General features: G+C 65.8%; 135 protein-coding genes and 4 tRNA genes (2 of these 139 cut by a window edge). 42 read left to right on the top strand and 97 right to left on the bottom strand.

The genetic code is table 11. From position 1 onward, the window contains the following. From E3T22_RS17150 to E3T22_RS17105, 10 genes are all read left to right on the top strand, one after another. Window positions 1-895: the 3' portion of a polysaccharide biosynthesis tyrosine autokinase gene (locus E3T22_RS17150; protein ID WP_088455157.1), read on the top strand. Its footprint begins 551 nt before the window's first position; the window shows 895 of its 1,446 coding nt (coding positions 552-1,446); the start codon falls outside the window, past its left edge; it ends in the stop codon at window positions 893-895. After that, the gene (locus E3T22_RS17145; protein WP_088455158.1) at window positions 895-1,500 is read left to right on the top strand and encodes a low molecular weight phosphatase family protein; all 606 of its coding nucleotides are present in this window, start codon (window positions 895-897) and stop codon (window positions 1,498-1,500) included. The genes E3T22_RS17150 and E3T22_RS17145 overlap by 1 nt, the downstream gene beginning before the upstream one ends. 180 nt (window positions 1,501-1,680) lie before the next feature. Then, on the top strand, window positions 1,681-2,496 hold the full coding sequence (locus tag E3T22_RS17140) for a hypothetical protein (protein WP_134481110.1): 816 nt from the start codon (window positions 1,681-1,683) through the stop codon (window positions 2,494-2,496). Then, window positions 2,487-3,929, top strand: a complete 1,443-nt coding sequence (locus E3T22_RS17135; RefSeq protein ID WP_240632361.1) for a sugar transferase — start codon at window positions 2,487-2,489, stop codon at window positions 3,927-3,929. Before E3T22_RS17140 ends, E3T22_RS17135 begins: the two co-directional genes overlap by 10 nt. A 2-nt stretch (window positions 3,930-3,931) precedes the next feature. Beyond that, window positions 3,932-5,086 carry a glycosyltransferase gene (locus E3T22_RS17130; protein ID WP_088455161.1) on the top strand — a complete coding sequence of 385 codons (1,155 nt, stop codon included), beginning with the start codon at window positions 3,932-3,934 and terminating at the stop codon, window positions 5,084-5,086. An 80-nt stretch (window positions 5,087-5,166) separates the two neighbouring features. Further along, a complete protein-coding gene (locus E3T22_RS17125; protein WP_134481111.1) occupies window positions 5,167-5,772 on the top strand; it encodes a DapH/DapD/GlmU-related protein in 606 nt (201 codons plus the stop codon). Next, window positions 5,759-6,889 (top strand): glycosyltransferase, encoded by a 1,131-nt coding sequence (locus E3T22_RS17120; RefSeq protein ID WP_166789326.1) that lies wholly within the window; start codon window positions 5,759-5,761, stop codon window positions 6,887-6,889. The genes E3T22_RS17125 and E3T22_RS17120 overlap by 14 nt, the downstream gene beginning before the upstream one ends. Before the next feature lie 68 nt (window positions 6,890-6,957). After that, on the top strand, window positions 6,958-7,926 hold the full coding sequence (locus E3T22_RS17115; protein ID WP_166789325.1) for a glycosyltransferase family 4 protein: 969 nt from the start codon (window positions 6,958-6,960) through the stop codon (window positions 7,924-7,926). Beyond that, window positions 7,901-9,286 (top strand): O-antigen ligase, encoded by a 1,386-nt coding sequence (locus E3T22_RS17110; RefSeq protein ID WP_134481112.1) that lies wholly within the window; start codon window positions 7,901-7,903, stop codon window positions 9,284-9,286. Before E3T22_RS17115 ends, E3T22_RS17110 begins: the two co-directional genes overlap by 26 nt. 79 nt (window positions 9,287-9,365) lie before the next feature. Next, window positions 9,366-10,343: a nitroreductase family protein gene (locus tag E3T22_RS17105; protein ID WP_166789324.1), complete on the top strand. Its 978-nt coding sequence runs from the start codon at window positions 9,366-9,368 to the stop codon at window positions 10,341-10,343. Between the two features lie 85 nt (window positions 10,344-10,428). Here E3T22_RS17105 and E3T22_RS19545 read toward each other — a convergent pair whose 3' ends face one another. The 3 genes from E3T22_RS19545 to E3T22_RS17090 form a co-directional block, all read right to left on the bottom strand. Next, on the bottom strand, window positions 10,429-10,809 hold the full coding sequence (locus E3T22_RS19545) for an acyltransferase (protein WP_304984978.1): 381 nt from the start codon (window positions 10,807-10,809) through the stop codon (window positions 10,429-10,431). 221 nt (window positions 10,810-11,030) lie between these two features. Beyond that, a complete protein-coding gene (locus tag E3T22_RS17095) occupies window positions 11,031-12,281 on the bottom strand; it encodes a polysaccharide pyruvyl transferase family protein (protein WP_088455168.1) in 1,251 nt (416 codons plus the stop codon). A gap of 62 nt (window positions 12,282-12,343) precedes the next feature. Then, entirely contained in the window at window positions 12,344-13,792 is a 1,449-nt protein-coding gene (locus tag E3T22_RS17090) for a lipopolysaccharide biosynthesis protein (protein WP_255416766.1), read from the bottom strand. Between the two features lie 284 nt (window positions 13,793-14,076). Here E3T22_RS17090 and E3T22_RS17085 point away from each other — a divergent pair, with 284 nt between their 5' ends. The 3 genes from E3T22_RS17085 to E3T22_RS17075 all read left to right on the top strand — a co-directional run bounded on the left by E3T22_RS17085 (window position 14,077) and on the right by E3T22_RS17075 (window position 18,052). Further along, window positions 14,077-15,900 (top strand): DUF4012 domain-containing protein, encoded by a 1,824-nt coding sequence (locus E3T22_RS17085; protein WP_134481113.1) that lies wholly within the window; start codon window positions 14,077-14,079, stop codon window positions 15,898-15,900. Between the two features lie 70 nt (window positions 15,901-15,970). Further along, the gene (locus E3T22_RS17080) at window positions 15,971-17,284 is read left to right on the top strand and encodes a UDP-glucose/GDP-mannose dehydrogenase family protein (RefSeq protein WP_088455171.1); all 1,314 of its coding nucleotides are present in this window, start codon (window positions 15,971-15,973) and stop codon (window positions 17,282-17,284) included. A gap of 6 nt (window positions 17,285-17,290) precedes the next feature. Continuing rightward, window positions 17,291-18,052 carry an HAD-IIB family hydrolase gene (locus tag E3T22_RS17075; RefSeq protein WP_088457852.1) on the top strand — a complete coding sequence of 254 codons (762 nt, stop codon included), beginning with the start codon at window positions 17,291-17,293 and terminating at the stop codon, window positions 18,050-18,052. A gap of 228 nt (window positions 18,053-18,280) precedes the next feature. Here the strand turns inward: E3T22_RS17075 and E3T22_RS17070 are convergent, their stop codons facing one another. Further along, window positions 18,281-18,664 carry a hypothetical protein gene (locus tag E3T22_RS17070; protein ID WP_134481114.1) on the bottom strand — a complete coding sequence of 128 codons (384 nt, stop codon included), beginning with the start codon at window positions 18,662-18,664 and terminating at the stop codon, window positions 18,281-18,283. 52 nt (window positions 18,665-18,716) lie between these two features. Beyond that, complete coding sequence (locus E3T22_RS19150; RefSeq protein WP_166789322.1) at window positions 18,717-18,869, bottom strand: hypothetical protein; 153 nt, start codon at window positions 18,867-18,869, stop codon at window positions 18,717-18,719. 230 nt (window positions 18,870-19,099) lie between these two features. Between E3T22_RS19150 and E3T22_RS17065 the strand changes: the two genes are divergently transcribed. Beyond that, entirely contained in the window at window positions 19,100-20,065 is a 966-nt protein-coding gene (locus tag E3T22_RS17065; protein ID WP_166789321.1) for an LCP family protein, read from the top strand. On the opposite strand, the gene E3T22_RS17060 is transcribed toward E3T22_RS17065, so the two are convergent. The 6 genes from E3T22_RS17060 to E3T22_RS17035 form a co-directional block, all read right to left on the bottom strand. Next, entirely contained in the window at window positions 20,028-20,534 is a 507-nt protein-coding gene (locus tag E3T22_RS17060) for a VanZ family protein (protein ID WP_166789320.1), read from the bottom strand. The two genes, E3T22_RS17065 and E3T22_RS17060, sit on opposite strands and share 38 nt — an antisense overlap. Window positions 20,535-20,665: 131 nt before the next feature. Next, complete coding sequence (locus E3T22_RS17055) at window positions 20,666-22,150, bottom strand: DHA2 family efflux MFS transporter permease subunit (protein ID WP_088455176.1); 1,485 nt, start codon at window positions 22,148-22,150, stop codon at window positions 20,666-20,668. Window positions 22,151-22,225: 75 nt separating this feature from the next. Then, a tRNA-Pro gene (locus tag E3T22_RS17050) sits at window positions 22,226-22,299 on the bottom strand. A 58-nt stretch (window positions 22,300-22,357) separates the two neighbouring features. Beyond that, a complete protein-coding gene (locus E3T22_RS17045; RefSeq protein ID WP_088455177.1) occupies window positions 22,358-24,895 on the bottom strand; it encodes a transglycosylase domain-containing protein in 2,538 nt (845 codons plus the stop codon). 66 nt (window positions 24,896-24,961) lie between these two features. Next, the gene (locus E3T22_RS17040; RefSeq protein WP_134481117.1) at window positions 24,962-25,930 is read right to left on the bottom strand and encodes a metallophosphoesterase; all 969 of its coding nucleotides are present in this window, start codon (window positions 25,928-25,930) and stop codon (window positions 24,962-24,964) included. Then, window positions 25,927-28,410, bottom strand: coding sequence for a transglycosylase domain-containing protein (locus E3T22_RS17035; RefSeq protein WP_241983717.1), 2,484 nt, complete (start codon window positions 28,408-28,410; stop codon window positions 25,927-25,929). The genes E3T22_RS17040 and E3T22_RS17035 overlap by 4 nt, the downstream gene beginning before the upstream one ends. 111 nt (window positions 28,411-28,521) lie before the next feature. Here E3T22_RS17035 and E3T22_RS19145 point away from each other — a divergent pair, with 111 nt between their 5' ends. Next, on the top strand, window positions 28,522-28,689 hold the full coding sequence (locus tag E3T22_RS19145) for a hypothetical protein (protein WP_165787876.1): 168 nt from the start codon (window positions 28,522-28,524) through the stop codon (window positions 28,687-28,689). A gap of 2 nt (window positions 28,690-28,691) precedes the next feature. After that, window positions 28,692-29,162 (top strand): RidA family protein, encoded by a 471-nt coding sequence (locus E3T22_RS17030; RefSeq protein WP_134481119.1) that lies wholly within the window; start codon window positions 28,692-28,694, stop codon window positions 29,160-29,162. 57 nt (window positions 29,163-29,219) lie between these two features. Here E3T22_RS17030 and E3T22_RS17025 read toward each other — a convergent pair whose 3' ends face one another. Both E3T22_RS17025 and acs read right to left on the bottom strand, forming a co-directional pair. Further along, entirely contained in the window at window positions 29,220-30,425 is a 1,206-nt protein-coding gene (locus tag E3T22_RS17025; RefSeq protein WP_166789319.1) for an acyltransferase, read from the bottom strand. A 134-nt stretch (window positions 30,426-30,559) separates the two neighbouring features. After that, on the bottom strand, window positions 30,560-32,521 hold the full coding sequence (gene acs, locus E3T22_RS17020) for an acetate--CoA ligase (protein WP_134481121.1): 1,962 nt from the start codon (window positions 32,519-32,521) through the stop codon (window positions 30,560-30,562). Between the two features lie 752 nt (window positions 32,522-33,273). On the opposite strand from acs, the gene E3T22_RS17015 reads away from it, so the two are divergent. The 5 genes from E3T22_RS17015 to E3T22_RS16995 all read left to right on the top strand — a co-directional run bounded on the left by E3T22_RS17015 (window position 33,274) and on the right by E3T22_RS16995 (window position 36,737). After that, window positions 33,274-34,416 carry a TadA family conjugal transfer-associated ATPase gene (locus tag E3T22_RS17015; protein WP_134481122.1) on the top strand — a complete coding sequence of 381 codons (1,143 nt, stop codon included), beginning with the start codon at window positions 33,274-33,276 and terminating at the stop codon, window positions 34,414-34,416. Then, a complete protein-coding gene (locus tag E3T22_RS19140; RefSeq protein WP_166789318.1) occupies window positions 34,413-35,477 on the top strand; it encodes a pilus assembly protein in 1,065 nt (354 codons plus the stop codon). The genes E3T22_RS17015 and E3T22_RS19140 overlap by 4 nt, the downstream gene beginning before the upstream one ends. A gap of 318 nt (window positions 35,478-35,795) precedes the next feature. Continuing rightward, window positions 35,796-35,996, top strand: a complete 201-nt coding sequence (locus E3T22_RS17005) for a DUF4244 domain-containing protein (RefSeq protein WP_370291635.1) — start codon at window positions 35,796-35,798, stop codon at window positions 35,994-35,996. Window positions 35,997-36,066: 70 nt separating this feature from the next. After that, window positions 36,067-36,378, top strand: coding sequence for a TadE family type IV pilus minor pilin (locus tag E3T22_RS19225; RefSeq protein ID WP_241980333.1), 312 nt, complete (start codon window positions 36,067-36,069; stop codon window positions 36,376-36,378). After that, a complete protein-coding gene (locus tag E3T22_RS16995; protein ID WP_240632365.1) occupies window positions 36,375-36,737 on the top strand; it encodes an Rv3654c family TadE-like protein in 363 nt (120 codons plus the stop codon). Before E3T22_RS19225 ends, E3T22_RS16995 begins: the two co-directional genes overlap by 4 nt. Window positions 36,738-36,796: 59 nt before the next feature. On the opposite strand, the gene E3T22_RS16990 is transcribed toward E3T22_RS16995, so the two are convergent. Further along, window positions 36,797-37,057, bottom strand: coding sequence for a hypothetical protein (locus E3T22_RS16990; RefSeq protein ID WP_088455186.1), 261 nt, complete (start codon window positions 37,055-37,057; stop codon window positions 36,797-36,799). Between the two features lie 261 nt (window positions 37,058-37,318). On the opposite strand from E3T22_RS16990, the gene topA reads away from it, so the two are divergent. The 8 genes from topA to E3T22_RS19520 all read left to right on the top strand — a co-directional run bounded on the left by topA (window position 37,319) and on the right by E3T22_RS19520 (window position 45,364). Beyond that, window positions 37,319-40,357, top strand: coding sequence for a type I DNA topoisomerase (gene topA / locus E3T22_RS16985; protein WP_134409427.1), 3,039 nt, complete (start codon window positions 37,319-37,321; stop codon window positions 40,355-40,357). A gap of 20 nt (window positions 40,358-40,377) precedes the next feature. After that, the gene (tmk, locus tag E3T22_RS16980; protein WP_088455188.1) at window positions 40,378-40,998 is read left to right on the top strand and encodes a dTMP kinase; all 621 of its coding nucleotides are present in this window, start codon (window positions 40,378-40,380) and stop codon (window positions 40,996-40,998) included. 215 nt (window positions 40,999-41,213) lie between these two features. Further along, on the top strand, window positions 41,214-42,458 hold the full coding sequence (locus E3T22_RS16975) for a DNA polymerase III subunit delta' (protein WP_134481123.1): 1,245 nt from the start codon (window positions 41,214-41,216) through the stop codon (window positions 42,456-42,458). 47 nt (window positions 42,459-42,505) lie between these two features. After that, entirely contained in the window at window positions 42,506-44,038 is a 1,533-nt protein-coding gene (locus E3T22_RS16970) for an alpha/beta hydrolase (RefSeq protein ID WP_370028220.1), read from the top strand. A 3-nt stretch (window positions 44,039-44,041) separates the two neighbouring features. Then, window positions 44,042-44,674 carry a TetR/AcrR family transcriptional regulator gene (locus tag E3T22_RS16965; RefSeq protein WP_088455190.1) on the top strand — a complete coding sequence of 211 codons (633 nt, stop codon included), beginning with the start codon at window positions 44,042-44,044 and terminating at the stop codon, window positions 44,672-44,674. Window positions 44,675-44,726: 52 nt separating this feature from the next. Then, window positions 44,727-44,799, top strand: a tRNA-Thr gene (locus E3T22_RS16960). An 89-nt stretch (window positions 44,800-44,888) separates the two neighbouring features. Further along, window positions 44,889-45,218: a DUF732 domain-containing protein gene (locus E3T22_RS16955; protein ID WP_134481124.1), complete on the top strand. Its 330-nt coding sequence runs from the start codon at window positions 44,889-44,891 to the stop codon at window positions 45,216-45,218. 17 nt (window positions 45,219-45,235) lie between these two features. Next, window positions 45,236-45,364: a hypothetical protein gene (locus E3T22_RS19520; protein ID WP_255453129.1), complete on the top strand. Its 129-nt coding sequence runs from the start codon at window positions 45,236-45,238 to the stop codon at window positions 45,362-45,364. A gap of 189 nt (window positions 45,365-45,553) precedes the next feature. On the opposite strand, the gene E3T22_RS16950 is transcribed toward E3T22_RS19520, so the two are convergent. The 7 genes from E3T22_RS16950 to E3T22_RS16920 all read right to left on the bottom strand — a co-directional run bounded on the left by E3T22_RS16950 (window position 45,554) and on the right by E3T22_RS16920 (window position 51,601). Next, window positions 45,554-47,305, bottom strand: a complete 1,752-nt coding sequence (locus E3T22_RS16950; RefSeq protein ID WP_134481125.1) for a hypothetical protein — start codon at window positions 47,303-47,305, stop codon at window positions 45,554-45,556. 21 nt (window positions 47,306-47,326) lie between these two features. Continuing rightward, a complete protein-coding gene (locus E3T22_RS16945; RefSeq protein ID WP_134481126.1) occupies window positions 47,327-47,635 on the bottom strand; it encodes a hypothetical protein in 309 nt (102 codons plus the stop codon). Then, a complete protein-coding gene (locus tag E3T22_RS16940) occupies window positions 47,632-48,294 on the bottom strand; it encodes a collagen-like protein (protein ID WP_134481127.1) in 663 nt (220 codons plus the stop codon). Before E3T22_RS16940 ends, E3T22_RS16945 begins: the two co-directional genes overlap by 4 nt. Before the next feature lie 7 nt (window positions 48,295-48,301). Continuing rightward, window positions 48,302-48,541 (bottom strand): hypothetical protein, encoded by a 240-nt coding sequence (locus tag E3T22_RS16935; protein WP_134481128.1) that lies wholly within the window; start codon window positions 48,539-48,541, stop codon window positions 48,302-48,304. A 193-nt stretch (window positions 48,542-48,734) separates the two neighbouring features. Then, window positions 48,735-49,613: a M23 family metallopeptidase gene (locus E3T22_RS16930; protein ID WP_134481129.1), complete on the bottom strand. Its 879-nt coding sequence runs from the start codon at window positions 49,611-49,613 to the stop codon at window positions 48,735-48,737. Window positions 49,614-49,673: 60 nt separating this feature from the next. Further along, window positions 49,674-51,170 (bottom strand): family 43 glycosylhydrolase, encoded by a 1,497-nt coding sequence (locus tag E3T22_RS16925; RefSeq protein WP_134481130.1) that lies wholly within the window; start codon window positions 51,168-51,170, stop codon window positions 49,674-49,676. After that, window positions 51,167-51,601 (bottom strand): hypothetical protein, encoded by a 435-nt coding sequence (locus tag E3T22_RS16920; RefSeq protein ID WP_134481131.1) that lies wholly within the window; start codon window positions 51,599-51,601, stop codon window positions 51,167-51,169. Before E3T22_RS16920 ends, E3T22_RS16925 begins: the two co-directional genes overlap by 4 nt. Before the next feature lie 52 nt (window positions 51,602-51,653). Between E3T22_RS16920 and E3T22_RS16915 the strand changes: the two genes are divergently transcribed. Next, window positions 51,654-52,079, top strand: a complete 426-nt coding sequence (locus tag E3T22_RS16915; protein WP_134481132.1) for a DUF732 domain-containing protein — start codon at window positions 51,654-51,656, stop codon at window positions 52,077-52,079. Here E3T22_RS16915 and E3T22_RS16910 read toward each other — a convergent pair. From E3T22_RS16910 to E3T22_RS16715, 40 genes are all read right to left on the bottom strand, one after another. Then, complete coding sequence (locus tag E3T22_RS16910; RefSeq protein ID WP_134481133.1) at window positions 52,062-53,075, bottom strand: hypothetical protein; 1,014 nt, start codon at window positions 53,073-53,075, stop codon at window positions 52,062-52,064. The genes E3T22_RS16915 and E3T22_RS16910 overlap by 18 nt on opposite strands. Further along, window positions 53,075-54,226, bottom strand: a complete 1,152-nt coding sequence (locus E3T22_RS16905) for a hypothetical protein (protein ID WP_134481134.1) — start codon at window positions 54,224-54,226, stop codon at window positions 53,075-53,077. The genes E3T22_RS16910 and E3T22_RS16905 overlap by 1 nt, the downstream gene beginning before the upstream one ends. Further along, window positions 54,223-55,002 (bottom strand): hypothetical protein, encoded by a 780-nt coding sequence (locus E3T22_RS16900; RefSeq protein ID WP_134481135.1) that lies wholly within the window; start codon window positions 55,000-55,002, stop codon window positions 54,223-54,225. The genes E3T22_RS16905 and E3T22_RS16900 overlap by 4 nt, the downstream gene beginning before the upstream one ends. After that, window positions 55,002-57,884 carry a phage tail tape measure protein gene (locus tag E3T22_RS16895; protein ID WP_134481136.1) on the bottom strand — a complete coding sequence of 961 codons (2,883 nt, stop codon included), beginning with the start codon at window positions 57,882-57,884 and terminating at the stop codon, window positions 55,002-55,004. Before E3T22_RS16895 ends, E3T22_RS16900 begins: the two co-directional genes overlap by 1 nt. 183 nt (window positions 57,885-58,067) lie before the next feature. Next, a complete protein-coding gene (locus tag E3T22_RS16890) occupies window positions 58,068-58,601 on the bottom strand; it encodes a hypothetical protein (RefSeq protein WP_134481137.1) in 534 nt (177 codons plus the stop codon). 73 nt (window positions 58,602-58,674) lie between these two features. Then, window positions 58,675-59,433 carry a hypothetical protein gene (locus E3T22_RS16885; RefSeq protein WP_134481138.1) on the bottom strand — a complete coding sequence of 253 codons (759 nt, stop codon included), beginning with the start codon at window positions 59,431-59,433 and terminating at the stop codon, window positions 58,675-58,677. 102 nt (window positions 59,434-59,535) lie between these two features. Next, the gene (locus E3T22_RS16880) at window positions 59,536-59,973 is read right to left on the bottom strand and encodes a hypothetical protein (RefSeq protein WP_134481139.1); all 438 of its coding nucleotides are present in this window, start codon (window positions 59,971-59,973) and stop codon (window positions 59,536-59,538) included. Then, window positions 59,963-60,355 (bottom strand): hypothetical protein, encoded by a 393-nt coding sequence (locus E3T22_RS16875; RefSeq protein ID WP_134481140.1) that lies wholly within the window; start codon window positions 60,353-60,355, stop codon window positions 59,963-59,965. The genes E3T22_RS16880 and E3T22_RS16875 overlap by 11 nt, the downstream gene beginning before the upstream one ends. A gap of 9 nt (window positions 60,356-60,364) precedes the next feature. Further along, a complete protein-coding gene (locus tag E3T22_RS16870; RefSeq protein ID WP_134481141.1) occupies window positions 60,365-60,706 on the bottom strand; it encodes a hypothetical protein in 342 nt (113 codons plus the stop codon). Between the two features lie 9 nt (window positions 60,707-60,715). Further along, window positions 60,716-61,132 (bottom strand): hypothetical protein, encoded by a 417-nt coding sequence (locus E3T22_RS16865; RefSeq protein ID WP_134481142.1) that lies wholly within the window; start codon window positions 61,130-61,132, stop codon window positions 60,716-60,718. Window positions 61,133-61,298: 166 nt separating this feature from the next. Next, on the bottom strand, window positions 61,299-61,721 hold the full coding sequence (locus E3T22_RS16860) for a hypothetical protein (protein WP_134481143.1): 423 nt from the start codon (window positions 61,719-61,721) through the stop codon (window positions 61,299-61,301). Between the two features lie 62 nt (window positions 61,722-61,783). After that, a complete protein-coding gene (locus tag E3T22_RS16855; RefSeq protein ID WP_134481144.1) occupies window positions 61,784-62,179 on the bottom strand; it encodes a hypothetical protein in 396 nt (131 codons plus the stop codon). Between the two features lie 44 nt (window positions 62,180-62,223). Continuing rightward, window positions 62,224-62,445: a hypothetical protein gene (locus tag E3T22_RS16850; protein WP_134481145.1), complete on the bottom strand. Its 222-nt coding sequence runs from the start codon at window positions 62,443-62,445 to the stop codon at window positions 62,224-62,226. A gap of 2 nt (window positions 62,446-62,447) precedes the next feature. Further along, the gene (locus E3T22_RS16845) at window positions 62,448-63,662 is read right to left on the bottom strand and encodes a phage minor capsid protein (protein WP_134481146.1); all 1,215 of its coding nucleotides are present in this window, start codon (window positions 63,660-63,662) and stop codon (window positions 62,448-62,450) included. 3 nt (window positions 63,663-63,665) lie between these two features. After that, window positions 63,666-64,055: a hypothetical protein gene (locus E3T22_RS16840; RefSeq protein WP_134481147.1), complete on the bottom strand. Its 390-nt coding sequence runs from the start codon at window positions 64,053-64,055 to the stop codon at window positions 63,666-63,668. Between the two features lie 94 nt (window positions 64,056-64,149). Continuing rightward, on the bottom strand, window positions 64,150-64,335 hold the full coding sequence (locus tag E3T22_RS16835) for a hypothetical protein (protein ID WP_134481148.1): 186 nt from the start codon (window positions 64,333-64,335) through the stop codon (window positions 64,150-64,152). A 71-nt stretch (window positions 64,336-64,406) separates the two neighbouring features. Continuing rightward, window positions 64,407-64,670: a hypothetical protein gene (locus tag E3T22_RS16830; protein ID WP_134481149.1), complete on the bottom strand. Its 264-nt coding sequence runs from the start codon at window positions 64,668-64,670 to the stop codon at window positions 64,407-64,409. Window positions 64,671-64,742: 72 nt separating this feature from the next. Beyond that, on the bottom strand, window positions 64,743-65,663 hold the full coding sequence (locus E3T22_RS16825; protein WP_134481150.1) for a P22 phage major capsid protein family protein: 921 nt from the start codon (window positions 65,661-65,663) through the stop codon (window positions 64,743-64,745). Between the two features lie 25 nt (window positions 65,664-65,688). After that, entirely contained in the window at window positions 65,689-66,348 is a 660-nt protein-coding gene (locus E3T22_RS16820) for a hypothetical protein (protein WP_134481151.1), read from the bottom strand. Between the two features lie 69 nt (window positions 66,349-66,417). Next, window positions 66,418-68,001 carry a phage portal protein gene (locus E3T22_RS16815; protein ID WP_134481152.1) on the bottom strand — a complete coding sequence of 528 codons (1,584 nt, stop codon included), beginning with the start codon at window positions 67,999-68,001 and terminating at the stop codon, window positions 66,418-66,420. Between the two features lie 37 nt (window positions 68,002-68,038). Continuing rightward, a complete protein-coding gene (locus E3T22_RS19515; protein ID WP_134481153.1) occupies window positions 68,039-68,665 on the bottom strand; it encodes an HNH endonuclease in 627 nt (208 codons plus the stop codon). A 35-nt stretch (window positions 68,666-68,700) separates the two neighbouring features. Next, the gene (locus E3T22_RS16805) at window positions 68,701-69,951 is read right to left on the bottom strand and encodes a PBSX family phage terminase large subunit (RefSeq protein WP_166789317.1); all 1,251 of its coding nucleotides are present in this window, start codon (window positions 69,949-69,951) and stop codon (window positions 68,701-68,703) included. A 64-nt stretch (window positions 69,952-70,015) separates the two neighbouring features. Further along, the gene (locus E3T22_RS16800) at window positions 70,016-70,522 is read right to left on the bottom strand and encodes a helix-turn-helix domain-containing protein (protein WP_166789316.1); all 507 of its coding nucleotides are present in this window, start codon (window positions 70,520-70,522) and stop codon (window positions 70,016-70,018) included. 45 nt (window positions 70,523-70,567) lie between these two features. Next, a complete protein-coding gene (locus tag E3T22_RS16795; protein WP_134481156.1) occupies window positions 70,568-70,837 on the bottom strand; it encodes a hypothetical protein in 270 nt (89 codons plus the stop codon). Between the two features lie 300 nt (window positions 70,838-71,137). Next, window positions 71,138-71,410 (bottom strand): hypothetical protein, encoded by a 273-nt coding sequence (locus E3T22_RS16790; RefSeq protein WP_134481157.1) that lies wholly within the window; start codon window positions 71,408-71,410, stop codon window positions 71,138-71,140. 279 nt (window positions 71,411-71,689) lie between these two features. Continuing rightward, window positions 71,690-71,761, bottom strand: a tRNA-Met gene (locus E3T22_RS16780). A gap of 34 nt (window positions 71,762-71,795) precedes the next feature. Next, entirely contained in the window at window positions 71,796-72,221 is a 426-nt protein-coding gene (locus E3T22_RS16775) for a hypothetical protein (protein WP_134481158.1), read from the bottom strand. A 194-nt stretch (window positions 72,222-72,415) separates the two neighbouring features. Next, a complete protein-coding gene (locus tag E3T22_RS16770) occupies window positions 72,416-72,634 on the bottom strand; it encodes an AlpA family transcriptional regulator (protein WP_134481159.1) in 219 nt (72 codons plus the stop codon). Then, complete coding sequence (locus tag E3T22_RS16765; protein WP_134481160.1) at window positions 72,627-72,932, bottom strand: hypothetical protein; 306 nt, start codon at window positions 72,930-72,932, stop codon at window positions 72,627-72,629. The genes E3T22_RS16770 and E3T22_RS16765 overlap by 8 nt, the downstream gene beginning before the upstream one ends. Next, the gene (locus tag E3T22_RS16760) at window positions 72,929-73,984 is read right to left on the bottom strand and encodes a hypothetical protein (RefSeq protein ID WP_134481161.1); all 1,056 of its coding nucleotides are present in this window, start codon (window positions 73,982-73,984) and stop codon (window positions 72,929-72,931) included. The genes E3T22_RS16765 and E3T22_RS16760 overlap by 4 nt, the downstream gene beginning before the upstream one ends. Beyond that, on the bottom strand, window positions 73,977-74,426 hold the full coding sequence (locus E3T22_RS16755; protein ID WP_134481162.1) for an ASCH domain-containing protein: 450 nt from the start codon (window positions 74,424-74,426) through the stop codon (window positions 73,977-73,979). Before E3T22_RS16755 ends, E3T22_RS16760 begins: the two co-directional genes overlap by 8 nt. Then, on the bottom strand, window positions 74,426-74,710 hold the full coding sequence (locus E3T22_RS16750) for a hypothetical protein (RefSeq protein WP_134481163.1): 285 nt from the start codon (window positions 74,708-74,710) through the stop codon (window positions 74,426-74,428). Before E3T22_RS16750 ends, E3T22_RS16755 begins: the two co-directional genes overlap by 1 nt. A 2-nt stretch (window positions 74,711-74,712) precedes the next feature. Next, on the bottom strand, window positions 74,713-75,111 hold the full coding sequence (locus E3T22_RS16745) for a hypothetical protein (protein WP_134481164.1): 399 nt from the start codon (window positions 75,109-75,111) through the stop codon (window positions 74,713-74,715). Window positions 75,112-75,183: 72 nt separating this feature from the next. After that, window positions 75,184-75,387 carry a hypothetical protein gene (locus tag E3T22_RS16740; protein WP_134481165.1) on the bottom strand — a complete coding sequence of 68 codons (204 nt, stop codon included), beginning with the start codon at window positions 75,385-75,387 and terminating at the stop codon, window positions 75,184-75,186. Continuing rightward, on the bottom strand, window positions 75,380-75,631 hold the full coding sequence (locus E3T22_RS16735; protein WP_134481166.1) for a hypothetical protein: 252 nt from the start codon (window positions 75,629-75,631) through the stop codon (window positions 75,380-75,382). Before E3T22_RS16735 ends, E3T22_RS16740 begins: the two co-directional genes overlap by 8 nt. Continuing rightward, window positions 75,628-75,774 (bottom strand): hypothetical protein, encoded by a 147-nt coding sequence (locus E3T22_RS19130; RefSeq protein ID WP_166789315.1) that lies wholly within the window; start codon window positions 75,772-75,774, stop codon window positions 75,628-75,630. Before E3T22_RS19130 ends, E3T22_RS16735 begins: the two co-directional genes overlap by 4 nt. Next, window positions 75,771-76,475 carry a hypothetical protein gene (locus tag E3T22_RS16730; protein ID WP_134485904.1) on the bottom strand — a complete coding sequence of 235 codons (705 nt, stop codon included), beginning with the start codon at window positions 76,473-76,475 and terminating at the stop codon, window positions 75,771-75,773. The genes E3T22_RS19130 and E3T22_RS16730 overlap by 4 nt, the downstream gene beginning before the upstream one ends. Window positions 76,476-76,828: 353 nt before the next feature. Continuing rightward, window positions 76,829-77,146, bottom strand: coding sequence for a hypothetical protein (locus E3T22_RS16725; protein WP_134481168.1), 318 nt, complete (start codon window positions 77,144-77,146; stop codon window positions 76,829-76,831). After that, entirely contained in the window at window positions 77,146-77,571 is a 426-nt protein-coding gene (locus E3T22_RS16720; RefSeq protein WP_134481169.1) for a hypothetical protein, read from the bottom strand. Before E3T22_RS16720 ends, E3T22_RS16725 begins: the two co-directional genes overlap by 1 nt. Continuing rightward, on the bottom strand, window positions 77,568-78,008 hold the full coding sequence (locus E3T22_RS16715; RefSeq protein WP_134481170.1) for a hypothetical protein: 441 nt from the start codon (window positions 78,006-78,008) through the stop codon (window positions 77,568-77,570). Before E3T22_RS16715 ends, E3T22_RS16720 begins: the two co-directional genes overlap by 4 nt. A 125-nt stretch (window positions 78,009-78,133) precedes the next feature. Between E3T22_RS16715 and E3T22_RS16710 the strand changes: the two genes are divergently transcribed. Next, window positions 78,134-78,313: a hypothetical protein gene (locus E3T22_RS16710; protein ID WP_134481171.1), complete on the top strand. Its 180-nt coding sequence runs from the start codon at window positions 78,134-78,136 to the stop codon at window positions 78,311-78,313. A gap of 29 nt (window positions 78,314-78,342) precedes the next feature. Here E3T22_RS16710 and E3T22_RS16705 read toward each other — a convergent pair whose 3' ends face one another. From E3T22_RS16705 to E3T22_RS16565, 32 genes are all read right to left on the bottom strand, one after another. Then, window positions 78,343-78,846, bottom strand: coding sequence for a single-stranded DNA-binding protein (locus E3T22_RS16705; RefSeq protein ID WP_134481172.1), 504 nt, complete (start codon window positions 78,844-78,846; stop codon window positions 78,343-78,345). 88 nt (window positions 78,847-78,934) lie between these two features. Then, on the bottom strand, window positions 78,935-80,116 hold the full coding sequence (locus E3T22_RS16700; protein WP_134481173.1) for an AAA family ATPase: 1,182 nt from the start codon (window positions 80,114-80,116) through the stop codon (window positions 78,935-78,937). After that, window positions 80,113-80,796: a helix-turn-helix domain-containing protein gene (locus E3T22_RS16695; RefSeq protein WP_134481174.1), complete on the bottom strand. Its 684-nt coding sequence runs from the start codon at window positions 80,794-80,796 to the stop codon at window positions 80,113-80,115. The genes E3T22_RS16700 and E3T22_RS16695 overlap by 4 nt, the downstream gene beginning before the upstream one ends. Then, window positions 80,796-81,077, bottom strand: a complete 282-nt coding sequence (locus E3T22_RS16690; protein ID WP_134481175.1) for a GIY-YIG nuclease family protein — start codon at window positions 81,075-81,077, stop codon at window positions 80,796-80,798. Before E3T22_RS16690 ends, E3T22_RS16695 begins: the two co-directional genes overlap by 1 nt. Further along, a complete protein-coding gene (locus E3T22_RS16685) occupies window positions 81,077-81,508 on the bottom strand; it encodes a hypothetical protein (protein ID WP_134481176.1) in 432 nt (143 codons plus the stop codon). The genes E3T22_RS16690 and E3T22_RS16685 overlap by 1 nt, the downstream gene beginning before the upstream one ends. Window positions 81,509-81,520: 12 nt before the next feature. Further along, on the bottom strand, window positions 81,521-81,679 hold the full coding sequence (locus E3T22_RS19125; RefSeq protein ID WP_166789314.1) for a hypothetical protein: 159 nt from the start codon (window positions 81,677-81,679) through the stop codon (window positions 81,521-81,523). Beyond that, the gene (locus E3T22_RS16680) at window positions 81,676-82,083 is read right to left on the bottom strand and encodes a hypothetical protein (RefSeq protein ID WP_134481177.1); all 408 of its coding nucleotides are present in this window, start codon (window positions 82,081-82,083) and stop codon (window positions 81,676-81,678) included. The genes E3T22_RS19125 and E3T22_RS16680 overlap by 4 nt, the downstream gene beginning before the upstream one ends. Continuing rightward, window positions 82,080-83,672: a DNA cytosine methyltransferase gene (locus E3T22_RS16675; RefSeq protein ID WP_134481178.1), complete on the bottom strand. Its 1,593-nt coding sequence runs from the start codon at window positions 83,670-83,672 to the stop codon at window positions 82,080-82,082. The genes E3T22_RS16680 and E3T22_RS16675 overlap by 4 nt, the downstream gene beginning before the upstream one ends. 76 nt (window positions 83,673-83,748) lie before the next feature. After that, a complete protein-coding gene (locus E3T22_RS16670; protein ID WP_134481179.1) occupies window positions 83,749-84,216 on the bottom strand; it encodes a hypothetical protein in 468 nt (155 codons plus the stop codon). Next, a complete protein-coding gene (locus E3T22_RS16665; RefSeq protein ID WP_134481180.1) occupies window positions 84,213-84,818 on the bottom strand; it encodes a hypothetical protein in 606 nt (201 codons plus the stop codon). The genes E3T22_RS16670 and E3T22_RS16665 overlap by 4 nt, the downstream gene beginning before the upstream one ends. Window positions 84,819-84,895: 77 nt before the next feature. Next, a complete protein-coding gene (locus E3T22_RS19695; protein WP_370297517.1) occupies window positions 84,896-85,234 on the bottom strand; it encodes an HNH endonuclease in 339 nt (112 codons plus the stop codon). Window positions 85,235-85,566: 332 nt separating this feature from the next. Beyond that, window positions 85,567-86,040: a hypothetical protein gene (locus tag E3T22_RS16655; protein ID WP_134481181.1), complete on the bottom strand. Its 474-nt coding sequence runs from the start codon at window positions 86,038-86,040 to the stop codon at window positions 85,567-85,569. Next, window positions 86,033-87,010 (bottom strand): recombinase RecT, encoded by a 978-nt coding sequence (locus E3T22_RS16650; protein ID WP_134481182.1) that lies wholly within the window; start codon window positions 87,008-87,010, stop codon window positions 86,033-86,035. Before E3T22_RS16650 ends, E3T22_RS16655 begins: the two co-directional genes overlap by 8 nt. Further along, window positions 87,007-87,636 carry a hypothetical protein gene (locus tag E3T22_RS16645; RefSeq protein ID WP_134481183.1) on the bottom strand — a complete coding sequence of 210 codons (630 nt, stop codon included), beginning with the start codon at window positions 87,634-87,636 and terminating at the stop codon, window positions 87,007-87,009. The genes E3T22_RS16650 and E3T22_RS16645 overlap by 4 nt, the downstream gene beginning before the upstream one ends. Window positions 87,637-87,736: 100 nt before the next feature. After that, entirely contained in the window at window positions 87,737-88,189 is a 453-nt protein-coding gene (locus tag E3T22_RS16640; RefSeq protein WP_134481184.1) for a RusA family crossover junction endodeoxyribonuclease, read from the bottom strand. Further along, the gene (locus E3T22_RS19120; RefSeq protein WP_166789313.1) at window positions 88,186-88,353 is read right to left on the bottom strand and encodes a hypothetical protein; all 168 of its coding nucleotides are present in this window, start codon (window positions 88,351-88,353) and stop codon (window positions 88,186-88,188) included. The genes E3T22_RS16640 and E3T22_RS19120 overlap by 4 nt, the downstream gene beginning before the upstream one ends. A 73-nt stretch (window positions 88,354-88,426) precedes the next feature. Next, a complete protein-coding gene (locus E3T22_RS16635; RefSeq protein ID WP_134481185.1) occupies window positions 88,427-88,708 on the bottom strand; it encodes a hypothetical protein in 282 nt (93 codons plus the stop codon). Between the two features lie 115 nt (window positions 88,709-88,823). Then, window positions 88,824-90,077 (bottom strand): AAA family ATPase, encoded by a 1,254-nt coding sequence (locus E3T22_RS16630; protein ID WP_134481186.1) that lies wholly within the window; start codon window positions 90,075-90,077, stop codon window positions 88,824-88,826. Next, a complete protein-coding gene (locus E3T22_RS16625) occupies window positions 90,074-90,463 on the bottom strand; it encodes a hypothetical protein (RefSeq protein ID WP_134481187.1) in 390 nt (129 codons plus the stop codon). Before E3T22_RS16625 ends, E3T22_RS16630 begins: the two co-directional genes overlap by 4 nt. Then, window positions 90,460-90,621 carry a hypothetical protein gene (locus E3T22_RS19115; RefSeq protein WP_166789312.1) on the bottom strand — a complete coding sequence of 54 codons (162 nt, stop codon included), beginning with the start codon at window positions 90,619-90,621 and terminating at the stop codon, window positions 90,460-90,462. Before E3T22_RS19115 ends, E3T22_RS16625 begins: the two co-directional genes overlap by 4 nt. After that, entirely contained in the window at window positions 90,621-90,818 is a 198-nt protein-coding gene (locus E3T22_RS16620) for a hypothetical protein (protein WP_134481188.1), read from the bottom strand. Before E3T22_RS16620 ends, E3T22_RS19115 begins: the two co-directional genes overlap by 1 nt. Continuing rightward, window positions 90,818-91,084: a hypothetical protein gene (locus E3T22_RS16615; protein WP_134481189.1), complete on the bottom strand. Its 267-nt coding sequence runs from the start codon at window positions 91,082-91,084 to the stop codon at window positions 90,818-90,820. Before E3T22_RS16615 ends, E3T22_RS16620 begins: the two co-directional genes overlap by 1 nt. Before the next feature lie 86 nt (window positions 91,085-91,170). Beyond that, the gene (locus E3T22_RS16610; protein ID WP_198414927.1) at window positions 91,171-91,656 is read right to left on the bottom strand and encodes a DUF1643 domain-containing protein; all 486 of its coding nucleotides are present in this window, start codon (window positions 91,654-91,656) and stop codon (window positions 91,171-91,173) included. After that, entirely contained in the window at window positions 91,653-91,919 is a 267-nt protein-coding gene (locus tag E3T22_RS16605; protein ID WP_134481191.1) for a hypothetical protein, read from the bottom strand. The genes E3T22_RS16610 and E3T22_RS16605 overlap by 4 nt, the downstream gene beginning before the upstream one ends. A gap of 112 nt (window positions 91,920-92,031) precedes the next feature. Then, on the bottom strand, window positions 92,032-92,493 hold the full coding sequence (locus E3T22_RS16600) for a hypothetical protein (RefSeq protein WP_134481192.1): 462 nt from the start codon (window positions 92,491-92,493) through the stop codon (window positions 92,032-92,034). Between the two features lie 36 nt (window positions 92,494-92,529). Continuing rightward, a complete protein-coding gene (locus tag E3T22_RS16595) occupies window positions 92,530-93,051 on the bottom strand; it encodes a hypothetical protein (protein WP_134481193.1) in 522 nt (173 codons plus the stop codon). 153 nt (window positions 93,052-93,204) lie between these two features. Then, entirely contained in the window at window positions 93,205-93,390 is a 186-nt protein-coding gene (locus E3T22_RS16590; RefSeq protein ID WP_134481194.1) for a hypothetical protein, read from the bottom strand. A gap of 33 nt (window positions 93,391-93,423) precedes the next feature. Further along, window positions 93,424-93,507 (bottom strand) — tRNA-OTHER (locus tag E3T22_RS16585). A 475-nt stretch (window positions 93,508-93,982) separates the two neighbouring features. Then, window positions 93,983-94,807, bottom strand: a complete 825-nt coding sequence (locus E3T22_RS16580) for a phage antirepressor KilAC domain-containing protein (RefSeq protein WP_134481195.1) — start codon at window positions 94,805-94,807, stop codon at window positions 93,983-93,985. Then, complete coding sequence (locus E3T22_RS16575; RefSeq protein WP_134481196.1) at window positions 94,804-94,998, bottom strand: hypothetical protein; 195 nt, start codon at window positions 94,996-94,998, stop codon at window positions 94,804-94,806. Before E3T22_RS16575 ends, E3T22_RS16580 begins: the two co-directional genes overlap by 4 nt. Beyond that, complete coding sequence (locus E3T22_RS16570; protein WP_134481197.1) at window positions 94,995-95,201, bottom strand: helix-turn-helix domain-containing protein; 207 nt, start codon at window positions 95,199-95,201, stop codon at window positions 94,995-94,997. Before E3T22_RS16570 ends, E3T22_RS16575 begins: the two co-directional genes overlap by 4 nt. After that, complete coding sequence (locus E3T22_RS16565; protein ID WP_134481198.1) at window positions 95,198-95,425, bottom strand: helix-turn-helix transcriptional regulator; 228 nt, start codon at window positions 95,423-95,425, stop codon at window positions 95,198-95,200. The genes E3T22_RS16570 and E3T22_RS16565 overlap by 4 nt, the downstream gene beginning before the upstream one ends. A gap of 78 nt (window positions 95,426-95,503) precedes the next feature. Between E3T22_RS16565 and E3T22_RS16560 the strand changes: the two genes are divergently transcribed. Beyond that, entirely contained in the window at window positions 95,504-95,803 is a 300-nt protein-coding gene (locus E3T22_RS16560) for a helix-turn-helix domain-containing protein (protein ID WP_166789311.1), read from the top strand. Here the strand turns inward: E3T22_RS16560 and E3T22_RS19110 are convergent. Beyond that, window positions 95,800-95,970 (bottom strand): hypothetical protein, encoded by a 171-nt coding sequence (locus tag E3T22_RS19110; protein WP_166789310.1) that lies wholly within the window; start codon window positions 95,968-95,970, stop codon window positions 95,800-95,802. The genes E3T22_RS16560 and E3T22_RS19110 overlap by 4 nt on opposite strands. Window positions 95,971-96,116: 146 nt before the next feature. Beyond that, window positions 96,117-97,448, bottom strand: a complete 1,332-nt coding sequence (locus tag E3T22_RS16555; protein WP_134481200.1) for a tyrosine-type recombinase/integrase — start codon at window positions 97,446-97,448, stop codon at window positions 96,117-96,119. A gap of 751 nt (window positions 97,449-98,199) precedes the next feature. Between E3T22_RS16555 and E3T22_RS16550 the strand changes: the two genes are divergently transcribed. The 5 genes from E3T22_RS16550 to E3T22_RS16530 all read left to right on the top strand — a co-directional run bounded on the left by E3T22_RS16550 (window position 98,200) and on the right by E3T22_RS16530 (window position 103,159). Further along, window positions 98,200-98,970, top strand: coding sequence for an SGNH/GDSL hydrolase family protein (locus tag E3T22_RS16550; RefSeq protein ID WP_166789309.1), 771 nt, complete (start codon window positions 98,200-98,202; stop codon window positions 98,968-98,970). Between the two features lie 210 nt (window positions 98,971-99,180). After that, window positions 99,181-100,263 (top strand): acyltransferase, encoded by a 1,083-nt coding sequence (locus tag E3T22_RS16545; protein WP_166789308.1) that lies wholly within the window; start codon window positions 99,181-99,183, stop codon window positions 100,261-100,263. 32 nt (window positions 100,264-100,295) lie between these two features. Then, complete coding sequence (locus tag E3T22_RS16540; protein WP_134481203.1) at window positions 100,296-101,588, top strand: alpha-amylase family glycosyl hydrolase; 1,293 nt, start codon at window positions 100,296-100,298, stop codon at window positions 101,586-101,588. 155 nt (window positions 101,589-101,743) lie between these two features. Then, window positions 101,744-102,229, top strand: coding sequence for an aminoacyl-tRNA deacylase (locus tag E3T22_RS16535; RefSeq protein WP_134481204.1), 486 nt, complete (start codon window positions 101,744-101,746; stop codon window positions 102,227-102,229). A gap of 102 nt (window positions 102,230-102,331) precedes the next feature. Then, window positions 102,332-103,159, top strand: a complete 828-nt coding sequence (locus tag E3T22_RS16530; RefSeq protein ID WP_134481205.1) for an SGNH/GDSL hydrolase family protein — start codon at window positions 102,332-102,334, stop codon at window positions 103,157-103,159. A gap of 9 nt (window positions 103,160-103,168) precedes the next feature. Here the strand turns inward: E3T22_RS16530 and E3T22_RS16525 are convergent, their stop codons facing one another. Further along, window positions 103,169-103,423: a hypothetical protein gene (locus E3T22_RS16525; RefSeq protein ID WP_134409431.1), complete on the bottom strand. Its 255-nt coding sequence runs from the start codon at window positions 103,421-103,423 to the stop codon at window positions 103,169-103,171. Between the two features lie 53 nt (window positions 103,424-103,476). Continuing rightward, window positions 103,477-103,647 carry a multidrug transporter gene (locus E3T22_RS16520; RefSeq protein WP_088455197.1) on the bottom strand — a complete coding sequence of 57 codons (171 nt, stop codon included), beginning with the start codon at window positions 103,645-103,647 and terminating at the stop codon, window positions 103,477-103,479. Between the two features lie 60 nt (window positions 103,648-103,707). On the opposite strand from E3T22_RS16520, the gene E3T22_RS16515 reads away from it, so the two are divergent. From E3T22_RS16515 to E3T22_RS16495, 5 genes are all read left to right on the top strand, one after another. Further along, window positions 103,708-104,694: a Gfo/Idh/MocA family protein gene (locus E3T22_RS16515; protein ID WP_134481206.1), complete on the top strand. Its 987-nt coding sequence runs from the start codon at window positions 103,708-103,710 to the stop codon at window positions 104,692-104,694. Window positions 104,695-104,935: 241 nt separating this feature from the next. Further along, entirely contained in the window at window positions 104,936-106,360 is a 1,425-nt protein-coding gene (locus E3T22_RS16510) for a D-alanyl-D-alanine carboxypeptidase/D-alanyl-D-alanine-endopeptidase (RefSeq protein ID WP_134481207.1), read from the top strand. A 28-nt stretch (window positions 106,361-106,388) separates the two neighbouring features. Then, a complete protein-coding gene (locus E3T22_RS16505) occupies window positions 106,389-106,985 on the top strand; it encodes an isochorismatase family protein (protein ID WP_088455200.1) in 597 nt (198 codons plus the stop codon). 204 nt (window positions 106,986-107,189) lie between these two features. Continuing rightward, window positions 107,190-108,020 carry a DUF4397 domain-containing protein gene (locus E3T22_RS16500; protein ID WP_134481208.1) on the top strand — a complete coding sequence of 277 codons (831 nt, stop codon included), beginning with the start codon at window positions 107,190-107,192 and terminating at the stop codon, window positions 108,018-108,020. A 28-nt stretch (window positions 108,021-108,048) separates the two neighbouring features. Continuing rightward, window positions 108,049-108,290, top strand: partial view of a class F sortase gene (locus E3T22_RS16495; protein ID WP_134481209.1) — the beginning only. It continues 595 nt past the right edge of the window; the window shows 242 of its 837 coding nt (coding positions 1-242); the start codon lies at window positions 108,049-108,051; its stop codon lies off the right edge, out of view.

The following is a 108,290-nucleotide window of genomic DNA, read 5'->3' as shown; positions in this document are numbered from 1 at the left end:
ACTCGTCGGTCTGGCGCTGGGCGTCGGCCTTGCCGTGCTGCGCAGTGTCCTTGACACCCGCATTCACAGTTTGCACGACATCGACCTCGTCACGGATGCCCCCATGCTCGGCGGTATCACGAACGACCCCGATGCGCGGATCCGGCCGCTAGTCGTCCACTCCGACCCCAAGAACCCCCGCGCCGAGTCTTTCCGCAGCCTGCGCACGAACCTGCAGTTCGTCAATATTGAAGGTGGCCCACGCAGCTTCGTCGTCACCAGCTCGATTCCGGGTGAGGGCAAGAGTACGACCACCTCAAACCTCGCCATCGCGATGGCTGAGACTGGTGCCCGCGTTGCCTTGATCGACGGGGACCTGCGACTGCCACGTGTCGCCGATTACATGGGCATCGAAGGTGGCGTCGGTCTCACCGACGTACTGATCGGTCGCGCAGAACTTGCCGATGTCCTGCAGAAGTGGGGCAAGAACAAACTCTTTGTTCTTCCCAGCGGACGCGTACCCCCGAACCCCAGTGAGCTGCTGGGCTCGAGTGCGATGGCGCATATGCTCGCCGCACTGACCGAAGAGTTCGACATCGTCCTCATCGATGCACCGCCGTTGCTCCTCGTCACGGATGCCGCGGTCCTGAGCAAACTCTGCGGCGGTGCCATCATGGTTGTGGCCTCTGGCCGTACGAAGCGCAACGAGCTGTCCGCCGCGGTGAAGGCACTCGAACGCGCAGGCAGCCGGCTGGTGGGCATGGTCATCACGATGCTTCCGACGAAGGGGCCGGACTCGTACGGCTACGGCCAGTACAGCTATGGCTCCGCTCTCGAGGAAGAAAACAGCGGCGTTGAAGCTTCCGTTCTCCCCAGACGGCACAGCTTCACCAAGCCCCGGCGGAGAACCGCGTAGTGGCGGGCTTCACAATCCTCACGGTGTGCTCGGGCAATATTTGCCGGTCACCACTGGCGGAACAGTTGCTCCGCGTCGGTTTGGCGCACTGGCCGGAGGTCACCCTCGGCAGCGCCGGAACCATCGGGTTGACCGGGCAGGCGATGCCTCCTGAGGCTGCCGACCTGTCCCGCTACTTCGGCGGGGACCCCTCGGAGCACATTGCGCAGGTGCTCACCGTGGGACACCTCAGCGAGGCCAACCTGGTCTTCGCCATGTCCCGAGAACACCGACGGGCCATCGTAGAGCTGTTCCCCAAGGCCATTCGTTACACGTTCACCATCCGTGAATTCGCTCGGCTTGTCGGGGGAGTCTCTGACGATGACCTCGACGAGGCCGCGGCGCTCCCATTGAACGATGTTGCTGGTCGGTTCTCCACGCTGGTCGGATTCGCGGCCTCGCAGCGCGGAGTCGTGGGTCCGCCGGAGTCTCCCGACGATGATGACGTCGTTGACCCGTATCGGCGCAGCGATGAGGTCTACGCCGAATCCGCTCGTCAGCTTGTTCCAGCCGTGAATGACGTCATCTCGCTGTTCCACAGATCCGCAAAAGTTCACCAGCCCTAGGGGGGTCTCATGGGCGCTTCTACACCCCAAAGTCGAGGGAACCGCAATAACCGCACTCGTCAACGAGTCGTCGTCGTCGGCCTGGCCGTCTTCTTACTCGTCGATATCGGTTTAGTTGCTTTCGCCCTCACTGCAACAAAACCGCCCGTCAACGCGGGAACTGTTGCGGCCGCACCGACCGTGACCCCATCGCAGGTTGAGCCTGTCGAGACTTCTCCGCCCGTTGAGGTCGCGCCGGCGGAGATCGCCGCAACAGCAACGGTCGCTCCCACTCGCATCCTCGCTGCTCTCGACGATTCAACTGCCTGGCGTGCCACAACCGGTGGATGCCCTGCCACCTCGGCCGATCCCGAACTCACGACCGATTCCGGGTCCACCTGGGAGGGATTCAACGCCTCTGACGAGACCGGTGCCTCCTCCATCCTGGCGATCAACGTCGCCAACGCCGACACGATGTCCCTGGTCACCCTCGACGACACGGATTGCGCACCCCAACTCGTCACAACCTTCGTCGCGGGCGATGCGTGGAAGGCGTACCCCGAACGCGTAACGGCGGAGTGGTACATCAACCCGGCAACGCCAGGCACCGTGCACACCCCCGGCGGGGATGTGGCTGCCCCGTGCGCGGCGGTCTCCGCCATCGCGGCAACCGACAACGCCGCTGCAGCCGTCCTCTGCCTCGACGCTTCGGTCGTCACAACCCTGGATTCCGGCACAACGTGGTCTGAGCCTGCCGTTGTCCCGGGCGCGGCCGCCCTAGCGGCAACGACCGAGGGATATGCAGTGGCGGTGGCCAACCCGCCTGGGTGCACCGGTGTCTCTCTGGTCAGCGTTTCCCAGGAGGGCACCCTCGTTGCTACGGCCGACACGGCCTGCTTGCCCGCAACGGTCAACCCTGGCGAGACGGCCATCTCCGTTGCAGCAGACAGCACCGTGTGGCTATGGGCAGGCGATGCATTCGCCCGGTCTACGGATGGCGGCATGTCGTGGGTCTGAGCGGGGTCTCCTGGCAGCGCGCCTACGCCTCACGGCTCTTCTTCACTGATCTCACCATCGTCGTGCTGATGGTCTTGGGGAGCCAGGTCTTGTGGTTCGGAGCTCGACGTTCAGAGCTGCGTATCCCCATCGAGAATCTCACCGATTTCACCATCGGTTACACGCTTGTATCCCTGGCCTTGATTGGTTTCTGGATGCTCGCATTGGAGTTCTACGCAACACGCGACCACAAGATCATCGGCACCGGGAGCACCGAGTACAAGCGCATCATCGACGCCAGCGCCCGGATATTCGGTCTCACTGCAATCGTGGTCTTTCTGCTCAAGGTGGATCTGGCCCGGGGGTACTTCCTCACGGCCCTCCCCATTGGGCTTCTTTTTCTTCTCATCGGTCGCTGGGCCTGGCGGAAGTGGCTGATTGCCCGCCGTCGGGACGGCCAATTCGTGCACCGGGTCATAGTTGTGGGAGAACGGGAGAAGAGCACCCATGTCGTAGAAGGGATCAGACGCGACTTTGCAGCCGGTCTGTACCTGGCCGGTGCCGTGACCGAGAACGGCAGCATTGAGCAAGACCTCGTTGAGGGTGTTCCCGTGCTCGGCGATTTCAATCAAATTGTCCAGGCCATCGAATTGTCTCGTGCGGACACGGTGATTTTCACCGGAGCCGACGCTTTCGGCCCGCGGCGCCTCCGGGAGCTCGGCTGGCAGCTGCAGACGCTGAGGATCGACCTGATCATGGCCCCGGCACTGACCGATATCGCGGGTCCGCGCATCCACACGCGCCCTGTCTCGGGCCTGCCCCTGATCCAAGTGGATTTTCCTGCATTCACGGGTAGCCGGCACGCGGCGAAACGCACGTTCGACATGATCTCCTCCGGGCTGGGGCTGGTGCTGTTGAGCCCTCTGTTTGCGTGGATTGTGGTCGCGGTGCGTCGCGGTAGCGCGGGCCCCGCGTTCTTCTATCAGGAGCGTGTTGGCCTGAACGGCAACCACTTTCGCATGATCAAGTTTCGGTCGATGGTCACGAACGCTGAGGACAAGCTTCCCCACCTGCTCGACAGGTCGGATGGCAACGGTGTGCTCTTCAAGCTGAAGGTCGACCCGCGTGTGACCAAGGTGGGGAGTTTCCTGCGCCGGTTCAGCCTTGATGAACTTCCTCAACTGATCAACGTCTTCCTCGGGCACATGTCCTTGGTCGGTCCGCGGCCGCCGCTCGCGAAGGAGGTCGAGCAGTACGACAACCATGCCGAGCGACGCCTGCTGGTCAAGCCGGGCATTACGGGACTGTGGCAGGTGAGCGGACGCTCGGACCTCTCATGGGAAGACAGCATCCGGCTCGATCTCTACTACGTCGAAAACTGGTCACTGATTGGCGACGTCATGATCTTGTACCGAACTGTGCGCGCAGTTGTGAAACCGAATGGAGCCTACTGAGCATGCCCAGTGTTGTGATTATTGGAACGCGTGGCTACCCGAGCTACTACGGCGGATTCGAAACTGCGGTGCGTCGGCTTGCCCCCTACCTGGCCGAACAGGGCTGGGACGTGACGGTTTACGGGAGGCATGGGTCGACCCGCAGTTCTGACCCGGACGTAGACACGCGGGTGCGCTCCGTAGTGACGCGGGGCCTCGAGCGGAAATCTCTCAGCACCCTTTCCTACGGGTTGACCGCATGTCTCGACGCCGCGAAGCGAAAGCCCGATGTTGCCCTCGTCATGAACGTAGCGAACGGATTCTGGCTCCCGATCCTGAAAGCCCGGGGAATCCCGACGCTGATAAACGTGGATGGAATCGAGTGGGACCGGGCCAAATGGGGTCGGCTAGCCAAATGGATGTTTCGCACCGGGGCGAAGCTGACTGCGCGTTTCGGGACTCGTCTCGTTTATGACTCGCGCGTCATCGCGCAACGATGGAATCAGGATTTCGGTACTGATGGTGTGTTCATCCCGTACGGAGGAGCTGTCCCTCCTGAACTGCCGATCGAACCCGGGCTCACCCACCGGGGTTATGTGCTCGTGGTGGCCCGCTTTGTGCCGGAGAACACCATCCCGGAATTCCTCGATGCCGCAGAGTCGATTGCACAGACCCACGATGTTGTCATCGTGGGGTCGGAGGGATATGGCGGTCCGCTCGATAAGAAAGCGCAGCTTCTTGCCCAATCGAACGAGCGCATCACCTGGCTCGGCCATGTGAGCGACGACCGTCGTCTCTTCTCCCTGTGGCAGCACGCTGGTGTGTACTTCCATGGTCACAGCGTCGGCGGCACTAATCCGGCTCTGGTGCAGGCCATGGCGTGTGGTGCGCCCACCGTGGCGAGGGACACCGAATACAACCGTGAGGTCCTGGGCTCATCGGGCCTGTTCGTTCGCCCCACCAGCACAGACATCGAGCAGGCAGTTCTTGGCGCGATGGCTGATTCTCAGTGGCAGATCAACGCGATCGAGCATGGGCGTCGGCAGGTGGCTGAGATCTACACCTGGGAGAAGGTGTGCCAAGCGTACGAGGACAATCTCCGGGCGCTGTTCCAGGCAGAGCCTGGTGCGGGCTCTGCCCGTCACAGGGTCGATTCGGTTCTGGGGCGGAAATCTTGACTCTTTTTAAACGCTTTCACGGATTGCCAACATCCCGGAACGTGCACGCGACCGCGGGCGTTTTTTTGCGTGTGGGGTTGATGACCGCACGCGGCCTCGCGGTAGTCCCGTTCCTCAAACGGTCATCGGGCCCGCTCCTCCTCGGGCGCGGGGCACGAATACAGAATCCGGGATACGTAAGCCATGAGGGCAGACTCGTACTGGAACCGTACGCGGAGGTTCAAGGCATTTCGAGTGAGGGTATCAATTTCGGCTCGGATGTCTCCATAGGCAGGGGCACTCTCATTCGCCCGAGCAGCTACTACGGCGGTGAGATCGGTGAGGGGCTGTGGATCGGCGACAGGTCGAGCATCGGTTGCGACGGGTTCATCGGATGCTCCGGGCGTATTTCCATAGGGTCCGATGTCATGATGGGTCCGGGAGTTCGAATCTTCTCAGAGAACCACGTATTTGCTGACCCGACGGTGCCGATAAAGGCACAGGGAGTCTCTCGGAGTTTCGTGGAGATCGGCGACGACTGCTGGATCGGCAGCGGCGTCACGATCACGGCCGGCGTCCGAGTCGGGTCCGGAGTAGTCATAGCTGCCGGCAGCGTAGTGACCCGGGACATCCCAGACAACTCCGTCGCCGGAGGCACCCCAGCCCGGGTGCTTCGCAAGCGAGGAGATGCTGATGACTCGAAATAGGACGGGTGTCGTCTTCGTGCACTCGTCGAACGAGATGTACGGTGCGGACAAGGTACTGCTCCAAGTGCTCAAAACTCTGCCCGAGGCTGACAAACGGGCCGCGACGGTCTGGTTGCCCGATGACGCGGCGCCGTCCGTGTTCAGCCTTGATGCCGAGTTGAAGCGCAACAATCTGAGGTTCGAGATTAGGGCACTGCCAATTCTTCGGAGGAAGTACCTCTCACCACGTCATCTCCCGAAGACTCTGATGATGATGATTCGGACGCTCCTCGAACTACGTAGGCTGAAGCCGCACACTGTCTATATGACGACCTCGGCCTCGCTCGCCGTGGGTATTCTGGCGCGGATCCTAAGAGTTCCCCATGTCGTCCTCCATTGCCAGGAGGTGTGGCGAGGGCGTGAAGCGCACGTACTGGGCGCCCTCGCGACAGCAGCCACAGAATGCTTGTGCATCTCGAACGCGGCACAGGATGGGCTCAGGGGCCGTGTGAGAAGGCGCTCACGCGTGTTCCTCAATGGCGTGTCCGACTACGACCGTCCCCTCGTTGATCCCATCGCTCGCGGCGGGGTGCTGAAGTTCCTTGTTGCGAGCAGATGGAACTCCTGGAAGGGTCATTCGACTCTCTTGGAGGCCTGGGATTCAGGGGAACCACTCGGCGAGCTCGTCGTTGTTGGAGGGCCGCCGGAGATGGGCAAGCCGGTGGACGTCCGGGGCATCGTCTCCCGGATGAAAAACCGTGAATCCGTCGTTATCCAGGGGGAAGTGCAAGACATTTCCGCCCTGGTCGATGCTGTCGACTTCGTTGTGGTGCCGTCTGATGAACCCGAACCTTTTGGCCTGATCGCAATTGAAGCTTTCGCGCGGGGGCGCGCCGTGATCGGGAGCGATGGGGGCGGACTTTCGGAAATCGTGGATGACGCACAGACGGGCCGCCTGTTCCCACTTCGGGACAGCGCTGCGCTGAGATCGATCATGCAGGACCTTGACAGTCACCAGGCACAGGTCATGGGGGCCGCCGCCCGGGACTCCTATCTTCGTTCGTACTCGATCGAGGCATTCAACAGCAGGTTCAGTTCCTTCTGGTCAGAGATATTGCCGCCCGCGGGTGCAAAGTGAATCCGCGCGCAACGGTCGTCTACTGGTACGGCCGGGAAGACATGCCCCGAGACGGAGGCGGTTTGCGGGTGATTGCCTGGGAAGAGGCCCTGAAGTCGCTCGGCTACACCGTGACCATTCACGGTCTCAACACCCGCGGCCCCAGCCTGGACCGGAAGCCGACATTCCGCACCAAGGCCAAGCGAACTCTCGCCCCGATGCCGCTCTCGCGCTCCCTCGCGCCCCTACCGCCGGCCGATCTCCACGTCATTGCCGTTCCTGTCGTGTTCAAGGCTGCCGCCCGCGACCTTCCTCGAGATGAGATCATTTTCGACTGGATGGATCTGTGGAGCGTCAATTCGCGCACCATGGGCGCTTCTTCGCCGCTTTCCATGCTGGGCGGCCTGACTCAGAGTGCAATCTGGCGTCGTCGGGAATCGCAGCTCCCGTCGAAGGCGCGGTTCAATACCGTTGCCGGGTACGGGGATCTGACGTCGATTGGAGCGAACGCCAGCGCGGAGTGGCTCCCGACGCCAACCCAGACATTCGCTTCCCACGACCGCGGCCATGGACCCGTTACGCGTGTCGGCTTCCTGGGTAACCTCGGATACGAGCCCAATGAAATGTCCCTGAGAAAGTTCTTTCGTGAGTTCGGTCATCTGTTGAAGGCCCAGAAGCTGGAGATTGTGGTGGCAGGATTCGGTTCCGAGCGGGTACGCACCTGGGGTGTTCCCGCCACCGTCCTGGGTGCTCTGGACAATCTCGATTCCTTCTACGACAACATCGACGCCGTTATCGTGCCGATCGACCACGGTGGAGGCATCAAGGTCAAGGCAGTCGAAGCAATCGCACGTGGGCTGACCGTGTACGGAACCGACCACGTTCGGTCGGGCTTCAGCCCGGACTATGGACCGTGGATCCGAAATATCGAGGAGCTGTTTCGATCGGCACCGGCCCAACGCACTGCCGTGCCAGGGCTCGACCGCTCGCAACTCAGCTCCCGCTTCTCGCAGGGAGCATTTACCTCGTCGGTTGACGACATCCTTGGGCGGTGGTGAGCGTGAGAAAGTCGAACGTGATTTCGTGCTGATAGTCGCGGGGATCGTCAGCCTCGTGGTCCTCCTGGTCATCGGGCATTTCCTTGGTGCCCTGAACGTCCTGCTTCCGCTCATGCTCACCAGCCTCTGTTTTCTTCCGAAGGTACTGGCGGGCGCCACGGTGGCCGATCAAACCCGAGCCTCAATCTCTGGTGCTGAACCGCGCGTCATGACCTACACAGTCGCCATTTGCCTGGTCGTCCTGACTGCAGTGTTCCTGCGCAGGCAAGGGACACAGTGGCTGACCTACGGTGCTTTCGGCCTGTTCTTGTTCGTCTGGATTTTCTTGGTGTGGGACGGCAATAACGAGCAGTGGTCCGGGGTCATGCATTTCGGTGTCGCGGCGTTGGCGTGGGTTGCGGGCAGCTACATCTCCACGTTCCTCAAGATCGGGGACAAGTCGGAACGGATCCTGGTCGGCTGGCTGTTCATCACGGTCGCTGTCCAGGTGGTGATCTCGGTCGCACAGTTCGTCGGCGTTCCGCTCTTTCCGTTGGGCGCTGCGGCGGCCTCGGACCTGGGGCTGGTCGGCCGGGTGAACGGTTCCTTCGGCCACCCCACGGGACTGGGGAAGGTCCTTCTGTTGCTCTTGGTCCTTCTGTTGCCCTTGACGAAGTCAACTCAAACGACGGTACGCAAGCTCGCCTGGTGGTCGATCTGCATTTCAGCCATTCCCTTCGTGCTTTCCGGCGGCCGGGCCAACTTTTTCGGAGCGATCATCATGATCGTGATCTGGGCGATGACTTCGCAGGAAGCGAAGAATATCGGTCGACGCGTGATGATTCCGCTCGCCGCGCTCGGTGTCGTGGCGGCTTCGGCCGGCGTTTGGCTGGGCCGGTTCGAGACCGGCGAAATCGGTGGATTTCGCACTCACTTCACCGATGTTGCGCTCCAGCAGATCCAGATGCGGCCATGGTGGATCGGAACCGGCCCGGGGACTTACGTAACCGCGGTCGGACCGTTCGATGCTCTGACGGCGACCGGCTGGCCGGTACACAACTCTGTGCTGCTGGCCGTCGTGGAGTTGGGATTCATCGGTGCCACGCTCCTCTTCCTGCCGATTCTCATCCTGGTTGCCCGAGCCTGGAAGACTCGACGAGCGATGCACCCCAGCGGGATGTACGCGCGAGCCGTTCTTGCCTCCCTCCCCGGCATCATGATTGTGGCCTTGACTGGCTGGGGCATGATGTCGGACACGTTGCCCCTGTGGCTGTTCGTGCTCGGCTTCTGCGCTGAGCAGATCAGACGTCCGAGTGAGACTCCTGACGGGTCTATTCCGACCAACGCGCGAGTTCGATTGCCGGCGCCCACGGTGTCGTGACAGTAGTCCTCTCTGCCTGCGGGGGTCGACCTCCATTTTTAGACAACGACAGGAAGTACACCAACTTATGATGCAACGCATGAAGGCTCTGGCCAAGAACATGCTGCCCTCCGGCGCCCTGGACACATGGAGAAGGCTGCGAGGGAACCTGAGCAACACCCACGAGGCGCTCCTTGACGCGAAACGCCATCGCCTTCTCGGTGGACCGGGGGAGGGATTGTTCAACTCCGGCTGGAGTGGACGCCAGCTCGAGACCCAGCTGACGAAGGATTACCACCGGGTGGAAAAGGGGCTGGCGCTGAGAAACCCGAAGCGACCTTTCGGTGTGGAGGTCGAAAAGAGACTCGTCGTGGGGCTTGGCAACCTCGACGGCTCCGAGGCCGGCGCTGACTCCTATGGCGTATTCGCCACGTCCGCCCTCGCCGCTCTTCAAACCTGGAACACAGGCGGCGACGCCGACGACAGCGTTGCGCTTCGTGTGAACAGGGATGACGTGTTTCGGCAGGCTGACCAGGGAGAGCCCGCTCAGGAGCGGTGGGAGCACTTCTTCTCGTCCCGTCGCAGCGTGCGGGATTTCGATGATTCCATCGGCGTGAACATGGCGGATATCGAGGCGGCCGTATCGATGGCGACGCACACTCCGTCTGTCTGCAATCGACAGGCTTTCCGAGTGCATGTATATACGGGTGAGGCGGCGGTCTCTGTTCTCGCCCAACAGAACGGGAATGCTGGATTTCGAAGTTCCATCCCGGTTGTGTTGGCCGTGACGGTGGACGCGCGGCTGTTTTCGGGCCCGTCGGAGCGCAATCAGCGGTGGATTGATGGGGGTCTCTTCGCGATGACTCTGGGCTGGGCGCTGCATTCCAGGGAGCTGGCCACCTGTTACCTCAATTGGTCGATGAAGAACAGCCAGTCAGACACCTTCCGGGCATCGTCTGGAATCCCCGCACACGAAGACGTCATCACTCTGATCGCCGTTGGGATTCCTCCGAAGAACTTCAAGGTGGCCAGGTCTCCCCGGCGCCAGTTGGACGAGATTCTTGTCCAACACGATTGACCTCACGGGCGGAGCGCGCACGACCTGAGGTGGGAGCACAGCACACCCCGGGGTGCCGCGACGACGTCGCCGGCACGCGCCGGCTTTAGTCGCGTACCCACCCCGGCGGCGTGGTGAACGACCTCAGGAACTTGGCCGGCGTGCCGGCAACGACGGTGTTGGGCATGACGTCTTTAGTGACGATTGAACCCGCCGCAACCACGGCGTTGTCCCCGATCGTGACCCCGGGAGAAATGATCGAGAGTCGGCCTAGCCAGACGTTCCTGCCGATGGTGATCGGAGCCGAAACCACTGGCTCGTCCGGTGAGACACGATGGTAGTTCGTGTCCTGGATGGTGACCAGGTCAGCGATCTTGGTATGGTCACCGATTGTGATCGTTGTCCTGGCGGCGATGCTGACGCCCTGGTTCAGGAACACGTGTTCACCGATGTTGAGCGTCCCATCGCGATCAACAGCGATCCCCACACGGAACCGTTGTCCGCGAACCTGGAACCCAGACCCAATGTTCAGAGTTCCCTTGTTCCTGACCTGGGGGAGGCGACCGAAAACCCGGGGGGTCCCATTCACGTGGGCCCCCGCCATCCGAAAAGCGATGACAGCTCTGACGATTCGTAGCGCACTAACGATCATCGGAGTTCACCACCCGCTGAGTGCTCCCGGACCGCGGGATTTCCAGACGTACCGATTTAGAGGTCACGGAAATTAGCCGCCGCGAGCACGCGTGCGCGTCGCACACCTGAAGTGATCGCTGCCGCGGTCGCGGAACGATTGATGTCGAGTTCGCGCAGTCGACCCGTTACCTGGCTTGCGAAGCCCCGGACAGGATCGATACACGAGTCTGGAGTCCCCACCAACTCCATCAATCCGAGAACCTTTCCCTGCGTCGCCAAGACAATGGACGGGACCCCGAAGCTCAGGGCGAGAATCGAGAGGTGCATTCGCCCCGTGACGACGACATCGGCCTGGGCGGCGAGAGCCTTGACCTCAGACGGTGTGAGGAGCCGGTCCACGTGGTTGACATCCGTGTGGTCTGGGCTGGAAGCCTTGAACGATTCGATCACGGGAATATCGGTCGAGACATGGGGGAGCAGGAGGATCTCGTAGCCGAGTTCGCCGAGCGTTTCGACAATGTGGGCGTACTCTTCGTTCTGGTTGAGGGTCGAGTTGATGAGTCCGCTCATATTCACAATGGCGACCCGTTTCCCCGACTCAACCCACCCCCGCACCAAGGCTTCATGCGCGTTGGGCTCGGCGACGCCAGCGTGCAGAAAAACCACGTCGGCAGCCTCGACCGCTTCGATTCCGTTTTTTCGCAGCCGGGCTCGTGAATGGGGGTCGCGGGCGATCGCGACGACCCCGCCCCGGGCGGCCCGACGTGCCGCACTCAGAATCGCCCGATCGACACTCTCCTTCCAGCTGAAGCCGAGCACACGCGTGGGGATCTGTGCCTTCGCGGCCGCGGTGGCCAAGCTCCATTCGAGCGCGGAGGGGCGCCGACCGTAGCCGCCGTCCATCACGTCCGCTCCGACGATGGAAAGAGACCGAGCGCCGCGCAGTGTTCGCGCGAAGGTCAGAACATCCATGAGGCGGCTCAGTCCACGCCCGTAAATGAGCCGGGGAAGGACCACCAACTCGACACGTCCCGGGGCCAGCGAGTCTGGCACGTCGAACGCATCGGTGCTGCGAACAATGGCCCGCACCGGCCCCTCGACGTTCGCCAGAAAGCTCTCAAACATAGCCTGGTCGCCGATGTTCCCGCCGCCGGTGGAATTGATGATGACATGCGGGCCCGACTGGCCGGTCTGCCGCTGGCGGGACCCCGCGCGGACCGTCAACGAGTCGGCAAGAGCGGTCAGGGAAAGGAGAGCACGGCTATCCAGAGCGGAGATGAGCGCACCTTTGGCAAACGATTTTGCTGTTGCCTTGGGGGGTGTCATTCGCGGGGGCGTCACAGACGTCAAAGTGCCTCTTTCTCTCTCACCGGCGGCCGAAGTGACCGTCACAGCTTTCGTCGAACAGCTTGGGTTGCGGATGTGGCCAACTGCAAAAGCTCGTTCCGCAGAGGACGGTGCAGGAGCGTGATCGCCAGGCCGACAATCGCGCCACACCCGTTGATAGCGAACTGCAGAAGTATGTTGTCTACGGTGAGCAGCGCTCCCGCCAATAACCCGCAGGATGCCACGGCGATGGCCAATCCGATTCCTCTGAGGGCAATCGGAGTGGTCTCCCTGACAGGAAAATCACTGACCCTGCTGAGCCAGAGCAACGAGACGGGCCACGACACCACGAGACCGAGCGAGTACCCCGCCGCCACACCGAGTGGACCCCAGCTGCTCCCGACGATGACGCAGAGGATCACGAACGTTTTCGTGACGAGGTTGTAGCGGAGCAACGACCTGGTGAGGGCGCGAGCCAGGAAAACCCAGTACCCGGTGTAGGTCATGACCTGGAAGAGGGCACCAACACTCAGGATCTGGAGGATCGGTGCTGACTGCACCCATGCTGGTCCCAAGAGCAGCCTGACGAACGGGTAGGCGGTGGCCACCAGCAACCCGAAGAAGATCGCTGAGGTGTAGCTGAGTATGAGTTGAATCCGCGTGATTGCCCGAACGAATACTTCCTTGGACTCCACTCTCGACAAGAGCGGAAGCACAACGTTCGAAAGCGGGCCGAGAAGTTGAACGACGGGAAGCGTGATGATCTGGAACGCGCGGTTGTAGAGACCGAGAGCCGCAGCGCCCGAGCGAGCGCCAAGAATGACGCTGTCAATGTTGTAGCTGATGTAGCCGACGATTTGTGCCCAGCCCAAGTGCCAGCCGTATTCGAGGAACGGCCTGATCTCTGATCGTCGAGAGGGCAAGCCGGGAACCCATCGTGCGGCCACAACGCGGAGGAGGCAGAGCGTGGTCGCAATTCCGAGCTGCAAACCCACCAGCGCCCAATATCCCGCCCCCGAGAGCGCGAGGACCACGGCCACCGCCAGGCCGGCCACCTGCGACGCGACGTCGGTTGCCGCCAGCGTGAAGAAACGATGATTTCGGGTGAGCTCGACCTGGAACTGGGTCTGGATGCCGTTAAGGAGGAACGTCACAGAGATGGCGATGATGACGTTGACGAGCCGAGGATCACCGTAGAGGGACGCGATCAGTGTGGCTGCCGCACAGCACGCGCCGGCGAGCAGCAGGCCAAGGAGGGAGTTGATCCAGAACAGATTTGACTTCTGCGCGGGCGTCACGGATTTTGCCTGCACGGCCGCTGACGACAGACCGAAATCCCTGAAAAGCTCGCCGACTCCGACGACAGCCATCACCATAGCCAGCAGGCCAAAGTCGGCGGGAGAAAGCAAACGCCCGAGAACGACGAGATTCACTAAGAGCAGGCCGAGTTTGATTACCTGACCGGCAACCACCGCTGCGCCCCCGCGAGTGGCGGTCGCCGAAAGACTCAAAGCCGTCTCTCGAAGCTTGCCGCCGGGCGGGGTCGATTCTGGCGCGTTTCCCCTGTGACGTTGAATCCCATGTGTGCGCTCAATCTACGACTTCCCTGGTTCTGTACGACTGCGAAGTGGAGACTGGCGCCTGCGCCCGCTCGTTTCCAACACTTCGCATTCGATCTTAGCTTCGTGCCACCCCCGGATTGGGGGGTGTGGGCCATTGTCGGAGCCTGCGTCGTCTCCACCTGCCGCCGCCACCCGATGCAACCCAAGCATCCCTCATGGGTTAGCTTTCCTAAGTGACTGATTCCATCGCTGACCGCGCCTCCGCTGTCCCCAATCGACCGCGCCGAAGGAAGCAGCGCCCTCGTCGCGCGTTGATCATCCTCGCCGTGTGCGTCGGCCTAGTCGTTGTGGTCGGAGCCGCCGCGGGCTGGGTCGGGTCCAGGGTCTTAACGGCGAAGGCGGAACTCGAACAGGCGCAGGTCCTGGTGGGCACCCTCAAGTCCCAGGCCACCGCCATGGATTTTGTCGGTCTTGGCGCAACATCGACCAAGCTGTCCGCGGCCACAAGCAAGGCAGTCGACCAGACCCAGGATCCAATCTGGCGGGCCGCAGAAATCGTCCCCATCGCCGGGCCGAACCTCTCGGCCGTTCGTCAGCTGGCCGAAGCGGTCGATGTGGTTGCGAAAGAAGCTGTCGCGCCCGTCGCCGAAGTCGCGTCTGGCCTGAGCGCCGCTTCTCTGAAGCCCGTTGACGGAAAGATCAACCTCACGCCGATCCTGTCGCTGAATACGGCCCTCACCACAGCGAGCGCCGCGCTTGATTCTGCAGCGGAATCCGTGGCAGCGATCGAGCTCGACGGCACTGTGGCGCAGGTTGACGCGGCTGGCACCCAGTTCGGAACCCTTCTCGACAGCGCAGCAACCACCGTCGGCGACGTGCGCTCCATTGCCTCTGTGGTACCCGACATGCTGGGCGCTTCTGGGCCGCGCTCCTACATTTTGATCTTCCAGAACCTTGCTGAGTCCACGGCGCTCGGTGGCACCGCGGCCGCCCTGACCGAGGTCACCGTTGACAACGGGCAGATCAGCATCGCCCGGCAGGCGTCGAGTCAGACTTTTCCGTGGCGTGACGGTGAACCGGTCATCGCGGAGGATCCCAAGCTGGCGGCGCTGTACAGCCCGCTCATCTACACCCGGCTGAACCTCGCGACGAGCCGACCCGATTTCCCCACTGCCGCCCAGATCACCCAGGCGTTCTGGCAACAGGACCTCGGCGGAACCGTCGACGGTGTCATTTCGATCGACCCAGCCGCGCTCGCACACATGCTCGGCGCCACCGGCCCGGTCGCCATGAGCACCGGGGACGTTCTCACGGAAGACAATGCGGTCGCCCTGCTGCTCAACGAGATCTATTTCCGCTACCAGGGCAAGAACGGGCCCGACCAGACCGACGCCTTCTTTGCGGAGGCGGCAATGACGATGTTCAATGCCGTGACCAATTCCCAAGGCGAACCCGTGGACATGCTGAATGCGGTTTCCCAGGGAGTGAACGAGCACCGGATCATGGCGTGGAGCGCGCACCCCGAAGAGCAGAAGATACTTGAAGGGACCCCGATGGCCGGCATCCTGCCGGCCTCGAACGAGGCCGCAACGACCACCGGGGTATTCTTCCGCGACACCTCGACCTCGAAGATGGATTTCTACCTGGAGACCGGTGCGACGCTGAGCACGGATGTCTGCACCGCCGCGACCCCGACCTTCACAACGAAGGTTGATCTGCACTCCACCCTCACCGAGGAACTGGCGGAGAAACTTCCCAGCTACGTGGCCACCGAATACTGGGGCGCCGATCAGTTCCGCACCGAGGTCTATGTCTACGGGCCACCCGGCACGAGTTTCGTCTCGGCCGGTGTCGCCGAGGGAGCGGACTTGCTGGCCACCACGGACGACCTGGGCAGACCCGTTGCGAAGTTCAATGTGATGCTCACTCCCGGCCAAACCAGCCAGGTCACAGCCACCTTCGCTGGGCTGGCCGGCACCTATGGGGAGCCCATGCTTCGCACGACGCCCATGCTGAACCCGACAACAGTCGCCGTGGACGCTCCCGGCTGCAAGTAGCCCCGGCACCCTCGGAGTCCTGAGGATGGCCCCTGCGCCGTCGGTACACTAGCCCCATGGGTAATTGCGAATGAAGATCTCTGTCATCGGATGCGGCTACCTGGGCGCCGTTCACGCATCGGCAATGGCCGAGCTCGGGCACGAGGTCGTCGGCATCGACATTGACGCTGAGAAGATTGCCGCCCTTTCCGAAGGACGGACCCCGTTTTTCGAGCCGGGCCTCCCCGAGGTGTTGGCGTCGGCCACGGCGTCCGGGCGCTTACGTTTCAGCACCGACATCGCGGATGCGGCTGGCGCACAGGTGCACTTCATCGCCGTGGGTACCCCGCAGAAAAAACTCAGCTACGCGGCCGACCTCCGATATGTGGACGCAGCCGTTGCGGGACTCATCCCGCACCTGAGCGCCGGCGATCTGGTTGTCGGCAAGAGCACCGTACCTGTGGGCACCGCCGCCCGGCTCGCCGCAATTATCGAGGCTGCTGGAGCGGGCGCTGCCTTGGCCTGGAACCCTGAGTTCCTGCGCGAGGGGTTCGCCGTGCAAGACACTATTGCCCCGGATCGCCTGGTCTACGGTGTTCCCGCAGGCGAGGCCGGTGAGCGCGCGGTGGAACAGCTCAATTCGGTCTATGCCAGGGCGATGTCGACCCAGACCCCGCTGGTGGTGACCGACTACGCCACTGCTGAACTCGTCAAGGTCGCGGCGAACGCGTTTCTGGCGACCAAAATCAGTTTCATCAACGCAATGGCCGAAATCGCCGAGGTGTCGGGTGCCGACGTTACTCAGCTCGCCGACGCCATCGGCTACGACGCACGCATTGGTCGCCGCTTCCTCAATGCGGGCGCCGGCTTCGGCGGCGGCTGCCTGCCCAAGGACATTCGCGCGTTCACGGCCCGCGCCGAAGAGTTGGGCCGCGGCGAATCCGTCGCCTTCCTCAAGGAGGTCGACGCCATCAACCTGCGCCGCCGCCAGCGGGTCGTCGACCTCACCGTCTCGGCCCTCGACCGCCCGGTCTACAACGCCAAGGTCGCCGTGCTCGGGCTCAGCTTCAAGCCGCACTCCGATGATGTGCGCGACTCGCCCGCCTTGGATGTAGCTGTGCAGCTGCGCGGCCTCGGCGCCGACGTGGTGGCCACCGACCCACAGGCGATCGAGAATTCCCGTTTTCGTCACCCTCAGATCACCTACTCCACCGATATCGAGGCGACGTTGCGCGACGCCGATGCCGTTGTGCTCGTCACCGAATGGCCGGAATTCAAGTCGATCGACCCTGAGTGGGCCGCCGGACTGGTGAAGAGCCGCACCATCATCGATGGTCGCAATACCCTTGATGCAGCAGCTTGGCGAGAAGCCGGCTGGACCTACTACGGATTGGGCCGACCTTAAATGGCATTGAACCACCCTCGCTTGGTCGCCTTCGACCTCGATGACACCCTGGCACCCTCGAAGTCGCCGATCGACCCGCGCATGGCATCGCTCTTCGTGCAGCTGCTGAGCGTGGCCGAGGTGTGCGTGATTTCCGGCGGACAATTCGCGCAGTTCACCATGCAGGTCGTCGACAACCTCACCGACGTTGACGACGCCACACTGGCGCGCCTGCACCTCATGCCCACCTGCGGCACTCAGTACTACCGCCACCGCGCGGGGGAGTGGGAGCAGGTGTACGCCGAGAACCTCACCGACGACCAGAAACAACGTGCCCTCGCCGCCGTCGAGGCCACCGCTCGTGACCTCGGCTATTGGGAAGCCGAACCCTGGGGCCCGATCCTTGAGGACCGCGGCTCGCAGATCACGTTCTCGGCTCTGGGTCAGGCCGCACCGGTGGCCGCGAAGACCCAGTGGGACGTCGACGGCGCCAAAAAGACAGCCCTGCGCGAAGCCGTTCAGGCACAGCTGCCTGACCTTGAAGTACGCTCAGGCGGCTCGACGTCGGTGGATATCACCAGGCGCGGAATCGACAAGGCCTACGGCATGACGCGCCTGGCCGAGCTCACCGGCATCCCCCTTGACGACATGCTCTTCGTCGGAGACCGGCTCGACGAGAACGGCAACGACTACCCGGTGAAGGCTCTCGGCGTCGACTGCGTCGCTGTGGAGAACTGGGAAGACACCGCGGCTTTTCTGGATACGCTCGTTCCTGCCTTAGCCCGCTAGAAGTCGACAGGGCTTGCCTCCAGCTCATACTCGTGTGTTGATATACGCACACCCTGTATGACTGGAGGCAACCCGATGCCCAATGTCCTGGCCGGCCTATCGCCGCGTTCACTGTTTGCGCAGCGCGGTCATCGTTGCCGCCAATGCGGCACCCCGATTGATGACCGGGGGAGGTACTGGTGCTCCGAAGAATGCGAGGACTACTGGGTCGACGACTGCCTGTAAGGGCTACTCGTCGTTGAGGTCCGCGGCTACGCGTTCGCTCTGGTCCGGACAGCTCTTGGCGGCGGACTGCTCGAGCACGCGGTGCGCCAGTTCAACTCTGGATTCCTCGGAGAGGCCCTCAGTGGCGTAGGTGGCCAGTACCTTGTCGACGGCGTCGTTCAGGTCGAGGTCAGGGCGCTCGGCCAGGTTGGTGCAGACCACCTGGCTGTAGAGGTTCACCATGGCCTTGGTCTGCTTGTCGAGCAGCTGCGGCTCCGTGAGCGCTGTAGCGGTCGGGGTGGGCGTCGGTGATGCGGTTGGCGTTGTTTTGCCCATCGTGGTGGCGGCAGTGCAGCCCGAAAGCAGGATGACGCCAAGGAGAACAGTGGCCGGGGCTATAAGACGCATTCGGCGAGCTTACCCACTAGGTAATGACCAATGGCAGTGCGGCCGAGGGGCGTCACATCGTTTGATAGGCGGCTACGGCAAGAGCGGCCGCGCCGACGGCGGCGATGATGATGATGACGAAGAGGCGGACGGCAAGCATCCCGTTGCTGTGTTCCAGTCGTCGGTACCAGCGCCTGCGCCGACGAGTCCGTCGGCGGATTCCCATGCAGCGAAGCTAATTGACGAAGGGGCAGTTTGGAACCCACGAGTTCCCCCCCCAATTCGGGCGTGACTCGAACGCGGATCACTATCCGGGCCCGAACCGGCGGTCTATGGTGTGCGCACCGTTACCCGACCGGTCCGCAGGAGGCAACCCGAATGCCCGAAGTGCAGAATGCTCTAACGCGCCATCAAGCTCCGCCACCGCCCCGCCGCCACGGCTGGCGGATTGTCTTTGTGCTGTTCAGCGTGTTCACGGTGGTGGTGCTGGGGGTGGCGGCGGTGACGGTGTGGAATCTGTCGCGCAGTTTCGAGTCGGTGGAGAAGATCAGCGAGGCGTTCCCGGCCGATGAGACGGCGCGACCGCCCGCGGCGACCGGCGCCGCGGCATCCGCGATGAATTTTCTGTTGCTGGGCTCCGACAGCCGAGGTGACAGCACCGGGTCGATCGCGAACCTCAGCGGGCAACGCTCCGACACCATCGTGATCGTGCACGTGCCCGCGGACCGCAAGACCCTGTCGGTGATGTCGATTCCCCGGGACAGCTGGCTGGAGATCCCCGGCTACGGCGAAGCGAAAATCAACGCGGCGCTGTCATACGGCGGGGTGCCGTTGGCGGTGCAGACGGTGGAGGGGCTGCTGGGCTCACGGATTGATCATGTGGCAGTGGTGGACTTTGCCGGGTTCGCGGCGCTGACGGATGCGCTGGGCGGGGTGGACATCGACAACCCGATCCCGTTTGAGTCGTACCATCTGTCGGGGCGCACCTTCCCGCAGGGACTGCAGCACCTCAACGGCACCGAGGCGCTGGCCTTCGCCCGGGAACGGTACGCGTTCGCCGATGGCGATTTTCAGCGGGTGCGCAATCAGCAGCTGCTGATCAGCGCGCTGCTCAGCGGATTGATGCACAAGTCGGTGCTGGGGAACCCGACCACGATGGGCGGAGTGATCGAGGCGGTTAGCCCCAACCTGGCGATTGATGAGGAGCTCTCGGCCACCGACCTGGTGACCCTGGGGGTGGAGCTGCGGGACGTGCGGGAGGGTGACGTGAGCTTCTTCACCATTCCTACCGCCGGCACCGGGACGTCTGCGGACGGGCAGTCGATCGTGAACCTGGACTGGGCGGCGCTGCCGGCGCTGCAGGAGGCGTATCGGAGTGATTCTCTCAGCGGGGTGGTGCCGGCGGTGCAGGCGGCGGGGTGAGGGCGAGCTGGGGGGAGCGGGCGGTGACGGCGGCTAGCAGAGTTAGGGCCAGGAGGGCGCCCAGGGCGGCGCCGGCGGTGTTGGCGAGCACGTCGAGCGGGGTGGCGAAGCGGGCGGGCAGGAAGACCAGCTGGCCCAGCTCGATCAGGCCGCTCGCGGCGAAACCGGCCAGAATGGCCACCCACCAGCGTGCCGAGCCCAGCAGAACCACCCCCAGCAGCCCCACAGGCAGGAATAGGGCGATGTTCGCGGTGAATTCGACCAGCGCGTAGTTCACCCAGCCTGGCACGCCGTGGGCGTGCAGGCGGGCCAGCAGGCTGGCGATGCCGTGCGAGGCGCCCCGGTCCACCGGGGTGGGCCAGAACGCGATCAGGGTGAGCGTGAGCAGATACCCGGCCGCCAGCCAGCGGGCGGCCCGGCGGAGGGCGGCGTGGCGTCGATCGGCCAGGGTGGGTGCCAGAGCGCTCACGTGACCTCCCAAGGGCTGCAGGTCACGGCCTCCGGCATGGTTCAGAGCGGGAGGTCATCACCGTCAACGGACCAAGCATTCAGAGTAGCGAGGCGAGGCTGGGAGGCCAAGGTGTGCCAACCGGATGGCGCTCAGCGGCCGCCGTGCACCTCGACGCGCTTGGGCAGCAGGAACACCAGCAACAGCGCCACCACGCTCAGTCCGGCACTGACGGCCATGGCCAGGGTGGCGCTGTGGGTGAAGCCGGCGGCGACGGCATCCGCGCCAGGGCCGGCCACCACCAGGGTGCCGAAGAACACACTGCCCACCACGGCGATGCCCGCGGCGCTGCCCACCCGCTGCATCACACCGATCACACCACTGGCGGCGCCGGCCTCGGAGGGGTCGACGGTGGCGACGATGAACGCCACGTTCGGCGCGATGAAGCACCCGCTGCCCAGGCCCGCGATGAACAGCGGCGGCAGCAGGATCCAGTTGGTGAGGTCGGCGGGGACGGTGAGCAGCAGCACCAGCCACACCCAGATCAGACCCACCGTGACCAGGGCCACACCACCGACGAGCACGGTGCGCCCCAGGCGCTCGGTGAGCCGGTTGCTCTGCGACGCGCCCAGGATCGAGCCGATCGCGAACGGGATCGAGACCAGGCCGGATTCCAGCGCGGTGTGGCCGAGGCCCGCCTGCCAGAGGATCGAGATGGTGAAGAAGATGCTCGTGAATGCCGCGAAGTAGACCAGGGCCAGGATGACGCCGCCGGTGAACGCCGGGTGCGAGAAGAGATGCGGCGGCACGAGCGGGCTGCTGCCGCGTTTGGTCAGGGCCACCTCCCAGGCGCCGAACGCCACGATGAGCAGCACCCCGGCGGCGAGCACCAGGTAGGTCCAGAGCGGCCAGCCGCGGTCCTGGCCCTCGATCAACGGCACCAGCAGGGCCACCAGGCCGGCGGAGAGCAGCAGCAGGCCCACCCCGTCGACGCGGGCAGCGGCCGGCGCGCCGGGCGCGGAGGCGGTGCCGGTGCCGGTGGGCAGCAGGATGGCGGCGGCGATCAGCGCGACGATGCCGATCGGCAGGTTCACCCAGAAGACCAGGCGCCAGCCCTCTTCCACGCCGAACGCCTCGATGATCAGGCCGCCCACGATGGGGCCGAGCGCGGTGGAGACGCCGATGACCGACCCCATGATGGCGAACGCCTTGCCGCGGGACGCCGCCGGGAACATCAGCTGGATGACGGCCGTGACCGCGGGCACGAACATGCCGCCGGCCAGACCCTGCACGACGCGGGCGATGATCAGCTGCAGGTCGTTCTGGGCGAGCCCGCAGGCCAGGCTGGCGACGGTGAAGAGCGCCAGGCCGGTGAAGAAGACCCACTTGTGGCCGATCCGGTCGCCGATGCGGCCGGCGGGAATGAGGGCCAGACCGAACGCCAGGGCGTAGCCGGAGATGATCCAGGACAGGGTCGCCTCGGAGGCGTCGAGGCTGGTGCGGATGCTGGGCAGCGCCACGTTCACGATCGTGGTGTCGAGCAGGGCCATGAACATGCCCGCCATCAGCACGATGAGGGCCTGCCAGGCGCGACGGGACACCTTGGTGTCTGGGGCGAATGCGGGGGAGTCGGTCATGTCGTGGCCTTTCCAACGCCGGCAACTGGTGAGAACAGAAAAACCCCCACTCACTTGAGTGGGGGTTTATTTCTGTCGGGGTAACAGGATTTGAACCTGCGACCTCGTCGTCCCGAACGACGCGCGCTACCAAGCTGCGCCATACCCCGATGGTCCTGTGGACCTCGACAAGTATAACCCCATCGGGTGCCCGGGTTTCGACCAGGCCTAGCCGGGCGGGGCGGACTTGCCGACGACCACGGTCACGGTGCCGCCCGGGGCGGTGGGGGTGCCGGCGGCGGGGGTCATCGAGAGCACCTTGCCGTTCTGGCTCGCGTCCGTCACCGGCTGCTCGCTGGCCACCACCCCGAAACCGCTCAGCGTGCCCTTGGCCTGGTCGAGGGATTGCCCGACCACGTTCGGCAGCAGAATCTGAGAGCCGTTGCTGGAGAACACCGTGACGGTGGCTCCGGTGCTGGTGCTGGCGCCACCGGCGGGGTCGCTGCGCGACACTGTGCCGGCGGGCAGCTCCGAGTCGGTCACGCCGCCGTCGAGGAAGCCGAAGCCGGCGCCCTCAATGGCGTCCCGAGCTGCATCCACGCTCATACCGCGTACGTCGGGCACGGTGACCTGCACCCCGCGGATGAGGTTGTTGGCAGCCTGCTCGAACTCCTCGCCGCCGTACTTGGCATTGGCCACGCCCATGATCTCCGGCCAGATGCGGTGCCGGGCGGTAGCCGCGGAACCGCTGTCGAAGTCGAGGTTGCGCTGGTTGTTGTCTTTTCCGGTGACGCTGACCACGCCCACGACGGTGGCGACCTCGGTGCTGGCCCCGCTCATCCAGGTGTCGTTGGAGCCGTCGGTGGTTCCGGTCTTACCGATCATGTCGACCCGCGGTGAGGTGTTTCGGTACGACTGCCCGGCGGAACCCTGGGTCATGACCCGCTCCATGGCGTACGCCATACCGGCGGCCACTTCGGGCTCCACCGACGCGGTGCAGGTGGACACGGGCGCGGGAATTTCCACACCATCCGCACCGATGATCCGGTCGATCACGATGGGGGAGCAGGTGATGCCCTTGTTGGCGATGCCGGCGAAGGCCACGGCCATGCTCAGCGGGGCGACCTCGTTGGTGCCGAGCACCGAACCGGCGCCCTTCTGCAGTGGGTCGCCATCCGCCCGGTGAACCCCGAACGACGTGGCCATGTCACGGATCTTGCAGAGGTCCAGCCGCTTGGCCATGCCGAGGAAGCCGGTGTTGATCGAGTCGATCGTCGATTCCAGGGCCGAGTAGTTGCGGCCGGCTTCGTTGGAGTCGTTGCGCGGGTTATAACCGGGGAAGCTCTGGGCGCCGTCGCAGTAGTCCTGGAAGGTGCCCCAGTTGGACTTGCGTGCGGAGTCAACGCGCTCGCCGAGCGGGTGGCCCTCCTTGAGCCACTCGGCCAGGGTGAAGACCTTGTAGGTGGAGCCGGGCTGGAAGCCCAGCGAGCCGCCCTGGTTGAAGTCGGTGTTGTAGTTGATGCCGGTGTACTCCGGGCCAGGAGCAACCTCCAGCTGGGTGTACAGCTTGTTCTGCGCCATCGTGAGCACCCGGCCGGTGCCCACTTCAACGCTGGTCGCCACGGCGCCCACGTCCCAGCCGTCGTAGGTCATCGGCACGTTCTCGGCGATGGCCGCCTCGGACGCCATCTGCAGCTCGATGTCGAGGGTGGTGTAGATCTGGTAGCCGCCGCGACGGAAGTTCGTCATGCGGGTGTCTTCGTCTGCGCCGAAAGTGGGGTCGGTCTTGAGCTGGTAGGTGACGTAGTCGCAGAAGTATGCGGCGCCACCGGCGGTCTGGCAGCCGGTGCTGGGCTCGGTGATGGCCGGTTCGATCGGGCTGGCGACGGCGGTGTCGTAGTCGGCCTGGTTGATCTTCTTGTGCTTGAGCATCTCGCGCAGGATGTAGTCGCGGCGGTCCTTGTTGGCGGCGTACCCGTTCGCGGCGCCGTTGGTTTCGCTCTCGGGCTCGTCCAGGCGGAACTTCTCCGGGTTGTTCACGATCGCGATGAGGCTCGCGGCCTGCGGCAGGGTGAGGGTGGCGGCGGTGGCCGAGAAGTAGTACTCGGCCGCGGCCTGGATGCCGTACACGGTGCCGCCGAAGCCGGTGATGTTCAGGTAGCCCTGCAGGATCTCGTCCTTGCTGTACTCCTTCTCCACCCCGATGGCCAGCCGCATCTCCTTGAGCTTGCGTTCCTCGGTGGGGTCGGTGGCCTCCTCGAAGCAGGCCTGAAGCTCGTCCGGGTCGGGCATGACCTCGCACTTTTGCACCAGCACGTTCTTGACGTACTGCTGGGTCACCGATGAGCCGCCCGAGGTAGGCCCGCCGGTGAACTTGGCCAGCGCCGCCCGCATGGTGCCCTGCAGGTCGATTCCGCCGTGTTCACGAAACCGGGGGTCCTCACCGGCGACGACGGCGTCCTGCACGAACAGGTTCATGGCCGCCAGAGGAACTTCAACCCGGTTCTGGTCGTAGAACGAGGCGAGCTCGTAGGGGACTCCGCTGTTCGGCACCGCATAGATGGTGCTCACCTGCGACAGCTCGTCGATCTTGAGGTAATTCGGCAGGTTCTCGAAGGCGTTGATCGTGCTGCTCGCGGCCAGACTGGAGATCGCCAGCGCCGGGGTGATCCCGACGGTAATCAGCAGGCCGGCGACAGCGCTCATCGCCACGAAACCGGCGAGTCCCCCGATGACGCCGGAAAAAGTTCTCTTGGAATCCCCCATAAGAGCGAGCCTAGGGGATCGCCGGGGGACCCGGACGAGCCAAGCTACCCCAGAAGGGGGTCGTGGCTACGCGGCGGTGAGGGTGAGCAGGGTCGCCTCCGGCGGGCAGGCGAAGCGCACCGGCGCGTAGATCGAGGTGCCCAAACCCGCGGAAACATTGAGGTACGCGGTGCGCAGCCCCACACTCCACAGGCTGAGTCCCTTCACCTGACGGCGGGGAATATCACAATTGGTTACCAAAGCGCCGAACTTCGGCACGCACACCTGACCACCGTGGGTGTGCCCGGCCAGCATCAGCTGGGCGCCGTGGTTGATGAAGGAGTTGAGTACCCGCTGGTACGGGGCGTGCACCACACCCACGGTCAGCGTCGAGCGCCGGCCGGCCGGTTCTTCGGGGTCCGGCCAGGTCTCCTCGGTGAGCGGGTCGTTGCCGCGCATCTCGTCGATGGCTCCGGTGATCAGGTCGAGCCGGTCCCGGCGGATGTGCGGGTCATCGACCCCGAAGATCTCCAGGTGGGTGCCGTTGATGTCCAGCGCCTCAGCGGCGTTGTTCAGGTCGGTCCAGCCGAGGTCGGCGAACACCCGGTGCAGGTCGTCGGTGTCAAGCTCGACGTGCCGGCTGCGCAGCATCGACGGGCCGCCGAAGTACTTCAGCGGGTTCTTCGGTTGCGGGCCGAAGAAGTCGTTGGAGCCGTTCACGAAGATGCCCGGGATGCCCTTGAACGGTTCGAGGGCGTACTCCACGCCCGCGATGCCGTCTTCGTGACCCAGGTTGTCGCCGGTGTTCACGACGAGGTCGGGCTTCAGCTCGGCAAGACCGCGCACCCAGTCCTGCTTGTCGCGCTGCCACGGGGCCATGTGCAGATCGGAGAGGTGCAGCACCGTGATCGGGTCGGACCCGGGCGCGAGCACCGGTACCGTCACCTCACGCAGGGTGAACCGGCGGCGTTCCACGAGGGAACCCCAGGCGAACGCCGCCAGCCCCGCCGTGGTCACGGCGGCGGCGGAGGCGACGACGGCGCGTGCGGCGCTCAACCTGCCGCTCCCATCTTGCCCACCACGAGGGCGACCGAGCTGCCCCGGGATGCCGGGGTGCCGGCGGTCGGGGTCATCGCGATCACCTTGTTGTTCTGGTTGGGGTCGGTGACGGCCTGGTCGGTGGTCGTCACGGTGAAGCCGGTGAGCGTTCCCCTGGCCTGATCAAGGCTCTGGCCGGTCACGTCGGGCAGCAGGATCTGGTTCCCGTTGCTGGAGAACACCGTGATCGTGGCGCCGTTGCCGGCCGACGCGCCGGAGGCGGGGTCGGTGCGGGCCACGCTCCCGGCAGGCAGCTCGGAGTCGATCACGCCGCCGTCGGCGAACTCGAAGCCGGCGCCCTCGAGCGCGGTCTGGGCATCCGCCATCGACTGGCCACGCACGTCGGGCACGGGCACCTGAGCGCCCTGGATGACGTTGGTCGAGGCCTCAGAGAACTCGTCTCCGCCGTACTTGGCGTTGGCGACGCTCATGATGTCCGGCCACATGCGGTGCCGGGCGGTAGCCGCGGAGCCGCTCTCGAAGGCGTAGTCGCGGGACCGCTGGTTGGCCTCACCGGTGACGGCGACGACGCCCACAACGGTGGCGACCTTGCTGCTCGCGCCGGTCATCCAGGTGTCCTTGGCGCCGTCGGTGGTTCCGGTCTTGCCGATCATCGGCACCTTCGGGTAGGTGGAGTCGTTGGACTGGGTTGCGGAGCCCTCGGTGAGTACCCGCTTCATGGCGTACGCCATGCCGGCGGCCACGGATGGTTCAACCGACTGGTTGCAGGTGGAGGTGGGCGGTGCGATCTCGGCGTCGTCCGGTCCGACGATGCGGTCGATGACCACGGCCGAGCAGGTTTTGCCGGCGTTGGCGATGCCGGCGAAGGCCACGGCCATGCTCAGCGGGGCGATCTCATTAGTGCCGAGCACCGAGGAGGCACCCTTCTCGAGCTCGCCGCCATCCGCCCGGTGCACCCCGAAGGACTCAACGGTGTCGCGGATCTTGCAGAGGTCAAGCTTCTTGGCCATTCCGATGAAGCCGGTGTTGATCGAGTTGATGGTCGACTGCAGGGCGGTGTAGCCGGTGCCGGGCTCGTTCGCGTCGTTCTTCGGGTTGTAGCCGGGGAAGGTCTGCGGGCCGTCGCAGTAGTCCTGGAAGGTGCCCCAGTCGCTCTTGCGGGCCGAGTCGACGCGTTCGTTGAGCGCGTGACCCTCCTTCAGCCACTCGGCGAGGGTGAAGACCTTGTACGTGGAGCCGGGCTGGAATCCGCTCGAGCCGCCCTGGTCGTAGTCGGTGTTGTAGTTGACGCCGGAGTACTGGGCGCCGGTGGCCTGCACCTCGGGGTCCTGGCTGTAGGTCTTGTTCTGCGCCATCGTGAGCACCCGGCCGGTGCCCACCTCAACGCTGGTGGCCACAGCGCCAACATCCCAGCTGGCGGTCTGCGGCACGTTCTCGGCCATGGTGGTCTCGGTGGCCAGCTGCAGGTCCAGGTCGAGGGTCGTGTAGATGTCGTAGCCGCCGCGACGGAAGTTCATCATGCGGGTGTCTTCGTCTTCGCCGAAGGTCGGGTCGCTCTTGAGCACGTGGGTGACGTAATCACAGAAGTAGGCGCTGCCGCCGGCGGTCTGGCATCCGGTGCTCGGCTCGGTGATGGTGGGCTCGATCGGGGCCGCGATGGCAACGTCGTACTCCTCCTGGGTCACCTTCTTGTACTGCAGCATCTCGCCCAGGATGTAGTCGCGGCGTTCCTTGTTGGCGGCGTACCCGTTCGCGGCGCCGTTGGCTTCGCTCTCGGGCCGGTCCAGACGGAACTTTTCCGGGTTGTTCACGATGGCGATCAGGCTGGCCGACTGGGACAGGTTGAGGTTCGCCGCGGTGGTGTTGAAGTAGTACCCGGAGGCCGCTTCAATGCCGTACACGCTGCCGCCGAAGAGAGTGATGTTCAGGTAGCCCTGCAGGATCTCGAGCTTGCTGTATTCCTTCTCCACACCGATGGCCAGACGCATCTCCTTGAGCTTGCGCTCAGGAGAGGTTTCGGTGGCCTCGTCGTAGCAGGCGTCCAGCTTGTCCTGGTCGTTGAGCACCTCGCACTTTTGCACGAGAACGTTCTTGACGTACTGCTGGGTGATGGATGACCCACCCTGGGTGCCGCCGCCGGTGACGGTGGACAGGGCGCCACGAATGGTGCCCTGCAGGTCCACGCCGCCGTGCTCCTCGAAGCGGGGGTCCTCGCCGGCGACCGCGGCATCCTGCACGTACTGGCTCATGCTCGTGACCGGCACTTCGACGCGGTTCTGGTCGTAGAACGACGCCAGCGCGTACGGGGCGCCGTTGCCGTCGATGGCGTAGATGGTGCTCTTCTGGGAGAGCTGGTCGACCGTGAGGTAGTTGGGCAGGTTCTCGAACACGTTGATCGTGTTGGTGGCCGTCATGCCCGATACGGCGAGGGCGGGGGTCACGGCAACGGTGACGAGGACACCGGCGACGGCGCTCATCCCAATAAAGCCCAGGAGGCCGCCGAGCGCTCCACTAACCGTACGTTTTTTGGCAGACATACAATTGAGCGTAAGGGACACAACCTGAAAAATCGCCTGAATCGGAGCCGCATGACTGCCTGGGAATACCTCACCACCCCGCTGATGATCCACAACACAGCCGCCATCCTCAACAACTGGGGCTCGGAAGGTTGGGAGCTTGTGCAGGTCGTCACCGGCCCGGAAGGTGGACTTGTCGCCTACCTCAAGCGCCCCGTCGCCGGCTCGACCGGCGCCTGATCGTGTCGCAGATCGAGGCCCGTCTGGCCGAACTGGGCATTGAACTCCCGACGGTGGTCCCGCCGGTGGCGTCGTACGTTCCCGCCGTGGTGAGCGGGTCGCTGGTGTTCACCTCCGGCCAGCTGCCGATGGTGGCCGGCGTGATGCCGGCCACGGGCAAGGTCGGGGACGGCGAGGGTCTCGTGTCGGCCGCGGACGCCCAGGGCTACGCCCGGCAGTGCGCGCTGAACGCGCTCGCCGCTATCCAGAGCGTGATCGGCTCGCTGGACCGGATCACCCAGGTGGTCAAGGTCACCGGGTTCGTCGCATCCGCCCCGGACTTCACCGGCCAGCCCGGCGTGGTCAACGGCGCCTCCGATGTGCTCGGCGAGATCTTCGGCAGCATCGGTGTGCACGCCCGCTCCGCGGTGGGCGTGGCCGTGCTGCCGCTGGACTCGCCCGTCGAGGTGGAGCTGACCGTCTCCTTCGCTTGATCTCACCGTCGCGAGCTGTGACTTACGCACCTTCCCAGACCGTTTTCGGTGCTTTTCTCACAGCTCGCGACCTTGTCGTACAGCCTCGGGGCGCGGATGCCCGGCCGAGAACCTGGCCCCGACCCGACCCGCCAGCGTCTGCGCGGGCAATTCCACCCAGCGGTACATCAGCTGGGCAAGCACCAGGCTCAGCGGCACCGAGACCAGAGCGCCCCACCACCAGTGCTCCGGCCCGAACAGCTGCGCGAAGGTCACCACGATGGGGAAGTGCACGAGGTACAGGCTGAAGCTGATGGTTCCGAGCCAGGCCAAGAGGCGCCCGCTGAGCATCCGCTGCACCGGCGGCCACAGCGCCACGGTCGCCACGATCAACACCGCGCCCGGCACCCGCAGCGACAGGGCCACGCTGTTCCACGGGTCGGTCAACGCCGGCCGCAGCAGCCAGTACGCGATGAGCAGCACCGGCCCGAGCACGGCGATCGCCGCCCAAACCAGGGTGCCGCCGCGCCGACTGACCAGCCGGGTCGACCAGGCCAGGAGTGACCCGTGGTTGGCCGCGAGCAGGGCACCCAGGCCGAACGCCGGCAGGTACATCAGCGGCTCGATGCCGAGCAGGTAACCCGAGGTGGACGTGGCCAGCAGCAGCGCCACCCAGGCCAGGGTCCACCGGCGGCTGGCCACGGCGAAGATCACGCCGATGGGCAGCAGCAGCGAGAACCACATCTCCCAGGCCAGCGACCAGAGCGGCGGGTTGACGTCGGGTCGGCCGGTGAAGCCCAGGATGCTGGCCTCGCGCAGCAGGTTGCCGATGCCGAGGTCGGGGCTGCCCTGCTTCGCCATCCACGCGCCGCCGGCGCCGGTGCGCGGCACGAGCAGGATCCACGCCGCGGCCAGGCCCACCGACACGACCACCGGGATGGCCAGCCGGACGATGCGGCGCGGGTAGTACGCCAACCAGTCGTAGCCGGGCGCCTCCGCGGGGGGCCGGGTCCACTGCAAGCGTCGCAGCGGGGTGAGCACCAACACGAACCCGCTGAGCACGAAGAACACCAGCACGAACTCCGGGCCGGCGAAGAGGATCTTCAGCGGCGACAGGGTGACCCACCAGGCGGGGGAGAACACGGCCACGTCGGCGCTGGAGCTGTACGCGGCCGAAATTGCCGGCGCGGTCATCGACACGTGGTGCACGAGCACGATCACGGCGGCGACCCCGCGCAGGGCGTCGAGTCCGCCCATCCGGGTGCGGGAGGTATCTCGAGACATTTGGCCCACGGTATGGGGCGTTCGTGAACGTTTACTCCGAGCCCACCCGCCCATAGGCGCGCGAACTGCGAGAAAAGCACCTTCCCGGGCGTTCGGAAGGTGCTTAACTCACAGTTCGCGAGCGAGGAGCGGGGCTAGCGCATGCTCTCCGAGATGATCTGCATGATCGAGGTGTCGGCGAGGGTGGTGGTATCGCCGATCTCGCGGCCCTCGGCCACATCGCGCAGCAACCGCCGCATGATCTTGCCCGAGCGGGTCTTGGGCAGCTCGTTCACGATGTGGATCTCCCGCGGCCGCGCGATCGCCCCGATCTGCAACGTCACGTGTGCGCGCAGCACGGCGCTGATGTCGGCGTGCGACGCCGCATCCGTCTGGCTGAACTTGATGATCACGAACGCCACCACGGCCTGCCCGGTGGTCTCATCGTGCGCGCCCACCACCGCGGACTCGGCCACCATGGGGTGCGCCACCAGCGACGACTCGATCTCGGCGGTGGACAGCCGGTGCCCGGAGACGTTCATCACGTCATCGACCCGGCCGAGCAGCCAGATGTCGCCGTCGCGGTCGAGCCGGGCGCCGTCGCCGGCGAAGTACAGCGGACCGTTCGGGGCATCCTGGAACTTCTCCCAGTAGGTCTCGATGAAACGCTCCGGGTCGCCCCAGATGCCGCGCAGCATCGACGGCCACGGTTCGGTGACCACGAGCAGGCCGCCGTTGCCGTGCCCCACGTGCTCGCCGTCTTCACCGATCACGTCGATGGAGATGCCGGGGATGGCGACCTGCGCCGCGCCGGGCTTGGTCTCGGTGAGGCCGGGCAGCGCGGAGATCATGATCGCGCCGGTCTCGGTCTGCCACCAGGTGTCCACCACCGGGGTGACGTGGTTGCCGATCACCTCGCGGTACCACATCCACGCTTCCGGGTTGATCGGCTCGCCCACCGAGCCGAGCAGGCGCAGGCTGGTCAGGTCGAACTTCTGCGGCTCCTGTCGGCCGATTTTCATGAACGTGCGGATGGCGGTGGGCGCCGTGTACAGGATGCTCACCTTGTGCTTCTCGATGATTTCCCACCACCGGCCGGGGTGCGGGGTGTCGGGGGTACCCTCGTAGAGCACCTGCGTGGCGCCGTTGGCCAGCGGTCCGTAGACCACGTAACTGTGGCCGGTGATCCAGCCCACGTCGGCGGTGCACCAGAACACGTCGGTCTCGGGCTTGAGGTCGAAGACGTTCTTGTGGGTGAAGGCCACCTGGGTGAGGTAGCCGCCGCTGGTGTGCAGGATGCCCTTGGGCTTACCGGTGGTGCCGGAGGTGTAGAGGATGAACAGCGGGTTCTCGGCCGGGAACGCCTGCGCCTCGTGCTCGCCGGAGACGGCGGCGAGCTCCTCGTGCCACCACTTGTCGCGTTCGTTCCACTCCACGTCGCCGCCGGTGCGGTTCACCACGAGCACGGTGCGCACCGAGGAGTCGCCGCTGGCCAGGGCCGCGTCGACCGCGGGCTTGAGCGGGGTGGCCCGGCCCTTGCGGTAGCCGCCGTCGGAGGTGATCACGACCACCGCTTCGGCGTCGTCGATGCGGGAGCGCAGGCTCTCGGCGCTGAAGCCGCCGAAGATCACCGAATGCACGGCGCCGATGCGGGCCACGGCGAGCATCGCCACGACGGCCTCGGGGATCATCGGCAGGTAGATGGCCACCCGGTCGCCGGCGCGCACGCCGAGGCCGAGAAGCACGTTCGCGGCACGTTTGACCTCCTCGGTGAGCTCTGCATAGGTGATCGAGCGGGTATCGCCCGGCTCGCCCTCCCAGTGCAGCGCCACCCGGTCGCCGTTGCCGGCGAGCACGTGCCGGTCGAGGCAGTTGTACGCCACGTTGAGCTCGCCGTCGTCGAACCACTTGGCGAACGGCGGATTGGTCCAGTCGAGGGTGCGGGTGAACGGTTTGTGCCAGTGCAGGAGGTCGCGGGCCTGCGTGGCCCAGAAACCAAGCCGATCTGCTGCGGCATCCGTGTAAAGAGCCTCGGTCGCCACTGATGTCGCGGCAAACTCCGGAGACGGCGGGAATCGGCGGGTTTCGTGGAGAAGATGGTCGATTTGCACGCTCATGATGGTTCGCTCCTTTGCGAGTTCAGGCGGTGGCGGGGCGCCGCGGCGGACCCGTCCCTGAACCCTACACGGCGGATACGCCCGTTCCGAGGACAAATTTCCCCGGAAGAACGGCCGGTTTTCTGCTCAGGATATTTTTGAAATCGTGCTCTCACGGGCTCATATTTTCGTGTCCTCATTTAGGGGGACCCGGAGGACTTGCGGATCTGATTTTCCCAAGTATGCTTATCAATGTCTGAACGAAAGTTTTGACCTGTGGTGTGTTGGTTCCCCCCAATCAACGCACTGCCGAGGCGGCACCTGTTCCCCCCAATAGGTGCCGCCCCCCTCTTTTAACAGCACGCTCTGCGCCTCTCAACGACGCACCCGTGCTTTCCCCGCCCGGCTCTGGCGCCCCCCGCGTGAACCGTGCAAACTGCGTGACCCGCTGTACCGCAATATCGCTGTATCGGCCCCCTCCAGGCAGAACCGTTGCCCGGCCGGACAACTGCGCCCCGCACACCGGGCGCAGTAGTCCGTCCGGGCAACAGTTGTCTCTGCACCCTGCCCGCTCCCGCCTCGTCGGTCGAGCTTGTCGGGAGCCGTGACACGCGCGCACGACGTGCCCGCCTCGTCGGTCGAGCTTGTCGAGAAGCCGTGACGTGCGTGTGTGCCGTGCACCGCCGCTCCTCCACAGCCCCGTCCTCACCGGCCACCTCACACCACCGGATGCGCCACGGCGCCCGCACCCGCCCGCCCGCTAACGTGCCCGCATGCCAGAGCTCTTCGTCGCGGTGCCCTCCTTCCTCAACCGGTCCAGCGCCCTCACCGTCAGCACCGACCCCGATCGGGCAACGCTCGGGGGAGAGCGGCCGCAGCCCTCCTATCCAGCCGCGTGGCTGGACGCGGAGACAGACCCACCTCGCGACCGCGCCCTTGACCGCAGCCTCGACCCCATCCCGCCGCAACCTCCCCGCACCGACCTCTCCGTGCTCGGTCCGCTCAGCCGGTTCGCCCGCGACCCCGCCGTCACCGACCTCTTCGTGAACGGGGATGCCGGCCTCTGGCTCGACGCCGGACGCGGGCTGGTACCCGCGCCGGACTGGCACGGCGACGAGCGGAGCATCCGTGACCTGGCGGTGCGGCTGATCGCCCTCGGCGGCCGGCACATCGACGAAGCCAGCCCCTGCGTCGACGTGCGGCTGGCCGACGGCATCCGGGTGCACGCCGTGCTGCCGCCGGTATCGAGCACGGGCACGCTGCTGTCGATTCGGTTGCCGCGAACCGAGAGGCTCAGCCTCGACGCCCTCGCCGCCGGCGGCCTGTTCGGCCACGGTGAGGACGCGGCCGCCCAGCTGGGCCGGTTGCGCGCGGCGGTGCTCGACCGGGAGAACCTGCTCGTGACCGGTGCCGCCGGCAGTGGCAAGACCACCCTGCTCGCCGCGTTGCTCGGCGAGGCGCCCGCGGCCGAACGTATCGTGGCCATCGAGGATGTCGCCGAGCTGCGCATCAACCACCCGCACGTCGTGGCCCTGGAATCCCGGCAAGCCAACCTCGAGGGCGCCGGCCGCATCGGCCTGGACAGCCTGCTGCGCGAGGCGCTGCGGATGCGTCCGGACCGGTTGGTGCTCGGCGAGTGCCGGGGCGTGGAGATCCGTGAGCTGCTGGCCGCCCTGAACACCGGCCACGACGGCGGCGCCGGCACCCTGCACGCCAACTCCCTGGCCGACGTGCCCGCCCGGCTCGAGGCGCTCGGCGCGCTCGCCGGGATGAGTCCTGCGGCGGTGGCCCGGCAGACCGTGAGCGCGATCGGGCTGGTGTTGCACCTCGAGCGGCGGGGCGGCCGGCGGCGCCTGGCGCAGGTGGGCCGGTTCACCCTCGACGCCGCCGAGCGTCTCGCGACGGTGCCCGCGTGAGCCGCCGACGCGCCGCTCCGCCGCCGCCGATCGAGGAGGTGGCCCGCATCGCCGAACGTCTGGCCGTGCTGCTGTCGGCGGGGGTGTCGCCGGTGTCGGCCTGGGACTACCTGCTGCCGCCCGGGCCGACCGGTCGTGCCGAGCCGTTTGACCCGTCGGTGGTCGACCGTGCCGGGCCACCGGGGCCGCCGGCGGCGCGGGTGACCCGCCGTGTGAAGGCCCGGGCCGATGCCGAGCGGGCGCAGCACAGCATCTTGGCGGCCGCGGGACGCGCGGCCCGCAGCGGCGACGACGTGGCCGACGCCATCGCGGACGCGGCCGCCGGGCTCCCTGACCAGCTGGGCGACGCGTGGCGGGCCCTCGCCGCCGCGTGGGATGTCGCCACCCGGGCCGGTGCGCCCCTGTCCGGATGCCTGCGCGACCTGGCCGCCGCGTTCCGGGAGCTCGGCCAGCTGCACCGCGACCTGACCGTGGCCCTCACCGGCCCGCGCGCCACGGCCCGGCTGGTGATGGTGCTGCCCCTGGTGGCGCTGCTGTTCGGCAGCCTGATGGGCTTCGACACGCTGCGCACCCTGTTCCTCACCGGCCCAGGGCTGGCCTGTCTCGCCGCAGGGTGCCTACTGATGGTCGGCGCCGCTCGCTGGAACCGGCACCTGGTTGCCGCAGCCGGCCGCCAGGGGCCCGCGCCGGGACTGGAGCTCGACCTCACCGCCATCGGCATGGCCGGTGGCGGGTCACTCGACCGGGCCCGCGCCAGCGCGCGGCGCAGCGCCGAACGGTTCGGCCTGCGCGCGACCGGTGCGACCGACTCCGCCGACATGGTCATCGACCGAGTGCTCGACCTCTCGGCCCGAGCCGGGGTGCCGGCCGGTGAGCTGTTGCGCAGCGAGGCCGCGCAGGCCCGGCGGGATGCGCGCACTGCGGGCCACCAACGCGCCGAAACCCTTGCCGTGACCCTGATGATCCCGCTAGGGGTGTGTGTGCTCCCGGCGTTCATGCTTGTCGGTGTCGCCCCGCTGCTGCTCAGCGTGCTCGCCGCCACCCTCGGCAGCGTCGAGTGACGGTGCTCGGGTGCTCCCGCCCTGGTGAACTCGGGCGCTCCTCCACAGGCTGCCGTTTCGAACTTTTGTGCACCGATGGGCTTCCGTCGTTGATGCGCCGGGTGTCGCCGCGACAGGCTGGCTGCACTCGCGCCGCTTGCACCGCGTCTTGTACGCGAAAGGAGATCCATCATGACCACCCTCAGCAGCCCGCCCGCCCCGCCGACAGAGCACCACCCGCAAGCCGAGGAGAGCACCGGAAGCGCGGCGGCCGCCGACCGTGCCGCCGCTCCGCTACGGCACAATCCCAGCGCGGGTACCGGAATACGCAACGCACTCGTGCGCACCCGCGCGGTGCGGTCCAACAGCATGCGCGCCCTCCTGCGGTTGCGTGACGATCGCGGGGCGGCCACCGCCGAGTACATCGTGGCTACCATGGCGGCCGTCGGGTTTGCCGGCTTGCTCATCGTCATCCTGCGCGGTGACGAGGTGCGCGGCATCCTCACCGAGCTGGTGCGCAGTGCGCTCACGGTGGGGTGACCGAGCCGCGGCAGGGCTGGCACACCGACTCCATCGGGACCGGGGCAGCGTCACGGCCGAGTTCGCGGCCGTGCTGCCCGCAGTGCTGGTAGTGCTGGCCTGCTGCCTGGGTGCCGTGCAGGTGGTCGGGCAACAGGTACGCATGACGGATGCCGCAGCCGACGTGGCCCGGCTGCTGGCCCGCGGCGACGGCGCGGGTCCGGCATCCGGGCTGCTGGCCGCGGTGGCGCCCGGCACCGCGCTCGCCGAGGAACGCCAGGGGGAGTTCGTCTGCGCCCGGCTCAGCGCGCCGAGCGCCTTCGCGCCGTTCGCCGCCGCGGGCCTCACTCTCGCCGCCCGGTCCTGCGCTCTCGCCAGCGACACCGCGAGCGACGACCCGTGACGCGCCCACCCATCCGCCGGCCTACCTCTGCCAGCGAGCGGGGATCCGGTTCGGTGCTCGCGGTCGCGCTGCTCGGCGCGCTCGTCACGATGACCGCCGTGCTCGTGCCGCTGCTGGCCTTGCTGCCGGTCAGTCAGTCCGTGCAGGGTGCGGCGGATGCGGCGGCGCTCGCCGCGGCCGACGTCGCCTCCGGCCTCATGCCGGGCGTGCCCTGTGCCACGGCGGCGCGGGCGGCGGAGCTGAACGGCGCCCGCCTGGTCACCTGCTCGGTGGACGGCCTGATCGCCACCGTGGCGGTGTCCCGCACGGTGGGCGCGTTCCCGATCGGTTCCCGGGCGCGGGCCGGCCCGGCGCCCTAGCGATGGTCAGGCCGGTGTTCGAGCTCGCCGCCAGAAGTGCCGCATCCCCGATCGCCGGGCTAAGTGGTCGCTGGGGGAGTGTCGAAGAGCGCCTCGAGGTAGCGGTAGTCCACGGCGGAGGGCTTGTCGGGATGCTCGGCGGAATCGAACTCGAGACCGGCGGCGCGGGCATAGAGGTACCGCTTGCCGGCTGCGTCGGCGGGTATCTCGATCCGCGGCCGGGGATCCCCGGATTCGAGGAACTCGGTGGTGACGGTTTTTCCTTCGAGGGGGCCGTCCGTCAGTTTCGCGGTGTACGTGCCCTGCGCTGCAGTAACCATGTCTCTATTGTGCGGCTGTGCTCCGCGGAGGCAACCCCTAATCCGCAAACCGAGGCTCACCGGCCGCGTGTCGGGCGATGCCGCCGCGAATTCCGCGAACACATGTGCACACTCGTTTCAGCCTTGCCCTGCGCCGTGAGCGAGCTACCGTGGAGTCAATTCGGGGCACTCCCGCGCCGTCACCGTCGGCGCGCACTCGATTCCTGTGTGTATGGTGTGGCTTGGTCGTTTCACAGACCGTTACCTATAAAGAGGAGTCTGGTGCCAGGCACTAAGAAGCTGGTCATTGTCGAGTCGCCGACCAAGATGAAGTCGATCGCCGCCTATCTGGGCGACGGATACGAGGTTTTGTCGTCGGTCGGGCACATCCGAGACCTGATCGAGCCCAAGAATCTGCCGCCGGAACTCAAGAAGGGCCCGCTCGGCAAGTTCTCCGTCGACGTCGACAACGGCTTCGAACCGTATTACGTGGTCTCCGACGCGAAGAAGAAAACCGTCAGTGACCTCAAGCGGGCGCTGAAGAACGCCGACGAACTCCTCCTCGCAACTGATGAGGACCGCGAAGGCGAGGCCATCGCGTGGCACCTCCTGCAGGTCTTGCAGCCTAAGGTTCCGGTCAAGCGGATGGTGTTCCACGAGATCACCAAGGACGCCATCATCGCGGCCACCCAGAACACCCGCGACCTCGACACCGCCCTCGTCGACGCGCAGGAGACCCGGCGCATCCTGGACCGCATCTACGGCTACGAGATCTCGCCCGTGCTCTGGCGCAAGGTGGGCCCCGGCCTGTCCGCCGGCCGCGTGCAGTCCGCCGCCACCCGCCTCGTCGTCGACCGCGAACGTGAACGCCTCGCGTTCGTGTCCGCCGGCTACTGGGACCTCATCGCCCAGCTCGTTCCCGGCGCCTCCGCCGAGAACGGCTTCCAGGCCAAGCTCGTGCGCCTCGGCGGCGAACGCATCGCCACCGGCAGCGACTTCGACGACACCGGCAAGCTCAAGCCCAAGGTCGTCGCGGCCACCCTCGACGAGGCATCCGCCCTCGCCCTGGCCGACGCCCTCAAGGTGCCCGGCGTGCCGATCACCGTCACCAAGGTCGCCTCCAAGCCCTACCGCCGCAGCCCCGCCGCGCCATTCACCACCTCGACCCTGCAGCAGGAGGCCGCGCGCAAGCTGCGCTTCACCGCCCGGCAGACCATGAGCGTGGCCCAGTCGCTGTACGAAAACGGGTACATCACCTATATGCGTACCGACTCGCCTTCGCTGTCGCAGCAGGCGATCACCGCCGCCCGCAAGCAGGCCGCGTCGCTGTACGGCGCCGAGACCGTGCCCGCGAACCCGCGCCTGTACAAGGGCAAGAGCAAGAACGCGCAGGAAGCCCACGAGGCCATCCGCCCGTCCGGCGACACCTTCCGCACCCCGTCCTCGCTGTCCAGCTCGCTGCGCGGCAACGACTTCAAGCTCTACGACCTGATCTGGAAGCGCACCGTCGCCAGCCAGATGGCGGATGCGACCGGTTCGACCGCGTCGGTGACCATCGCCGCGGGCCCCACCGGCCAGGCCGCGCACCCCGCCGCCTCCGAGGCGCTCGCCGAATTCGCCGCCAGCGGCACCGTCATCACCTTCCGCGGTTTCATGCTCGCGTACGAGGAGTCCAGGGACGAGGAGCGGAACGCCTCCACCGACCCCACCGAGTCGAAGCTGCCGCCGCTGGAAGAGGGCCAGACGCTGACCCTCGTCGAGGTGGAGGCCAAGGGCCACGAAACCACTCCGGCCGCCCGGTACACCGAGGCCAGCCTGGTGAAGAAGCTCGAAGAGCTCGGCATCGGCCGCCCCTCCACGTACGCGTCGATCATCTCCACCATCACCGACCGTGGTTACGTCACCCCGCGCGGGCAGGCTCTGATCCCGAACTGGATCGCCTTCTCCGTGGTGCGGCTGCTCGAGGAGTTCTTCACCGACCTGGTGGAATACGACTTCACCGCCGAAATGGAAGACGACCTCGACCGCATCGCCGGCGGCACCGCCGACCGGGTGGACTGGCTGACCAGCTTCTACTTCGGTTCGGAGAAGCACCGCGGCTTGCGCCAGGTCGTCGACAACCTCGGCGAGATCGACGCCCGCTCGATCAACTCGATCCACATCGTCGATGACATCACCCTGCGCATCGGCAAGTACGGCCCCTACCTCGAAGTCGCCGACCCCACCGCCGACCCGGATGCCACCCCCCGCCGGGTGAACATCCCGCCGGACCTGGCACCCGACGAGCTCACCCCTGCCAAGGCCCGTGAACTCGTGGATGCCCCGGTCGTCACCGACCGCGTCATCGGCGTGAACCCGGACAACGGCAAGGAGATCGTCGCCAAGGACGGCCGCTTCGGCCCGTACGTGACCGAGCTCGAGCCGCCGGCGGACACCGACGGTCCCGGCGAGTCCATCGACCCGCTTACCGGCGAGGTCACCTCGCTGGCCGACGCCGGAGCCCCGGCCGCCGCACCCGCTGCCGCCGCCAAGCCCAAGCGCAAGACCCCGGCCAAGAAGGCCGCCGCCGCGGTGAAGCCGCGCACGGCGTCGCTGTTCAAATCCATGGACCTGGCCACCGTCGACCTCGACACCGCGCTGGCGCTGCTGAACCTGCCGCGCGTGGTGGGCCTGGACCCCGAGACGCAGACCGAGATCCTCGCCCAGAACGGCAAGTTCGGTCCGTACCTCAAGAAGGGCGTCGACACCCGGTCGCTCACCAGCGAGGACCAGATCTTCGAGATCGACCTGGCCGGCGCCATCGAGTTGTACGCGCAGCCCAAGTACGGCGCCCGCCGTGCCTCCAGCGCGCTCAAGGACTTCGAAGAGCCCGACCCGGAGAGCGGCAAGGCCATCAAGATCAAGGACGGCCGGTTCGGCGCCTACGTGACGGATGGCATCACCAACGCCACCATCCCCAAGGCCGAGAGTGTTGACGAGGTCGACTACGAGCGCGCCGTGCAGCTGCTCGCCGACAAGCGGGCCAAGGGCCCGGCGGTGAAGAAGTCGCCGGCGAAGAAAGCTCCCGCCAAGAAGCCGGCGGCCAAGAAGCCCGCCGCGAAGAAGGCCCCGGCCAAAAAAGCCGGCGCAGTGAAGGCCGGTGCGGTGACCAAGACCGCCGCCAAGCGGGCCCCGGTCAAGAAGACCGGCACGTCTGCGGCCACCCCCGGCGTGCGCGCCGAGCGCACCCCGGAGCAGAAGGCCGCCACCGCCGCGAAAGCCGCAGCCACCCGGGCGGCCAACGCGGCCGCGAAGGCAGCACAGGCGGCCGCGCAGTCGTGACGGATGCTGTGACGGATGCTGTGAAGCCCGGCCTGTTCATCACCCTCGAGGGTGGCGACGGGTCGGGCAAGAGCACCCAGGCGCAGTTGCTCGGCGAGTGGTTGCAGGCCCAGGGTCGCACCGTGGTGCGCACCCGCGAGCCCGGCGGCACCGAGGTGGGCGTCGCCATCCGCGAGATCGTGCTGCACCACCGCGGTGAGGTCTCGCCCCGCGCGGAGGCCCTGCTGTACGCCGCCGACCGGGCCCAGCACATCGGCACCCTGGTGCGCCCGGCGCTGGCCCGCGGCGAAATCGTCATCCAGGACCGCTACCTCGACTCCTCCGTCGCCTACCAGGGCGCCGGCCGGGTACTCGGCGGCACCGAGGTGCGCGACCTCTCGCTCTGGGCGGTCGAGGGCCTGCTGCCGCACCTCACCCTGCTGCTCGACCTCGACGAGACCGCCGCCCGCGGCCGCCTCGACGCCGCCGACAAGGTCTTCGACCGGCTCGAAGCCGAGAAGGGCGAGTTCCACGCCCGGGTGCGCGCCGCGTTCCTCGACCTCGCCGCCGCCGAGCCCGACCGTTTTCTGGTGCTGGATGCGTCGCTGCCGGTCGACGAACTCGCCGCGCTCATCCGCGCCCGCGTTGCCGCCCTGCTCTAGGGCGTCCCGCCGCACCCGCCCCGACTTGCCGCAAAACCCCCTTTCGCCCGCCAGGAGGGGGCATCTTGCGGCAAGTGGGCGGATATGCGGTGCCGCGAGATGCCAGTTGACGCCCTACAGAGAGCACTCAGGGGGCCTCAACCGGCAACTCGATGCGCTGCGCGCGGGGGAGGCACCCGCACCCGGCTGTCACCGGCTCCGGGTAGCCTTGACGAATGGCAGTGTGGGACGACCTGACGGGTCAAGCAGATGCGATCGCCATCTTCCGTGCCGCCGCAGAGCGCCCGGGAGCGGTCGCCACACTCGAGCACCCCGACGCCGACACCCATGCCTCCCTGTCGAGCGCTACCGCTACGGATGCCGCCACCGCGACGAGCGCCGCCGTCCGCAGCACCTCCTCCTCGATGACCCACGCGTGGCTGATCACCGGCCCGCCCGGCTCCGGCCGCTCCAACCTCGCCTTCGCCTTCGCGACCGCGCTGCTCAGCCCCGGCACGCCGCAGGGCGACGAGTCCACCCAGAGGCTCGTTGACGCGCGCACCCACCCCGACCTCACCGTGCTCAGCACCGAGGGCGTCATCATCAAGATGGATTCCGTGAAGGAAGCCGTGGCCCGCTCGCAGTACTCCCCGTCGGTGGGTCGCTACCGCGTGGTGGTCGTCGAAGACGCTGACCGCATGGTCGAGCGCACCTCCAACGTGCTGCTCAAGGCGCTGGAGGAGCCGCCGGAACGCACGGTGTGGATCCTCTGCGCCCCCAGCGAGGCCGACCTGCTGCCCACCATCCGCTCCCGGGTGCGCACCGTGCGTCTGCGGGTGCCGAGCATCGACGCGGTGGCCGAGCTGCTCATCCGTCGCACCGGCGTGGAGCCGGCCGTCGCCGAACGGGCCGCCCGTGAGGCGCAGAGCCACATCGGCATGGCCCTGCGGCTCGCCACCAACGCCGAGGCCCGCGCCCGCCGTGAGGAGACCCTCCGCGCCGCCCTCGGCCTCACCGGGGTGTCCACCGCGGTCAACGCCGCTGCCCGACTGCTCGCCATCGCCGGCGACGACGCCAAGGCGATCACCATCGAGCGGGATGCGGCCGAACGCGAGGGTGTGCTGCGCTCGCTCGGCGTGGAACCCGGCCAGTCGGTGCCGCCCGCGCTCCGCAGCCAGATCAAGAACCTCGAAGACGACCAGAAACGCCGCGCCACCCGCAGCCTGCGCGACGGCATCGACCGCATCCTGGTGGACCTCACCTCGCTGTACCGCGACGTGATGATGATGCAGCTGGGCCGGGACAGCACCATCATCAACCTCGAGCTGCTGCCCGAACTGCGCCGCGCCGCCGGGGCCTGCCCGCCGGCGACCACCGTCGCGACGATGGATGCGATTGCCCTGGCCCGGCAGAGAATTGAAGCCAACGTGGCACCGGCGCTGGCCCTCGAGGCCATGCTGGTGTCGATGATCCGACGGTGACGGCAGTCGCCGCACATGCACAGGATTCACCAGAGAAGAGGAACCCAGTGACCCAGCGCACTCGCGTATTCACGACCATGGCGGCCGCGGTGGCAGTGACGCTCGGCCTGACCGGCTGCGTGACGTGGTTCATGCCCCAGCCCGCACCGTCGACCTCCACGCCCACCGGCGAAAAGGTCGATGCGCCGCTGGATCCGTTCTACAGCCAGGTGCTGCAGTGGTCCGACTGCGACAACGGCATGCAGTGCAGCACCGTGTCGGCTCCGCTGGACTGGGAAGACCCGGCCGGCGGCTCGGTCGACCTCGCCCTGGTGCGCCAACCCGCCACCGGTGACCGGCTCGGGTCGCTGCTGCTCAACCCCGGCGGACCCGGCGGTTCCGGCTATGAATTCGTCAAGGCATCCGTCGACTACGCAACCGATGCTGCCCTGCAGGAACGCTACGACATCGTCGGGTTCGACCCGCGCGGGGTCGGCAAGTCCTCGGCCGTGGCCTGTTACGAACCGGCGCAGATGGACGAATACCTCTACGGGATCGCCGACGCCGAGCGCGGCAGCGACGCGTGGGTGCAGGAGCTGGAGGCCAGCGCCACCGACTTCGCCGCATCCTGCAGCGATGAGACCGGGGCCCTGCTCGGCCAGGTCGACACCCGCAGCGCCGCCCGCGACCTCGACCTGATGCGCTCGGTGCTCGGCGACGCCCAGCTCAACTACCTGGGCTTCTCCTACGGCACCTTCCTCGGTGCCACCTACGCCGAGCTGTACCCCGACAAGGTCGGCCGGCTCGTGCTCGACGGCGCCCTCGACCCGTCCACCAGCAACTTCGAGGTGACCAGCACCCAGGCGCTGGGCTTCGAGAACGCCCTGCGCGCCTACCTCACCGACTGCCTGGCGGGCTCGGCCTGCCCGTTCGACGGCACCGTCGACGACGCCATGGCCACCATCTCGGCGCTGCTGGCGTCGGTGGATGCCAGCCCGATCACCGCCACCGACGGCCGCCAGCTCGGCGCGAACGCTTTGCTCACCGCGATCATCTACCCGCTCTACCAGGCGACGGCGTGGACCAACCTCAGCGACATGTTCGAGGGCGTGCTGCAGGGCAGTGCCGACGGGGCCATGCAGTTCGCCGACGGCTACAACGGCCGCAACCCCGACGGCAGCTACCGCGACAACTCCACCGAGGCCTTCACGGCCATCAACTGCCTGGACTACGCCTACAACGACGACCTCACCTCCATGCGCGCCGAGGCCGCCCAGATCGAGCAGATCGCCCCCACAATCGGCAAGTACATGGCCTACGGCGACATCTCCTGCTCCAGCTGGCCGCACGCCTTCGCCGGGGAGCGCCAGGCCATCCACGCCACCGGCGCGGCCCCGATCCTCGTCGTGGGCACCACGAACGACCCGGCCACCCCCTACGTGTGGGCACAGAACCTCGCCGAGCAGCTCGACAGCGGGCAGCTCGTCACCTACGAGGGTGAGGGTCACACCGCGTACAACAAGTCCAACGCCTGCGTCAACGACACCGTCGACAGCTACCTGATCGACGGCATCGTGCCCGCGGCCGACCCGATGTGCTGACAGATGGGCGCTGCTGACGAACCAGGCCTGCGGGAACGGAAACGCCTGGCCACCCGCCGGGAGATCCAGCGTGCCGTGCTCACCCTCTGCGCCCAGCGGAGCATCGACAAGGTGACCGTCGAGGAGATCAGCCGGGTCGCTGCCATCTCGCCGCGCACGTTTTTCAACTACTTCGCCTCCAAGGATTCCGCCCTGGTCGGCGACGAACTGGAGTTGGCCTGCGACGAGGACATCGAGCGGTTCGTCGCCGGCGGACCCTCCGACGTGATGACCGACCTGGCCGGGCTAATCAGCCGGAGCCTGCAGAACACCGACGGCGACCGGGAGATCCACGAGCTGCGCCGCGCGGTGATGAAAGAGAACAGCTACCTCTTCACGATGCGGATGGCCACCCTGCGCAACTTCGAAGCCGGCCTGCAGCACATCGTCGAGCGCCGGCTCACCGCCGACGCCCCGCACCTCGCCGAGGACCCGGGGGCCCTCGCCCAGCGGGCGCTGCTGGTGACCCTGATCGCCATGGCTGCCACCCGGCATGCCTGGCGGTGCTGGGCCGAAGCGGATGACTGCACCCCGTTGTCGGCCTGGGTCGCCAAGTCCTTCCGTGAGCTGTACACCGTGACCTCCCCGATCGACTAAGCTTGGATGCTGTGTCGCCGCGCGTCTTTCTTCGGGAAGTATTCGGTCTCACGCCGCCTTAGCTCAGTTGGTAGAGCGATTCACTCGTAATGAATAGGTCATCAGTTCGATTCTGATAGGCGGCCCAGTGAAACACAGGGATCGCAGCCTGAGGCCAAAAGCCTTACAGCAACCCTGACAGCAACGGGGGTTGAAATTGCGCGGAATTAGCCGGATGGCGACCACGTCTCTCGCGAGCGCGATCGCTCTCGTCGTTCTCGTGGGGTGCGCGGCGCCGCCCCCCGAACAGCTCTCAGATCGAGACTTCCGCGAACTATCGAACAGCATCGACTTCTACGCCACCTACAACGATGCCGGGCTAGAAGCGGCAGCGAAAAGCGTCTGCGAAACGATGGAGACCGCCGACGCCAACGAGGCATGGGTGCGCGCGCTCAAGTCACTCATCGACCAGGACGTGCCCGCCGGTGACGCTGGCCAGTTCATCGTCTACGCGACGTCGGCACGCTGCCCAGAGATGGTGGAGCTGTTGCCCGCGATGGAGTGAGGCGTACACTCCCCGCCATGGATGACCTCGACTGGATCGACGCGCCGCACTGCCCGTCCTGCCTGGCGCCGTGCACGCCGGCGGGCACTGTCGAGCGGCCGTTCTGGGTGTGCCCGTCGTGCCGGGTGGCCGTGCTCGTGCGGTGAACGACGAAGAAGCCCCGCCCGCCATCCGAAGATGACGAGCGGGGCTCGGAGGTGGTGCGTGACTAGTTGGGGCAGGGCGCAGCGGCTACTCGGTCGGCACCTGCGCGGCGCGGAGGCGATCGTTCTCGGCCGTGAGGTCTGCGATCTGGGCGTAAAGGTCACCCATCAGGGCGAGGAGTGCAGCTGTGTTCATAAAACTTGGACCTGTTTCGTGATGAGCGCGCCTGCGCTGTTGCGGATTGAGAGGTACCACTTCTCGGCACCGGCAGTGCCGTCGAAGTGGATGGTGCCTTCGTTGTTTGCCATGTCTCCGACGAGTGGCGGGGTGTTCTTGCGGGTCATGATGTAGCCGGCCTTATTGATCCGCGATTGGATCGCACCAGTGGAATCCTCAATGTGGATTTGGTCACCTGTCTGCGCGGCCACACCCTTGATGAACACGGTGTGCATGGCGGGCTGGTAGTTGGCGATGGTGACACCGTTGCTGCCCGACGCGAGCACGTTGGACAGTGACGAACCGAACCGTGCGGCCATGACTCCGCTGGACGTGATCGAGAAAGCGGCGGTGCCGGGGTTGTCTGCCGTGAAGAAATCCACACCGGAACGCCTGATCTGGGCGAGCAGGGTGGAGCCGTTGTCATCGTAGAAGCTGAGCAGCGGTTGCGTGGCATCCGGGGCGCGGCCCGCGACCAGGAACGGGAGGGTGACGGCGTTGGAGGCGGCCGGGTTGCTCAGGGTGACCGAGGTGGCGGATGCCACGGCGATGATCGTTGTGCCCGCTGGGATGGAGCCGCTTGGTGCCGTGGATCCGCGCGTGGTGGTCTGGCTGATCGACTTGCCCACGTCGCCCGCCGTGAAGCCAGCGAGTGCGGAGGTGAACGTGGTCGAGCCGACCGTGGTTACACCGTCGCCGAAGCCCTGCCCCGACTTGGAGACGAGCTTGATGCCCTGGTTCCCCTTGAACACCTCGCCCGTCAGCAGTGACGAGTTGGAGTATCCCTGCCAGTAGTTCAGCATGGATGCGCCGCCGTGCTGAATGGCGTGCTCGGATGCCGACCCATTCTTGTGCGACCGGAGGACTGCGCCGGCGCTGCCCTCGTCGGTGCCGTACGCCTGAAGGAATCCGCCCGAACCTGCCTCGCTGACGGCGTGGAAGATGTAGCCGGCCGGTGCACGGTGACGCACGTCGACTGCGGCCGTGGGGAGCCCGTCTCCCGCGTCCCGGAGGCGGGTTGCCGCACCGGTGCGATTCAGGAACGTGACGCCCTGCCGGGCGTCTTGCTGCACACGAGTCTGGCTGGCGGGGTTCGCGTCGATTGCTTTGAGGACGGTGTCGGTGGTTGTGCCAACAGCCTCAGCAGCGGTCTTCGCCTGGACCGCTGCGGCGCGGGCGACTTCGGCGTCTGCGGCCTTGGTCGTTGCCGTGCTCGCGGCCGTCCCTGCGCTGCCCGCTGCGGTCGCAGCAGCACTCGCGCTACCGGATGCCGCAGAAGCTGCTCCGGTGGCCGTGGTCGCCGCCGTGGCAGCCGTGGCCGCCTTCTGCGTGGTCGTTGCCGCGTCATCCGCAGTGGTGAGGCTGATCACCCGGATCTGCTCCAACACCAGCGCCCACGATGCCTGCTCGTCCGGTGTCGGCTCGACCGTGCCCGGGTTCACCGAGTGGTGGGCGATCAGGTTGACCAGGCTGATCTCGCCAGAAGGAGGGATGACCGCCCACGGCTGGTTCAGGCCACCGACGCCGCGCGGCACGAGGAGGATTGCCCCGCCCGCCGGCGCCGAGTCGAGGTTGAGCGACCCGTCAGCGACGCGTTGCGACCCCACCTTGGACTTGTCCATCCCGCCCGCGACGGGGGTGAGCCGCCACACGTCGATGAACCCGGACAGGGGGAGGCTTCCGCCGAGGGAGACGATATCCGCCGCGGCGATGGTGACAACGGTCATGTGGAGCTCCTGTGATTCGGGTTACGCTTCGTGCTTCGCGGGGGTGGCGGACAGCTTGATCTTCGTCAGCCAGTCGTTGACGCCGGGGACGGCCATGATGCGGGCGAACGCACCGGCGAGAGCGCCGATGGTGGCGACCGCACCGGTAGCCCAGGCGAGCCACGTCGGGGGGAGGATGTCGGCGACCGCGGCGAGGAACTGCGGGGCGAGGACGGCGATGGTGGCGATCACAGCGGACCCGCCGAGGATGACCCCGGCGACTGTCTGCGCGATGGTGCGGGCGGTGGCAGTCCACGGGTACGCGAGCTGGGTGGGGGTGGTGTTGGTCACGGGAGTTCTCCTTCGGTGGGTGTTGCGACGATTCGGCACGGACCGTCTACGTAGAGCTCGGTCGTGTCGGTGAGGGTGAAGTGCCAGCGGCCGTCAGGGTCGCAGAGGATCGCGGCGATTCCGACGCCTGAGGGGCCAGGATCACCAGAGGGTCCAGCCGGACCGGGGGCGGTTGAATCAGCGCCAGTCGCGCCAGGAGGACCAGCGGGGCCCGGTTCCCCCTGGGGTCCGGGCAAGCCGTCTGCGGGCTGGGTGGTGTAGTTCGCTCCGGGGGCACCCGGCGCACCATCGGAGCCGTTCACGCCCGCCGCACCGTTCAGGCCGTTCACGCCGTCGATGCCCGGCGCGCCAGTGGCTCCCGGGGGACCGTCCGCGCCGTTGATGCCGTTGACACCCGAGGAACCGTCGCGGCCGTTCACACCAGGTGCACCCGGTGCCCCGGACTTCTCCACCACCTTGTCGGCGGCAGGAGCGACAGGCACCTCCCCGGTGTCCTTCACCTGCTCACGGAGTGCATCGGAGTTGTTCGCCAATTGCGCGATGAGTGCCGCCTGCTCCTGGGCGGCGATTGACTGGCCCACACTGACAGCGCTCAGGCCGACCGTCGCGGCGGCCACAGTGAGCAAGGCGACGACGATCATTGGTTTCTGCAGCTTCATGGGGCTCCTAGTCGAAGTAGTTCGGCGGGTACGGCGGAGAGGGCGGCGGCTTGCCCGTGTTGATGTGCTCGCGCAGGACTTCGATGTAGTCGCCGGATCGGCCGTACTTGCGCTCGAGGTCGTTGATGCGGGCCTCGAGGCTGGTCACCCGTTGGGCGGTATCGGTTTTGCGGGTGGCAATCCAGCCGAGAAACCCGAGGGCCGCGGACACGGCGACGGCTGCTGCGCCGGTCAGCCATTCGGGCATGTGCGCTCCTGGGTGGAGCTATAGGGGTGCGGTGGAGCAGCTACCATGAGCTACCCCCTTTCGTGGCTAGTGCATGGAAGGGATCAGCCCGCGGTCGATCCTTGAAAATCGACCGCGGGTGTTGAGCATTTGCACCAGTCGCACGAGGGCCCATGCGTGCACAGGCTCCCCGGGTTGTGGCGGCAGGGCATTGCTACTTGCCGAGTCGTTCGCGTTCGCGCCGGTCGGCTTCGTCAGCGGAGTACACGGCGATCGCTTGCGGGTCGAGGCCGGACCCTTTGAGGGATGCCACCAGTTCGTCGTAGTCGATGTCTATGCCGCTCTTGGAAACCGCAGCGGCCACAGAGCGCCGCGTGGCTTCGTGCTCGGCGGGTTCGTAACGCAGCAGCTCGCCCGCCGCAACACGCGCGGGCTGGCCGTCCACCTTCGCCAGGGGGTGCACGAGCGGGTGCGCCCACACGTCGGCGGGGATCTTCTCAGCCATTCCGTGGATGCGGTCCTCGTACCAGAGGAGGCTCTTGAATGCGCCGGCGATACTCATCCACCGTGGGGAGCCGTCCGCGTTCCGCAGGCCGGAGTCGAACTCGCCGTTCAGGATCTTGACTACGTCGTCGTTGTTCAGGGGCATGTCGTCCTCCAGGAGGTTGGCGCCGGATCCGGCGGTTGAGGTCAGGTAGTCGAGGGGGTTGACGGCTGTCCCGTCAGCGAGGTGGTACTCCTGGTGTCCGTGGACGAACCAGCCGGCGATCGAACCCCACGGCCCACCGGTGCGACCCATGACGCCGATCTTCTGGCCCTGCTTCACCTGGTCACCCTTGGCCACGGCGAGGGAGTCCATGTGCGCGATCAGCGACCACGTGCCGTCTGCGTGGGTGATGATGACGCGGTTCCCGTAGGTGCCGGACCATCCCGCCGCAGTGACGACACCACCTGCGGGCGCGACCATGAGCAGGTCTTCATTCGTCGAATTACCGTGGCCAATATCGACCCCAATGTGCGGCCTTGAGCGGCCAACGCTCTCGCCATGCTCCGAGGTGATGCCACCGCGGGCAGTCTTCACGATCTGGACCATAGGTGTCTCTCCTTCGATGGGGAACGGGAGCCCCGAAGGACTCCCGTTCAGAGGTGGGTGTTAGCGGGGGATCCACCGGAACTCGTAGGCGATGGACCCGAGAGTTACTACGCCGGCATCGCTCGAGCGGAAGTCGCAATGAGTGTCGAACACGCCGGGCCTATCGACGGTCTTCCATGGTGAGGCGGCGTTTGCCCAGGCGGTGCCGCTAGCGATGGCACATTCCACGAGTGTTACGGAGTCTCGCACTGTGAGGGTGTTCGTCGCGCCTGATGCGCCACGAACCAGGATGCGCACTTGCAGGTTCAGTTTGTCCTTGGCGTCGAAGAACGCCGTGGACTTCGCTGCGGTCGCCCATGCTGTGCCGGATGTGGTGCGCGCCACATCCGATTCCGTGGTCATGATCGTCTGGTACGCCCACGGGTCCGGTTCCATCGCAAGGGCAACGGTTCGGGGGTTGCCGCCCGTCGCACTCACCGCCGTGTAGTAGTGGAACGTGCGCCCGCCCCGCTGTGCGATGAACGGCTTGTGCGCGTACAGGGAGTCGTACGTCTCGGATGGGGAAACGATTGCCGCTCCCGCAAGACCCATCGTCCAGCCCCACGGAAACAGCTCCTCGGTGGTGGTCGCGTAATAGTCACGCGCACCAATGGCAGAACCAGCCCGGAAGAAGTCCATCCGGTACCCACCCGGGATACGGGTGATGCAAGGGTCTCCCGCAATGTCCTGCCCTGCGATCACGTCGATGACGTGCGGGGTTGCGAACGTCCACGGCCCGGCGAGGGTTGTTGCCGTCGCGAAACCGATGCGTTCCTTGCCGTCTGCTGCGGAGGCGTTCAGGTAGCAGTACCAGAGGCCGTCGACCTTGATCAGCGACGGGTGCCACAGGCCAGCGGCGTACCAGCTGGTCCCCGTGTAGGGTGCCTGCATGGCGATGCCCTGGCGAGTCCACGACGGGTTCGTGAGGCTCGGCGACGTGGCCCGGCAAATCGTCTTCGTGCCGCCCTCGTACCCCGTAGCGGTGAGGCCGATGTAGAACAGGTGGTACAGCCCGTCTTCGTAAACGATCAGCGGGCCAGTGCACCCGTTCTGATCCGGCGCGCCCGCGACCCCGGACGGTGACAGCATGACGCCCGATTTATACCAGACAATCCCGTCGTCGGAGTACGCGCGCCCGATGCTGGCCCGCTCGATGCCGCCCACGTTGTTGCCGTAGCCGGTGTACACGCCGACGAAACGGCCCGCCTCGGGGGAAAAGATCGTAGTCAGCGACTCCACCTTGAGGTTGTCGAACTCGCCCGTAGCGCCCAACCCGATGACCACGCCGACCTTGGTCAGCCGGTTGCCTAGCGCGGTCGCATCAGCGAGCGCATCCCCAGCAGCACGATCATCCAACGCTTGTGCTGCGGTCTTCGTGGCGCTGGTCACATCAGGCCCAAGCCATGCACCGACCGCCGCATCCTGAGGTGTCGCCTCCGCACCAGGCAAACCCTGCACACCACGCAACCCACGATCACCGCGAGCCCCACGCCAGTTGCCCATGTATTCGATAATCATGCGGTCCTCCTATTTACGTCGCCAGTAAGTTCGCTCGCCCACACCCAGCCGACCGGCCAAGGGTTGGGTTGATAATCGGAAACGATCAGGTAAGCCGGTGCCCACGAACCGGGGATGGCCATGTCGATCAGGGTTCCGCTGCCCGTTCGGGCGTAGACCTTGAACAAGTCGATTTGCGCCATGCCCCCGGTCTCGTCGAGGTAGGTCGCCTTCACGTAGTAGAAGGTGTTCCCGGCGATGCGGTCGTTCGGCACCAGATCCACGGTGAACGAACCGTCAGCAGCGAGGATCGCGGCGACCGGTCGGCAGGAGAGCATGCCCCCGGTGTCCAGCCGGTACGCCTCCTCCGAGAGGGTGCATGTGATCTTCGGCGCGTACGAGGCCAGCGAGGCCAGCCCGCAGTCCGTGTAGCTACTGGCGTAAATGGCCATGTGCCCTCCAAGGGGGTGATCGTAAAGAGTGAGTGAGGTATAGGCTTCGGCCATGTTCAAGACGCTGAAGCTGGTTGCCGCCGTTGGTGTTGTGCTGGTGCTCGGCGGGTGCAGTGCAGGAGCGTCGAGCGCTGCGGTGGAGAAGGCAGCGCCGAAGGTAGTTGCCAGTGCAGAGCCGAGCGCTGAGCCAGTAGCCCTCGAGCCCGACGACGGACTGACGACGCCCGCGATCACCGAGGGCAGCGACACCGACTATCTGCGTGAGGTGCGACTGCGCCTCAAGGGCATGAACGACACCACCGACACCGAGCTCGTAGCCGCCGGGCACGCTGCCTGTGACCTATACGGCACCGGCGGAACCCGCGACACGATCGACATCGTGGAAGGCGACGCCCCCGGCGAGCCGATGAGCGGATACAACGACATCGTGATTGCGACCTGGGCCGCGACCACGTACTGCTCAGAGTTCGTCAGTTAGCCCCAAATCGGGCGCGGCTTCCTCTGCTGCGATGGCGGGCGCTTCTGCCACGAAGTCGGCCCCGATTCGCTCCGCCTTGACCAGCCATGCAAACTTGCGGCCAGGAGTCCCGTAGGCGGTGAACTTGCCCGCGGTGATCTCGTCGGCGCCGGCGGCGAACGGTCGGCCGATTGGGCACACGATGACCGCGCGCCCCCCGGGCTTGTTCAGCGCCTCGAAGTACGCGGGCAACGACACCTTGCACTCGCCTGTCGCGTCCAGCGTGCCCGTGCCCCAATACTCGGTGCCGCTCACTGGGGACTCGGTTGAGCCGTGCGTGAGTGAGTAGCCGTCGCGCGAAGGGTGGGGGATGCGGAACGACTTGGCGCCGGTGACTGCGAAGTCACCGAGTACCGTCGTGCCCGTGGCCGACGAGAGCAGCAGCGACGTGGTGGAGCCGACGACACCGCTCGATGTGATGATGGTGTTCCCGGCCTTGACTCGGCCACCCGCCGTCACGTTCAGGTCGCTCTCGAGCGTGGTCACGCCCTTGATGCCGAGCGTGCCCGTGTTGTCCTGGTTGCCCTGGACATGCAGCGGGCCGACCTGCGTCGTGTCGCCCTCGAAGCGGGTCACGCCCTTCGATGTGAACGCACCCGTCGCGTCGGTCGCCCCGATGATGTGCAACGGTCCAACCTGGGAAGTGTCGCCCTCGAACCGCGTGGTGCCGCGTGAGGTAAACGCCCCGGTGAACAGCGCCGTGCCCGACGAGACCAGGTTGCCCGTCATCGTCGTGGCACCCTCGAGGAGGAATGCGCCGACGACCTTGAGCGTGCCCGTGACGATGAGCCAGCCGGACACCTTCTGCGAACCCTTGACCAGCAGGGACTCGTTGCCGTTGAACTCGGTGTGGCCGTCCGTCACCGAGGTGCTCCGGAGTGGAATCGTCGTGCCCAGGTTTCGGGTCTGTAGGACCTGATCCTTCTCGGCATTGCGGCCGGGGATGTCTCGTTGCATCAGGCGCCGCCGATCAGTTGGAATCCAGGGGAGAAGGTGTCGCCTATGTCGCCGTCGAGGGTGACGAGCTCGTGGCGCGACCACCCGTCGTCCATCAGCGGGTCGCCGGTGGAGTGGAGCATGAGGATGTCGCCCATGCGGAATGCGTTGACGTTCGGGGCGATGACGCCCTGTGAATCCCGCAGCCCGCCGGTGAACATGGTGGCCGTCCACTGCTCGGTCGCGTCGGTGTACGTTGCCAGGTCGGCGTCGGCGTGGGCCTGCAGCGCTTCTACGCCGTCCTCCTTGCCCTTGTACTGCTCCTGGCCCTCCAATGCGACGCTCGAGGTGACAGTGCGCGCCGTCTTGACTGGCATGAGTAGTTCGGCGCCGATTCCAATGGCGAACGACACGTTGCGCATTTTCACGCCGTCGATGTCGAGGTTCACGTCCGTGAGCGCTGGGGTATCGGAGTCGAGGTCGAACCACCACGTCTTGCCGGTGAGGCGCGGGGTGCCGACGCGCAGGCTGATGTAGTACCAGTTCGTCGCCGCGTCCAGCTTCGGCTCAAGGTCGACGTCGGGCCCGTTGGGCATGGTCTGGACTTCCTGCAAACCATCCTCGACGGTGGTGAAGTTGAAGTCTTGGAAAGTGCGGGTGTACGGTCCGGACTGGTCGCCCCACGTGCTGCCGAGCGGGATGCCCGTCTCGGCCTTGATCGGCAGACCGTAGTTGGACGATGCGCCCTGGGTGCCAGCCCAGATGATCCAGGGGATCATTGCTGCGAGCGAGAACCCGGCGAGGTTGAGGATGTTGTCCGCGGTGTCCCCGGAGTAGCCGTTGGTGCCGAACGTGTACCGCCTGGCCAGGATGGCCCGGAAGTCGACGTGTCGGACCGTCCACTCCTTCTGCGCCCGGTTGTACTTGGCGCCGATGATGATGCCCCAGTAGATCGGGACCTTATTCCAGGAGGTGACGATCGACACGTCCCAGGGCTTGCACACTGAACGCCAGTCGTAGTCGGGAGCGTTCGAGTCGCCCAACTGGAACACGGTGGTCTTCTGGCCGGCCGCGATGCCCAGCGCCCGCCCCCAGCCCGAGGATGACGGGTCGTAGACGGAGACGATGGGCTGACCAGTGGCGGTCCAGACGAACTCGTGGGTGAACGTCATACGTAGGTGTCCCTCCCTGAGTAGCCGAACGTGCCTGAACCGCTGACCGGGATGCAGGTCATGTCGGCCTTCCACCCGCCGGGGATGGCCCATTGGTCGAAGCGAGAGATGCCACCCATGACGATGACCCCGCCGATGCGCAGGAACCGCCCGCCCAGGTCGAGGTTGTGCGGGCTGCCCGGGACTACCGGCTGTGTGACGGTGATGAGCTTCCCGTCCGGCCCTGCGATGGTGTAACCGTTGGGCATGTTGCCGTCGACGGTGAGTGTTGCGGTGCCCTTGCGGTTGCCGTAGTTGTTCGCCGTGAGTGTGGCGCCGGTCGCAACCGTGTCGCCGTTGAGGCCGCCGAACTGTTGCGGCTTCGGGCAGTGCAGCAGCAGGGAGAACGTCGCCTCGGGGAACTCGCCCTGAGGCGTGAACCGCGGCTTCGTGTCTACCTTTGCCGGCGCGAACCGGGTGTCGCCGAACTGCTTGACGGTGAGATTCTGCAGCGGCTTGCCCATGACGCTCTTGAGTGCGTCGCGCATCTGCCCCAGGTCGCCGAGGGTCGGCGCGAGCGCATACCCCCGGATGACGGGGGACCGGGACGACAGCGTGCCCTCGAGGTCGTAGTAGCCGTCAGATCCGGGGATCTTGATCGACTCGACCTCGAGGTCTACACCGTCTGTCCAGTCCTCCATCTCGGTGATGTGCCAGCCGAGGGCGTTCGCATCACCGCCGCCGAACATGCGCAGCGGGCCGTACTCGACGTCGAGACCTTCGAGTGGATCAGCCATCATGCACTCCTCAGGATCTCTTGAACCTCGACCTTGACGAGCGCGACGATGCGCGCCGTGTCAGAGCCGGGCGGTGGGTTGACGATGATGCTCACGTCGCCGCGGGGCGCGGGTCCCGAGGATCCACCGGTGACGCCGCCGCCTGCGAAGGCTTGGGCGCCAGCCGGGACCAGCTGGTAGCCGAACTTCCCCGCAATGTCAGCGAGCACCGCCGTGGAACGGCCGCGCTTGGACTGGGCCAGGGGGATGTACCCCTCGCCTTCCGTTTCCGGTTCAGCCCACACGCGCATGGCCCCGGCCTTGGCGATCTGCGCGACATGGTTCTCACGGATGCCGCCGTTGGCGTAGTAGGACACCACACCGCCGTCAGCTTCGTTCATGGTCATGCCGCCACCGCCGCGGCCGTTGGCGACGTGCACGGCCATGGTTCCGCCGATACCGTCGATCAGGTTCTGGATGTAGAGCAGCCGAGCAGCCGCAGCCTCCGTGTCCGCGAACACCTGCACCTCAGCAGCGGTCGGGATTGCCAGGATGTCGTCCGCCAGATCCTGCGCAGCCTGCCCGGTAATGCCGAGGTCGCTGATGCGGATAAGTAGAGCGTCACGGCTGGCCTGGAGCGATGCCTGGTAGTCGGCGTACTTCCCACCGGAGTCGATGATCGCCTGACCGGTGTCCAGCGCTGCCTGGGCGATGTCGTCGAGCTTCGACTGCATCTCCCGCCCGGCCTCGGTGGTGGTGTCCAGGTCGGTGCCGAGTTCGTTGAGTCCTGCGCCGTTTTCTGCGAGGGACTCGTCGAAGCTGTCGTAAGCCTCCTCGAGCGCCCGAGCAGCCTCTCGTGCGTCGAGGTTCTGCCCGTTGAGCTTGGCGAGCTCAGTGGCGAGGTCTGACACTGAGGTGATCACGCCGTCGATGGATTCCTCGACGGCTACGTAGGCCGGGGCCGCTTCCTCCGCTTCGACGGTGGATTCGCCCATGGCGTCCTTGTGCTCGCGCCAGGCAACCTTCGCGTCTGCGAGTTCGCCTGAGGTGGCGTTGATGACCTCCTCGATGGAGTTGAACGAGCCCCGGAGCATGCTGCTCTGGTTGCCCGACTTGTCGGCTTCCGCGCGGTGCTCTGCGAGGATGCCAGTGACCTCCTTGACCGCCTTCCCTTCGCCGAGTGCTGCGTCGGTGAGCGTGCCCAGGCTGATGCCGAGCAGTTTGGCGGTCTTCGCTGCGCCGGTTTTCTCAAGGTTCGAGACGACGGCTTCGCGGGTGTTCTTGGTGAACGCGCCCGTGTTCTGGTCGAGAGAGTCGTTGAGCGCATCAGTGCGAGCCTTGGCGTCGGCCTGCTGGGCACCGAACGCGCCAAGGATGACGACTGCGGCGGTGATGGCCACACCGATGAGCCCCGCTGCAGCAGCGGTGCCCTTCATTGTTGTGGTGAGCGCCCCGATGGCCGCCCGGAACTCAACGATCTTGGGGATCGCGAGTAAGGCCGTGCCGCCAAAGAGGAACACAGCAGCCGTGCCGGCGCCGACCGCGAGGACGGTGCCCTGCACACCCTCGTCGAGAGAGCCGTACCAGTCGACCAGTCCGGAGAGGATCTGCACCATCTCGCGCATGACGTCGTTCGCCGTGGAACCGGTCTTGATGAGCGCGGAGTCCATCGAACCGCCGAGGCGTTCGAGGTCGCCGGTGAGGTTGTCCGTCTTCATGGCGGCCTGCTCGGCGGCGTAGCCCTGGTCGTTGACGTTGTTCGTCCAATCCTCGACGCCCTTCGCGCCGGACGAGTAAAGGATGCCCGCGGCCGTTGCTGCCTCAGCGCCGAAGATGGCGCCGAGTGCTGCGGAGCGGGTTTCCTCGTCGAGGTCACCGAGGCCCATCTTCAGCTGCTCGGCCGCACCGGCCATGCCGATGAAGTTGCCAGTGCCGTCGAACACGTCGATGTTGTACTGCTTCATCACTTCGGACGCCTTGGCGACCGGTGACGTGAGGGAGGAGATGACCGAGCGCAAGCCCGTGCCAGCCTTCTCACCCAGTAGACCGTTGGCGGCCAGCAGTGCCAGCGTGCCCACGGTGTCTTCGAGGGGGATGTTGAGGCGGGCGAAAGTGACGCCCACGTAGTCGAGGCCGAGGGCGAGGTCGTCGACCGACCCCTGAGCCTTCCCGGCGCCGGCGGCGAGAAGGTCGGCGACGTGCCCGGCCTGGTCACCTTTTAGCGAGAACACTGTGAGAGTCGTGGCGGCGATTTCAGCAGCTCGGGCTACAGCGAGTTCACCTGCGGCTGCGAGGGCCAGAGAGCCCGACAGGCCGCCGCCGAGGATGTCGTTGACCGACACCCCCGCCTTGGCGAGTTCCGTCTGAGCGTCAGCCGCTTCGGTAGCGGAGTACACCGACGCCGCACCCTGCTCGATCGCGGAAGCCTTGAGGAGATCCTGCTGCTCGCGGGTCGCCATGGTCGCGGCGGCCGTCTTCGAGCTGGCCTCATCGAACGTGGCGTACGCGCCGACCGTGAGCACGGCCATAGCAGCGAACGCCGCACCGATGCCCACAGCCAGGGTGCCGAGAGACGTCGCCGCTTCCTCGGACTCAGCCTGTAGCTCGGCCACCTTCGCCGCGGTCTCTTCGACCTTGGGGTTCGCGTTCTCAGCCGCACCACCGAGCCGGTCAGCGGCCCCGGCAGCGTCATCGAGGGGAGCTTTCGCACCCTTCGCAGCCTTCGCGGTCTTGTCGACCTGATCGCCGAGTGGCGCCACCTTGGCTGCTGAGTCCTTCGCGGACTTGCCCAGCTTGACGACTGATTTCTCAGCGTCGTCAGTGTCTTTCTGGAAGACCTGCTTGCCGATTATGGCCAGACGGAACCCGATCGAGCCCGCTTCGTGCATTGCGCTTCCGGACAAGGGCCATCACCTCTTTCTTGAGCCAGGACGACTCGTCGGAGTCGAGTAGGCGGTTGATGGCTGAACGGACGTAATGCCAGGTGCGCGTGTCGAGCGCCCGGTCGAGGTCCGTTATGAGGCCGTGCTGGGCGAGGTCGAGTTCGACCTCACCGAAGAGTTGGGGCAGCGCGAGCCCGTACAGCTCTAGGGCTGTGAGGCTTGCGGCTTGGTGCTCTTGGGCTTCCTGTTTGCGCGAGGCTTGCTGGCTGGCAGCTTGTCGAGCGTCGTAGTAGGCCTGGCGGTACGCAGGGTAGGTACCTGTGACTGGATCAGGTTCTCCAATGCCCCACTGGGCGCGGTCTGCGTTGGTAAGATCCCCAAAGTCAGGGCCAGGAGTTCCAGCGCTTTTTTTGCGCCCGTGAGTCCTTCACCCCCGGTGATGTAGGCGTTGACGCCGTGCATGCCGAGGACCGTCTGCCAGTAGAACGCGGGCAGGAGGATGTCCTCGCCCTCGTTCAGGGACAGCTCGGTCTTGACGCGTTCGAACACGACGGGCCCGACAGCGCGCCGCAGGATCCCCTCCATGCCATCCGCCGGCAGGACGCCGATGGCGGTGCGCAGGAACTCGTCCGTGAGTGCCTGGCCGTCACGACCGCCGAGCGGGGTGATGACGAAGTCTTCCTCGATGCCGCCGAGGTGGAGGTGGAGGTTACGGCCGTTGAGTGATGCGGTGATCATGTGATGCGCTCCCTGCAGAGAAGTTGAGTGGTGGGCGGCCGACGAGTGCCGGCCGCCCGGGTGGTGCTGGTGGTTAGACGATCCGGACGTACGGGTATGCCACGGACGCGCCGTTCGCGTTGGTCAGCACGATGGGTGCCGAGCCGGCGGAACCGGCGGGCAGTTCGAGCACGACGATGTTCGGCTCGCCGGGGATCTGCGAGATGCCGCCCACGAGCGGAACGACGACGCCGCCCACAGCGGCCGCGGTGATCGCCGAGACGTTGCCGCCGCGGACGTAAATGTTGCTGCCCGCGCCCTGGTTCAGCGGAAGGACCGAGGCGATGATCGGCGCACCGGAGCCCGCGATGGGCGACGTGACCTGACGCACCACACCGTCGCTGGTGAGGGTGACCTTGTAGCCGCCCTTGTCAGCGAACCCGGTGGCGAAGTCGACGACCTCGACGGTGAAGGTGCCCTCGATCGCGCCGAGTGCGGGGTCCTTCGCGTCGAACAGCTGAGCGTCGATCTTGTTGGCCGCGCCGGTGGCCTTGCCCACGTTCAGCAGCGGCACGAGCCACGGCTGGGCGATCGCACCGAGGTCGTCGCGCACGGCCTCGACGTCGAAGGTGATCACCCAGTTGTCGCCGAGCTTGGACTCGGAGGTGCGGCCCTTGTTGCCGTAGTTCTCGCGGGCCACGACGATCTTGGACGGGACGCCGGCGAGGTTGTTGATGTCGCCGGTGACGTTCTCGAAGTTGCCGTTGCGCTTGAGTCGCAGCAGCTTCTCGTGCGCGAGGGCGAGGGTTCCAGCAGTCTGCTGCGTAGTTTCGTACAAAGAATTGTCGGCCACGTGGGTCTCCTTAGTGTGTGGGCGAGGCCCAGATGGGCCGTGGGTCTGGCGGGGTCACCAGGAAGCGCCACCGGTGGGTGACGCTGGAATGTGGGGGTAGAGCTACAGGCCGCGGCGGCCAGTGAAGTGGTAGGTCTTGAACCCACCCGTTCGGCCGGAAGCATCCGCGCTGATGGGCAGGAACGAGAACAGCTCGCACCGGGAGATGTGCAGCCCTGGCGGGACGCCCTCCTGCTGGTCGAGGATCAGGTCCAGTCCGGCACCGAGGTTCTCTGCGGCGATGCCGTTGCCCTTGATGCGGTACTCGATCTGCACGCGGTAGAGCATGTTCGCGCGGCCGTCTGCGATGGACTGCAGGGATCGCAACACGAGGGCGTTGTCGGATCCGGCGGCCACGGGCATGTCGCCCGTCGTGTAGATGCCACGTTCCCCAGCGACGTACGGGGCGGACGGCTTGTAGACGCCCATGTCCTGGTCGTGGATGTATTGGGCCAGCGTGCGGCGCAGCGTCACCTCAGGGGCGATCGGGTCAGGAGACACGGTTTGCCTCCGTCGCGATGATCTTGCCGAGCTCGGCCTTGTGTTGCAGTGCGGGATCAGACAGGTAGTGCGACTTGCGACCTTCGCCGAAGTCCGACTTGCCGTTGTACCGGCGGCCGAGGGAGTCAACGAGCGGCTGGTCTTCATGCCAGCGAGCGGCATAGACCGAGTCGTAGACAACCTCCGCGTCGTCGCCTGGGATCTCAGCCCGCACCACTGTGCCCGTCTCGGCAAGGTCGCCCTGCTGGTAGGGGACCTCGGCGGCTGACCATTTCAGCAGCTCTTCGGCGGCCTTGTTCTGGCCGTTCACCACACCAGCGAGGATGCCGTCTGTGATGCGGGGGAAGCTCCTGGCCAGGCTGACGTCTACACGAATGCCCACGATGGCCTCCTACAGGTAGAGCTCGACGTGCGAGGGTGTGCCGGGGTAGGTGAACAGCGCCGAACTGAGCACGTCTGCTGTGCGCTCTCGCGGGGTGCCCTTATGCACGGTGACCTGCGAGCCGGGCAGCACGTCGTCATCGGTGAGGATGACGATGAACTCGGAGGAGGAGACCTCGGTGCCGGCCGTTGGGGAGGTCGAGCGCCGATCCACGATCAGTTTCGACTTCTGCTCCACGTACGCGGGCCGCAACAGGTCAGGATCGGCCCAGACTGGCCCCTCTGCGCCCTCGCCAGTCAGCCGGGTGATATCGATGCGGTGCGGGAGGTGCTTCGCTCGTAGACGGGCCACAGTGACCTCCTAGTGATCGACGGCCGCAGTGAGCAGCCCCGCATTGCCGAGGATGGTGATGGCCTTCTCGCCGATGCGGGCGATGAGCTTGTCCCGTTGGGATGCGCTGCCCTGGTTGCTCGAGGTTGTGCCGAGGGAGACTGAGCCGATCTTGATCGCGCCCTGCTGCGACTCAGCGCCGGTCGGGTCGTCGGTGATTGCCCAGTGTTCGACGATGGCCACGGTGGCTTCGGTGAACGTTTTCGAGATGTCGGTGTCGGTGGGGTAACCGTCGTCGTCTGCCTGGTAGCGGGACAGGCGAACCAGCTTCTCGACCTCGATCGACGCGGACCTGAGCCGCTTGGCGAGCTTGACCGCATCTCCTTCGAACGGATCCTCGGCTTGGGCGGCGAAGTCAGCGCCAGTGGCGTAGACACGCTGGGTCATCAGGACTCCTCTCGGATCTGCGCACGCTTGGTGTGCCGCTGGATGCGGCGGGCTGAGCGCTTGCATGTGCCGGTGATGCAGTAGTTGCAACCGCCAGCCTTAGCGTCTGGGCAGCGCTTCCCGGAGCGGACACGACCTCGTTGGTCGCGATCGGTGTCGGCCATCGTCAGATCTTCTTCCGCGAGCGGCGGGGAGGAATGTAGGCCTCGGTGTTGGACTCGGCCTCCGCGAACTCGTACACGCGCTCGGTGGTCTCGCCTTCGACGGCTTCGGGCAGCGGCAGCGGTGCGATCTCCACAGCGTCATCGCCGGCCCAAACCTTGAACGCCGCACTCTCGGAGACCAGGCGGCCGGTAAACGTACTGCCGTCCTCCATCGGAGAGCCGACGACGAGCAGCCCCTCGTTGATGACCAGGTGACCGGTCATGATGCCGAACTCCTCGATGACGTACCCGTGCTGCAGGTACGCCTCGCGCAGGTTCGGCTTGTCGGTCAGGTCGACCTCGGCCACACCATCGGTGAACTCGATCCCGCCGATGCGATCCGTGACGATGCCGACCTGGGGCTGCGGGTGGGTGATGCGCGACATGCGGTCCTCCTGGGTGTTGAACACCCCGCCCTGTGCAGGCAGAGCGGGGTGAGTATGTGGAGTTAGCGCGCGTCGCGAATGCGGGAGCGGATGAGCTTGATCATCCGTTCTGCCTCGTCCGGGTCCAGGTTGACGCCGGTGATGCGCTGCTGCAGGGAGCTGTACGGGTCGGGAATCTGCGCGCTGAGCACTGAGCTGCCGATGATCGCCGCGCCTCGCACGGTCAACGTGCCCGCGCCGGTGCTGCCTCCGGGCACGGTGATGTGCGCGGGGCCGGATTCCGGTTCCCGCTTGACCGACAGAACCTCGCCGGCGGGGATGTCGAGCACCGCCTTGTGCTCGGCGTTCTTGAACGTGAACCAGCCATCTTCGCGCCGGTAGTACTCGGCCTCGATGCTGATGTGGCCGCGGGAGGCGTGGCTCTCGGGCTGCTGGAAGTCGATGCGCCAGGTGTTCATGTGTACTCCTTGTTGGTGGTCGTGCATGGTGGTGGTTTTGTGGGTCAGTTGCGCCGCATGTGGCCGCGTGCCACGGCGAGCTCGTAGCTGCGGGCCCTGAGCGCGTCGATGTGATCGCGCTCGAAGCCGCTGACCATGAGAGCGATGCCCATCGGTGCGGGCGGGTCACCCGTGGGGCCGCCGCCGATGTTGGCGGAGCTGATGCCGCCGTTGATCGGCTCGGCGAGCATGTCGATGGAGCCGTTGATCTGCCCGCGCGCGTACATGGTTACCTTCCGTCTGCGAATGCGAGCTGCTCTCGCGCCGAGTTGCGCTTCCGCCCGGTGAGATCGAGGTGCTCTCGAAGTTGGGCTTGCTTGGCGCGAACCTTCGCCTTGGCGCGCTGCGCGGTCACCGGATCGCCCGCGGTGGCCTGCTTGCGCTTGGCTGCCCGGATGTCGACCTCGATCTCGCGCTGCCTGGTGCGTGCCCACTCGGCCTTCGGGTCGTACTCGAACCCTGCTTGCGGGATCGACAGGCCCGGCAGGTAGGCCGTGAACTTGTGCGAGCAGTTCGGGTGCATGAGGCCTGCGTTGCGTGCGCCCTCAGTGGTCCCGGCGATGGTGACCGTGGCCTCGGCGTCCTTCGTCGCATGAGGCAGGATGACCGTGCCCGTGCTGCCATCAGTGGAGAGGATCACGCCGACCCACGGTGCGCACTTCGCACACGAGGAGAGGCTGCCCTGCACGGTGACGAGGTTGATGCCCGACTGCTGCATCCGCCATACGCCGGCGTCGTTGAACGCCCGGGCAACGGTGGTGCGGCCGGCCATCTCCGCGTAGGTGCCAATGCGCCAGTTGCGGCCGCCCTTGTCGGTGAAGCCGCTGATGCCTTCGGAGAGGAACTGCTGCACGTTGGCGTGCTGTGCTTGGAGCTTCGTCTGCACACCGAGGAGGACGTTTGACGAGTTCATGGCGACGATGCGCTGGAAGGCGTCGACGGGTAGCCGGGTGATGCGCTGGTTCAGCACTTCGAGGCTGGACTGCAGTGAGAGCGCCGTCTGCGCGGTCGCCTGGGGCGCCGAGCCGTTCAGTGTGGTCCGTGCGGGCAGCCTGCGGGCCATGGAGAGCCGTGCAGCGGCCTCCGCTTCCCCCTGGGTGGAAGCAGCGTTTATAACGCTCTCAGCGAGGTTTTCCGCCCGGAGCTGATCGGCCGTCGTGCGAGCGAGCGCCTGCAGGTCACGGAGCGACTGTGCACGGTGCCCGGACAGTTCGGCCAACTGCCGGTTGCGCTCGATGGCGTACCGGAAACCGTCGACCCGATCTGACCCTGATGCGATCGCCCGGTTGAGCTTCGCCTGCAGTTCGATGTCCCGGTACGCGCGGACGGCGACCTCACGGATCAGCACATCCTCAGCGGTTTGGTACCGCTCGGCGAGGGTGCGGCCCAGGTCGTCGATCAAGTCCTCAGCCGGGATGTCTGGGTTGGGGACCATCAGCGCCATGAGCTACCTCCGGGTCAGCCGATCGAACACGTGGGGCAGTCGGTCGCGGAGCATGGTCGGCTCTGCAGTGAGCCACCGACGCCCACACTCGGCCGCGAGGGCTTTTGTGCGGTGCGGCCGGTGACCGTTGCAGTGCCCCATGATGAAGCCGTAGCCTTCAATTTCGTGGCCGTACTGCCACGTGCCATCCAGGCGACCGATTGGGCCGTCCGGGTGACGTGCCAAGTACCCGGGGCTGCGGGACTCCAACTGCTCCTGACCGCCCAGCCATTGACTCAGCTGGATGCGGCGCTCCACCTTCGCGATACTGCGGAGCCTTGAGGTTCGCGCGATGAGGAACGTTGCCGATCCGCTGGACAGGACGAAGATGACGCCCATCAGGTAGTCGATCATCGTCGCGTCTTCCTCTTGCGGTTGATCGAGGGGGCGCCGGCCAAGACCGCCGTGACGGATGCGACCAGCAGCACCCAAATGATTGCGGGAAGCATCAGAGGCTCCTTGCTAGGCGCTTGCCGATGGCTTCCGAGCAGCGCAGCGCCTTGGCCTCACGGACCGGGCGACCGCGGCGGTTGCCGATGTAGATGTAGACCATGAGGCGGGCCCAGATGAGCACGCCGCGGATCATGATGCCGACGAACCGGATGAGGATGAGGATGAGTGCACGGGTGGTCATGGGGTCCTCCTGCAAGGAAAGAGTGGGGGCGAGGCCGTGACGAGTGCCACGACCTCGCGGGTGATGCTGGGTTACTTCTCGCCTGCAGCGGCGAGTTCGAGCGCGGCCTGAGCGGCAGCCTCAGCATCGGCAGCGGCGACGCCGGCGGCTTCGAGCTCAGCGGCAGCGGCGGCCTCTTCGGCCTCAGCCTTCGCAGCGCGCTTCTCGGCGGCCGTCAGCTTCTTCTCTTCGGGGACGTCGATGGACTCCCACCGGGCGAGCGCCTCGAGGTCCTTGCGGGGCTCTTCGGACACGACGACCTGGCCGTCTTCGAGGGACTTGTAAGCATGTGACATGTGGATCTCCTACCTGCATAGTGAAGCGAGGGGGTGCGGGCAGCCGCCGAAACGACTGCCCGCAGGAGTGGGCTACGCCTTGTTGGCGCCCTTGATGAGCACGGCGCGCTTGGCGTCGAGCGTCTTCACGCCGTAGAGGGTGTCGAGGGACACGATGTCCTTCTTCTTGGACTGGTCGTAGCCGAAGACGACGCGGATGCCGAAACCCTTGTAGTTCAGGATCGCGGAGTTCGCGGCGCCCAGCGGGAGCTCGAGCTGGCGGGTGACCAGCGCCACAGCGGTGCGGTGGAACGCGACGTTGACCTCGGTGGTCGGGTCGCCGATGACCTGTGCGCCGGTCGCCTTGGGCTGGCCGATGTTCTGGCTGGCGTAGCCGTCGAAGCCCCACAGGTTGGCGCCGATGCTGCCCTGACGCAGGCCGGCAGTACTGCCGGAAGCGTCCGCCCGCTTGATGATGTCGTTCTTCAGCCATGCGCCCTTGGTGCGCGGGCCGACGATGAAGCGACGCTCTTCCAGCGGCACCAGGGCCAGGTCGAGCATCACGCCGGCGTCGATGAGCGACTCCGGGGTGTCCCACGCCGACAGGCCGGCGCCGAAGCCGACGACCTGTGTGATGTCGTTGCGGAACGACAGGATGTCGCGGTCGATCTTCTGAGCGATCGCCTCGAGCGCCGGGTTGAGCAGCTGCTCGTTGAAGTCCTCGATCTTGAGGGCGAGGTCCTTCGACGTGACAGCGAACGACACGTCCGCGTGGTGGTTGAGGACCACGGGAATGCCGCCCTCGGTGGCGTCCTGCACGACGATGTCGCCGCCGTCCGCGAACTCGTTCGCAGCGAACACGGCGGGCTTGCGGATGGTGACGGTGTCGCCGATCGCTGCGACGAACTCCGAGGAGTAGTCGCGGTGCACCAGCTGTGCGGCGACCGTGGTCTCGTACAGGGTGGCGAGTGCGGACTTCGCGATGACGCTGGGGGTGAGAATGGTGTTTGCCATGGTGGCCCTTTCGTTGGCCTAGTGACTACTTCTTGCCGGACCGGTTTTCCCGGTACGTCTTGCGGAAGGAGTCGATGTCTTCGGGGTCAGTGATCTGACCGCCGGCGGGTGGTGCGTCACTGCCGCTGCTGGGGGCCACCTGGACTTTTCGCAGCTTGGTGTTTGACGCGACCGTGGTCTTGACCAGTTCGTCCACCTGGGACTTGTAGTCATCAGCGGTCGTGTCGATGGCCGCGAGCTTCGCCTGGAAGCTTGCGGAGTCGGTGAGGAGGTCGTAGTCGGCCTCGTGCTTGTCGACGACGCGGATGAGCGCGTTGTCGAGCCGGGACGCCTTGAGGTCGGCGGCCTGAGCGGAGATGGTGGAGTCCTTGTCCTGAATCGCTGCGGACAGCGACTCGACGGTGGACTCTTCCTCAGCAGCGACGAGGCCGAGCTTCTGGCCCAGCTCCTTGTACGCGGCCTCGCTCGCGAGCTTCGCGGCCACCGTGGCGTCGTCCCGGCCCTTGATGCGGGCAGCGGCGGCTTCCTTGCGGAGTCCCTCGACATACGCGGCATCGAAGGTCTCCACGGGCGCCGGCTCTACGGGAGGTGTCGGCTTCGGCGCTTCGGGTGCCACGGGAGGCACCTCAGCGGGCGGCAGCGGGGGCGTGACGGGCTCAACGATGGGTTCAATGGGTTCGGGCATGGTGATTGCTCCTTCGCGGCTCCTGGCCGCATCGGTGACGGCTGCCCCTGCGGCAGCCGGTGAGTCTGGTTAGTCGGTGATGCGAGTCGGGTCGGCCTCGGCGGCCATCCCGTTCTCTTCCTTGATGAGCGCCACCTCAGCGGCAACCTCGATCTCGTCAAGGTCGGGCTGCACGGCGCGCACACCGGAGATGACCGATCGCACGCGGGCGAGCATCTCCGTCTGGGTGGTCTGCGCCCGCACGAGCGGGTTGACCTGTGACACCTCGGCGAACTTGATGTCGGGCATCACCTCGAGGAGGTCGCCGCCCTTACCTACGAACACGAGGCCGTCGATGGCGAGAGCCGTGCGTGCCAGGCGTGCGAGTGCAGGCCGTGCGTACAGCGCCTTCTTGTCGCGGGTGCGCTCCGAGTCGCTGCGGTCGTCGGTGACTTCCGTGGCGGTCTTCGTGCCCCCGTCGTGGATGCCGAAGTGGCTGATGGAGTAGCCGGCCTTCTGTGCGATCTCCCTCTTCAGCGCAACGATGCCGTCGAGGTGGTCCTGCACGCGGATGTTGAACTGGGAGATGGTGATCATGCCGCCGGCACCGTCATCGACCAGGCCGCCGAGGGGCGAGTAGAACTGGCGGTTCTGGTCGAACTGCGCACCCTTGCCGGGCCCGTTGAGCTTCAGCATGGATTCGGGGACGATGACACGGCCCATACCGTTGTCGAAGTCGCGCATGAGGCTTGACCAGAGGGCGTTGATCTTCGACAGCATCGAGTCGATGCCGAAGTAGTCCGAGCGGCCCAGGTTGGCGAGGTCGCCCTTGCGGTCCCACACCGGGTGCGGGAGAGCGTTGGGCATGTGCTCGACCGTGAGGTACGGCACACCTGTTGCACGCACGACGTCCATGGTGTCGGCCATCGGCAGCGATTCACCGTCGACGACGGGCAGCAGATTCAGGTAGTGGGCGGTCTCGGAGATCGCGTCAAGGCGAACCTGGCGGCCCTTCTCGCCGTCCTCGCCCTTCCACAGCGAGTAGGTGATGAAGCCGGGTTCGTGGCGCTCGAGCAGCCGGTACCGGTCGTCGGCGCGGGCGTACTCGGTCCACAGGGTGGCGGCGGCGAGCTCCCCGTACTTCCACTCGGGGATGACACAGTCGGCGCGGAACGCACGGAACCACACGTTGCTGCGGAAGGTCTTGTCCCACACGACGGACAGGTACGTCCACCCGTGTGCAGCGGCGTACTCGCCAGCGCGGAGGAGTGTGGCGTGTGCGGCGTCGGAGGACATGATCAGCTCGAGGCGAGCCTGTGCCAGCTTCAGCTTCGGGTCAGCCTTGACGGTGACACCGTTCTCCAACACGTCTGCCGACCCGGGCAGGGTGAACGTGGGCGATTCCGCGAACAGCAGGTCAGATGACAGCTGTGCGAGATCCCCAGCAACGGGGACGGTCAGGGATGACCGGTTCTCACCGACAGGGCTGCCGAACACCGCACCGGACACGGCGCCGACGAGCCCACCCGAGTAGGGCTGGCCGCGGTGCGTGTGCGTTGCGAGAGCGCCACCGTTGTCCGGCAGCGACTCCAACTCGTTCGAGTACCAGGCGTCGTAGATGGCGAGCTGACGGAACGCTTCGTCCATCGGTGCCGGGGGCCACTGTGCGACCATGTTGCCCTCCAAAGGGGTAAAGCCCCAGGGGAGGGGGTCAGGCGAGTACTGAGTTCGTTGCCGTCTTGCGCTGAATGCGCCGGATGATGTTGCTCATCTGCGACACCGAGATGTCGTAGTCCCTTGCGAGCGCCCGCTGTGTGACGCCGCCGGCCGCGTGCTTGGCCCGGATCTCCGAGACTTGATCGTCTGTCAGGCGATGCTGGGGAGATCGTTCGCCGTTCGCCCGGCGCTGGCGGGCCACTGAGTCGGCGGTGTTGTCTGCGCTGGTGCCGACGAGCAGGTGGGTGGGGTTGATGCACGGTGGGTTGTCACAGCGGTGGCGAACCACGAGCCCCGCGGGGATCGGTCCGACCCATGCCTCATACGCGTTTCGGTGCGCGAACACTGTCCCGGGGCCGCCGGAAGCGCGGTGTCCACTGGTTCTTCCGTATCCGAGTCCTGTCCTCCGGCCGTTCCACTCCCAGCAAGGGCCGAGATCGGGGCGTCGGATGATCTCTGTCCATCCAGTGAAACGCAGCTTCTCGTCGAGGGGCGCTCGGTGGGGGACTGCGGTCGTCCGCAGCGGATCCCCGGTCCGTAGCCATCGGGTGTAGTGCTTGATGCACCAGCCGCGGGTCTTGACTGGCAGTGCGCACTCTTCGATCAGGCACTCGCCTTGCATCGCATCGCCCCATTCGTTGAGTTGTGGCCCGCCGCTTACTGCAGCTCGTAGGTCCAGCTGGATCGTGAGGTGTAGATGCCGTACCGTGCCGCGTCGAGTGAGTGGTCGTCTTTCTTGACCACGTCGTCGAGGCCCTTTTCGGTGGCCTTCTCGTCCCACCGGTATTCGGTGACCTCAGCGAGGAACCCTTCGCACCGGTCGGTGACGAGCAGTTGCCCCTTCGAGAGGAGGTTCTGCATGGCGCCGATGCCCCGCGACACGTCCTTGTGGGCGAGCGTGGGGAGGATGTCGTCGTACTTGCGCAGCTCGTCACGGAACGCAGCAGCGGCCGAGTCGTAGATGTGGAACTCAACCTCAGGCGTGGAGCCGTCTGGCATGTGTGAGCGCCGCACCCATTCGGCGTACGACTTGGCCTGATCCGATGGCGCAAGAGTCAGGCCGTGGTTCTTCGAGTCGTGCGGGTCGTAACGCCACTCGTCCATCAGGACCAGTTGCCGCTTGAGCCCGCGACGCGGAGCCGTCAGCCCCACCATGAGCGCGGCCGAAGCGTTGGACGTACCGAAGTCGATGCCCGTTGCCAGGATGCGCTCTATGCGCGGCATGTCCTCGAAGCGGATGGTGTGCCGCTTCGGGTCCCACATCGGGAAGACGGCGCCCTCAGCGTTGGTCCACAACCCCTTGATGAAGCGGTCGTAGAACACCGTGCCGGCGAACGTGGCTTCCATGTCCGCGATGTATTGCGGACCCTCAGCGCCGTTCTCCCAGTAGAGCGGGTTGTCGTGCATGGTGAAGTTGAAGACGATGAGGTTCTTCTTCTTCGCGAGCAGCACGAAGTCTTTGCGCAACCAATGGTTGAACGAACCAGGGTTCGTGGTCGCGAGTAGTCGAGCACCCTTCACCCGAAGGCGGGTGAGCAGCATCTCCCAGAAGCCCTTAGGCAGCAGGGTCGCCTCGTCGACGTACGCGATCTCGATGGACGAACCGCGGATCTTCTCTTCCGAGCGCACATCGTTCGCACCGACCAGGTGCACGACACGGCCCATGATGAGCGCCGTGTTCGAACCCGTGGTGTGCACGACCTGAGCGGCCAGATCCCCGAACAGTTCGGGTTTCTGCAACTCCGAGATGATGTTGCGCTCGATGGTCTGCAGCGTGCGGCCCACAATGACGATGAGGCCGGTACCGTTCGCCTCGCGAATGGCGATGTTGAGCGCCCACAGTGAGCTGAACGTCTTCCCGCCAGACACGGCGCCGACCCACAGCGCCAGCTTCTGACTCTTCGACATGTGGACGGACCACATCTGCTTCGGAGACAACGCAGGTGCAGGATCAACACGGGTGAACGCGGCGCTACTGGTCGCCATCGTCAGGGACGTAGTTGGCGGCCGCAGCAGCGAACCCAGCAGCGAGAGAGTCAAGCACCGAATGCACCTTCTCCACACCAGTGCCGGCGTCGATCGTCTCGAGCTTCGTAGCGTTCTGCACGTAGATGCCCAGCGCCGCGGCGAGACTCTTCTCGTCACCAGCAGGCGGCTCGTCCTCGGTAAAGCGTTCGGCGCCCAGGCCGCCAGCCATGTAGAACACGTACTGGGGAGCCTCGAGCCGATCCAGCACCTTCTGCGACCGCTTGTACATCCGATCGATGATGTCCGCACGAGCAGCGGCACGGTCAAGACGATGCGCCGCAACAGCGACAGCAGTCTTCGAACGGTCGAAGTTCAGCCCCTCACGCTTCGCCCACCGTGAGATGGTCGACGCGGAGAAGCCGAGCTCCTTCGAGATCGCATTGCAGGACCAGCCCAGAGCATGAAGCTCACGGGCGCGCGCGGCAGACAGATGGAATGTTGCTGCGGCCACGTCAATCACCTCGTTCGGATGGGGGTGCGTGACGCCGCCTGGACGTTACGAGGGAAGTGGTGAAGCTGGGCGTTGCTGGCCTGCGATGGCTTTGTATGCGTGGAGGACTTGGGTACGATCGCGCTTCTGGGCGATGAACTGGCGCTTGAGCGATTCGAGGATGATGCGCTTGTCTTCGTCGCTGAGGGTGTACTCACTCTCGGGCGACCCGTCCGACCATGTGCCGGTCTGGACGATGGAGTCGATGTTCTCTGCCCAGTACCCGGCGATGTCACCGATGTGCTGCTGCTTTCTCGGGGGTTCAGGCGTGCTCATCGCATCTCCTGTCGGGTGTCTCCTCGGGTCACAGATGCGAGTTCCGCGTCTTTCCGGGGATTTCGTTTGTGGGCGCTGGTCTAACCCCGTGTTTTCGGAGACCTTGACCGCCGGAAATGGCTCAGTAGAGCTTCTCGGGCACCGGTTTGTGCGTGCACAGCTGGGCGAGGGTGATCACAGGCCATGCCCTGCCGCACGTGGCGCACACCCTGGGGTTACTCATCAGGGGCACAGCAGGTGTCGGCCTGGTAGGACGTGACGTACTCGCTACGGCAGGTGGCGCAGGCGTGGAGCTCGCGGTCACTCATCGTCGTCTTCGTCGTAGTCGGCGCTGGCGAACGTGATGGTGGGCATGGTGCCAGTCGTCACGGCGTCGGTCGCTTCGGCGAGGAGCCCGCGGGTGACGTACTCGCGCTGGCCGGCGGGGACGATGACGTTCGAGTATTCCTGCTCGCCTGTCTCCGCGTCAGTGGTGACCGCGTAGGTGACGTAGGCAACGATGGGGTCGCCGTCATCATCTGTTTCGGCTAGGAGTGCCCGGAGTGCGTCTTCGTAGTCGCTGAGCAGGCTCACGGTGGCTCCCTCTCGAAGTGGCGAATGCGGCAGGACTCGAACCTGCAACCTGCGGTGTTGGAGACCGCTGCTCTTCCAGTTGAGCTACGCAAACAGGAGTGGTCCCCGCGGCTCGCCTGGTTGTCCATGGAGTAGCCGGCCGGATGCGCACCGCCGCGTGGGCAGACGATGCGCGGGCTGGCCCCTTGGGGTGTGGGCGATGACGAGCCGGGGAAGTGTATGCGGGTCAGGAGTGCATGCCTGACGTAATCCCCAACATCCCTTGTTGGGGCCCGCTTGTCGGCAAGGCAGGGTTCGAACCTGCGCGAGGTGGCTTATGGGGCCACTGCTCTACCACTGAGCTACTCGCCGAGACAGCCAGCCCGATAGAGGCTGGCCGGTGGTGCTATTCGTCGCCGCCGAACACCGCGTTGCGTGCGCGGCGGGTGGTGGCGATGAGCTTCTGCGCCTCGGGCCGACTGATGACCACCGTGTCGAACGTGACCGTCTGTGCGTAGGTGACGATCGCGCGTACGGCGCCCTCGGGGAGTTCCGTGTCCGGGATCTCTTCGAGGCGGCTTGCCCGGATCTGGTCAGCAGCGCGGAGAACCTCGTCGGCGTCGACCTCGAGCGAGAACTGCAGCGACGGCTCCATGCCGAGGTTGTTCCAGTGCAGGTACAGCACCGGAGTGTTCTCCCAGTGCTCGCCCTCGCCCAGCGGTTCGCCGTCCCGGGTGAAGCATGAACCCCACTGGCCAGGCTCAAGCCCGTTGCGTCCGGTGGGATAGGAGATGGTCCGGCGTGCCGGGGTGTTGATTTGTTCCTTGGGCATGGGAGCCCCTTTCACTTAGCCCCATCACGGGGCCTACCCAGCATCGCGCCGGGAAGTTTTGGGCACAAAAAAGCCCCGGACCGCAATGGGTCCGGGGCTCCTCTCGTTACAAAGCAGTGGCGGGTTTCGTAGGTACGAAACTCGCCTGAGGCAAAGCCTAGTGGAGAAATTGCAGACGCGCAATCACGCGGTTTTCAGATGTCCTTCGACATTCTGCGCCGCTTGTTTCGAGCCCGCACCACAGCTTTCACCTCGTCTCGGTCGATGTATCCGCCCTGCAGCGGGAAGTACACCGGCAGGTCGTCCTCACGGATCCACCGTTGCACTGTCCCTCGCTTCACGCCGAAGTGCTCGGCCGTTTCGTCGATGGTCCACCACCGGTCCATCGGGTCGTTCGCGTTGCGTTCAGCCATTGAGCACCCCGTTCACCAGTTCATCGAAGCTGTACCGCATCTCGTGGCCGGCGTTCTCGAGGCGACGCACGGCAGTGACCCCGCTGATCGCGTCGGCCAGGATCTCGTCATAGTCCCGGCATCCGTCCGTGAGCACGACTTTGCCTTGGCTGTCCGTCACCGTGTAGCGCCAGAACGGAACCGTGTCGAACTCCTTGATCGGCATCACCGTCCACAGGAAAGTGCGCCGCTGCAGCAGACGCCGAACGATCATCGGCTCTGAGGTGATGCGTGCTCGTGCCGTGCTTCTGCCCCTCATGTCGTCACCTTCTCTTTCTTCTTCGGCACGGGCACGGGCGGCCCGAAGGTTCCCCGCGGTCCGTGGTGGAATCCGTCGTGTTCGGCGCTGAGCCAGCAGTGATCGGTGCGCTCAGCTTCTGCCTTGCCGGTCTCCTTATCGACGGGCGTCCACCGGTCCACGGCCAGGCAGCCCGGAACTGCCACCACCTCATCACCGATGACGCCCTGGCATCCGTGGTGCATGGTCAGGTCGTCGATCTTGTTGATGAGAGTGCCGACGAAGATGCGGTCGACGCAGACTGAGCAGATGCCGGGGCGGGTGGCGGTGATGGCGACGTACCCTGCCCGGCCGGTGTGCTTGGCGAAGAAGTCTGTCGCCGCGACCCATCCGCAACGCCCGCAGATGACGCCGTACTCAGCGTCGAACGAGTTCGGCATCTTGAGTAGCACCGTCCAGTGCTCGCACTCCGGGCACTCCCGCATGTCCGCTTGCGGTGCCGGTCGGGCGTTGATCCCGTACTGCGACGACAGCGAGAAGATCCCGCGCGCGTCGTCCTGGCCGACCACGATGTCTTCGTAGAAGGCCACAGCGGATCCCATGGAGAGGATCTGGTCGGCTCGGGCGAGGAGCCAGCCGGCCAGGGTCGAGGCGTTGGCGGCCGCGACCTCCACGCTCACACTGCGGGAGCCCTGCACTTCACGGTCGCTCGCCCACGTGCGCATCGCCGGTGCGGCCACGTGCAGATCCTCGGCGAAGAATGCTACCCAGGAGTGCAGCTTGGCGAACAGCGCATCGGACGCGTCGAGCGGGCCGAGGTTGAGCGGTGCCGGCGCTTCACCTCCACCACCCGAGACTTTCTCGGAGTAGTCAGCGACGCCCATGGTGAACAGCTGCGCTCGCATGTTTGCCATGAGGTCGGGCACGAGCCTGAGGGCCGCTGTGAGCCTGTAGAAATCTGAGTTGCACAGGCGGCCGTGCTTGGCGGGTTTGGGCCGTGGTGCCTCGTCCTCGTCAGCGGCAGGCCATGTGCAGCCTCTCGCGCAGGGGGCGTCTTCGGTGGGGTCAGTCATGGGCGGTTCCTTCCACGGTGTGGGGTGCGTTGAGTTCCCGGTAGACCTCGGTGATGACCTCGGGAGGCAGCGTGCGCATGCCGAGCGCACCCCGGAACGGGATCGGCTCGGCGAGGGCTCGTGGGTCATCGAGCTCGAGGTGCCAAACGTCTGGCTCGGCCCACTTGGAGCACACCTCTCCGTGCTCGTCAGCCTCAGTGCAGAACTCCGCGTGATGCGTGGCCCGCAGATTGACTACACCGATGATCGCGCCGGTGACGTGCCGCTCGTCGAACGGCCAGAGGTCGCCGTGGTCGCCGTCGAAGCTTGCCCCGGTGAGCCCGGCGTGAATGGCGAGCGGGCCCCGGTACTGGCCCGCGAGGTTGCGAACTCGGTTCTCCACGTTCTTCCCGCCGTGAATGATCGCCCACGCCCACGGCTGCTGAACGGTGATCACCCTCATCAGTAGCCCTCGATCTCTCTGCCGGTCGTCTCGACCGCTCCGGCGATGGCTTCGAGCGCGCTGCTCGGGTTGTCGTAGTCGTCGGGGGTGACGCGGGTGGCGATCTGGTCGAGCGCCCCGTCTGCGACATTGAGCGCCGCCGTGAGCCGGTCCACCTCGGCGAGCAGGTCGGGCACGTCGTTGCGGAGGATCAGGAAGGCGAACGCAGCGGCTTCGGTTGCGGGCGCCGACAGCGCCGTGGCGTGGGCGATGTTCGCCTCAAGGGCTTCCCGATTGATGCTCATGGTCAATCTCCCTTCACGGTTGCGGCGTCGAACAGGATGGTGAATGCCTCTCCGGCCAGTTCCTCCGCGGTGACGGTGAACACTCCGTCAGAAACCCAGTTCCCGAACCTCGTCAGCATGAGGAGGCTGTCGGCCTGAATGACTGACCCGGGCGTGGTCGGCAGCGGGTCAGGGACGGGGGTGCAGGAACCGTAGGTAACGGTGCGCTGCACGAGCGCCTGGCGGCTGATGACGCCGGGCCTCGGGTTGGCCAGTGCCTCGCGGAGGGCTTCGAGGTCGTCAGCTTCGATGGCGTGGTTTCCGGTGGCGTTCGGGATGTGCAGCACACCCTCGTCGTTGGGCCAGGCAACGTCCCCGTGCCTATCCTGAATGCCGTACTCAGTGATGGTCGTGTCGCTCATGTGTTCCTCGTTCCGTCGTGTGTGGGCATGAAAAAACCTCCCGGGTGGGGAGGTTCGGTGTTTCGGGTGCGGTCACTCATCGGGTGTCCGCACGGGGATGGTCCAGCGCATCCGGTACCGGTCGTACTTTGGTTCGCCCAGGTGGTCGGGGTCGAACCCGCGGGCGGTGAGCTCACGGGCAAGCCCGGCCCTGCCCAGGTCGGCGAGGTCGGATTCGCTGATGCGGATCTCCGACGCCCCGTTGAGCTTGCGCGTCAGGCTTACTCGCTCATCCATTGGCTTCCTCCACGTCCTGCCATGCCGTCGCGGTGCGCTGAATGCGCCCGGTGGCCGTTCGGTCTGGCATGTCGTAGTAGTCCACGCGTGACCATCCGCGGATCTCCCGGGTTCGGACCGACTTGGCCCCGGCGAGGGTTGGGAACGCCCCGTAGACGAGCGGTTCCAACTCCCGCGTCCCGGTCTTCCGGTGCAGGATCACCCGGAAGCTCTCGGTGCTGTCGCTCGGCATCATGCGGGTCATGGCCTTGCCGTCCTCACGTAGATGCAGAACCGGCCGAACCAGGCGTACCGGTACCAGCGGGTGCTGACACCGAACGACTCGACCGTGAACCAACGTGACGACTCGATGCTGCGGTCGGCGTACAGGCGGGCTCGGATCTTCATCGGATCTGCTCGCTCTCTGCGCCCTCAGGACGCGCTGGGGTGGTTCCATGAATGGACGTCACGAGCGCAAGGCGCGCACGCGGCGGTTCGGGTTCTGGTGTCGCCCCCGGCGCAAACCGGTAGGACGCCCACCCGTAGAGCGCGTCCCAGTCGGGGTAGGTGAAGTGGCGCATCAGGTGGCCGCCGGTGTTGTTCTTCGGCTGTGGCTCACCGTTGGTGCGCCAAGCTGCCCAGCTCGCCTTGTGCTGCGCTTCGTACGCGGCGCGGTGCGCCGGATTCGAGCACGCTCCCGCCATGGTCATCTCCCCGTTGAACGGGTTGCGGATGGAACCGGAGACGGTGACGCGTTTCTTACAGGGCGCACCGAGCGGCCGCAGCATCGTCCCAACACAGAGTCGGGCATCGAACGACTTTCGCTCGATGTCGTACCGAGGCGCGTCCTCGGCGATGATCCACTTCAGCCGACGCCACACCTCAGATTCGGTTGCGCCGGGTTGCAGCAGCCATGCCGCATCCCGCCAGATGTTCGGAGTGGCGAACACGTTCTCCGACTTCCGCCGCGACCTCCCACCGAGGCCCTGCATTCGCATCTCGTGAATGAGGGCGATGGCGAAAGCGCGGGTCTCGCGGGTGAGCGCGGGGTCTTCCATCATTCGCTCGACCGAGCTGGTGAACTCGGCTGCCGTGATCGGCTTAGCCATTGGCCTCTCCTTGCCTCTGTGCGGCGCTCTCGCGCTCTGGGGGTGTAGCTGTGTCAGATTCCGCTCCCGCGGTGCTGAGCGGAGGGTGGGCGGGTGCGCGGTGGGCAAGTATGGCCCCGTGTAGGCGACCGTGCCCCTCACCTCGTGGTGGCTCACCTCGCCACTGAGCACCTGCAACGCCGCCAATAACCGCAGGCGCTCATCGTTCGCCCGATGCCACCGCCGCTGCGCGTTGCGCTCGTTGGTCCTCGCGTCGCCCGTCGCCTCTTTGGCTCGGTCCCAAAGCGCGTCCTCTTTCGCCACCCCCTCTCGGACTCGCTCTAGTTGGTCCTCGAGGGCCTTCGTTGCCGCGCTCACGTCTCGCTCCCTGAGGGAAGTACCTTGCGCAGCACGTTGTCGCGCAGGACTCGGTAGATGTCCTCCTTGGTGATCAACTCGTCCATGCTGTCGAGCATCCCGTTGACCTCGTAGAGCACCTCGGCGATCACCGCGCAAGCGGCGTCGCGTTCCCTCTCGGAAGCCTTACGAGCCAGGAACAGGATGTCGGTGTCGTTGACGTACTTGGTGTGCGCCTCCTGCAGCGACTCCTGTAGCTCGGCGTTGTAGCGTTCGAGCCGTTCGCACTCTGCCTTGGCGACCTCCAACATTTCGGCCGCATCATTCATGCCCATCAGCTGCTCCCTTCGGTCAGGTAGGCGCGGAGCCGGTCGGCGGCCTGTGCCGGCGTGTGGCCGTCGTACTCGGGCGGCAGGTCGACGGCGTGCACGTTGAACAGATCCCAGTGCTCGGCGGCGTAGTGGTTCGACACCTGCCCGGTCGGCAGGGTGGCGGTCACGATGAACCATCCGCCACCGAAGCACTTCTCGCCGTCGCTGTGATGCCAGGACTTCACGACCGGGATGCCTGCCGCGTCCCAGCCATGTGCGGCATGAGCGTTGTAGAGCATCCGGTACTCGTACAGCTCGTCCATCGTGTGGTGCTCGTCGCCCTTCGCCGCATCCGCCACAGCCTGCAACCCGGCCTCATGCCGGTCGATGTGCTCCGCCTTCGAGTCCCGGTTGTAGCCGGTGAGGAAGGTCGATCTCAGGGCGGTCACTGGGTAGCCTCGGGGGTGAACGGCGCCCACTCGGTTGCGGCTTCCCTGCTGACGATTCCCACGTTCGTCATCCACGCACGGTCGAACCACAGGGGCGGGTTCTCGATGAAGCGCTCGCATGATGCCCGGTCCGGGAACTGGTTGTAGCCGGTGCGCGGGATCTCCCCGGCGGTGACGTACTCCACACCCCACTCGACCATGCGCGGCTTGGTGGCGGCCCGGAATCCCAGGCGAAACTCCGTGTCCAAATTCCCGCTGTTCGGATTCCGGTTCGGCTTGCGCTCAGCGAGCGCCTCGTCTTCCTTGCTCATCGTGCTTTCCTCTCGTAAAAGTTGGTGGTCATGCTCGAGCGCGTCGGCGACGTAGCGATATACGCCGCCGACCGTTCGAACGGATGCTGCAGCCGCGGTGATCCGCGGCCATGTGAGGGCGGTCATCGGGGGCTCCCGCGTGCAGTCGATATGCCTGAACACACTTCCCTGAGAGTTACCTGTGAGGCATGGTAGACTTGATCCACGGCCCGCGAACTGCGCGGGCTGACCTCAGAAGAAAGCAGGGCGACATGGCTCAGACACTCACCGACCTCATCACCAGGCTGGAGAAAGCGACCATCGACCTCGATGACAGCCGGGCATCCAACGCCGTCCGCAAGCTCGTGGTCGACTTCCGCGAATTCGACAAGACCGAAGAGCCGTTCTTCGAGATCATCTCTCCCACGCCGCGACGCCACCCCGGGTACTAAGAGCGACCCGTGCCGCCCCCGCGGTGCGGTTAGAATGGAGTCTCGTCGGAGAAGTTGCCCGGGGTGTTCCAGACGTCGCCGCCGCCAGTGTTGGCCGGTGCGGTCGGCGCCCAGGGCTCGTCGTTTCCCTGCTGCGCAGCAGGTGCCCCGCGGTCACTGCCCCCGCCCGACTGTGCTCTGGTGAGCGATGCGGTCGCGTATCTCAGCGACGGGCCGATCTCGTCAATCTCCAGCTCCATGCTGGTCCGCTTCTCGCCCTCCTTCGTCTCGTACGAGCGCTGCTTGAGGCGGCCCGACGCGATGACCCGCGAGCCCTTCGTGAGGCTGCCGGCCACGTGCTCAGCGAACTCACGCCAGACCGACGCGCGGAGGAACAGCGGGTCGCCATCCTTGAACTCGCTCGTTGCCCGGTCGAAGTTGCGCGGGGTGGATGCGATGGTGAAGTTGGCAACTGCCAACCCGTTCTGCGTGTAGCGCAGCTCCGGGTCGCTCGTCAGGTTTCCGACGATGGTGATTACGGTTTCTCCGGCCATGGTCAAATGCTCGTTTCTGCGGCGTGTGCCGCGTTGGTCTTGCCCTGCGCTCGGACGAGCGGCAGGTTTCGTTCAGTCGTGCGGGGCATCAGTAACCCCAGCCCATCGGCACCCATGGGAACTCGGCCATCTTCGGATCACCCCGCCTCATCTGTTCCGGCCAGTCCCGCTGCTCACGCTGACCGCGCCACGGCACAAAGTCGTACTTGCCCTCTTCCTCCGAAGCTCGAATGCCGAACCCGAACTCGGGCCAGCCCATCAGCGACGACGAACCGCGAGGGCGCACCGACCGCGACCCTGACGAATCACTGGCGTGCCCGGCGTGAGCCTCGATGATGAGCGCCACCCCGCGGTCACGGATACTGTCGAGTGCCGCGATGACCGGCGCCACGTCCTCGTCCGAGTTGAGCTTCACCGCGATGCGGTACAGCGGGCCGATGAACACCACATCGGGTTTGTGCTTGTCGATGAGCCGGTGGATCTGGCCCAGCGTGCGCGGATCCAGAATGTTGACCCGTCCGCTGATCGCCATGTTCACGTTCGGCACCGGGTCACAAGCGCCCTGCAATCTGGCCTGGTAGACAATTCCCGCTGCGTTGCGCTTCCACTGCTGCTTCGTGTTCTCCGCGTCGATCACAAGACTGCGGACAGGCTCGATCTTCTCGAACGTGAACGGGTGCAACCCGGCCGCCGGCAGAAGCAGCAGCTGGCGGGCCATCGTGGACTTGCCCAGCCCCTCATGGCCGGTGAGGATCAGACGATCCTTGCGCTCCATCAGGTTTGGGATCACCCAGTCGAAGGTCTCCTCGGCCGCCAGGATTTCGGCAAGGTTCACCGACTCCATCTCGTTCGACGCCGCACCGCGCTGTTGCACGCGGGTGACAACATCGCCGATGACGGCCTCAGGATCGTTCCCCGGATCGCTCAGTGCGTCCACACCTTGACTCAGCACCTCGTGGGCGAACCTGGCCGACGACGCCCGCGCAACCGATCGGGCGTAGTCCACGGCGTAGATATAAACGCCTTGGGCCGCATCCGACCATTCCCACGGCGCTGCAGCGGTGAGCCCCAGCACGCCCCACTCCGAGAAGTAGTCGGCGGCAGTCGTGACCGCGACCATCTTGCTCTGAGCCAGGAACGTGCCGATGCCCTCCCATGCCGCGCCGAGACGAGGATCTGAGAAGTCGCGGCCCTGAACGATCTTCGACGCCGCCCAGAACATGTTGTTGTCGCCCAGCACCGACCCGAGAAGGGCGTGCTCAGAGTTCACATCCGGAGCGCCCAATCGGATCCACCGCCCTTCTGCTCAGGCTTCCGCCACTTGACGACGTTGCCCAACCACAGGCGGAATGCGGCATCCCAGTTCGTCTGGCGCCGGTCGTTCGCCTCCGCGTGCGCACGGAACTGACCGAGCTCGTGCTGAAGGTTCAGCGAGTTCGCGGTGGCGAAGGTGATGTTCGCGTGACTCGGCGTCCACGTAGCAGCGAGAGCGGTAGTAAATGCCTTCCGGCTCCTGACCTTGGGCGCTTCTACGTCTTCTGATGGATGGTGTTCTTTAGAGATGGTGTTCTTAGGTGCGGGTTTGCCGTCGTGCGGCTTAGCCGTCGTACGGTTTTGCCGCTCTACGGGAAACCCGTGTACCGGCTCGAGGTGCGGATCAGTGATGTGATACTCGACCTCGCCGAACTTCTGCGTGGCATCCGAGCGCGCCTGCTGGATCGTCAGGTAGCCGCACTCACGCAGCTCCTTGACCGCGGAACTCAGCGCTTCTCGCCCCTCGGGGCCCGCCTCCTGCAACGAGGATTGGTTGATGTTCCAGCCGACCTTGTGCGTCATCAGCTCGGCCAGGAGGCCCCGTGCGCGGCGACTCAGGCGCTTGTCCCGCATCCACGCATTCGGCAGTTGTACGAAGTGACCTTCGAACGGGAGTTCGGTTCTCTTGATCGCCATTACAGCTCACCTCCGAGCTGCCGAATGTGCGCGATGAGCTCGGGTGTCAGCCAGAACCAGTCACCGACCTGCCGAAAGTTGCGGAACTCACGGTGGCGATAGGCCTCCATGAGTTCGGCGCCCGGCTCGGTCACGATGACGTTCGCCTTCATCGCGGGTTGCGCTCGCTCCATACGGCGCATGCGACCCGCGAGGTTGACTGTCGTCCCGATCTTCACCACCCCGCCGAACTGCGACATGAGGTAGTAGACGACGGGCGGGTGGTTCGTGTTCCCGGCCATTAGTCGGCCTCAGGGATGCGGCTCCACAGCTCCGTGTCGAACTGGGTCGGCTCGTAGTCGTTCGCCCGGACCTGCTCCCGGTGGTGAATGATCGCCCTGGTCAGGTCGGCGTTCTTCTTCACCTTGAGGAGCGTCTGCTGTCTGCTCACCAGCTGCAGAAACACCACAGTGTTGCGCTTCTTGCGGCCCAGCTCGATCGTTTCGCGGGCGGCCGCCTCCATCGTGCGATCACCCACCTGCAGCAGCAGCTTCACCTCATCGGCTTTGCTGCCCAGCAGGGTGAGTGTCGTCTGCGCCTGCTTGCGCGCCTCCTCGAGCTGGAACACTGCGAGGCCCTGCCTATCCAGGTCGGCCCAGTGCTCGTCGTCGCGGAGGTCATCCAACGATTCGAAGTCGTCGAAGTCCCGGTTCTTGGGTGTGTCAGTGGTCATGTTCGGTGTGTCCTATTCGTTGGGCAGGTCAGGCGTTGTGCCTGGCCCGGGTTCGTCAAAATCGCCGCGCTCGATCGCCATGGCCAGCCCGGTGAGGACGGCGTAAACGATCGGCTTGGGGTGTTCGGCTTTCGCCTTGATGTGAGCGAGAAGCGCTGCCTTGTTGATCACCAGATGACGCCTTCGGGCGAGATGTTTCCGGCTGCCGCGAGTAGCTCTTGCGCGAGGTTCGGGTTGCAGATCGTCTTGCCGCCGTCCTCGTCGGCCAGCCACCACTCCTTCGCCCAAGCGACATAGAAGGGGATTGCCGAGGCTGGCATCTGCCGGTTGCGTCGGAGCTTCCAGCCCATCGCCAGCGCGACGTCCTGGCCTTCCGCCTCGCATGCCACGTTGTGCGGAAGGCAGAGCGTGAGGCCGTCAGCAGGCGTCAGCGGCGGGGCCTTCTTGCCCCGGCCGCCGTGACCGGATGACTCCCGGTGCTGCCAGGAGAGGTTCGTCGTCGTGCCACAGTCGGCGCACATGTACGAGTCCCTGACGTAGGTGGACTTGCGCACCTTCGGAGGTGGCGGGGTCACGCTGCACGCGCCAACTGCTCAAGCACACGCGGCCATGCGATAGCCAACGCGAGCTCGCATTGCTGCGTGACCACGCCGTTACCGCCAGCCTTCAACTGCTCGTTGCGCGTCAGGCCGATCTCCGGAGACGTGATCCAGCCGGCCGGCTGACCCATGAGCCATTCGGTGAACTTCGCGTTGAGCCGGTGCTTGCCCCCCTTGCCATCAGGGAGCGTCGGTGACGGCGACTTGCGGCCCATGACCTCGGCCCACCGGCTGATTGCAGGCCAGTAGTCCACGCTCCTGTCGGTCACCCAGAACGGCGACTGATCCTCGAGCGAATCCCAGAGGGCTTCGTAGTCGGATGTGCTCGACGTGCTGAACGCGGGCTCGAGGATGACGTTCCCTTGCAGGTCGCCTTCATCGTCCCGAACCCCACCGAGCGCGTACAGCGTTTCTGTGTTCGACGCGCCACGGGATGAGCGAGGCGTTGGCAGCAGTGACACCTCAGTGTTGAGCGGCAACGTGTTCCGCTCGAACTGCGAAGGCCCGCCGTTGTTGCTCGCATCCTGCACGGTTGGGGTTGGCATGAGATCCGCTACGGGACAGAACTGCAGCGCCGCTATCGCGATTGGCATCCCCATGCCATTGCCATTCTGCGCGGTCAGCTTCACCCGCTCGCGCCGCTCGAGCCACGTCGCCAGCCCCTCGCCGTCGTTTGCTACGGATGCATCGGGGGTTGGGAAAAGCTGCACCGCAGAGGCCATCGTCAGGTCACCTTTCGACCCTCGCTGGTTCGGCCCGCCCTTGTCCCCGTCGCTTGCGCGCGGAGTTGGAAAGAGCCGAGCCAGCCCCGGTAGCAACGGCTCGTCGGACCGGGTGCCGCTGCGTGATGCGTGCCCACCCGTCGCGTCGGCAACTCCGGAGGTGGGGAATATCGCTACAGCGTCGGCAGGGCCTCGATCTGAGGGCTCAGATCGAGGCCTCCAGTTCCGTGCACTCCCGAACCGTTCGAGTCGCTGCTTCGGGTCGTAGGCAACAACGAAGACCCTGAACCGGGCATGGGGGGCACCAGCGTCGGACGCTCGAAGGCCAACCCATTCCGTGTCATACCCGAGCTCGGAAAGGTCCCCAAGAACACGTCCAAGTGCTCGCAGAAAAGGCCCTCCGACTCCGGGATCTCCCACACATCCCTCGCAGGATTCCAAACCGCAACTGGCGTTTGCACTGTATGCACCTCTCACGTTCTCCCACACGACTAGTGCGGGTCTTTTGATTGCGATTGCTTCACGCATTTGCACCCACAGGTTCGAGCGGGTGCCGTCCGTCATGCCAGCACGCTTACCGGCCCCGGAGAGGTCCTGGCAGGGTGTCCCGCCGCAGATGATGTCCACGTCCGGGGTTGATGCCCAGTCGATCTTCGTCATGTCGCCCAGGTTGGGAACGCCGGGCCACCGGTAGGCGAGGATCTTGGATGGTGCGGCGTCGAACTCAGAGAACCAAGCAGTCTCGGCGTCGTAGAAGTTCTCGACCGCCCGGTCCAGTCCGCCGTAGCCGCTGCACAGTGAGCCGATGCGGAGCCGTGCTGGCTTCAAAATGTTGTGGTCCATGCGCTTCCTTCCTGTTCATGTCGAAGGCCCCCACCGTCGCGGTAGGGGCCCTTGTGTCTTGCGGGGTGGTGGATGGTCACTTGCGCGCTTCGAGCACGCGGTCGAACGGGATCTTGTCCGTCCACGAGTAGGGCGTCTTCACGCTCACGGTCACAGCGTTGACCCTGACCACCTCGTGCCACCCGAACTCGTCCCGGATGAACTTGGCGCCGGCCAGGTCATACCGGGTGAGCAGCACCCTGAAGCGCTCGGTGGTGGCAGCCGCAATGGCCGACTCCAACCGGGCGACTTCCTTCTCGGCATCTGCCTGGGCGATGCTGATCGTGGCCTCACGGTCGTACGCGTTGAACCGGCGGGTGTCAGCCTTCGCGTTCGGCTTGCGGCGGATGCCTGAACCCTGTGCGGGGTCCGTGTTCTCCGTCGCCTTGTGGGCGTTGATCGTGTCGTTCGCCTTCGTCATCAGGGCGAGGTGGCCGCGCTCCTTCGCGAGTTGGGCGGTGAGGCGTTCGACCTTGCGGGCGTTAACGTCATCGCGGGCGGTCATGCTTCTCCTTCCGTGGAAACAGAAACGGCACCAGCCGAAGCTGATGCCGCCTTGTTGTCGCGCCGCCTATGTGCGACTGAGAGTTGGTACTTCGCTGAGACTTGCGAACACGTCTTGCCCTCCGCATTGCCTGGGCAGGGGGAGTGCTTGTGGCAGCCGTCCGAGTACCCGGCGAGGGTGCCGTGCTTGCCCTCGGGGAACTCGGTGTTTGCCCGTGCGGCTTTCTGCTCGGCCCGCATCCGGCTGAGCTTGTCCGCGCACGATTCTTCGTTGGGGCAGTCGCCTTCACATGCCCGCCGTTGCGCCTGAGTGGTGCCGTGCGGCTTGTCGGCCAGCACGCGGGGCACACGGTTGGTCTTGTACGTGCGGCTCACCTTCACCGGCTTGGGCGGTTTCGGTGGTCGCGGCGCCTTGACCGGTTTCGGCTTGGGCTCCCTCACCGGTTTCGGCGGCTTCACCACTGGGGGCTTGACCACCTTCACCGGCTTGACCTTCACCGGCTTGGCGAAGACTTCCTTCTCCGCAGTCGCGGTGCCGGCGTCGACCTGCTTGCGGTAGGCGTAGTCGCCGGCGTACCGGATCGACGCTTCTGTGCACGTCATTAGGTCCGTCTTGTGGTTGGTGCAGTTCGCACCCCGGCACCCCTCGTTGTAGCCCTGAGGGGTGCCGCACTCGGCAATCATGTGCGAGCCTGCCGAGTGGCCGCCGCGATCTCTGCGACGAGTCGATCCAGACCCGCAATCCCGTACCACTTGGCGCTCTTTCTGCTGTTGCAGGACTGGCATGCAAGGCGAAGGTTGGCGAGCATGTGTGGTCCTCCTTTCGATAGTGGCTTCACGTGATCCCACGTGAGGCGTGTTGGATGATCTCGGCATATCCAGCAGACGTCACCGAGGTACGCGTGCCGGGCGGCCAGCGCGTCGCGGCTAATCGGTGTCGCGTATTTGAGGTGCCGTCGTACGCGACTCCGCAACGTGACGATTTCCGGGTTTCTCTTGGCCCATGCCCTTGCTTTCACGCGAACTCGCTCGCGGTTGTTAGCCCTCCACTGCGTGTTGTTGTCGGCAATGCGCGCCCTGTTTGCGTCGCGCCACGCGGCCTGGTACTGGTCAGTCTTGGCCTTGTGAGTTTGTACGTAGGCCTTGTTTGCGGCGGTCAGGCGCGGGCGGTTCTCTTGGTAGTAGACCTTGAGGTACGCGACTCGCTCTGCCCGGTGAGCTTCGTAGTAGGCCGGATTCCGGGCCACCTGCGCGCGCCGAGCGCAGCGCTGCGAGCAGTACTTGGCCCGCCAGTGAGTGCTCGTGACTGGCAACTCGCACTCGGGGCCTGCGCACGCCTTCGGCTCGTCCGTCACCGACCGATCCCGGTTTGAGTGTTATAGGCGGCGGCGATGCTGCGATTGATATTGAGCATTGAAAAGATCTTCGTGCGCAGCGCCTTCTCGGTGTCCTCGGCGTAGTGGTATTCCGCCTTCGCGTTGTGCCACACCTCGAGTTCGGGCTGGGCGTCAACCTCAGCCAGCGCCCGGGCGAACGACACGTTGTTTCCCTGCCTGCCGTAGAACGCCATCTGCGTGTTCTTTCGCAGGCCGTGGGCACGCTCGGCGTTGTACCGCCTGGTGTTGATGTCGAGCAGCACGTCGGGCATCTGCTCGAGCAGGGCGTTCGCTTCACGGATGAAGAACTCCATCTCGACCGGGTTGGTCGGGGCGAAGTTGCGCAACTGGTCGGCCTTGCCCGCGAACTCGGCCTTGACGACCTCGACCGTGTTCGGCTCGGGTTCGTCGGTCACTTCGCCGGTGTCGTGGTTCTCGAACCTAACCATTCGCCTTCACCTGCTCGGCGTACTCGGCGGCGGACTCGCGCTCGAAGCGTTCCCCCGGCGTCTCCTCGGTGGCGGGCGCTGCGGTCTCGGTGACGACCTCCGCAACAACTACTACCTCCGGGGTGGGCTCCGGCTGCTCAGCGGGCTGCTGCGGCTCCCGCGAGTCCTTCGTGAGGGTTGAGGCGTGCGTCATCACCACGGTGCGCAGGTCCCCGGTCATCTCGGACTCGCGCACCTGCTCGCCATCCTCGATGCCACGGATGCGCAACACGAGCTCGGCCAGGTCGGCCTTGTCGTCAGTGGCGCGGACGAGTTCCACCCAGTCGGCCGACAAGGCGGGCGCTTCCACCTGCACGGCGGCCGTGCTCTCCATCTCCTCCGCAATATAGAGGCCGGTGAAGCGGCGCGGGAACGCCTTACGGAACCCCTGCATCTCAGCGCACTTGAGCAGCTGATTGGGGGAGTTGAACTGCCACTGCCCGGTCGGGGTGATGCCGCCCTTCCGGTCACGCGGAACGTACCCGGCGTAGGTGACGATGCCGAACGCCGGCGCCGCCCAGTCGGTGCGGATGATGCCGACGCGTGCGGCCAGGGGTGGGGTGTCCTTCACCCACACGTCCACCCACGTCTCGCCGTCGCCGGTCCACTGCGGATCCGTCTGCCCGCCGTACTTGCCGGTCTCCTCAGCCTTGCCGCGGACACCGTTGATGCCCACCTCGATCGACCACTTGCCACCGCGCTCGATGCAGTAGATCTCCTTCGCGATCGGGTCCAGGCCCGACCGGCGGCACTCGGCGAGGAACATCTCGACGACGGGTCTCGGCGCTTCGAACGCCTCCTTGACCCAGTTGCCGTTGATGTTCTTGTTCTTGAACCCCTTCAGGCCGAGGCCTTCGAGGAGTGCGGCCTGTTGCGGTGTCCACTGGGTGATGTCCCCAGTTTCGGGGAGCAGGTCTAGTGCTGTGCTCATAGTTCGATTTCCTTTGCGAATTGTCGCGCGGCGCGAAGCCGGGCGAGTACGGGTGTTGCGATGGCGAGCATTGGCTCGATGAGGTGCTCGACGTCCCGCGGGTAGATGCGCAGGTGCTTGGGTTCCAGCGCGTTGTTCCTGAGTTCGCCGTTGACGAGTTCCCCCCAGACGAACTCGCTGTAGAGGACTTGCTCCCAGCCGACGCAGTAGATCTGCCAGGCGACCTGCCGGAACTCTCGGGGGGTCGGGCCGCGCACGATCTTGTTGTGTTTGATCTTCGCTTCGCCGAGGATGATGCCCTCGGGTGTGCTCACGATCCCGTCCGGTGTGGCCGCGAAGCCGCGCTCAGTGGGGGAGTGAATCAGTGCCGAACTCTGCGGGATGCCGACCGCAGCGAGGAGCCGGGGCTCCCATTCGTGACCGGCCTCCGTGTAGGAGTTGCCGTGGAAGCTCGACGGCTTGAGCTTCGCGGCGACGTACTTGTCCTCCGATTCGGGCTTGACGTATCCGGCCGCGTCGCTGGCGCCGATCACGCAATCCGCGCGAGCCGCAAGCCAGCGTTCCCGGTCGGTGCCGTCGTCGAGGATCCTGTCAGTCCACGGGGCGAGGTCGAGGGTGGCGGTCATCGTCGCATCCCCGCGGCCTCATGCTGCGCCGCCTCGACTCGCTCGAGCAGATCCTCCACGGGGTACTCGGGTTGGTCCGGGTTCGCTCTGGCGTAGCCGCTCACGCTTCACTCACCGCCACGTGCACGCCGACGGGGTTGCCCTCGCCGGCGTACTCTTCGGCGACGAGCATCCGCACCACGCGAGCATCGTCTTTCCAGAGGCCCGCGTCGGTGATCCCGTCGAACACAGCCCGGGTGAGCTTGTCGATGTCGGGCATGACTGCCGGCGTCTTGAACCGGGGCTTCTTGGGCCGCGGCATGACGAACGTCAGCTCGACGTACACCGGGCAGTCGAAGACGACCGGCACCGGCGTGTGCGTGGTGACGGTCGCCCGCCACGGCTTGAGCTTCACCTTGTTCTGGTCCGTCATCTGCACCCGGTTCGATCCCTTCGGCGAGAACCCGGACTTGCTGCCCTGCTGCACTGGAACCCCGGGAATGAAGAACTCCACCAGCGGAAGTGCTGGTGGAGTCTCGATCACCCGGGCGGGGAGCGTTCTGTAGTCGGTCATGCGATTTCCCCCAGGTCAGATGCTGGTGCGTCTTTCCACCAGATTCCGTTCGGGGTTGTGTGCGGCAGGTTCGCCTCTTCATGGCCTTCGAGGTAGCGGCACTGCGCGCCGCCGTCGATCGCTGGATGCGAGGCTTCACACTGCGCGGTTGCGGGGATGCTCATATGCTCCGCACCAATTTCTCTTCGATGTAGCGTTTCCAGTCGATGACGACCGGGCCGGGCTTCGGTTTGGTGCTCACAGGTCCAACTCCTTCTCGATCTGGGATTCGAGCGCGTCACTGATCGCCCGCCCGGCGGGTGAGAGCCGTGTGCTCTCACCGTGGAACGCCGTGAGCCCCGCGTGATACGCGATCAGATTCGCGATCCGCTGCTGCTCGGCGGCGTACAACGTGGCGTGCACCTGCGCCTTGGCGCTGTTCGATAGGTGCTGGGCGTCGGCGGTTTCCCAGCCGAGCTTCCATGCGTCGTCCTCGGCCAGGACCCTGACGGCTTCTGCCTTGTGGTCGATGTTGCTCATGCCTTGGTCGCCTGTTCTTCGATGGCGCGTTGCCAGTTGATGCCGATGGGGCAGCCGTCAGCGTCGCGGACGACGGTCGGGCATGCCTGCGTCGGGGTGGGTGTCGGCGTCTCGGTCACGCGGACGCGCCAGCGATGGTGAAGCCGACCTCACGGGAGTTGCCGCGGTCGCGCTCCATGAACACCATGAAGTTGCGCTCGGTCGCCAGCTTCCGGTAGCCCTCGAGGCGTTCGTCGTCGAGCCGGTCGCCCGACTTCATGACCAGCACCTTCAGGTCCTGGTTGCCGTTGGTGTACAGGTCGAGCGCGGCGATGTCCTGCTGGGCCGAGTTGACCTGGCGGAACGGGATGCCGTTCAGGGTGATGCCGGTGTCGTCGATGCTGAGGTTGGCCGGGAACTTGGCGGCGGCGAGCCCGTCTGCTTTCGTCTTGTCGATGGCGGCGAGCTGCTCGGTGAGGTTCGTTTCGCTGGCCGTGAGGGCGTCGAGTTCAGCGGCGATCTTGGCGCGGGCGGCCTGCTCGCGCACCTTGGCGTTGACGGCGTCGACGTCGGCCAGCTGTGCGGTGATCGCGTCGGGCGACTTCGGCTCGGCGGTCTCGGCGGCGACCTTGGCTTCGGCTGCAGCAGCGGCGGCAGCCCGGTAGTCGGCCTTCGCCTGGTCGAGTGCGGCAGCCGCATCCTGGCCGCGTTGCGTGGCCGCGGCGAGAGCGTCGGTTGCTGCCGCGAACTGGGCGGCCTTCCGGTCGACCTCTGCGTTGTGCTCACGGATGGCGTCGAGTTCCTTGACCAGGTCGGTCGCACTCTTCTCAGCGGTGGGCACGGTCGGGTCTGCCGGTGCGGCGCCGGCCAGTTGCGCGGCTACCTTCTTGCGGTCCCGGGTGACGTCGGTGCGGGCGTCGAAGAAGCCCTTCCGCTTCGCGTCGATCTCCGCGAGGTCGAACGGCAACTCGACCAGTCCGAGCAGGTGCTCCCGCTGGTCCTTCTCGGGCAGTCTCACGAGGTCGTCGGGGTCGAACACGCCGCCGCCGGTGACCTCGGCGACGAACTCCTTGCCGCTGGGGTACTTGGCCCCGTCGAGGGCGTAGGCGCTGAGAGTGCCCGCGTCGTTCTTCTTCCACACCCGCTTGATCGTCGCCTCCGTGGTTTCGATCTCGACCTTGGCTTCGGTCGCGCCCTCGTGGATCGGCTTCGGGATGAAGCGGGTCCCCTTCGGGTCGATGCATTCTTCGATGGCGTGGATGAGGCTGGACTTGCCGGATCCGTTCGGCCCGGCGATGAGGACGAGCGACCCTTCGGGGATGAGTTCGATGGTGCCGCCGATGCCCATGAAGTCGGTCACGGTGATCTTGGTGATGGTCTGCTTGGTCATTTCGATTCCTTCTTGGTTGCCTCAGCGAAGAGGTCTTTCATGCGCTTGTAGGTGAGGGGTGCGGCTCCGCGGGCGCGGTCCGTGTCGAAGATGCCGGGCACCTCGGACTCGGCGAGCGTGACCAGTTCTTCCCAGTGGGCGACCAGCGCGGCCCACTCGGGGGAGCGGGTTGCCATCTGCGGGAGGACGAGTCGTGCAAGCTCAACGCGGCGCAGCAGCATCTCGCAGCGCCGGAAGTCGGACGGGTCGTACGGGTGATCGCCTCCGCCGTAGCGGCGGCCCACGTTCGCGCCGGTGAGGTGCGAGACCATCGCCTCAGACGAGACGCCCCGTTCGCCATTGGCGAGCCAGCCTGTGAAGTTTTCGAGCGGAAGAACTGTCGTCATGGCTGCATGCTTCTTTCGTAGATTTCTCGGAGGAACAGGAGGGTCATCGGGGTCATGTAGGCGACACCGACGATGAGGACTGGTGCGGGGAGAACAAGAAACGCCCAGCCGGTGATCAGCAGGGCGCCGTAGAGGGTGAGGATCCAGAGGAACCGCATCAGACGAGTTCTCCCCAGGTGGTGCGGTTCTCGTGGCCGTTGCCGCAGGTGTAGACGGCTGAGTCGTCGTCGTCCACGTACACGTCCACCGACCCTTCCCAGTGGCAGGTGAGGTCTTCGAAACCGAACAGCCGCATGGGTCTGTGGCAGACGGTTTCGATGGTGTAGCGCATGACTGCTTCACCGGAGGTGGCCATCAGTCGTCGTCCTCTTCGGCTTGCCGGTGGAACAGCGGTCTTCCTTCGTAGTCGGTCGCGCACGCCGTGGTCTCCCCGCACTCAGTGCACGGGGCGTCGAGGGTGTCGTCGTCCTCGTCGAAGTCGGGTTCCTCAGGTCCACCAGGGCCGTCTTCGCACTGACATCCGCACCGCTGCTTGAGGATGGCGTCGACGTCCTGACCGTTCGCTTTCGCGTAGTCGAGGTCCTCGTTGCCCGCCCAGGTGTGCCATTCACCGTTCGGCATGCAGTTGCCGTACATGCACTCCTCACAGCGGGTGAGGTGGAATACGCCGCCCGCTGTGAACAGGACGTGACTCATGGAGGGGGGCATCAGGCAGTCCGCCATTCGGTGAGTTCCTGGTCGCCTAGCACGTAGAGCGGATGGCGAGGGTGCCCAGCCTTCGTGACGCCAAGGCTGACGAACTTTGCATCCGGCACCAGGGCAATCACCTCGGCGACCCGCGCGGGGTCAGCGTTGACACCCCATGCGGCGACGACGGGGAAGCCAAATTCGGTGCGAGCGCCGATATTTGCCCGGAGAAAGGAGTCGTTCCTGTCGCCGACCGGATCGGCACAAGTGAGCAGCGCCTTCGGGTTGGTGGCTCGGAATGCATAGAGGTTGAGCACGATGAGCTTGCCGCAGCCCTCCCGCTTGGCGAAGCTGATGCAGCGTCGGATTGTCGGGTCGTCCACCTCAGCGTCGGCCGTGCTCGGATTGAGCATGACGAACACCAGGGTGGGCAACTCTTCGTCCCAGACGCGCAGGAGGGAGTAACGGTAGAGCTCGTCATCTGACAGGACGGCATGGCTTCTCACAGCCCGACCACCCATCGGATACCGAGTGCAACAGCGCACGAGCTGAGCAGCAGGCCGCACACGATGACGACGAGCCAGAACGGGGCGTAAGAAACAGGCGGTTCAACGTACGTTTCACGCTTGGGCATTTCGGTTCCTTCTGTTCGGGGGAGGCCGTCGAGAATGTCGAGTCGGCCGTACTGCGGGTTCGGATCGTCTTCGATCCACCGGTGCCTGGTGTGGGCGCGGGCGAGGCGTTCGCCGCGGGTCTCCATGCGGGTCATGCGGAGTGCCGTCCTCTGCGCTTGACGACCAGGAGGTTCAGGTCGTGCGCGCGCTTGAACGCGAGTTCGCGCCACATGGTTTCCTCGGTCGGCTCCGCGACGTGGCGGCCGGTCATTGGGTCACGCCGTACTTGGCGGCGATCTTGTCGACCTCGGCGTGGAGCAGGGCACCGGAGTTCGGACCGCCGATCATGTTGCGGACGTCGGCCAGCACCTCGGCGGCGGACTGGGGTACTGGGCGCAGCATGGTGAAGGGTGCGAACTCCCGGTAGTGGAAGTCGTTGTTGGCGTGCTGGCCGACACGGTTGTAGCGGTCGCCGTCGACATGAATGGGCACGCCGTCCTTGTCGAGATACCAGCCCTTCGCGCGGGGCATCGGGTAGAGCGCCCGCGCCGTGCTCTCGGGCGAGATTCGCAGCGCCCAGGTTCCGTCGCCGCGGTCAATCCATTCGCCGGCGTTGACGCTCCACCCGTTCGGGTCCTCGACCTCGATGAACCGGCCGGATTCGTGGCTGGGCGGGCCATCGAAGACGACATCGATGAATTCGGTGGGCTTGCTATTCTGTTCAGGCATTGCGGTTCCTCTCAGTGGAGCAATGAGTAAGGCCCGTCAGAGTGAGTTCTGGCGGGCCGTTGTTTCTTGTCTGGGGTGCTGCTCGAACAGGTCAGGTCTGGACCACATGATTGTTTTGACCGTCGCGAAACCGTCGTCATCGAACACGACAGCGGCACACAGCCGGCCCACCGAGAAGATCCACGAATCGTGCTTCACGCTGTACGACGTCTCGGCGGGAGTGAACAGGCACGCCTCCAACTCGACCGCGCTAATCGCCGCCTGGGATTGCATCTCCGTCCACCGCTCCCGGGCGTGCACGGTCAACCGCAACCGGGCCCGGTCAATCTGCGGTGTAGCAGTACGGCGGGGTTCGATGCTCTGGTCCAAACCCAACTGGGCGCGAGTGTGCGACACCAGAATCACTGCTGCGCCCGCGTTGATCCCATCCAAAACCAGGATTCTCTTGTGATCCGGGCCCATGAAATACTCGCCGCGAGGATGCTTCCCGTCCGGGTGGATATCCATGCTGCGGAACTGTTTGCGCACCCACCTCGGCGGGGACTTCACGTTGACCATGCTTCGTGCCTCTCTGTGGGTAAGGGTTGGGCGGAAGTGGCTTGTATCCAGGCCCCACGTATACGGATACGAATGGGGACCACTTCCGCCTGAGTGGCGCCGGGAGGATTCGGACCTCCGCAATCCCGAGAACGACTCGGCGCCGGGGTGGAGCTAGACGGTGCGGTGTTCGAGTGCGCGCTTGATCTTCTTGGCGCTGCGCGGGCGGAACTCGAACGTCTTGGCGTCGAAGTTCGCAAGGGCGAACCATGCGCGCTCCATCACCGGCGTGCCGACCTTCGCGGCCTTCTCGAACTTGATGCCGGCGCGCTTGCGTGCCTTGCGTGCGGTGTTGCTCATGTCGTGCTCCTTCTGTTGTTGGGGTGTTACGGGTGGACGGGACAGGACTCGAACCTGCAACCTGGGTACTTGTTTTGGGGATGCATCCCCCCGCTCTGCCAATTGAGCTACCCGCCCGAAAGCCCGGCCAGGACTCGAAGCTGACCGGACTAGATCCCTTCAGCGATGGGGCACGACTTCTACCCGCTGACACGCTCCCTCAGGAGTGAAACGTCTAACCCCTGCCAGGCTCAGCAGGGTCACCCCCGCCGTCTGTGGCGGGTTCGTTCTGACTAACCCCTGCAACATCTGCAGGGTTGACACGGCGGCCTCTCACGCCCGTGTCTCCGCACCTCGAACTGACACGCCGTCACCGGTTGGTCAGCACTTACGCGGGGGTCCCTTTTTCCATCTATCTCAAGTTGGGGACTGTTGTTCCTGTGTGGAGTTTCCAAGGTGCTAAGAGCCCTCATCCCGACACCGCGCCTCCCGGCGATGGCTCCGTCTCGCGACGGGTCAGACATTGAGCAATTGGTGAAGCGGTGATCCTCGGAGCGTGCGGGCACGCCGGCGGATGCCGCCCAGAGAGGACGGCAAGAATGTGGGGGTGTGGCTAGGTGCCGACAGCCGCGAGCGTGCGCGAAAGGCGCCGCTGAATCGCAGGCAAAGAAGCCGACCGGACATAGAGAGTCGTGCGCACCTGGCCGTTGTGATGACGCGGGGCGTTGTGCTGAGGCATCGAACGGAACTTGTCCCGGTGTGCCGAAGCCGCCCGGTACTCGTACTCGTTCTTCATCCGCTGCTCAGACTTGGACCAGCGCTCACCGATGCAGGTCTTGTAGATCCACCCGGCGTCGATCAAGCGGATGCGAAGCTCACCGACCGGCATGCCAAGCTCGGATGCGGCGACCTGGAACAGCACCACGTCATCGTCATCCACGAACTCTTCGACGTAGGCGACCTTCGGGGCGTCCTCTGCGACCTTCGCGGAGAGAGCCTGATTGGCCTCCTCCTTGGCGACGAGCGCACGGAGTGCCGAAAGGTAGTCGGTGGGAAGTTCGGGCTGAGGTTCGGCGAGTTCCTGCCGGCGGGTCTGCACGGCGAAGTACTGCTGTGCTGCGGCGATCTCAGGCTTTCTCGCATCCGCGTTCTGGAAGAGGATGTAGCAGCCGTAACGGGTGAGTTCGACATCTTCGACCTGGCGCCGTGCGCCAGAGCCAAGGGTGACCATTTTAGGGACGCCCCTAAAATGGTCGGCGGCGTCAAGACCTGAGGTGTTGACGGACTCGAGTGCCCGATTGATGGCCCGGGAGAAGTCCTGCCAGGCTGCGTAACCGGCAAACTCCATCAGGTCCCGAGCACTCCACGCCTCACCATCGGTGAGGGTGACGACGCGCAGGTCATCGAGGCGGGAGGTGAAGACCTCGAGGGCGCTCATGCGAACACCCGCAGCAGGGGTGCAACACGGAACCCCAGCAGGTAGAAGAACAGGAGGAACCGGGCAGCGGGACGATTTACCGTTGTGCCGGCCAGTGCGTCATCGATGCCGGGGAGCATGAGCATGCCGATGAAGATGATGGGGATGAAGACCGTGGCCAGGAGGGCGAGGAGAACGACGAGGCCGCTCATGATGCACGCTCCAGCGGGAGCGACTCGAGCCACGCGGTGAGTTCGGTAGCGGTGATGACACGCTTGCCGTCGACCCATCTCACGAACAGGTCATCGCGTCTAATGAGTTCCTCGAGCTTGGCCGGCGAGATGCCAACAGCAGCAGCAGCATCTTTCACCGCGTAGGCGAGGGGCTGGGGGTTGGCTCTCAGTGCGGCAGTCACTTGATCCCCGCGCGGTCAAAGATGACGGCGACAGAGATGTCCAATGCCTTGCAGATATCCAGCAGCTCGTCCACGTAGAAAGGACGTTCGCCACTGAGACGACGGCGGAGGGCGTCCGCGGAGATCCTGGTAGCTTTCGCGAGTGACTTCCTCGTGACTCCCTGCCGCTTGATCTCCGCGGACACCACCTCAGCGATCTTTGCTCTTCTTAGTGTGTGTTCCATATGGAGAGCCTAGCGCCATATGGAACCATATGTACCTATTTTCCCAAAGTTTCTCAAACTTGTGGCAGGATTGCCGCTGTGGCAGGCGCAGCAAAGAAACCGGCCGGACCCTTCGTGCAGGAGGTGGCCGCACTTTTGCGAGCCAAAATTGGGCGAGAGGGCCTAAGCCACCAGCAGATCGCCACCGCCGTCCACATATCCCGTGCGCAGATCTCCAAGATCCTGGCCGGCGACAAGCAAATCGAGATGGAACTACTCGACGAGATCTGCTGGGCGATCGGTCAGAACTTCCGCGAACTGGTCACCTCCGCGGACAAGGCAACGGAGTTCCGCTACCTCAATCCCGAATGGGACGTGCCGACGCTCGTCAAGCACTAGGCGCGGGGAAGGCCTTCGAGCCAAGCCTGGATGTCGGTGCGCAGGATGATCCGCACGCCCTCCATGTCACGCGCCACAAGTCTGTTCTCCTTGAGCGCGACCAGGATTGCATGCTCGGTGACCGATGCCGCCGATGCTGCGCCCTGGACTGTATATGCGATTCCCATGTTTCCCCACTGTCAAAGTGCCTCGTGCGTCTTTGCACTTACTCAGACAGTACGGGTTGCAACCGACACCCCAGTAGGGCGAAAATACGGCCGAAATGGGACTTCCGCATGTTTATGCGGGCGCTGTCCTCATTAATGAGGACCCCTCACTCCGACAACATGCCCCCGAATTGGGGGAGGGCGAGGAAGGCCGACATCTTCAACATTGCGTCCATCTTCTGTTCGATGTCGGTGTCAATGTATTCCTCGGTCATCGCTTGGGAACTGTGCCCCAGAATGCTCGTAATGATCGCAGTCGGAACGCCGGCCTTGCGCAACAGAGATGCGGTGGTGTGGCGCACATCATGGAGCCGAGCCTGAGGCAAGCCCGCGGCCGCGAGGTCGTCGTGCCACTTTCGGTTATCCCACGCGGGGTCTACCGGCATCCCGTCGAGAGGCAGGAGGCGTTTGTGCCGATCCATCTTCACGTCAGCAGTCCACAGCAGCCCGTGAGGGTTCGGTTCCGACTCCCCGATCAGCATGCGCCGCTCGATGATCGAAAGTAGCGGGTCAACGAGGGGGATCGTGCGCGTGCCAGCCGACGACTTCGGGCGCGACAACAGCATCCCGTTCGTGAGCTTCCGGTACTCCCAATCGGCCGGCGCCGGGATGGTGCGCTGAGGGCAGGAGGCGGCGTTCTTGAACCCGCACTCGTAGATGTCCTTGCCCGACTCGGGATCGGTCGCAACCCTGCCACCGCATCCGTGCTCCCAGGCGATCCGCTGCAACTGCCACGACAGGTCGATGGCTTTGCCGATCTGCCCGTCATGGTGTACGACGGTGATGATTCGATCCAGCTCCACCCCGAGCAGTTCGCCCTGGCGTGCGCCGGTGAGCAGGTTGGCCGCGCGCAGCGACCCGAGCCGCTGGTGGGAGACGGCGTGGAGCAGCTTGAGCCCGTCCGTCGCGGTGAGCACGACCAGTTTGCTCTTGACAACCACGGGCGGGTCGGTGTGGTCGGTGGCCTTCATCGTGACGAGCTTCGCGCGCAGGGCGTACTCGAGCGCGATGGAAAGGATCGAGTAGGCGGTCACGGCTGTCGGTCGGAGACCCTTCGCGATGATGTCGTTCTCCATTTTTAGGACGTGATCCGGCTGCAACGACTTGAGTTGCACGTGCCCGATCGACGGGATGATGTGGTTCTGGATGATCGACCGCCACGCCTTCTGCGTGTTGGGGCGGTTCTTCTTCGGTGCAATAGTCGTGAACCATTTGTTGATCCACGTCTCGAGCGTCACGGTCGAGGTGGAGATGTTGCCCTTAGCGATGAGTTCGCGCTTGAGCTCGGTGAGCTTTGCGTTCGCGGCCCTCTTCGTCAGGGCGGTGCGGGACACCCGGCGCGAGGTTCCGTCCGCGCTGGGCAGGACGAGAGTAGCTGTCCAGCGATCCGTCGAGGCGCGATAGAACACTGAGCCGTCGCCGTTGGTGCGCTTCGCCATGCTCTCGTTACACCGCCACGTCGGGGTGGGTGCGGACGTCGTGTGACCGTCCTTCTCGCTCGGCTGCCTGCTCCGACCCGTGGCCGCGCAGGGCCGTGCCGAACCATCCACAGGATTCGCACCATGCTTGGTGCGCCTGGCTGATGGTTGACCCGACCCTGCGGCCTTCGTTGTCGAACATCATTGCTGGCCCCGAATTTCCTTGTCGTTCCTGATGCGCGAGCTTCGCCTATAGCGGGGGCCGCGCGGCCCCGGTCGGTCTTCTCATTGGCTCTTCCGAGGGTGTGATCACCCCGTAGCTGCCCCTGCCATGCTTGCTCCACAGGGGGTCGGTCAGGACTCCAGAAGCCTCGGATCTTCTACGCAGTTCAATGCTGCGACGTACGGGGGTGGCGGCGGTAAAGTACATGGTGTTCCTTCCTTGTTCAGTGCTTGGATGGGACTGGCCTCGCAGGTCTTGTACACCTGCGGGGCCTTCTTTGTTGCTGGTCATCACACTACACATACAGCAACCCTTACAGCAACCGCGTTGGAACCATATGTAATCATTTGGAACCGTCGCGGGGTCGGCTTCCGCGTAAACACGCTGATCTAGGGGCGGATTTATATGGAGCGATTCACTCGTAATGAATAGGTCATCAGTTCGATTCTGATAGGCGGCCCTCTTCGATACGGGTGCCCGGATCTCCTCACCACAATTGGGGGGGTCGATTTGTCAGGGCGGCCGTGAAAACCTACGTAGATTCGAATGATGAGCAGTAAAGCGTGGAGTACGCGCCACAAGCGTGGCCGCGCCGAGACCTCGCTATATGTGCTTGGTGCAGCCGCTCTTGCCGTGATCGGCGTCGCCGGATACTTGCTCACCGAATCTGCAGCTACACCTCCACCCGACCTGGCGTCGCTTCCGGCTTCAACGGCATCGGCTGCGCCGATTCCAACGCAGGTCGCCGTCCCAGGGCCGCTGGCGATTGTGCGCGACGGCACACCATTGCGCGTGCTTTTTGCGGGCGATTCCCTTACCGGAAATTACTTTGCGTCGAGTGCTGAGGCTGGATTCCGCAGCCGTGTAGCCACGGCACTTGGCCCGGTCGAACTGACCACGGCAGAACTTGCCGATCAAACCCTGACCACAGTAAGCCGCATCGTTGAGGTGCCCGCCGACCTGGACCTGGCCGTGGTCGAGCTGGGCACCAACGACGTCGGAACACAGACCCCATTCGACCAATTCACCAGCCAATACCGGGACCTTCTCGGCAAGATCACAACCACGTCCCCGGGCGCAGCATTGATCTGCGCCGGAACCTGGCAGGACGCCGGCGAAGCGTACGATGCTGTCATCGAGGCGGAGTGCCTCGCGGCTGGGGGGCGCTACGTCCCCTTGGTGGATATCTTCGAAGCGGATGGGACGCGAGGGCCGGTTGGAACGGCAACGCCGTTCGGTGAGAGCGACACATTCCACCCCAACGACTCCGGGCATCGGCAGATCGCCGATGCGATCCTCGCCGCACTGACCGTCAGCTAGCCATCGGATTGAGGCCCGCCGGATCCGTGCCGGGGGAGTAAGCGCCCATTCACCGGATCTCCGCATTCCGTGCGGGCGAAACTTCGCCGGCTGAAGCCGCGTCAGAGTGCCCATCTACGTGCGCGGCGCGCGCGGATTCGCTCCGCAGGCATCCGCGCGGTCAGAGAGAATTCTGAAGTAGGCTCACATAGGCAATAAAGGGGGATTGATGTGAAGCGACTAGATTCACTCACCGGGGTTCGGATTTTCGCGGCGCTGTTGGTTTTCGGATTCCACAGCGTGGAATTTTCGACAGGCGACGAGCTAGCCGTTTTTGGTGCAGGCATGGTCGGAGTGTCCCTCTTCTACGTGCTGAGCGGATTTGTCATGGCGTGGACGGCCCGCTCCGATGACACTCCAGGCCACTTCTACCGCCGTAGGTTCGCGCGAATTTACCCGTCCTACTTGGTCGCGTGGCTGATCGCACTGGCGATTCTGCTCACACAGGGCGGGTTCGGCTGGGCTGACCTCGTTCCCTTGACCATGCTTCAGGCCTGGGTCCCTGTGGAAGTCGTCTATTTTGCCGGGAGCGCCGTGTTCTGGAGCCTTTCGTGTGAGGCGTTCTTCTACCTCGTTTTCCCCTACCTGCACCGCTTGATTCACCGGCTGCGTACGCGGTCGCTTGCCTTCATCGGCGCGGGGGCGGCAACGGCAAGCATTGGGGTTGGGTTTCTTGCCCTGCCGCTTCCCGAGAATGAATTCACGCGTTGGTTCATCATCATCTTTCCTCCACTCAGGCTCTTGGAGTTCATCGTCGGCGTTGTGCTCGGCCTGCTCTTTAGCCGGGGGCTTCGATCGCCCATACCGCTGAGTGGGGCCGTGGCTCTGGCGACTGCCGGAATCTACGTGTCTTCCATTGCGCCGTATTCGCTCTCCAGGTTTGCGGTGACGCTCATCCCCTTCATCATCCTTGTCACGTCCCTCGCAACATCCGATCTGCTCGACAAGCCGAGCGTCTTCCGCTGGAAGCCTATTGTCGCGCTGGGGAACTGGTCTTATGCCTTCTATCTGCTCCACGCAATGGTCATGGCCGTCGTATTCGCCGTCCTTACGAAGATCGGGATTTACAGTGAAGCGACGCCCAGCCTGATCGTGGGGGGCGAGTTGCTTGCCGCACTCGCGGCTTCAATTTGTGTCGCGTGGCTGCTTCACACCTTCGTCGAGATTCCGATGGCGGAAAGGTTACGACCGAAGGAGCGCGGACCGCGAATGGACAAGGATCCGGTGCTGGTCGAAGCCGCTCCGCAGGCGTAGGGCCGAGGCCGGACGGCGCGATACAGTCAAACGTGCCGAACTGGACCGAACACGTGATCTGGTGGCACGTGTATCCGCTGGGCTTTGTCGGTGCCGACACCACCGGGCAAGACCGCACGCCCACGCACCGGTTGCGGCAGATCGAGTCCTGGTTGGACTACCTGCTCGATCTCGGCGCGAACGGCCTGGCCCTCGGCCCTGTCTTCGCCTCCCGCACCCACGGCTACGACACCACCGACTACTTCGAGGTCGACCCGCGGCTCGGCGACACCGCAGACCTCGACCACCTCATCGCCGAGTGCCAGCGGCGCGGCATCCGGGTGATGCTCGACGGTGTGTTCAACCACGTCGGCCGGGATTTCACGCCGCTGGTCACCGCTCTGGCCGACCCGTCCGCGCCCGAGAACGCCCTGTTCCGCCGCACATCGGCCGGTGAGCTCGTGGCCTTCGAGGGGCACGACGCCCTGGTCACCCTCAACCACGACAACCCGGCCGTGACCGAGCTCGTCACCGACGTGATGGCGCACTGGCTTGACCGGGGGATCGACGCCTGGCGCCTCGATGCCGCATACGCGATGCCCGCCGCGTTCTGGGCCGGCGTGCTGCCGCGGGTGCGCGAGCAGCACCCCGAGGTATACGTGATGGGCGAAGTGCTGCACGGCGACTACGCCGGCTTCGTCGCCGCATCCGGGGTGGACACCGTCACCCAGTACGAACTCTGGCAGGCGATCTGGCACGCGCTGAACGAGCGCAACTTCTTCGAATTGGACTGGGCGCTCACCCGGCACACCGCGTTCCTCGACGCATTTGTGCCGTACACCTTCATCGGCAACCACGACGTGACTCGGCTGGCCAGTCAGATCCAAGACGAACGCCACCACCCGCACGCCCTGCTGCTGCTGCTCACCCTCGGCGGCACCCCGGCGATCTACTACGGCGACGAGCGTGGGCTGCGCGCCGTGAAGGAGCAGCGCGCCGGCGGCGATGACGCCATCCGTCCCGCCTACCCGGCGAGCCCCGCCGACCTGCCGTCCGCCGATCAGGATCCCGTCGCCGCGGACACCTTCGTGCTGCACCAGGAGCTGATCGGGCTGCGGCGCCGGCACCCCTGGCTGCACACGGCCACGAGCCGGCCACTCGCCCTGACCAACACGGGGTACGTGATCGAGGTGACCGACGGCATCCAACGCTTGGTGGTGGCGCTCAACCTCGGCGACGAGGCCCTGACCGTCGTCACGGATGCGGCCGAGCGGCTGGCCGGCGCGGCGGACTCCAGCCCGGCCGGCCACACAGTGCCGCCGCACGGTTGGGCGATCTTCGGCTGACCCGGTCTGCGCGTTCGCGGCGCACCGTAGTCCTGGTGGCGCGCCCTATTCCTCGTGGCGCGGCTTCTAACCCGCGCCGCGAGGAACGAGCCGAGCCGCGAGCATCCGTGGGCCGGGCGGCCTCGGCACCCCCACCCGCGTGGTTGACTTTGGTCATGGCTGACACAGGGCGCGAACGGGTCGAAACGGATGCGTGGGCGCGCGGACTCGACATCGACATCGTCGAGCGCCCCGCCGCCGACAGCCTCGAGAGCGCTGCCCGGCTGCTGGGGCTGGAGCCGGCCGGCATCGTCAAGTCGCTCGTGGTGAAGCGCCACGACGGGGATTACCTCTTCGTGCTGGTGCCCGGTGACCGGCAGATCAGCTGGGCCAAACTGCGCGCCCTGGTGGGCGTGAACAAGCTGTCGCTGCCGCACGAAGACCTCGCCCTGGCCGCGACCGGGTATTCGCGCGGCACCATCACTCCGCTGGGCAGCAGTACCGCCTGGCCGGTGTTCGCCGACGAGCGGATGCGCGGCGCCCGGGTGGCGATGGGCGCAGGGGAGCACGGCTACTCCGCGTTCGTCGACGCCGACGCGCTCATCGCCGCCTACGGGGCCACGGTGGCCGACATCACCGACGAGATCAAGCCCCGCACCTAGGGCCGCCCCACTCGCGAACTGTCAGAAAGGCCCCGAAAAACCGCCTCGGCTGGTGCTTTTCTCACGGTTCGTGGGCTTGTGGCGGGCTCCTAAGCTGGGTGCATGGCAGAACAGCGCACCCCGACGAGCCCGCCCGCCGCAGGGCGGCGTCGGCGCCTGGTGCTGCTGGCCGCACTTCTGGTGCTCGTGATCGGCGGCATCGCCGCGGTGGTGGCAGCCGTGGTCGGCGCGGGCGCCGCATCCACCGCGTCACTGGTGCCCACCTTGCCCCCGGCGACGCCGGCGCCCACCGCGTCCGCCCCGCCCACCGCGTCAGCTGCACCCACGGACTCGCCGACGTCACCGACCGACCCCGCCGTCGCCGTGTTCCTCGGCGACTCCTACACCCAGGGCTGGGGCGCCTCGAATCCGACCATGAAGTGGACGACCGTCGTGGCCTACGCCGCCGGTTGGACCGAGGTCAACGAGGGCCAGGGCGGCACCGGGTACGTCACCATGGCCGGGGTCGCCAGCTGCGGCCAGGACGACTGCCCCGCCTACCCGGACCGGGTGGCCGACATCGTCGCCGCCGCCCCCGACGTCGTCGTGATCGCCGGTGGCCAGAACGACCGGTGGGCGCTCGCCACGGACCCGGAGTTGGTGCAGGCCGCCGTCGACAGGACGTTCAGCCTTCTCCGGGAGGGCCTGCCGAACGCCCGGCTCATCGCGGTGGGGCCGTCGACCGCCGAGCCGGCCACGGCCATGATCACCGATCTGGATGGCTGGGTGCGCGCCGCCGCGGACCGGGTCGACGCCGAGTACGTGAGTCTGCTCGACCCTGTGGTCATCCAGAGCGACATGGTGGTGTCCGACGGGGTGCACGTCAATGACGCCGGCCACCGGGCGATCGCGGACCGCGTGCTGGACACGGTTCTGACCCGCGCCGACTGACGGTGCCGGTCAGCGCGGCAGTCGGCGGTCCTTGACCAGCAGCACCACGAAGACGTAGACGCCCACCAGCTGCCAGAGCGCTCGGAAGACCAGGTCGGTCGGGGAATTGCGCACCGCGAACTCGGGCCGGACGGCCGGCTGCGGCAGCTGGATCGGTAGCGGGGTGTCGAAGCGGGGCTCGGCCCGCCGTGGCGGGGTAAGCATGCGAGGCACGTCCCGCTGCTGCGGGGTCGTGCGCCGGGCCAGAAGCAGATTCTCGCTCACAGGCGTCAGCGTATGCGGCCGCGATGACCGCTCGGCAAACGTCAGGTGACGGGTTACTCCTCGGTCTTGCCGGGCCGCACCGCGGCGGTGTCGGCCACGTCGATGCGCTTCACACCATCGGCCTGTTCGTCCACGGTCACCCGCGGCGCCGCATCCGCTTCGCTGGCCTTGGGGGCGGTGGTGAGCTGGTCGTGGCGTTTTTCGTCGAAGGTCATTTCACTCATGACCGGCACAATAACATGCCGTTCTGGTGTGCGGCCGAGTGGGTTCGCTAGGCTCGCAGCATGACTGATGCACTCCGCTGGGGAATCCTGGCCACGGGCGGAATCGCCCACCAATTCGCCGGGGACCTCGTGAAGAACGGCTTCACTGTGCAGGCCGTCGGCTCCCGCAGTCAGGCATCCGCGGATGCCTTCGCCGCCGAATTCGGCATCCCCACCGCGCACCCCAGCTACGAGGCACTCGTGGCCGACCCCGAGGTCGACATCATCTACGTGTCGACCCCGCACCCGTTCCACGCGGCCAACGCCACCCTGGCGCTGGAGGCCGGCAAGCACGTCCTGATCGAGAAGCCGATCACCCTCAACGCTGCCGAGGCGCGCGCCGTGGTGGCCCTGGCCGAGAGCAAGAACCTGCTCGTGCTCGAGGCCATGTGGACCCGCTTCCTGCCGCACATGGTGCGCATCCGCGAGATTCTCGCCGCCGGCAGCCTCGGCGACGTGCGCTCCCTGATCGCCGACCACACCCAGGACCTGCCCGACGACCCCGCCCACCGCATCAACTCGTTGGCACTGGGCGGCGGCGCGCTGCTCGACCTCGGAATCTACCCGGTGTCGTTCGCTTCGGCGCTGTTCGGCCCGCCCGAGACCATCCTCGCCTCTGCCACCTTCAAGGCCACCGGGGTGGATGCCCAGATCGCCACGATCTTCCACTACCCGGACGGCCAGATCGCGTCGCTGCTCTCCGCGAGCGACACCAAGGGGCCCAACACCGCCAGCATCCTCGGCACCGAGGGTCGCATCGACATCGACGAGGTCTGGTACTCGCCCACCTCGTTCCGCGTGTACAACAGCGCCAACGAGGTCGTCGAGGCGTACGAGACGCCCGCCATCACCGGCCGGGGCATGCACTTCCAGGCCGCCGAAGCCGAACGGCTTGTGGCGGCGGGCCTGATTGCCAGCGACCTGTTGACCACGAGCGAATCCGTACAGATCATGGAGACCCTCGACGCGATCCGCGCCCAGATCGGCCTGGTCTACCTCGGCGACTAAGGCTGGGGCGCGCAACCGATCTGTCCGGTGCTGTCGCGGCACACCTTCTTTCTCGTGGCACGTCTTGTTCTCGGCGGCGCACCTTAGACCCCGTGCCGCCGGGAATAACGCGCGCCGCGAGCAGCAGCCCGTGCCGTGACCACCACCCTGCGCCGCGAGGCTTCAACCAGCCAGCGCGGATGCGCCAGCCCGGACCCGGCGCTCTTGCCGGGCTCCCACCCCGGCTCGGTAACCTTCGTTAGTGGATACCCCCGAACCGTCCGTGCCTGAGCAGACCACGCGCACACCCCTGCGCCTGATCGTCGCCGCGGCCGTGGCCCTCGTGCTGCTCGGCGGCGGCGCCGTGTGGGCGGGCACGGCCAGCGGCAACGCCAAGCCGGTCGCCGTGGCCGCACCCGACGCATCCGCCACGCCCACCCCGACCCCCGCCCCGATCACCCCGGAGCTGCGGCCCGCCCCGACCCTCGCCACCGTCACCGCCCCGCTGCGCACCTGCTCGGTGGCCGACCTCGCCGCGGACGAGCGGCTGGGCGAGTTCCAGGCCCAGGTGGTCAACGCCGAGACCGGCGAGATCCTCTTCGACCGGGGCAGCACCGCATCCCGTGCGGCCAGCGTGCTCAAGGTGCTCACCTCCGCTGCCGCGCTGAGCGTGCTCGGCCCGGACTACCGCGCCACCACCACCGTGGTCGCCGGCAGCAAACCCGGCCAGGTGGTGCTCGTCGGCGGCGGCGACCTCACCCTCTCGAGCACCCCCAGCGGCGACGAGTCCTTCTACGCCGGCGCCGCGCACCTCGACGATCTCGCCGAACAGACCCGGGCGGCGATGGACGGCACCGCGATCACCTCCGTGCTGCTGGACTCCAGCTACTTCGGCGACCCGGCCTGGGAGCCCAGCTGGGACCGCAAGGAACAGACCCAGGGGTACATGCCCGAGATCACGGCCCTGCAGGTGGACGGCGACCGGGACAACCCGTACAACAGCACCTCCGCCCGCGGCGACGACCCGGTGGCGCGGGCCGGCGCCGCGTTCGCCGACGAGCTTGGCGGCGACCCCACCGTGAGTGTCGGCACCGCCCCGGCCGGCGCCGGCCAGCTCGCCGCCGTGCAGTCCCAACCGGTGTCCACCCTGATCCAGCAGTCCCTGATCGTCTCCGACAACGCGCTCGCCGAGATGCTCGCCCGCCTGGTGGCCGTGGAGAGCGGCACCGGCAACACCTTCGGCGCCATCCAGCCCGCCGTGCTCGCGGGACTGGCCGAGTACGGCATCGACACCACCGGCATCCGCGTCAGTGACGGCTCCGGGCTCAGTGACAACAACGCTGTGCCACCCGGCTACCTCACCAAGCTGTTCCAGAAGATCAACGCCCGCGAGGGCAGCCTCGGCGTGATCTTCGACGGTCTGCCCGTCGCCGGCGGCAGCTCAGGCTCGCTCTCCTACAGCGACCGGTTCAGCGGCGGCAACGCGGATGCCGATGGCGCCGTGTTCGCCAAGACCGGCTGGATCGACACCGGTTACACCCTCGCCGGCATCATCAAGGCCGGCGACGGCAGCACCCTCACCTTCGCCGTATACGCGCTGGGTGATGTGGGTGATAATGCGAAGCAGGCGATCGATACCATCACGACAGGGTTTTTCCGCTGCGGAAACAACCTCTCGAACACCTAAGTGACTTTCAACCGACAGGAGTGCATCCGTGACCCGCGCACTGATCATCATCGACGTTCAGAACGACTTCACCGAGGGCGGCGCCCTCGCGGTTGACGGCGGGGCCGCCGTGGCCGGGGCGATCAGCGCCCTGCTGGCGGCGCATCCGAACACCTACGGGCACATCTTCGCCTCCCGTGACTGGCACGACGCCGAAGGCGGCAACAACGGCCACTTCGCGGTGGATGCCGAACCCGACTTCGTGGACACCTGGCCGGCGCACTGTGTCGCCGACACCACCGGCGCGGAGTACCACGCAGCGCTGACGCTGCCGGAGTCGACGGTGCACATCCTCAAGGGGCAGGGCCAGCCGGGCTATTCGATCTTCGAGGGCGTCGACGGGTCGGGCGAGAAGTTCGGCGAGCTGCTCATCGCCGCCGGCGTGACACATGTGGACCTGGTCGGCCTGGCCACCGACTTCTGTGTGCGCGCCTCGGGGCTGGATGCCCTCGAGCACGGCCAGCAGGTGCGGGTGTTCACCGACCTCATCGCCGGAGTGGCACCGGAGTCCAGCGAGAAGGCCTTGGCCGAACTCGCGCACGCCGGTGCGGTGCTCGCTACCTCGGAGGTCGTCGAGCAGGCCTGACACGCGCGTCCGCATCTGCCGGCGACGTGCCGGACCGTGCCCCTTCGCGAGCGTCGAAGGGGCACTTTGCTGCAACTGGATGCGAGGCCCACTGCTTGAGAAATTTTCTCGGCAGGGTGCATCCGAATGAGGGAGTCCTCCGGAAGTAACGGGTAACGGGAAACCGACAGGTTCCCGCTCTCGTTCCACTGACTGGAGGAAACCATGCGCAAGACCATCACCGTCGGCATCGCAGCCGGCGCCCTTGTCGCCCTGGCGGGAATCGCCCCGGCGAACGCCGCAACCGACGTCGCCCAGCTCTCCGTGCTGCACGGGGTACCCGGCCTCACCGTAGACGTGTACGTGAACGACGCACTCACCCTGGATAACTTCGAACCCGGCGACATCGCCGGCCCGCTCGAACTGCCCGCGGGCACCTACACCGTGGCGATCACGGCATCGGATGCCGCGGACGCGAGTTCGCCGGCCATCGGTCCGGTCGACCTTTCGTTGGAGGCGGGCAAGAACTACACCGCCGCCGCGCACCTCGACGCGGCTGGGGCACCCACGGCGACCCTGTTCACCAACGACATCAGCACCGTCGGCGCCGGCGAAGGCCGACTCACGGTGCGTCACGTCGCCGCGGCCCCCGCCGTGGACGTGCTCGCCGGCGGCACCGCGGTGATCACCAACCTGAGCAACCCCGATGAGTCCATGCTGACCCTGCCGGCCGGCACGGTGTCGGCCTCCGTGGCCGCGACCGGAACCACCGACCCGGTGATCGGCCCGGCCGACGTGAACGTGGCCGAGGGCACCAACACCATCGTGTACGCCTGGGGCAGCCTGACCGACAGCAACCTGGCGCTCGCGGTGCAGACCATCGACGGGCTGCACTCCAACCCTGACGGCGTTCCCGCCGGCAGCGCGGGCCTGGTGGCAACTAACCAGCCCGGGAACAGCTCCGGCCTGTGGTTCGGCGGCGCGGCCATCGCCCTGGTGCTGATGATCAGCGCGGCGGCGGTTTACGGCACCCGGCGCGCCGAGGCGCGGCAGTAACGGGTCGTTGACAAGGAAGGTGCGGGTCATGGTGGTGAGCCTGTTCGGGTGGCCCACTGTGACCCGCGCCGTGGTCGGTCCGGTCCTGGTGGGTGGGCTGATAATGGGCCTGCTCAGCGGATGCGCGGCCCCGGCCTCCGGGATCGGCGGCACTGATCCTGCCGCCGGTGGATTCGCCGTAACGGGCGACGTCGATGGGGTCGGCGGGGCGGGACGCCCGGCGACCGGTGGGTTCACCGGTCTGGGCGGTCCCGCCTCCGCCGGGCTTCC

Source organism: Cryobacterium sp. TMB3-10, assembly GCF_004402305.1.
Classification (GTDB): Bacteria; Actinomycetota; Actinomycetes; order Actinomycetales; family Microbacteriaceae; genus Cryobacterium; species Cryobacterium zongtaii.
The sequence above is the reverse complement of the archived record's forward strand: the minus strand, read 5'-3'. Positions and strand labels throughout refer to the sequence as shown.

Excerpts from the sequence above, each read along its gene's own strand:
- E3T22_RS17130 (WP_088455161.1), top strand. The coding sequence starts at position 3,932 with ATGCCCAGTGTTGTGATTATTGGAACGCGTGGCTACCCGAGCTACTAC.
- E3T22_RS17125 (WP_134481111.1), top strand. The coding sequence starts at position 5,167 with ATGACCGCACGCGGCCTCGCGGTAGTCCCGTTCCTCAAACGGTCATCG.
- E3T22_RS17120 (WP_166789326.1), top strand. The coding sequence starts at position 5,759 with ATGACTCGAAATAGGACGGGTGTCGTCTTCGTGCACTCGTCGAACGAG.
- E3T22_RS17105 (WP_166789324.1), top strand. The coding sequence starts at position 9,366 with ATGAAGGCTCTGGCCAAGAACATGCTGCCCTCCGGCGCCCTGGACACA.
- E3T22_RS17095 (WP_088455168.1), bottom strand. The coding sequence starts at position 12,281 with ATGACACCCCCCAAGGCAACAGCAAAATCGTTTGCCAAAGGTGCGCTC.
- E3T22_RS17080 (WP_088455171.1), top strand. The coding sequence starts at position 15,971 with ATGAAGATCTCTGTCATCGGATGCGGCTACCTGGGCGCCGTTCACGCA.
- E3T22_RS17070 (WP_134481114.1), bottom strand. The coding sequence starts at position 18,664 with ATGCGTCTTATAGCCCCGGCCACTGTTCTCCTTGGCGTCATCCTGCTT.
- E3T22_RS19150 (WP_166789322.1), bottom strand. The coding sequence starts at position 18,869 with ATGGGAATCCGCCGACGGACTCGTCGGCGCAGGCGCTGGTACCGACGA.
- E3T22_RS17055 (WP_088455176.1), bottom strand. The coding sequence starts at position 22,150 with ATGACCGACTCCCCCGCATTCGCCCCAGACACCAAGGTGTCCCGTCGC.
- E3T22_RS17045 (WP_088455177.1), bottom strand. The coding sequence starts at position 24,895 with ATGGGGGATTCCAAGAGAACTTTTTCCGGCGTCATCGGGGGACTCGCC.
- E3T22_RS17035 (WP_241983717.1), bottom strand. The coding sequence starts at position 28,410 with ATGAGCGCCGTCGCCGGTGTCCTCGTCACCGTTGCCGTGACCCCCGCC.
- E3T22_RS19145 (WP_165787876.1), top strand. The coding sequence starts at position 28,522 with ATGACTGCCTGGGAATACCTCACCACCCCGCTGATGATCCACAACACA.
- E3T22_RS17025 (WP_166789319.1), bottom strand. The coding sequence starts at position 30,425 with ATGTCTCGAGATACCTCCCGCACCCGGATGGGCGGACTCGACGCCCTG.
- acs (WP_134481121.1), bottom strand. The coding sequence starts at position 32,521 with ATGAGCGTGCAAATCGACCATCTTCTCCACGAAACCCGCCGATTCCCG.
- E3T22_RS17015 (WP_134481122.1), top strand. The coding sequence starts at position 33,274 with ATGCCAGAGCTCTTCGTCGCGGTGCCCTCCTTCCTCAACCGGTCCAGC.
- E3T22_RS16990 (WP_088455186.1), bottom strand. The coding sequence starts at position 37,057 with ATGGTTACTGCAGCGCAGGGCACGTACACCGCGAAACTGACGGACGGC.
- E3T22_RS16975 (WP_134481123.1), top strand. The coding sequence starts at position 41,214 with ATGGCAGTGTGGGACGACCTGACGGGTCAAGCAGATGCGATCGCCATC.
- E3T22_RS16965 (WP_088455190.1), top strand. The coding sequence starts at position 44,042 with ATGGGCGCTGCTGACGAACCAGGCCTGCGGGAACGGAAACGCCTGGCC.
- E3T22_RS16955 (WP_134481124.1), top strand. The coding sequence starts at position 44,889 with ATGGCGACCACGTCTCTCGCGAGCGCGATCGCTCTCGTCGTTCTCGTG.
- E3T22_RS19520 (WP_255453129.1), top strand. The coding sequence starts at position 45,236 with ATGGATGACCTCGACTGGATCGACGCGCCGCACTGCCCGTCCTGCCTG.
- E3T22_RS16950 (WP_134481125.1), bottom strand. The coding sequence starts at position 47,305 with ATGACCGTTGTCACCATCGCCGCGGCGGATATCGTCTCCCTCGGCGGA.
- E3T22_RS16940 (WP_134481127.1), bottom strand. The coding sequence starts at position 48,294 with ATGAAGCTGCAGAAACCAATGATCGTCGTCGCCTTGCTCACTGTGGCC.
- E3T22_RS16935 (WP_134481128.1), bottom strand. The coding sequence starts at position 48,541 with ATGCCCGAATGGCTGACCGGCGCAGCAGCCGTCGCCGTGTCCGCGGCC.
- E3T22_RS16930 (WP_134481129.1), bottom strand. The coding sequence starts at position 49,613 with ATGGTCCAGATCGTGAAGACTGCCCGCGGTGGCATCACCTCGGAGCAT.
- E3T22_RS16925 (WP_134481130.1), bottom strand. The coding sequence starts at position 51,170 with ATGATTATCGAATACATGGGCAACTGGCGTGGGGCTCGCGGTGATCGT.
- E3T22_RS16920 (WP_134481131.1), bottom strand. The coding sequence starts at position 51,601 with ATGGCCATTTACGCCAGTAGCTACACGGACTGCGGGCTGGCCTCGCTG.
- E3T22_RS16915 (WP_134481132.1), top strand. The coding sequence starts at position 51,654 with ATGTTCAAGACGCTGAAGCTGGTTGCCGCCGTTGGTGTTGTGCTGGTG.
- E3T22_RS16910 (WP_134481133.1), bottom strand. The coding sequence starts at position 53,075 with ATGCAACGAGACATCCCCGGCCGCAATGCCGAGAAGGATCAGGTCCTA.
- E3T22_RS16905 (WP_134481134.1), bottom strand. The coding sequence starts at position 54,226 with ATGACGTTCACCCACGAGTTCGTCTGGACCGCCACTGGTCAGCCCATC.
- E3T22_RS16900 (WP_134481135.1), bottom strand. The coding sequence starts at position 55,002 with ATGGCTGATCCACTCGAAGGTCTCGACGTCGAGTACGGCCCGCTGCGC.
- E3T22_RS16890 (WP_134481137.1), bottom strand. The coding sequence starts at position 58,601 with ATGATCACCGCATCACTCAACGGCCGTAACCTCCACCTCCACCTCGGC.
- E3T22_RS16865 (WP_134481142.1), bottom strand. The coding sequence starts at position 61,132 with ATGACCCAGCGTGTCTACGCCACTGGCGCTGACTTCGCCGCCCAAGCC.
- E3T22_RS16860 (WP_134481143.1), bottom strand. The coding sequence starts at position 61,721 with ATGTCGCGCATCACCCACCCGCAGCCCCAGGTCGGCATCGTCACGGAT.
- E3T22_RS16855 (WP_134481144.1), bottom strand. The coding sequence starts at position 62,179 with ATGAACACCTGGCGCATCGACTTCCAGCAGCCCGAGAGCCACGCCTCC.
- E3T22_RS16850 (WP_134481145.1), bottom strand. The coding sequence starts at position 62,445 with ATGTACGCGCGCGGGCAGATCAACGGCTCCATCGACATGCTCGCCGAG.
- E3T22_RS16845 (WP_134481146.1), bottom strand. The coding sequence starts at position 63,662 with ATGGCGCTGATGGTCCCCAACCCAGACATCCCGGCTGAGGACTTGATC.
- E3T22_RS16840 (WP_134481147.1), bottom strand. The coding sequence starts at position 64,055 with ATGATCGACTACCTGATGGGCGTCATCTTCGTCCTGTCCAGCGGATCG.
- E3T22_RS16835 (WP_134481148.1), bottom strand. The coding sequence starts at position 64,335 with ATGACCACCCGTGCACTCATCCTCATCCTCATCCGGTTCGTCGGCATC.
- E3T22_RS16830 (WP_134481149.1), bottom strand. The coding sequence starts at position 64,670 with ATGTCACATGCTTACAAGTCCCTCGAAGACGGCCAGGTCGTCGTGTCC.
- E3T22_RS16825 (WP_134481150.1), bottom strand. The coding sequence starts at position 65,663 with ATGGCAAACACCATTCTCACCCCCAGCGTCATCGCGAAGTCCGCACTC.
- E3T22_RS16820 (WP_134481151.1), bottom strand. The coding sequence starts at position 66,348 with ATGCCCGAACCCATTGAACCCATCGTTGAGCCCGTCACGCCCCCGCTG.
- E3T22_RS16815 (WP_134481152.1), bottom strand. The coding sequence starts at position 68,001 with ATGGTCGCACAGTGGCCCCCGGCACCGATGGACGAAGCGTTCCGTCAG.
- E3T22_RS19515 (WP_134481153.1), bottom strand. The coding sequence starts at position 68,665 with ATGCAAGGCGAGTGCCTGATCGAAGAGTGCGCACTGCCAGTCAAGACC.
- E3T22_RS16805 (WP_166789317.1), bottom strand. The coding sequence starts at position 69,951 with ATGTCGAAGAGTCAGAAGCTGGCGCTGTGGGTCGGCGCCGTGTCTGGC.
- E3T22_RS16795 (WP_134481156.1), bottom strand. The coding sequence starts at position 70,837 with ATGAGCACGCCTGAACCCCCGAGAAAGCAGCAGCACATCGGTGACATC.
- E3T22_RS16775 (WP_134481158.1), bottom strand. The coding sequence starts at position 72,221 with ATGCCCAAGGAACAAATCAACACCCCGGCACGCCGGACCATCTCCTAT.
- E3T22_RS16770 (WP_134481159.1), bottom strand. The coding sequence starts at position 72,634 with ATGGCTGAACGCAACGCGAACGACCCGATGGACCGGTGGTGGACCATC.
- E3T22_RS16765 (WP_134481160.1), bottom strand. The coding sequence starts at position 72,932 with ATGAGGGGCAGAAGCACGGCACGAGCACGCATCACCTCAGAGCCGATG.
- E3T22_RS16760 (WP_134481161.1), bottom strand. The coding sequence starts at position 73,984 with ATGACTGACCCCACCGAAGACGCCCCCTGCGCGAGAGGCTGCACATGG.
- E3T22_RS16755 (WP_134481162.1), bottom strand. The coding sequence starts at position 74,426 with ATGAGGGTGATCACCGTTCAGCAGCCGTGGGCGTGGGCGATCATTCAC.
- E3T22_RS16750 (WP_134481163.1), bottom strand. The coding sequence starts at position 74,710 with ATGAGCATCAATCGGGAAGCCCTTGAGGCGAACATCGCCCACGCCACG.
- E3T22_RS16745 (WP_134481164.1), bottom strand. The coding sequence starts at position 75,111 with ATGAGCGACACGACCATCACTGAGTACGGCATTCAGGATAGGCACGGG.
- E3T22_RS16740 (WP_134481165.1), bottom strand. The coding sequence starts at position 75,387 with ATGGATGAGCGAGTAAGCCTGACGCGCAAGCTCAACGGGGCGTCGGAG.
- E3T22_RS16735 (WP_134481166.1), bottom strand. The coding sequence starts at position 75,631 with ATGACCCGCATGATGCCGAGCGACAGCACCGAGAGCTTCCGGGTGATC.
- E3T22_RS19130 (WP_166789315.1), bottom strand. The coding sequence starts at position 75,774 with ATGAAGATCCGAGCCCGCCTGTACGCCGACCGCAGCATCGAGTCGTCA.
- E3T22_RS16730 (WP_134485904.1), bottom strand. The coding sequence starts at position 76,475 with ATGGCTAAGCCGATCACGGCAGCCGAGTTCACCAGCTCGGTCGAGCGA.
- E3T22_RS16725 (WP_134481168.1), bottom strand. The coding sequence starts at position 77,146 with ATGGGCATGAATGATGCGGCCGAAATGTTGGAGGTCGCCAAGGCAGAG.
- E3T22_RS16715 (WP_134481170.1), bottom strand. The coding sequence starts at position 78,008 with ATGACCGCCCTCACATGGCCGCGGATCACCGCGGCTGCAGCATCCGTT.
- E3T22_RS16710 (WP_134481171.1), top strand. The coding sequence starts at position 78,134 with ATGGCTCAGACACTCACCGACCTCATCACCAGGCTGGAGAAAGCGACC.
- E3T22_RS16705 (WP_134481172.1), bottom strand. The coding sequence starts at position 78,846 with ATGGCCGGAGAAACCGTAATCACCATCGTCGGAAACCTGACGAGCGAC.
- E3T22_RS16695 (WP_134481174.1), bottom strand. The coding sequence starts at position 80,796 with ATGGCGATCAAGAGAACCGAACTCCCGTTCGAAGGTCACTTCGTACAA.
- E3T22_RS16690 (WP_134481175.1), bottom strand. The coding sequence starts at position 81,077 with ATGGCCGGGAACACGAACCACCCGCCCGTCGTCTACTACCTCATGTCG.
- E3T22_RS16685 (WP_134481176.1), bottom strand. The coding sequence starts at position 81,508 with ATGACCACTGACACACCCAAGAACCGGGACTTCGACGACTTCGAATCG.
- E3T22_RS16675 (WP_134481178.1), bottom strand. The coding sequence starts at position 83,672 with ATGGACCACAACATTTTGAAGCCAGCACGGCTCCGCATCGGCTCACTG.
- E3T22_RS16670 (WP_134481179.1), bottom strand. The coding sequence starts at position 84,216 with ATGACCGCCCGCGATGACGTTAACGCCCGCAAGGTCGAACGCCTCACC.
- E3T22_RS16665 (WP_134481180.1), bottom strand. The coding sequence starts at position 84,818 with ATGACGTGCACAGAAGCGTCGATCCGGTACGCCGGCGACTACGCCTAC.
- E3T22_RS16655 (WP_134481181.1), bottom strand. The coding sequence starts at position 86,040 with ATGGTTAGGTTCGAGAACCACGACACCGGCGAAGTGACCGACGAACCC.
- E3T22_RS16650 (WP_134481182.1), bottom strand. The coding sequence starts at position 87,010 with ATGAGCACAGCACTAGACCTGCTCCCCGAAACTGGGGACATCACCCAG.
- E3T22_RS16645 (WP_134481183.1), bottom strand. The coding sequence starts at position 87,636 with ATGACCGCCACCCTCGACCTCGCCCCGTGGACTGACAGGATCCTCGAC.
- E3T22_RS16640 (WP_134481184.1), bottom strand. The coding sequence starts at position 88,189 with ATGACCGACTACAGAACGCTCCCCGCCCGGGTGATCGAGACTCCACCA.
- E3T22_RS19120 (WP_166789313.1), bottom strand. The coding sequence starts at position 88,353 with ATGAGCATCCCCGCAACCGCGCAGTGTGAAGCCTCGCATCCAGCGATC.
- E3T22_RS16635 (WP_134481185.1), bottom strand. The coding sequence starts at position 88,708 with ATGAGCAACATCGACCACAAGGCAGAAGCCGTCAGGGTCCTGGCCGAG.
- E3T22_RS16630 (WP_134481186.1), bottom strand. The coding sequence starts at position 90,077 with ATGACCAAGCAGACCATCACCAAGATCACCGTGACCGACTTCATGGGC.
- E3T22_RS16625 (WP_134481187.1), bottom strand. The coding sequence starts at position 90,463 with ATGACGACAGTTCTTCCGCTCGAAAACTTCACAGGCTGGCTCGCCAAT.
- E3T22_RS19115 (WP_166789312.1), bottom strand. The coding sequence starts at position 90,621 with ATGCGGTTCCTCTGGATCCTCACCCTCTACGGCGCCCTGCTGATCACC.
- E3T22_RS16620 (WP_134481188.1), bottom strand. The coding sequence starts at position 90,818 with ATGGCCACCTCCGGTGAAGCAGTCATGCGCTACACCATCGAAACCGTC.
- E3T22_RS16615 (WP_134481189.1), bottom strand. The coding sequence starts at position 91,084 with ATGCCGAACGGTGAATGGCACACCTGGGCGGGCAACGAGGACCTCGAC.
- E3T22_RS16605 (WP_134481191.1), bottom strand. The coding sequence starts at position 91,919 with ATGACCCGCATGGAGACCCGCGGCGAACGCCTCGCCCGCGCCCACACC.
- E3T22_RS16600 (WP_134481192.1), bottom strand. The coding sequence starts at position 92,493 with ATGCCTGAACAGAATAGCAAGCCCACCGAATTCATCGATGTCGTCTTC.
- E3T22_RS16595 (WP_134481193.1), bottom strand. The coding sequence starts at position 93,051 with ATGGTCAACGTGAAGTCCCCGCCGAGGTGGGTGCGCAAACAGTTCCGC.
- E3T22_RS16590 (WP_134481194.1), bottom strand. The coding sequence starts at position 93,390 with ATGAGCAACACCGCACGCAAGGCACGCAAGCGCGCCGGCATCAAGTTC.
- E3T22_RS16580 (WP_134481195.1), bottom strand. The coding sequence starts at position 94,807 with ATGAGCGCCCTCGAGGTCTTCACCTCCCGCCTCGATGACCTGCGCGTC.
- E3T22_RS16575 (WP_134481196.1), bottom strand. The coding sequence starts at position 94,998 with ATGAGCGGCCTCGTCGTTCTCCTCGCCCTCCTGGCCACGGTCTTCATC.
- E3T22_RS16565 (WP_134481198.1), bottom strand. The coding sequence starts at position 95,425 with ATGGAACACACACTAAGAAGAGCAAAGATCGCTGAGGTGGTGTCCGCG.
- E3T22_RS19110 (WP_166789310.1), bottom strand. The coding sequence starts at position 95,970 with ATGGGAATCGCATATACAGTCCAGGGCGCAGCATCGGCGGCATCGGTC.
- E3T22_RS16555 (WP_134481200.1), bottom strand. The coding sequence starts at position 97,448 with ATGGCGAAGCGCACCAACGGCGACGGCTCAGTGTTCTATCGCGCCTCG.
- E3T22_RS16550 (WP_166789309.1), top strand. The coding sequence starts at position 98,200 with ATGAGCAGTAAAGCGTGGAGTACGCGCCACAAGCGTGGCCGCGCCGAG.
- E3T22_RS16535 (WP_134481204.1), top strand. The coding sequence starts at position 101,744 with ATGGCTGACACAGGGCGCGAACGGGTCGAAACGGATGCGTGGGCGCGC.
- E3T22_RS16530 (WP_134481205.1), top strand. The coding sequence starts at position 102,332 with ATGGCAGAACAGCGCACCCCGACGAGCCCGCCCGCCGCAGGGCGGCGT.
- E3T22_RS16520 (WP_088455197.1), bottom strand. The coding sequence starts at position 103,647 with ATGAGTGAAATGACCTTCGACGAAAAACGCCACGACCAGCTCACCACC.
- E3T22_RS16515 (WP_134481206.1), top strand. The coding sequence starts at position 103,708 with ATGACTGATGCACTCCGCTGGGGAATCCTGGCCACGGGCGGAATCGCC.
- E3T22_RS16500 (WP_134481208.1), top strand. The coding sequence starts at position 107,190 with ATGCGCAAGACCATCACCGTCGGCATCGCAGCCGGCGCCCTTGTCGCC.